The sequence below is a fragment of the Halorubrum wangae genome (assembly GCF_051194135.1).
Taxonomy (GTDB): domain Archaea; phylum Halobacteriota; class Halobacteria; order Halobacteriales; family Haloferacaceae; genus Halorubrum.
In genome coordinates, this window is sequence record NZ_JBLZNH010000001.1 from 110,444 (window position 1) to 219,941 (window position 109,498).

Annotated in this window: 114 protein-coding genes and 1 pseudogene (2 of these 115 cut by a window edge); 54 read left to right on the forward strand and 61 right to left on the reverse strand. The window is 68.7% G+C overall.

Going from position 1 to position 109,498, the window contains the following annotated elements:
• The 6 genes from ACNS84_RS00565 to ACNS84_RS00590 form a co-directional block, all read left to right on the forward strand.
• Positions 1–319, forward strand: the 3' end of a protein-coding gene (locus ACNS84_RS00565; RefSeq protein WP_435072906.1) for an FAD-dependent oxidoreductase. The gene continues 686 nt to the left of window position 1, outside the view; 319 of the gene's 1,005 nt are visible here — the last part of the coding sequence; its start codon lies beyond the left edge, outside the window; its stop codon occupies positions 317–319.
• Complete coding sequence (locus ACNS84_RS00570) at positions 316–1,494, forward strand: FecCD family ABC transporter permease (RefSeq protein WP_435072907.1); 1,179 nt, start codon at positions 316–318, stop codon at positions 1,492–1,494. The genes ACNS84_RS00565 and ACNS84_RS00570 overlap by 4 nt, the downstream gene beginning before the upstream one ends.
• Entirely contained in the window at positions 1,495–2,403 is a 909-nt protein-coding gene (locus tag ACNS84_RS00575; RefSeq protein WP_435072908.1) for an ABC transporter ATP-binding protein, read from the forward strand.
• Positions 2,404–2,484: 81 nt separating this feature from the next.
• Entirely contained in the window at positions 2,485–3,720 is a 1,236-nt protein-coding gene (locus ACNS84_RS00580) for an ABC transporter substrate-binding protein (RefSeq protein WP_435072909.1), read from the forward strand.
• On the forward strand, positions 3,721–3,897 hold the full coding sequence (locus tag ACNS84_RS00585) for a hypothetical protein (protein ID WP_435072910.1): 177 nt from the start codon (positions 3,721–3,723) through the stop codon (positions 3,895–3,897).
• 148 nt (positions 3,898–4,045) lie between these two features.
• Positions 4,046–4,795: an NAD(P)/FAD-dependent oxidoreductase gene (locus tag ACNS84_RS00590; RefSeq protein WP_435072911.1), complete on the forward strand. Its 750-nt coding sequence runs from the start codon at positions 4,046–4,048 to the stop codon at positions 4,793–4,795.
• 54 nt (positions 4,796–4,849) lie between these two features.
• Here ACNS84_RS00590 and ACNS84_RS00595 read toward each other — a convergent pair whose 3' ends face one another.
• Together ACNS84_RS00595 and ACNS84_RS00600 are read right to left on the reverse strand one after the other, a co-directional pair.
• Positions 4,850–6,280 carry a TIGR00341 family protein gene (locus tag ACNS84_RS00595; RefSeq protein WP_435072912.1) on the reverse strand — a complete coding sequence of 477 codons (1,431 nt, stop codon included), beginning with the start codon at positions 6,278–6,280 and terminating at the stop codon, positions 4,850–4,852.
• Between the two features lie 78 nt (positions 6,281–6,358).
• Positions 6,359–6,856, reverse strand: coding sequence for a DUF1269 domain-containing protein (locus ACNS84_RS00600; RefSeq protein WP_435072913.1), 498 nt, complete (start codon positions 6,854–6,856; stop codon positions 6,359–6,361).
• 379 nt (positions 6,857–7,235) lie between these two features.
• Here ACNS84_RS00600 and ACNS84_RS00605 point away from each other — a divergent pair, with 379 nt between their 5' ends.
• Together ACNS84_RS00605 and ACNS84_RS00610 are read left to right on the forward strand one after the other, a co-directional pair.
• Positions 7,236–8,585, forward strand: coding sequence for a metallophosphoesterase (locus ACNS84_RS00605; RefSeq protein WP_435072914.1), 1,350 nt, complete (start codon positions 7,236–7,238; stop codon positions 8,583–8,585).
• Positions 8,586–8,666: 81 nt separating this feature from the next.
• Entirely contained in the window at positions 8,667–10,376 is a 1,710-nt protein-coding gene (locus ACNS84_RS00610) for an MFS transporter (protein WP_435072915.1), read from the forward strand.
• Positions 10,377–10,425: 49 nt separating this feature from the next.
• On the opposite strand, the gene ACNS84_RS00615 is transcribed toward ACNS84_RS00610, so the two are convergent.
• Both ACNS84_RS00615 and ACNS84_RS00620 read right to left on the reverse strand, forming a co-directional pair.
• A complete protein-coding gene (locus ACNS84_RS00615; RefSeq protein ID WP_435072916.1) occupies positions 10,426–11,520 on the reverse strand; it encodes a TrmB family transcriptional regulator in 1,095 nt (364 codons plus the stop codon).
• Between the two features lie 123 nt (positions 11,521–11,643).
• The gene (locus ACNS84_RS00620) at positions 11,644–13,938 is read right to left on the reverse strand and encodes an alpha-amylase family glycosyl hydrolase (protein WP_435072917.1); all 2,295 of its coding nucleotides are present in this window, start codon (positions 13,936–13,938) and stop codon (positions 11,644–11,646) included.
• Positions 13,939–14,041: 103 nt separating this feature from the next.
• Here ACNS84_RS00620 and ACNS84_RS00625 point away from each other — a divergent pair, with 103 nt between their 5' ends.
• Positions 14,042–16,171, forward strand: a complete 2,130-nt coding sequence (locus ACNS84_RS00625; protein WP_435072918.1) for a DUF7997 domain-containing protein — start codon at positions 14,042–14,044, stop codon at positions 16,169–16,171.
• A 57-nt stretch (positions 16,172–16,228) separates the two neighbouring features.
• Here ACNS84_RS00625 and ACNS84_RS00630 read toward each other — a convergent pair whose 3' ends face one another.
• From ACNS84_RS00630 to ACNS84_RS00645, 4 genes are all read right to left on the reverse strand, one after another.
• Positions 16,229–16,411, reverse strand: coding sequence for a DUF7511 domain-containing protein (locus ACNS84_RS00630; RefSeq protein WP_435072919.1), 183 nt, complete (start codon positions 16,409–16,411; stop codon positions 16,229–16,231).
• A 118-nt stretch (positions 16,412–16,529) separates the two neighbouring features.
• Positions 16,530–17,348, reverse strand: coding sequence for an imidazole glycerol phosphate synthase subunit HisF (gene hisF / locus ACNS84_RS00635; protein WP_435072920.1), 819 nt, complete (start codon positions 17,346–17,348; stop codon positions 16,530–16,532).
• A gap of 126 nt (positions 17,349–17,474) precedes the next feature.
• Positions 17,475–18,503 carry a glycosyltransferase family 2 protein gene (locus ACNS84_RS00640; RefSeq protein WP_435072921.1) on the reverse strand — a complete coding sequence of 343 codons (1,029 nt, stop codon included), beginning with the start codon at positions 18,501–18,503 and terminating at the stop codon, positions 17,475–17,477.
• 87 nt (positions 18,504–18,590) lie between these two features.
• Positions 18,591–18,863, reverse strand: coding sequence for a helix-turn-helix domain-containing protein (locus ACNS84_RS00645; protein WP_435072922.1), 273 nt, complete (start codon positions 18,861–18,863; stop codon positions 18,591–18,593).
• 211 nt (positions 18,864–19,074) lie between these two features.
• Between ACNS84_RS00645 and ACNS84_RS00650 the strand changes: the two genes are divergently transcribed.
• Positions 19,075–19,794 (forward strand): class I SAM-dependent methyltransferase, encoded by a 720-nt coding sequence (locus tag ACNS84_RS00650; RefSeq protein ID WP_435072923.1) that lies wholly within the window; start codon positions 19,075–19,077, stop codon positions 19,792–19,794.
• Between the two features lie 125 nt (positions 19,795–19,919).
• Here ACNS84_RS00650 and ACNS84_RS00655 read toward each other — a convergent pair whose 3' ends face one another.
• Positions 19,920–20,336, reverse strand: coding sequence for a TRAM domain-containing protein (locus ACNS84_RS00655; RefSeq protein ID WP_435072924.1), 417 nt, complete (start codon positions 20,334–20,336; stop codon positions 19,920–19,922).
• Between the two features lie 195 nt (positions 20,337–20,531).
• Here ACNS84_RS00655 and ACNS84_RS00660 point away from each other — a divergent pair, with 195 nt between their 5' ends.
• Both ACNS84_RS00660 and ACNS84_RS00665 read left to right on the forward strand, forming a co-directional pair.
• Positions 20,532–21,632 (forward strand): bactofilin family protein, encoded by a 1,101-nt coding sequence (locus tag ACNS84_RS00660; RefSeq protein ID WP_435072925.1) that lies wholly within the window; start codon positions 20,532–20,534, stop codon positions 21,630–21,632.
• Between the two features lie 72 nt (positions 21,633–21,704).
• Positions 21,705–22,610 carry a dihydrodipicolinate synthase family protein gene (locus tag ACNS84_RS00665; protein WP_435072926.1) on the forward strand — a complete coding sequence of 302 codons (906 nt, stop codon included), beginning with the start codon at positions 21,705–21,707 and terminating at the stop codon, positions 22,608–22,610.
• Positions 22,611–22,640: 30 nt separating this feature from the next.
• On the opposite strand, the gene ACNS84_RS00670 is transcribed toward ACNS84_RS00665, so the two are convergent.
• Positions 22,641–23,426, reverse strand: coding sequence for a YkgJ family cysteine cluster protein (locus ACNS84_RS00670; protein WP_435072927.1), 786 nt, complete (start codon positions 23,424–23,426; stop codon positions 22,641–22,643).
• A 107-nt stretch (positions 23,427–23,533) separates the two neighbouring features.
• Between ACNS84_RS00670 and ACNS84_RS00675 the strand changes: the two genes are divergently transcribed.
• Entirely contained in the window at positions 23,534–23,980 is a 447-nt protein-coding gene (locus ACNS84_RS00675; RefSeq protein ID WP_435072928.1) for a DUF5788 family protein, read from the forward strand.
• Between the two features lie 45 nt (positions 23,981–24,025).
• Here the strand turns inward: ACNS84_RS00675 and ACNS84_RS00680 are convergent, their stop codons facing one another.
• From ACNS84_RS00680 to ACNS84_RS00710, 7 genes are all read right to left on the reverse strand, one after another.
• Entirely contained in the window at positions 24,026–25,066 is a 1,041-nt protein-coding gene (locus ACNS84_RS00680; protein WP_435072929.1) for a hypothetical protein, read from the reverse strand.
• A 129-nt stretch (positions 25,067–25,195) separates the two neighbouring features.
• A complete protein-coding gene (locus ACNS84_RS00685) occupies positions 25,196–25,666 on the reverse strand; it encodes a Rieske (2Fe-2S) protein (RefSeq protein ID WP_435072930.1) in 471 nt (156 codons plus the stop codon).
• Between the two features lie 226 nt (positions 25,667–25,892).
• Positions 25,893–26,492, reverse strand: coding sequence for a DUF5789 family protein (locus tag ACNS84_RS00690; protein WP_435072931.1), 600 nt, complete (start codon positions 26,490–26,492; stop codon positions 25,893–25,895).
• 83 nt (positions 26,493–26,575) lie between these two features.
• Positions 26,576–27,508 (reverse strand): aminotransferase class IV, encoded by a 933-nt coding sequence (locus ACNS84_RS00695; protein ID WP_435072932.1) that lies wholly within the window; start codon positions 27,506–27,508, stop codon positions 26,576–26,578.
• Positions 27,501–28,163: an anthranilate synthase component II gene (locus ACNS84_RS00700; protein WP_435072933.1), complete on the reverse strand. Its 663-nt coding sequence runs from the start codon at positions 28,161–28,163 to the stop codon at positions 27,501–27,503. The genes ACNS84_RS00695 and ACNS84_RS00700 overlap by 8 nt, the downstream gene beginning before the upstream one ends.
• Positions 28,156–29,883, reverse strand: a complete 1,728-nt coding sequence (locus ACNS84_RS00705) for an anthranilate synthase component I family protein (RefSeq protein ID WP_435072934.1) — start codon at positions 29,881–29,883, stop codon at positions 28,156–28,158. The genes ACNS84_RS00700 and ACNS84_RS00705 overlap by 8 nt, the downstream gene beginning before the upstream one ends.
• Positions 29,884–29,929: 46 nt before the next feature.
• Entirely contained in the window at positions 29,930–30,580 is a 651-nt protein-coding gene (locus tag ACNS84_RS00710) for a helix-hairpin-helix domain-containing protein (RefSeq protein WP_435072935.1), read from the reverse strand.
• A gap of 185 nt (positions 30,581–30,765) precedes the next feature.
• On the opposite strand from ACNS84_RS00710, the gene ACNS84_RS00715 reads away from it, so the two are divergent.
• Positions 30,766–31,224 carry a transporter gene (locus tag ACNS84_RS00715; RefSeq protein WP_435072936.1) on the forward strand — a complete coding sequence of 153 codons (459 nt, stop codon included), beginning with the start codon at positions 30,766–30,768 and terminating at the stop codon, positions 31,222–31,224.
• Between the two features lie 27 nt (positions 31,225–31,251).
• Here ACNS84_RS00715 and ACNS84_RS00720 read toward each other — a convergent pair whose 3' ends face one another.
• The 7 genes from ACNS84_RS00720 to ACNS84_RS00750 all read right to left on the reverse strand — a co-directional run bounded on the left by ACNS84_RS00720 (position 31,252) and on the right by ACNS84_RS00750 (position 38,120).
• Positions 31,252–32,076 (reverse strand): shikimate dehydrogenase, encoded by an 825-nt coding sequence (locus ACNS84_RS00720; RefSeq protein WP_435072937.1) that lies wholly within the window; start codon positions 32,074–32,076, stop codon positions 31,252–31,254.
• A 262-nt stretch (positions 32,077–32,338) separates the two neighbouring features.
• Positions 32,339–33,466: a DUF373 family protein gene (locus ACNS84_RS00725; RefSeq protein ID WP_435072938.1), complete on the reverse strand. Its 1,128-nt coding sequence runs from the start codon at positions 33,464–33,466 to the stop codon at positions 32,339–32,341.
• A 71-nt stretch (positions 33,467–33,537) separates the two neighbouring features.
• The gene (gene sppA, locus ACNS84_RS00730; protein WP_435072939.1) at positions 33,538–34,473 is read right to left on the reverse strand and encodes a signal peptide peptidase SppA; all 936 of its coding nucleotides are present in this window, start codon (positions 34,471–34,473) and stop codon (positions 33,538–33,540) included.
• Positions 34,474–34,662: 189 nt separating this feature from the next.
• Positions 34,663–35,586: a coiled-coil protein gene (locus tag ACNS84_RS00735; RefSeq protein ID WP_435072940.1), complete on the reverse strand. Its 924-nt coding sequence runs from the start codon at positions 35,584–35,586 to the stop codon at positions 34,663–34,665.
• A 312-nt stretch (positions 35,587–35,898) separates the two neighbouring features.
• A complete protein-coding gene (locus tag ACNS84_RS00740; RefSeq protein ID WP_435072941.1) occupies positions 35,899–36,618 on the reverse strand; it encodes a 2,5-diamino-6-(ribosylamino)-4(3H)-pyrimidinone 5'-phosphate reductase in 720 nt (239 codons plus the stop codon).
• Positions 36,619–36,659: 41 nt separating this feature from the next.
• A complete protein-coding gene (locus ACNS84_RS00745) occupies positions 36,660–37,166 on the reverse strand; it encodes a PUA domain-containing protein (RefSeq protein ID WP_435072942.1) in 507 nt (168 codons plus the stop codon).
• A gap of 57 nt (positions 37,167–37,223) precedes the next feature.
• A complete protein-coding gene (locus ACNS84_RS00750; protein ID WP_435072943.1) occupies positions 37,224–38,120 on the reverse strand; it encodes an HD domain-containing protein in 897 nt (298 codons plus the stop codon).
• A 379-nt stretch (positions 38,121–38,499) separates the two neighbouring features.
• Between ACNS84_RS00750 and dapA the strand changes: the two genes are divergently transcribed.
• From dapA to ACNS84_RS00780, 6 genes are read left to right on the forward strand one after another with little or no spacing between them, the layout of a single operon-like run.
• Positions 38,500–39,498: a 4-hydroxy-tetrahydrodipicolinate synthase gene (dapA, locus tag ACNS84_RS00755; protein WP_435072944.1), complete on the forward strand. Its 999-nt coding sequence runs from the start codon at positions 38,500–38,502 to the stop codon at positions 39,496–39,498.
• On the forward strand, positions 39,495–40,280 hold the full coding sequence (gene dapB, locus ACNS84_RS00760) for a 4-hydroxy-tetrahydrodipicolinate reductase (protein WP_435072945.1): 786 nt from the start codon (positions 39,495–39,497) through the stop codon (positions 40,278–40,280). The genes dapA and dapB overlap by 4 nt, the downstream gene beginning before the upstream one ends.
• Before the next feature lie 57 nt (positions 40,281–40,337).
• Positions 40,338–41,177, forward strand: coding sequence for a 2,3,4,5-tetrahydropyridine-2,6-dicarboxylate N-succinyltransferase (locus ACNS84_RS00765; RefSeq protein ID WP_435072946.1), 840 nt, complete (start codon positions 40,338–40,340; stop codon positions 41,175–41,177).
• Positions 41,174–42,487: a diaminopimelate decarboxylase gene (gene lysA, locus ACNS84_RS00770; RefSeq protein WP_435072947.1), complete on the forward strand. Its 1,314-nt coding sequence runs from the start codon at positions 41,174–41,176 to the stop codon at positions 42,485–42,487. Before ACNS84_RS00765 ends, lysA begins: the two co-directional genes overlap by 4 nt.
• Positions 42,484–43,434 carry a diaminopimelate epimerase gene (gene dapF / locus ACNS84_RS00775; protein WP_435072948.1) on the forward strand — a complete coding sequence of 317 codons (951 nt, stop codon included), beginning with the start codon at positions 42,484–42,486 and terminating at the stop codon, positions 43,432–43,434. Before lysA ends, dapF begins: the two co-directional genes overlap by 4 nt.
• Positions 43,431–44,642 (forward strand): M20/M25/M40 family metallo-hydrolase, encoded by a 1,212-nt coding sequence (locus ACNS84_RS00780; protein WP_435072949.1) that lies wholly within the window; start codon positions 43,431–43,433, stop codon positions 44,640–44,642. The genes dapF and ACNS84_RS00780 overlap by 4 nt, the downstream gene beginning before the upstream one ends.
• 66 nt (positions 44,643–44,708) lie before the next feature.
• On the opposite strand, the gene ACNS84_RS00785 is transcribed toward ACNS84_RS00780, so the two are convergent.
• Positions 44,709–45,206 carry a LabA-like NYN domain-containing protein gene (locus ACNS84_RS00785; RefSeq protein ID WP_435072950.1) on the reverse strand — a complete coding sequence of 166 codons (498 nt, stop codon included), beginning with the start codon at positions 45,204–45,206 and terminating at the stop codon, positions 44,709–44,711.
• A gap of 213 nt (positions 45,207–45,419) precedes the next feature.
• Between ACNS84_RS00785 and ACNS84_RS00790 the strand changes: the two genes are divergently transcribed.
• From ACNS84_RS00790 to ACNS84_RS00810, 5 genes are read left to right on the forward strand one after another with little or no spacing between them, the layout of a single operon-like run.
• Positions 45,420–47,354, forward strand: coding sequence for an ABC transporter substrate-binding protein (locus tag ACNS84_RS00790; protein WP_435072951.1), 1,935 nt, complete (start codon positions 45,420–45,422; stop codon positions 47,352–47,354).
• 31 nt (positions 47,355–47,385) lie between these two features.
• Positions 47,386–48,360, forward strand: a complete 975-nt coding sequence (locus tag ACNS84_RS00795) for an ABC transporter permease (RefSeq protein WP_435072952.1) — start codon at positions 47,386–47,388, stop codon at positions 48,358–48,360.
• Positions 48,361–48,364: 4 nt separating this feature from the next.
• On the forward strand, positions 48,365–49,549 hold the full coding sequence (locus ACNS84_RS00800) for an ABC transporter permease (RefSeq protein ID WP_435072953.1): 1,185 nt from the start codon (positions 48,365–48,367) through the stop codon (positions 49,547–49,549).
• Positions 49,549–50,589 carry an ABC transporter ATP-binding protein gene (locus ACNS84_RS00805; RefSeq protein ID WP_435072954.1) on the forward strand — a complete coding sequence of 347 codons (1,041 nt, stop codon included), beginning with the start codon at positions 49,549–49,551 and terminating at the stop codon, positions 50,587–50,589. The genes ACNS84_RS00800 and ACNS84_RS00805 overlap by 1 nt, the downstream gene beginning before the upstream one ends.
• Positions 50,582–51,922 carry an ABC transporter ATP-binding protein gene (locus ACNS84_RS00810; RefSeq protein WP_435072955.1) on the forward strand — a complete coding sequence of 447 codons (1,341 nt, stop codon included), beginning with the start codon at positions 50,582–50,584 and terminating at the stop codon, positions 51,920–51,922. Before ACNS84_RS00805 ends, ACNS84_RS00810 begins: the two co-directional genes overlap by 8 nt.
• Before the next feature lie 31 nt (positions 51,923–51,953).
• Here ACNS84_RS00810 and ACNS84_RS00815 read toward each other — a convergent pair whose 3' ends face one another.
• From ACNS84_RS00815 to tpiA, 5 genes are all read right to left on the reverse strand, one after another.
• Complete coding sequence (locus ACNS84_RS00815) at positions 51,954–52,694, reverse strand: acyl-CoA synthetase family protein (RefSeq protein ID WP_435072956.1); 741 nt, start codon at positions 52,692–52,694, stop codon at positions 51,954–51,956.
• A 59-nt stretch (positions 52,695–52,753) separates the two neighbouring features.
• The gene (locus tag ACNS84_RS00820; protein ID WP_435072957.1) at positions 52,754–53,074 is read right to left on the reverse strand and encodes a cupin domain-containing protein; all 321 of its coding nucleotides are present in this window, start codon (positions 53,072–53,074) and stop codon (positions 52,754–52,756) included.
• Positions 53,075–53,131: 57 nt separating this feature from the next.
• Positions 53,132–54,289, reverse strand: coding sequence for a molecular chaperone DnaJ (dnaJ, locus tag ACNS84_RS00825; RefSeq protein WP_435072958.1), 1,158 nt, complete (start codon positions 54,287–54,289; stop codon positions 53,132–53,134).
• A 75-nt stretch (positions 54,290–54,364) separates the two neighbouring features.
• Positions 54,365–56,275 (reverse strand): molecular chaperone DnaK, encoded by a 1,911-nt coding sequence (gene dnaK / locus ACNS84_RS00830; RefSeq protein WP_435072959.1) that lies wholly within the window; start codon positions 56,273–56,275, stop codon positions 54,365–54,367.
• Between the two features lie 237 nt (positions 56,276–56,512).
• A complete protein-coding gene (gene tpiA / locus ACNS84_RS00835) occupies positions 56,513–57,157 on the reverse strand; it encodes a triose-phosphate isomerase (RefSeq protein ID WP_435072960.1) in 645 nt (214 codons plus the stop codon).
• A gap of 171 nt (positions 57,158–57,328) precedes the next feature.
• Between tpiA and ACNS84_RS00840 the strand changes: the two genes are divergently transcribed.
• A complete protein-coding gene (locus tag ACNS84_RS00840; RefSeq protein WP_435072961.1) occupies positions 57,329–58,096 on the forward strand; it encodes a DICT sensory domain-containing protein in 768 nt (255 codons plus the stop codon).
• A gap of 24 nt (positions 58,097–58,120) precedes the next feature.
• Here the strand turns inward: ACNS84_RS00840 and ACNS84_RS00845 are convergent, their stop codons facing one another.
• Positions 58,121–58,651, reverse strand: a complete 531-nt coding sequence (locus ACNS84_RS00845; protein WP_435072962.1) for a multiprotein bridging factor aMBF1 — start codon at positions 58,649–58,651, stop codon at positions 58,121–58,123.
• Positions 58,652–58,793: 142 nt separating this feature from the next.
• Between ACNS84_RS00845 and aroA the strand changes: the two genes are divergently transcribed.
• Entirely contained in the window at positions 58,794–60,155 is a 1,362-nt protein-coding gene (gene aroA, locus ACNS84_RS00850; RefSeq protein ID WP_435072963.1) for a 3-phosphoshikimate 1-carboxyvinyltransferase, read from the forward strand.
• Between the two features lie 186 nt (positions 60,156–60,341).
• Positions 60,342–61,511, forward strand: a complete 1,170-nt coding sequence (locus tag ACNS84_RS00855; RefSeq protein WP_435072964.1) for an ArsA family ATPase — start codon at positions 60,342–60,344, stop codon at positions 61,509–61,511.
• Here the strand turns inward: ACNS84_RS00855 and ACNS84_RS00860 are convergent.
• On the reverse strand, positions 61,508–62,095 hold the full coding sequence (locus ACNS84_RS00860) for a DUF2238 domain-containing protein (protein ID WP_435073769.1): 588 nt from the start codon (positions 62,093–62,095) through the stop codon (positions 61,508–61,510). The genes ACNS84_RS00855 and ACNS84_RS00860 overlap by 4 nt on opposite strands.
• A 62-nt stretch (positions 62,096–62,157) precedes the next feature.
• Positions 62,158–62,883, reverse strand: a complete 726-nt coding sequence (locus ACNS84_RS00865; RefSeq protein WP_435072965.1) for a hypothetical protein — start codon at positions 62,881–62,883, stop codon at positions 62,158–62,160.
• Between the two features lie 95 nt (positions 62,884–62,978).
• Between ACNS84_RS00865 and ACNS84_RS00870 the strand changes: the two genes are divergently transcribed.
• The 8 genes from ACNS84_RS00870 (at position 62,979) to ACNS84_RS00905 (ending at position 70,028) form a co-directional block, all read left to right on the forward strand.
• Complete coding sequence (locus ACNS84_RS00870; RefSeq protein ID WP_435072966.1) at positions 62,979–63,758, forward strand: DUF2103 domain-containing protein; 780 nt, start codon at positions 62,979–62,981, stop codon at positions 63,756–63,758.
• Between the two features lie 80 nt (positions 63,759–63,838).
• The gene (locus tag ACNS84_RS00875) at positions 63,839–64,498 is read left to right on the forward strand and encodes a metal-dependent transcriptional regulator (protein ID WP_435072967.1); all 660 of its coding nucleotides are present in this window, start codon (positions 63,839–63,841) and stop codon (positions 64,496–64,498) included.
• Positions 64,499–64,685: 187 nt separating this feature from the next.
• On the forward strand, positions 64,686–65,378 hold the full coding sequence (locus ACNS84_RS00880) for a LysE family translocator (protein ID WP_435072968.1): 693 nt from the start codon (positions 64,686–64,688) through the stop codon (positions 65,376–65,378).
• Positions 65,379–65,467: 89 nt separating this feature from the next.
• A complete protein-coding gene (locus ACNS84_RS00885) occupies positions 65,468–66,520 on the forward strand; it encodes an NAD(P)-dependent glycerol-1-phosphate dehydrogenase (protein WP_435072969.1) in 1,053 nt (350 codons plus the stop codon).
• Positions 66,521–66,613: 93 nt separating this feature from the next.
• The gene (locus ACNS84_RS00890; protein ID WP_435072970.1) at positions 66,614–67,285 is read left to right on the forward strand and encodes a DUF420 domain-containing protein; all 672 of its coding nucleotides are present in this window, start codon (positions 66,614–66,616) and stop codon (positions 67,283–67,285) included.
• A 132-nt stretch (positions 67,286–67,417) separates the two neighbouring features.
• Entirely contained in the window at positions 67,418–68,740 is a 1,323-nt protein-coding gene (locus ACNS84_RS00895) for a M28 family peptidase (protein ID WP_435072971.1), read from the forward strand.
• Positions 68,741–68,792: 52 nt separating this feature from the next.
• Positions 68,793–69,560 (forward strand): NAD(+)/NADH kinase, encoded by a 768-nt coding sequence (locus ACNS84_RS00900; protein ID WP_435072972.1) that lies wholly within the window; start codon positions 68,793–68,795, stop codon positions 69,558–69,560.
• 24 nt (positions 69,561–69,584) lie between these two features.
• Positions 69,585–70,028: a DUF7313 family protein gene (locus ACNS84_RS00905; RefSeq protein ID WP_435072973.1), complete on the forward strand. Its 444-nt coding sequence runs from the start codon at positions 69,585–69,587 to the stop codon at positions 70,026–70,028.
• 345 nt (positions 70,029–70,373) lie between these two features.
• Here the strand turns inward: ACNS84_RS00905 and ACNS84_RS00910 are convergent, their stop codons facing one another.
• The 8 genes from ACNS84_RS00910 to ACNS84_RS00945 all read right to left on the reverse strand — a co-directional run bounded on the left by ACNS84_RS00910 (position 70,374) and on the right by ACNS84_RS00945 (position 76,431).
• A complete protein-coding gene (locus tag ACNS84_RS00910; protein WP_435072974.1) occupies positions 70,374–70,658 on the reverse strand; it encodes a DUF7314 family protein in 285 nt (94 codons plus the stop codon).
• Between the two features lie 4 nt (positions 70,659–70,662).
• Positions 70,663–71,094, reverse strand: coding sequence for a DUF7315 family membrane protein (locus ACNS84_RS00915; RefSeq protein ID WP_435072975.1), 432 nt, complete (start codon positions 71,092–71,094; stop codon positions 70,663–70,665).
• 54 nt (positions 71,095–71,148) lie between these two features.
• Positions 71,149–71,937, reverse strand: coding sequence for a cytochrome b family protein (locus tag ACNS84_RS00920; RefSeq protein ID WP_435072976.1), 789 nt, complete (start codon positions 71,935–71,937; stop codon positions 71,149–71,151).
• A 4-nt stretch (positions 71,938–71,941) separates the two neighbouring features.
• Positions 71,942–72,751 carry a cytochrome b gene (locus tag ACNS84_RS00925; protein WP_435072977.1) on the reverse strand — a complete coding sequence of 270 codons (810 nt, stop codon included), beginning with the start codon at positions 72,749–72,751 and terminating at the stop codon, positions 71,942–71,944.
• A 4-nt stretch (positions 72,752–72,755) separates the two neighbouring features.
• Complete coding sequence (locus tag ACNS84_RS00930; protein WP_435072978.1) at positions 72,756–73,145, reverse strand: DUF7318 family protein; 390 nt, start codon at positions 73,143–73,145, stop codon at positions 72,756–72,758.
• Positions 73,142–73,792 (reverse strand): halocyanin domain-containing protein, encoded by a 651-nt coding sequence (locus tag ACNS84_RS00935; protein WP_435072979.1) that lies wholly within the window; start codon positions 73,790–73,792, stop codon positions 73,142–73,144. The genes ACNS84_RS00930 and ACNS84_RS00935 overlap by 4 nt, the downstream gene beginning before the upstream one ends.
• 95 nt (positions 73,793–73,887) lie before the next feature.
• A complete protein-coding gene (locus ACNS84_RS00940) occupies positions 73,888–74,667 on the reverse strand; it encodes a DUF7319 domain-containing protein (protein WP_435072980.1) in 780 nt (259 codons plus the stop codon).
• Positions 74,668–74,991: 324 nt separating this feature from the next.
• A complete protein-coding gene (locus ACNS84_RS00945) occupies positions 74,992–76,431 on the reverse strand; it encodes a hypothetical protein (RefSeq protein WP_435072981.1) in 1,440 nt (479 codons plus the stop codon).
• Positions 76,432–76,863: 432 nt separating this feature from the next.
• Between ACNS84_RS00945 and ACNS84_RS00950 the strand changes: the two genes are divergently transcribed.
• Together ACNS84_RS00950 and ACNS84_RS00955 are read left to right on the forward strand one after the other, a co-directional pair.
• Positions 76,864–77,346, forward strand: a complete 483-nt coding sequence (locus tag ACNS84_RS00950) for a DUF7321 family protein (RefSeq protein ID WP_435072982.1) — start codon at positions 76,864–76,866, stop codon at positions 77,344–77,346.
• 60 nt (positions 77,347–77,406) lie between these two features.
• Positions 77,407–78,027 carry an HAD family hydrolase gene (locus ACNS84_RS00955; protein WP_435072983.1) on the forward strand — a complete coding sequence of 207 codons (621 nt, stop codon included), beginning with the start codon at positions 77,407–77,409 and terminating at the stop codon, positions 78,025–78,027.
• Positions 78,028–78,119: 92 nt separating this feature from the next.
• Here ACNS84_RS00955 and ACNS84_RS00960 read toward each other — a convergent pair whose 3' ends face one another.
• Together ACNS84_RS00960 and ACNS84_RS00965 are read right to left on the reverse strand one after the other, a co-directional pair.
• The gene (locus tag ACNS84_RS00960; protein ID WP_435072984.1) at positions 78,120–78,965 is read right to left on the reverse strand and encodes an MBL fold metallo-hydrolase; all 846 of its coding nucleotides are present in this window, start codon (positions 78,963–78,965) and stop codon (positions 78,120–78,122) included.
• 2 nt (positions 78,966–78,967) lie between these two features.
• Complete coding sequence (locus ACNS84_RS00965; RefSeq protein WP_435072985.1) at positions 78,968–80,845, reverse strand: radical SAM protein; 1,878 nt, start codon at positions 80,843–80,845, stop codon at positions 78,968–78,970.
• Positions 80,846–80,938: 93 nt separating this feature from the next.
• On the opposite strand from ACNS84_RS00965, the gene ACNS84_RS00970 reads away from it, so the two are divergent.
• Entirely contained in the window at positions 80,939–81,385 is a 447-nt protein-coding gene (locus tag ACNS84_RS00970; protein WP_435072986.1) for a hypothetical protein, read from the forward strand.
• 46 nt (positions 81,386–81,431) lie between these two features.
• On the opposite strand, the gene ACNS84_RS00975 is transcribed toward ACNS84_RS00970, so the two are convergent.
• Positions 81,432–82,352, reverse strand: a complete 921-nt coding sequence (locus ACNS84_RS00975) for a DUF429 domain-containing protein (RefSeq protein ID WP_435072987.1) — start codon at positions 82,350–82,352, stop codon at positions 81,432–81,434.
• Positions 82,353–82,408: 56 nt separating this feature from the next.
• Between ACNS84_RS00975 and ACNS84_RS00980 the strand changes: the two genes are divergently transcribed.
• A complete protein-coding gene (locus ACNS84_RS00980) occupies positions 82,409–82,564 on the forward strand; it encodes a DUF7559 family protein (protein ID WP_435072988.1) in 156 nt (51 codons plus the stop codon).
• Positions 82,565–82,567: 3 nt separating this feature from the next.
• Positions 82,568–82,996: an Hsp20/alpha crystallin family protein gene (locus tag ACNS84_RS00985; RefSeq protein ID WP_435072989.1), complete on the forward strand. Its 429-nt coding sequence runs from the start codon at positions 82,568–82,570 to the stop codon at positions 82,994–82,996.
• A gap of 112 nt (positions 82,997–83,108) precedes the next feature.
• On the opposite strand, the gene ACNS84_RS00990 is transcribed toward ACNS84_RS00985, so the two are convergent.
• Entirely contained in the window at positions 83,109–84,356 is a 1,248-nt protein-coding gene (locus ACNS84_RS00990) for an NAD(P)/FAD-dependent oxidoreductase (protein ID WP_435072990.1), read from the reverse strand.
• Between the two features lie 121 nt (positions 84,357–84,477).
• Here ACNS84_RS00990 and ACNS84_RS00995 point away from each other — a divergent pair, with 121 nt between their 5' ends.
• From ACNS84_RS00995 to ACNS84_RS01010, 4 genes are all read left to right on the forward strand, one after another.
• Positions 84,478–85,509 (forward strand): glutathione S-transferase family protein, encoded by a 1,032-nt coding sequence (locus tag ACNS84_RS00995; protein ID WP_435072991.1) that lies wholly within the window; start codon positions 84,478–84,480, stop codon positions 85,507–85,509.
• A gap of 118 nt (positions 85,510–85,627) precedes the next feature.
• Entirely contained in the window at positions 85,628–87,973 is a 2,346-nt protein-coding gene (mutL, locus tag ACNS84_RS01000; protein ID WP_435072992.1) for a DNA mismatch repair endonuclease MutL, read from the forward strand.
• A gap of 82 nt (positions 87,974–88,055) precedes the next feature.
• Positions 88,056–89,216 carry a thiolase family protein gene (locus tag ACNS84_RS01005; protein WP_435072993.1) on the forward strand — a complete coding sequence of 387 codons (1,161 nt, stop codon included), beginning with the start codon at positions 88,056–88,058 and terminating at the stop codon, positions 89,214–89,216.
• Entirely contained in the window at positions 89,213–89,686 is a 474-nt protein-coding gene (locus tag ACNS84_RS01010; protein ID WP_435072994.1) for a PhlB family protein, read from the forward strand. The genes ACNS84_RS01005 and ACNS84_RS01010 overlap by 4 nt, the downstream gene beginning before the upstream one ends.
• A gap of 36 nt (positions 89,687–89,722) precedes the next feature.
• Here ACNS84_RS01010 and ACNS84_RS01015 read toward each other — a convergent pair whose 3' ends face one another.
• From ACNS84_RS01015 to ACNS84_RS01030, 4 genes are all read right to left on the reverse strand, one after another.
• Entirely contained in the window at positions 89,723–90,298 is a 576-nt protein-coding gene (locus ACNS84_RS01015) for a putative phosphothreonine lyase domain-containing protein (protein ID WP_435072995.1), read from the reverse strand.
• Positions 90,299–90,380: 82 nt separating this feature from the next.
• The gene (locus ACNS84_RS01020) at positions 90,381–91,184 is read right to left on the reverse strand and encodes a metallophosphoesterase (RefSeq protein ID WP_435072996.1); all 804 of its coding nucleotides are present in this window, start codon (positions 91,182–91,184) and stop codon (positions 90,381–90,383) included.
• Positions 91,184–92,893: an RPA family protein gene (locus ACNS84_RS01025; protein ID WP_435072997.1), complete on the reverse strand. Its 1,710-nt coding sequence runs from the start codon at positions 92,891–92,893 to the stop codon at positions 91,184–91,186. The genes ACNS84_RS01020 and ACNS84_RS01025 overlap by 1 nt, the downstream gene beginning before the upstream one ends.
• Entirely contained in the window at positions 92,890–94,164 is a 1,275-nt protein-coding gene (locus ACNS84_RS01030; protein WP_435072998.1) for a Single-stranded DNA binding protein, read from the reverse strand. The genes ACNS84_RS01025 and ACNS84_RS01030 overlap by 4 nt, the downstream gene beginning before the upstream one ends.
• A gap of 152 nt (positions 94,165–94,316) precedes the next feature.
• Here ACNS84_RS01030 and ACNS84_RS01035 point away from each other — a divergent pair, with 152 nt between their 5' ends.
• A complete protein-coding gene (locus ACNS84_RS01035) occupies positions 94,317–94,637 on the forward strand; it encodes a DUF7510 family protein (RefSeq protein WP_435072999.1) in 321 nt (106 codons plus the stop codon).
• A gap of 29 nt (positions 94,638–94,666) precedes the next feature.
• On the opposite strand, the gene ACNS84_RS01040 is transcribed toward ACNS84_RS01035, so the two are convergent.
• Complete coding sequence (locus ACNS84_RS01040; protein ID WP_435073770.1) at positions 94,667–95,695, reverse strand: glycosyltransferase family 4 protein; 1,029 nt, start codon at positions 95,693–95,695, stop codon at positions 94,667–94,669.
• 202 nt (positions 95,696–95,897) lie between these two features.
• Complete coding sequence (locus tag ACNS84_RS01045; RefSeq protein ID WP_435073000.1) at positions 95,898–96,176, reverse strand: DNA-directed RNA polymerase subunit L; 279 nt, start codon at positions 96,174–96,176, stop codon at positions 95,898–95,900.
• A 135-nt stretch (positions 96,177–96,311) separates the two neighbouring features.
• Here ACNS84_RS01045 and ACNS84_RS01050 point away from each other — a divergent pair, with 135 nt between their 5' ends.
• On the forward strand, positions 96,312–96,599 hold the full coding sequence (locus ACNS84_RS01050) for a hypothetical protein (RefSeq protein WP_435073001.1): 288 nt from the start codon (positions 96,312–96,314) through the stop codon (positions 96,597–96,599).
• A gap of 30 nt (positions 96,600–96,629) precedes the next feature.
• Here the strand turns inward: ACNS84_RS01050 and ACNS84_RS01055 are convergent, their stop codons facing one another.
• The 4 genes from ACNS84_RS01055 to ACNS84_RS01070 form a co-directional block, all read right to left on the reverse strand.
• Positions 96,630–97,277, reverse strand: coding sequence for a 30S ribosomal protein S3ae (locus tag ACNS84_RS01055; RefSeq protein WP_435073002.1), 648 nt, complete (start codon positions 97,275–97,277; stop codon positions 96,630–96,632).
• A complete protein-coding gene (locus ACNS84_RS01060; protein ID WP_435073003.1) occupies positions 97,274–97,588 on the reverse strand; it encodes a KEOPS complex subunit Pcc1 in 315 nt (104 codons plus the stop codon). The genes ACNS84_RS01055 and ACNS84_RS01060 overlap by 4 nt, the downstream gene beginning before the upstream one ends.
• Positions 97,585–98,781 carry an exonuclease RecJ gene (locus tag ACNS84_RS01065; RefSeq protein WP_435073004.1) on the reverse strand — a complete coding sequence of 399 codons (1,197 nt, stop codon included), beginning with the start codon at positions 98,779–98,781 and terminating at the stop codon, positions 97,585–97,587. The genes ACNS84_RS01060 and ACNS84_RS01065 overlap by 4 nt, the downstream gene beginning before the upstream one ends.
• A gap of 87 nt (positions 98,782–98,868) precedes the next feature.
• Positions 98,869–99,339 (reverse strand): 30S ribosomal protein S15, encoded by a 471-nt coding sequence (locus tag ACNS84_RS01070; RefSeq protein WP_435073005.1) that lies wholly within the window; start codon positions 99,337–99,339, stop codon positions 98,869–98,871.
• 376 nt (positions 99,340–99,715) lie between these two features.
• Here ACNS84_RS01070 and ACNS84_RS01075 point away from each other — a divergent pair, with 376 nt between their 5' ends.
• On the forward strand, positions 99,716–100,408 hold the full coding sequence (locus tag ACNS84_RS01075; RefSeq protein WP_435073006.1) for a PHP domain-containing protein: 693 nt from the start codon (positions 99,716–99,718) through the stop codon (positions 100,406–100,408).
• Positions 100,399–101,568: an asparagine synthase C-terminal domain-containing protein gene (locus tag ACNS84_RS01080; protein ID WP_435073771.1), complete on the forward strand. Its 1,170-nt coding sequence runs from the start codon at positions 100,399–100,401 to the stop codon at positions 101,566–101,568. The genes ACNS84_RS01075 and ACNS84_RS01080 overlap by 10 nt, the downstream gene beginning before the upstream one ends.
• Positions 101,569–101,932: 364 nt before the next feature.
• Here ACNS84_RS01080 and ACNS84_RS01085 read toward each other — a convergent pair whose 3' ends face one another.
• A complete protein-coding gene (locus tag ACNS84_RS01085) occupies positions 101,933–102,664 on the reverse strand; it encodes a uracil-DNA glycosylase family protein (RefSeq protein ID WP_435073007.1) in 732 nt (243 codons plus the stop codon).
• Between the two features lie 316 nt (positions 102,665–102,980).
• On the opposite strand from ACNS84_RS01085, the gene ACNS84_RS01090 reads away from it, so the two are divergent.
• Both ACNS84_RS01090 and psmB read left to right on the forward strand, forming a co-directional pair.
• Positions 102,981–103,154, forward strand: coding sequence for a hypothetical protein (locus tag ACNS84_RS01090; protein ID WP_435073008.1), 174 nt, complete (start codon positions 102,981–102,983; stop codon positions 103,152–103,154).
• Between the two features lie 242 nt (positions 103,155–103,396).
• Positions 103,397–104,128, forward strand: a complete 732-nt coding sequence (psmB, locus tag ACNS84_RS01095; protein WP_435073009.1) for an archaeal proteasome endopeptidase complex subunit beta — start codon at positions 103,397–103,399, stop codon at positions 104,126–104,128.
• A 124-nt stretch (positions 104,129–104,252) separates the two neighbouring features.
• On the opposite strand, the gene ACNS84_RS01100 is transcribed toward psmB, so the two are convergent.
• Positions 104,253–105,005 carry a protein sorting system archaetidylserine synthase gene (locus ACNS84_RS01100; protein WP_435073010.1) on the reverse strand — a complete coding sequence of 251 codons (753 nt, stop codon included), beginning with the start codon at positions 105,003–105,005 and terminating at the stop codon, positions 104,253–104,255.
• A gap of 178 nt (positions 105,006–105,183) precedes the next feature.
• Between ACNS84_RS01100 and ACNS84_RS01105 the strand changes: the two are divergent.
• The 3 genes and pseudogenes from ACNS84_RS01105 to ACNS84_RS01115 all read left to right on the forward strand — a co-directional run.
• Positions 105,184–105,377: pseudogene (locus ACNS84_RS01105) on the forward strand (SRPBCC family protein); the annotation flags it as partial.
• A 148-nt stretch (positions 105,378–105,525) separates the two neighbouring features.
• On the forward strand, positions 105,526–106,662 hold the full coding sequence (locus ACNS84_RS01110) for an SPFH domain-containing protein (RefSeq protein ID WP_435073011.1): 1,137 nt from the start codon (positions 105,526–105,528) through the stop codon (positions 106,660–106,662).
• A gap of 109 nt (positions 106,663–106,771) precedes the next feature.
• The gene (locus ACNS84_RS01115) at positions 106,772–107,380 is read left to right on the forward strand and encodes a winged helix-turn-helix transcriptional regulator (protein ID WP_435073012.1); all 609 of its coding nucleotides are present in this window, start codon (positions 106,772–106,774) and stop codon (positions 107,378–107,380) included.
• Between the two features lie 72 nt (positions 107,381–107,452).
• Here ACNS84_RS01115 and ACNS84_RS01120 read toward each other — a convergent pair whose 3' ends face one another.
• The 4 genes from ACNS84_RS01120 to ACNS84_RS01135 all read right to left on the reverse strand — a co-directional run.
• The gene (locus ACNS84_RS01120) at positions 107,453–107,707 is read right to left on the reverse strand and encodes a DUF7123 family protein (protein WP_435073013.1); all 255 of its coding nucleotides are present in this window, start codon (positions 107,705–107,707) and stop codon (positions 107,453–107,455) included.
• Positions 107,708–107,902: 195 nt separating this feature from the next.
• Positions 107,903–108,457: a DUF84 family protein gene (locus ACNS84_RS01125; protein WP_435073014.1), complete on the reverse strand. Its 555-nt coding sequence runs from the start codon at positions 108,455–108,457 to the stop codon at positions 107,903–107,905.
• A gap of 52 nt (positions 108,458–108,509) precedes the next feature.
• Complete coding sequence (locus tag ACNS84_RS01130; RefSeq protein ID WP_435073015.1) at positions 108,510–109,292, reverse strand: cobalamin-binding protein; 783 nt, start codon at positions 109,290–109,292, stop codon at positions 108,510–108,512.
• 114 nt (positions 109,293–109,406) lie between these two features.
• Positions 109,407–109,498 carry the end of an inorganic phosphate transporter gene (locus ACNS84_RS01135; RefSeq protein WP_435073016.1) on the reverse strand. 1,114 nt of this gene lie beyond the right edge of the window, so only the last 92 of its 1,206 coding nucleotides appear in the window; its start codon lies off the right edge, out of view — the gene reads right to left on this strand; it ends in the stop codon at positions 109,407–109,409.

A 109,498-nucleotide genomic window follows, 5' to 3' on the forward strand; every position in this document is an offset into this window, starting at 1 on the left:
CCGGTGGGTCGAGTGGTTCGACGCGGAGCACGCCGACGGCCCGGTCGACCCGGACTCCGAGCGGTTCGCGCGCGTCCGCGAGGCCGCGATCGACGCGTCGCTGGCGTCGTACGTCGACGCTGACGAGGCCGAGTCGCGGGCGGCCGCCGGAGAGCGCGCCCTCGCCGAACGCCTCGACCCGGACGCGGTCGTCGACGCCCACGGCGCCGACGCGCTGCTCGACGCGATGGACGACGAGGCGATCGCGGCGTACGCGGGCGAGGGCTCCGCGGACGCCGAGGGGGCCGCTGACGCCGGAACCGCCGGAGGGACGCGATGAGCCGCGAGCGCCCCTCCGTCGGCGGCGAGACCGCGACCCGGCGCTCGGCCGAGGCGAGCCGGTTCGGCTGGCTGCTCGACCCGAAGCTCGTCACGGTCGCGCTGGGGAGCCTCGCGGTGATCGTCGCCGCTGGGTTCGTGCAGGTGAGCTTCGGCACCTACTCGATGACGGTCGGCGAGGCCTGGCGCGCCGTCATCGATCCCGCCGTCCTGCTCGACCCGCGGTGGCTGCTCAACTTCCTCGTCGGCGAGGAGCTGATGCGAGCGATCACGGGATTTCAGGGGGAGCTCCCCGAGCTGTCACACGAGACGCTGATCGTCTGGAACATCCGCCTGCCGCGGGTGCTCGTCGCGGTCATCGTCGGGATGAACCTCGGCGTCTCGGGCGCCATCTTCCAGGCGGTCACCAGGAACGAGCTCGCGAGCCCGTTCATCCTCGGCGTCTCCTCGGGCGCCGGGCTGATGATCCTGCTGACGCTGGTCGTGTTCGGGGGGCTCTCGGCGTTCCTCCCGCTGATCGCGGCGCTGGGCGGCGCGGTCGCGTTCCTGGTCGTGTACGCCATCGCGTGGAAGAACGGGACGAGCCCCGTCCGGCTCGTGCTCGCGGGCGTGATCGTCGGGACCGTCTTCGGAAGCCTCCAGACGGCCCTGTTCTTCTTCGCGGACGACATCGGCGTCGTCCAGTCGGCGATCCAGTGGACCACGGGGTCGCTGACCGGGACGGACTGGGCGCAGGTGCGGCTGGCGCTGCCGTGGACGGTCGTCGCGGTGCTGCTGTCGATCGCCGGGTCACGCCAGCTGAACCTCCTGCTTCTGGGCGAACAGACCGCGAAGTCGCTCGGGATGTCGATCGAGAAGGTGCGGTTCGCGCTGTCGGGCGTGGCGGTGCTCGCCGCGGCCGCGAGCATCGCGGTGGCCGGCATCGTCAGCTTCGTGGGGCTGATCGTCCCCCACATGGTGCGGAACCTCGTCGGGAGCGACTACAAGAAGCTGATCATCGGGTGTCTGTTCGTCGGCCCCGCGCTGATGGTCGCCGCCGACGTCGGCGCCCGCCTCGGGATGAGCGTGATCACCGACGCGGACGCGCAGATTCCCGTGGGGATCGTCACCGGGCTCGTCGGCGGGCCGTACTTCCTGTACCTGATGCGGCGACGGCAGAACATGGGTGAGCTCTGAATGTCCATCGAACACGCGAGCGCGACAGAGACGGACGAACCGAACGACACGGACGAACTGCCCGGAGCGACCGGCGGGGACGAGGCGCGCGCGGCGGTCGACGCGGCCGGCGCGAGCGATCTCGACGCCGAGGATCTCGTGTTGAGCTACCCGACCGCTCCGGAACCGATCATCGACGGCGCGTCGATCGCGGCCGATCCGGGCGCGGTCACCGCCCTCGTCGGCCCGAACGGGTCGGGCAAGAGCACCCTGCTGAAGGGGCTGGCGAACCAGATCGCGCCCGAGGACGGCTCGGTGCTGCTGGACGGGCGCGACGTGCACTCGATGGATACGAAGGCGCTCGCCCGGAAGCTCGGGCTGCTGTCACAGGAGAGCACGTCGCCGGACGGCATCACCGTCGAGGAGCTCGTCCACCACGGCCGCTACCCGCACCGGGGGTTCTTCGAGCGGACGACCGACGAGGACGTTCGCGCGGTCGACCGCGCGGTCGAGCTGGCGGGGTGCGGCCACCTGCGCGACCGCGAGGTTGGAAGCCTCAGCGGCGGCCAGAAGCAGCTGGCGTGGATCGCATTGGTCTTAGCGCAGGACACCGACGTGCTCCTCCTCGATGAGCCGACGACGTTCCTCGACTTACACCACCAGATGGAAGTGATGGAGATCATCGAGACGCTGCGCGACGAGAGCGAGGTCACCGTCGTCGTCGTGCTCCACGACATCGAGCAGGCCGCGCGGCTCGCCGACCGAATGGTCGCGCTCAAGGAGGGCGAGATCCGGGCCCGCGGGGCCCCGGAAGACGTCGTCACCGAGGAGCTGCTCGCCGACGTGTTTCGCGTCGACGCGGAGGTCGTCGAGACTGAAAAAGGGCCCCGCGTCACGCCGCTGCGCGCGCGGCACGAGGGAGCGGAGTAGCTCGGTTCGCCCGTCCTTCGCACAGATTTAGGGCGACCTAAAGATCGAAGCGGTTATATTGTTTTAGGCTAGCCTAAAAATATGCCCAAAGACGACGCGGTGCGCGGAGAACCGACCCGCAGGGCGTTCGCGAAGTACGGCGGCACCGTCGCGCTCGGCGGGCTGCTCGCCGGCTGTACCGGCGGCGACGGCGGCGATTCCGGTTCGCCCGAGGGCAACGAGACGGGTTCGGGGTCGAGCGACGGCGGCGACTCGGCGGACTCCGGGGGCGACACCGACGAGCGCTACGCGGCGTCGATCTCGCCGATGGGCGAGGTGACCTTTGAGTCGCCGCCGGAGACGGTGTTCACGCGGCTCACCCACCACGCGGGCATGGCGTTCGCGCTCGGGCGGGGGAACGACGTCACCGCGCTGCACGCGCCCGACTACTACGACGGGGTGTGGAACCAGTTCGTCGAGCGGCTGCCCGGCGTCTCGCTCGACTGGTCCGGGCGCTACTCCTCGTGGCAGCCGGACAAGGAGAAGCTCTACGAGCTCGACAGCGACGTCCACCTCGCGGACCCGGCGTGGATCACCCGGCAGGACGCCTGGGACCGCGACGACATCGACGAGATCGCCGAGAACGTCTCGCCGTGGTTCGGCAACTCCCTCAGCGACCGCCACCAGGAGCCGCCTGCGGAGTGGGCCGACGGGTACCAGTACTACGGGCTCTGGGAGCAGTTCGAGATCGTCGCCGACGCGTTCCGCGAGCGCGAGCGCTACGAGGCGCTCGCGGCCGTCCACGACGACCTCCTGTCGACGATCGAGGACCGGCTACCGCCGGAGGAGGAGCGCCCGACCGCGATCATGGTCGCCGCCGCCGACATCGAGAGCATCTACGCGTACACGCTGAGCAACCCCGGCTTCCTCACGTCGCACACGCGCCCGCTCGGCCCGCGCGACGCGTTCAAGGGGAGCGTCGAGTCCGGCACGGTCGTCGACTTCGAGACGATGCTCGAGGCCGACCCCGACGTCATCCTCTACCTCGGCGGCATGGAGCCGGGGACGGACATGGCCGGGCGGCGGGCCGCCTTCGAGGAGGACGCCGTCGGCTCGGAGATCGCCGCCGTGCGGAACGACCGCTTCTACCCGCAGGGCGCCCGGTACCAGGGGCCGGTCCTCAACCTCTTCCAGTTAGAGATGACGGCCAAGCAGCTCTATCCCGACGAGTTCGGCGAGTGGCCGCGATACGAGGAGGGCCCGTACCCGGAGATCCCGGACGGAGAGCGCCTGTTCGACCGCGAGCGCGTCGCGGACGCGATCAACGGGGACCTGTAGATGCGCGCCCGCGAGTGGAGCGTCGCGGCGACGTACGGCGACCCGACCGACTACGACGTGCCGGCGCTGCCGGCGTGGCGGGTCGAGCGCGGCGACGCCGGCGACCTCGCGTTCGCGGCGGCCGACGGCGACGAGCCGTTCATCGCCGCCGCCAATCCGGTTCGGGTGCGGCGGTGACGGGGGCGCCGCCGGCCGTTCGGTCGCGCGCCTCGACCGACCGGCGGGACCGAAGCCCCTACCCCGTCTCGCCCGTGTCGACCGGTATGGATCCGAATCACGGACGGACTGCGAACCGCGACCGACGGAGCGGACGGGTGATCGACCGATGACCGACGAACGAACCCCCCCGCGCGACGTCGTCGTGGTCGGCGGGGGCGTCGCCGGCCTCTCGGCCGCCGTCTTCACGGCCAGACAGGGGATCGACACGCTGGTGATCGACTCCGGAGAGTCGATCCTCCGGCGGAACGCGCATCTGGAGAATTTTCCGGGGTTCCCGCTCGGCGTCAACGCCCGGCAACTGCTCGACCTCCTCGGCGATCAGGCCGAGAACGCCGGTGCGGACCGGCTTGACGCGCGGGTGACGAGGGTCGCGGTCGCCGGGTCCGACGACACCCGATTCGTCGTTACCACTGACGGCGGCGACCGAGTCCGGACGCGGTACGTCGTCGCGGCGACGAAGAACGAGGTCGGCTACCTCGACGGCGTCGACGGCGTCGGGATCGTCGAACGCGGGAAGGCGTACGTCGATATCGACGAGCGCGGCCGGACCGGCGTCGACGGCCTGTACGCGGCGGGACGGCTCGCGGAGAAGCCGCATCAAGCCGCGGTGTGCGCCGGCCACGGCGCCGAGGTCGCGATCACGCTGCTGGAGGACGACGACGCCCCCTTCTACCACGACTGGGTGGCGCCCGAGGGGTACTTCACCGACCGCGGCCGCGAGGTGCCGCCGGGCTGTGAGGAGATTGATGACGCCGAGCGTCGCGAACGCGAGGCCGCCGCGCTGGAGGCGACTCGCGAGCGATTTGCAGAGCCGCACCCCGCCCCTCAGGAGACGCATCCGAGCCTGAATGAGTAGCGCGCTGGCCGGTGTGGCCCTCTCGGGCCTTCTCTTTCGTCGGTAGCGCTCGCGTCAGCCGCCGACGACGGGCGCGAGCGGCTCCTGCGAAAAGCGGATCGCCTGCCGGTCGATGTCCGATCGCCGGAGCGGTTCGGGCGGCGCGACGACGCCCGCCCGGGGATTTTGCACGCTCATCGACGCCGAGTCGTCGGGGCCGCTGTCGGAGAACTGCGCCTCGACGAAGCCGACGCGCACGGTCACCTCGCGACCGAGTTCCTCGGTCAGCAACGCGTCCCACCGCTGGGCGAGATCCGGCGGCGCCGCTGCGTCCCTCGGTATCCCGATGAGAACGTTCACCTGCGGTCGGTCGCCGAGCAGGAGATCGGCCGGCTCGTAGTCGACGGTGACCGAGACGAGTTCCACGCCCTCGATTCCGGCTTCTGCAACTTCCCGTTCGAGCGTGTCCTGCGCCTGTTGCTCGACCGACTGGGTCTGGAATGTGGCCCAGGTGACGGCGCCGAGCGCGACCGAGAGGACGGCGATGGCGACCACGAGGATGACGACGCGCGAGACGAGCGAGGCGCGAACGCCTTGGAACCGCCCGGCATCGAGCGGCTTGAACCCCGCGAAGTAGAACAGCACGAGCGCAGAGACGTTGATAGCGAGCAGGTTGACCACGACGAGCACGGCCGCGGCGATCGCGATTCCGGGGAGTCCGAACGCGAGGCCGAGTCCAGAGGTCGCGGCCGGGGGGACGAGCGCGACGGCGATAGCCACGCCGACGAGCGTCGATCCCGACCCGCGCATGATGCTGAGGGACCCGGCGATTCCCGACCCGAGCGCGAGGAACAGCGAGAGGAAATTCGGGCTGGTTCGCTCGGCGACCTGTGCGATCGAGAGGATGTCCAACTCCGGTGGGATGAGAATCGTCTGCTGGAGCAGGACCCCCATGACCGCCGCCGTCGCGATCGCAGCCAGCAGTCCGGTAACCTGCAACACGACGCCGCGTCGCGTCATCTGTCGGTCATCGAGGACGGTACCGACCGACGCCGACACCGCAGGTCCCATCAGCGGCGCGACGACCATCGCACCGATGATCGTTGCCGCCGAGTCGAGCAGCAGCCCGGTCGTGGCGATCACAGTACTCAAAATGAGGAAGGCGAAGAAGGTGGAGTTCGCCGGCGCGAGGTCGTCGGCTCGCGCGTACAGTTCGTCGCGAGAGATGCGGAGTCCGGGGAACCGCTCTTCTAACGCAGAGAGGCGCTTCGAGACGACCGTCTCGGTCGGTAACACGATCGTGTACGCGTCTTCGCGGATCCCCGCCGTGACCAGTTCTTCCATGATCGGTTCGACGCCACTCGGCGGAACGGGGAACTGCACCATCGCCTCGAAGTCGCCCCGGCCGACCTCGTCGAAGACCGCGTAGTCGACGCCCTGTCCGTCGAGGGCTTCGAGCACCGACGAGCGGTTTCCTTTCGGAATGAGTAGTTGAACGAGTCGCATTACTGGGTCACGGTCGGGCGTTCGGGATGCGATGCGGCTGTCCGTCGGCGAGTCGATCGATCGCGACCGGCAGCGGTCTCACCCCGCAATCTCCTCGGCGGCGAAGGTCTCGCGAAGCTGATCTTCTTCCTCGGGCGAGAGATTCGTCTCGATGATCTCGAACTCCACGCCGTCGAGGTCCTCTCGGATACGCTCCAGCCGGGCTTCGCGAGCGAGGAGGAACAGCGCGGAATCACCCGGCTCTATCGCCTCGCTCACGTTTTTGATGAATGAATCGTCGATGCCGATGTCTCCGAACTTCCCCGAGAGGGCACCAGCGGCGCTGCCGGCGATCAGGCCAGCCCACGGGGCCAGAAAGAGGAGCCCGATGAGCATTCCCCAGAACGCGCCGCCGAGTGCTCCGGCACCGACGAGGCTGTGGGCCTGTTTGACCTTCGCGTGACCCTTCTCGTCACGGACGACGACCGCGGCGTCCTCTAACTTGATCAGCTCTCGCTTCTGGAAATCGTACATCTTGTCGCGCATCCGCTCGGCGCCGTTTACGTCGTCGAATGCAAGCACCACGAGGGAACTCATGAATTCCCATCAAACGCCTGTTATGAAAGTAATGGAGTGCCGTGCGACCGATAATCCGAACTTACCCCGGTCGGGTGTGGACGTTCCCGCCAGCACGACAGGGCGAGTGATTGCGATCGAACCGCTTGCGGTTGCGGGCCCGACCGGTCTCCACGGCGCCTTCTCCCCGTCGCACGTGACAAGTAACACTCAAAAAGTATTATGCGTTGACACGACGAATCTCGGAGGATGAACGCACGGTCCGCAGTGGGGTACTCGGCCCCGAGCAAGCGAGGCGCGAGTCGGCGAGCGCCGATTGGGATCAAAGCAGGGACCGGTCAGTCGTGTCCTGGGTTGTCAGCGTCCCGTTCGGTCCAAACGACGGCGGGCTGAGAGAACGATGGCAGACACGTACTACCTCATCAGCGACCTTCATATCGGCGGGGACGAGCAACTGCGACACGTCGATTTCCTCGCGGAACTGCTCGAGTTTCTCCGCGACCTGGAGACGACCGACGAGGACGCCGAACTGATCGTCGCCGGCGACGCGTTCGGGCTTTGGGAGTTCACCGAAGTCGAGGGCCCCGCGAAGTTCGACGCCCTGCTCGATCAGTACCCGGAGCTGTTCGACCAGTTACGGGCTACCGGAGCGGCGGTTCCGATCACGTTCATCCCCGGCAATCACGACTACGAACTCGCGTGCTACGACGAGTACGCCGACCGACTCGCGGAGTACAACGTCTCGCTCGAGCAGGTGGTCTCGCTCGAACGACCGGTCGGTGATCACCTCGTCCACGTCGAGCACGGCATGCAAGAAGATCCGAACAACCGGGTCCCGGACTTCGGCAACCCGCACGCCAACCCGCCGGGCTACTTCGTCAACCGACAGATCACGAGCCGGGCGGGCCAGCTCTCCGGTCGAGGCAAGTACAACTGGCTCAAGGATATCCAGGCGGTGACGCCGATGACGCAGATCCCCGACTGGCTGATCTCGAACTACTTCTACCGGGAGATGAGCGCGTGGCTCAGGTTCGCGGTTGTCCCGTTTCTCCTACTGTTCAACCTCGGACTGTGGTACGTCGGCATCTACGCGCTCGACCGATTTGGCGTCTGGTCGTTCCCCATGACTCTCGTTCAGGGCGTGCTTGCCCGATTCGGGCCGGTCGGACGGCTGGTCGACCTCGTCTTCACGGCGAATCTCGTCCTGATCGTGCTGCTGCTGGCGATTTCGATCCCGCTCTATGTGTTCGCCAGAGACGTACGAAAGACGCTCAGCCGGTTCGGACTCGTCCGCTCCGGCAGCGACGAGGGCGAGGCCCCGGCCCAGAAGTATCTCGACAGGGCTGAAACGGTGTTCACGGCGAACCCCGCCGTCGCCGTCTACGTCTACGGGCACACGCACCGCTCCGCGGTCACGGCAGTCGGGGACCGACTCGTCCTCAACACGGGAACGTGGCTGAAGCGGTTACGGCGAGTCGAGGCGCGTCTGGGAATCGTCCCGCCCGTGTACTACTCGTCGTACCAACTCAACTACTTCCGGATCTCACCGTCCGATGACGGCGGCGTGAGCGTCAAGTACGAGACGATAGACAAAGCTGATCCGAGCGACGAGACGCTCCTCCAGCGATTCCTCACTCCCGCGCCGAAGCGACGGTCAGAGCTCCCCGCCGAGACCGTCATCGACCCCTCACCGAACCGAACAGACCGGCCGAGCGGGTCGGACGCCGCGGAGTCGACTCCGTCCGAGTGACGGCGCCACCTCCGCCGAACCCGGCTCGATCGCCGAATAATCACCGACTAAATTAGTCGTCTGATCGCGCTTCCCCATCCGATGGAATCCCCCGACGACCGCACCGACGAGACCCCGACCCCAGCGAGAGACGAAGAGGTGGGACTCGCGTACTGGGCGGCGGCGGTCATCGCCGCATTGAGCCTCTTTCTCGGCGTCCTCGACACGTCGATGATGAACGTCGCCGTCCCGTCGATCGTTCGGGACCTGAATACGACGGTCGCCTCGATGCAGGCGGCTATCGCCGCGTACTCGATGGTGATGGCCGCGTTCATCATCCCGGGAGGGGCGCTCAGAGCCGCCGTCGACACCAAGCGGCTGCTTATCGGAACGCTCGCCGTCTACAGCGTCGGGACGCTGCTCGCGGGGCTCAGCTGGAGCATGACGATGCTCTTCGTCAGTTGGTCGATCGTCGAGGGGCTCGCCGGCGCCCTCCTGTTGCCGATCACGTACTCGATCATCGTGGAGAACTACACCGGTGCCGACCGGGCGCGAGCCTTCGGAGCGATCGGCGGCGTGACCGCCGTGGGCGTCGCGGTCGGGCCAATACTTGGGGGCACGCTCACGACGTACGCGAGCTGGCGCTGGGGGTTCCTCGGCGAGTTTCTCGTCGTCCTCGTGATCGTCGGGCTGACCCTTCGCTATCTCCCCTCGCGACCCGCTGACGCCCGGATAGAACTCGACGTCGTCGGCACGATGCTCTCGATACTGGCCGTCGTCGCGGTCATCGGCGGGTCCCTGCTCGCGGGGACGTACGGTTGGATCCGTCCGATTCGGCCGTTCTCCGTCGGCGGGGTACTCGTCCAACCGCTCGGGCTCTCGCCGGCCGTCTGGTGTATCGCGTTGGGGGTCGCGCTGCTCGCCGGCTTCGTTCAGTGGGAGTTCCGACAGGAACGGATCGGGAAGCCGACACTGGTCCCGGCGGCCGTCTTACGAAACCCCACGTTTGCGGCGGGCATTCTCACCTTCGGAAGCGAGTCGTTGTTTCTGGCAGGATTCATGTTCACCATACCGGTGTTTCTCCAGTCAGCGCTCGGCTACTCGGCGTTCGACAGCGGCGTCGCACTGTTGCCGTTCTCGGCTGCCACGCTCGCGGTGGCGGTGACCTCGACCGGCTGGCGGGCGTACGTCGCCCAAAAGCGCCTCATTCAGGGGGGACTCGTCCTGATCGGCGTCGGCATGCTGCTGTTGATGGATGCCGTCGCCGTCGGGGTGACCATCGCCGAACTGGCGGTACCGATGACGGTCGTCGGTCTCGGACTCGGGTTGTTCACCGGCCAGATAGTCGACCTGACGATGTCCGCCGTTCCGGAGTCGTTCTCGGACATCTCCTCGGGGATCATCAACTCGCTGAGTCAACTCGCCTACGCGTTCGGGACGGCGGTCGCTGGCTCGGTCCTCCTGGCTCAGTTCTACGGGGACTTCGTCGGCGAGGTGAGCCTGCTCGCGACCGGAACGAGCGTCACCGGCGAGGAACGGCGACGGCTGGCCGTCCGACTCGAAGACGCTCGCGAAACGACGACTCAGGCCCAACAGGAAGCGTTCGTGAACGGGCTCTCACCCGACATCCAACGACAGATCGCCGAGATCGTACAGACCTCGATGGTGACCGCGCAGCGGAGCGTGCTGGTCGTTCTCGTCCTGTTCGTCCTCATTACCTTGCTCGCGTCGAGCCTGTTGCCCCTCTCGAGGCAGGCGGAATCGAACCGTCAGAGCGGGTCGAGTGTGCAACGGGACCAGGAGACGGAGTAGCGAGTCATTCGGACTTGCCGGACGGAGCGATCGTCCCGCGGTTCGGTCGCTATTCGTCAGTCGCGGCGGGCGAATCCGTCTCGCCGGCCTCGATCCGAACGAGGTCGGCCTCAACGTCCTCCACGAACGCGCCCGTTCCACCCACGCTGACGGCGCCCTCGTCGGTCTCCACGACGAGCGAGTGCTGGACCGGAAACTCGTTGTTCGTTGGCTCCACCATCCCCTGTTTCGCCTCGATCACCTCGCCGACGAGGTCGGCGGCCTCGCCGCTCTCCGTCCACCGACCGGCGACGGTCACGCGGGGCGTCGTTCCGGCTCGGCGGTGGAGGGTCACTTGGAGGACGGCGTGCCGGAAGTTCGCGTACTCTGCCGGTAGGGCGACCGGATCGGCGGCCGCGACCTCGCTCGCGGCCGGCCAGTAGTTCCCGAGGAAGGAGCCGACGATGACGGGCGCGATCTGCTCTTGTGAGAAGCGAATCGCCTGTCGATCGGTGTCCGAGCGCCGGAGCAGCTCGGGCGGCGCGACCACGCCCGCTGCGGAGTCGACGGTGAGCAGCGTGGGAATTGCCTCGCTCCACGTCCGGACGACGCTGGCGACCCCGTCGAGTGCACCGTCGTCGAGTCCCTCGTCGGCGCTATCGTCCCCGGCGTCGGAGACGACGAGGAGCACGAGCACGCCCCGGTCGACGGCGGCCGCCAGCGACTCCCGGATCTCTGGGAGGTGTGAGGCCGTGATCGACAGCGTCACCTCCGACTCCGCGTCGTCGAGCAGCGACCGAATTCGCTTGATGACGGTGACGCGGGACTTGATCACCTCGAACTGTTCGGCCCGGCGCTCGACCCGCGAGAAGCGTTCGTCCAAGCCGGGCCGGATCGCGTCGACGTCCGCGCGAAGCCGGTCGATGACCTCGTCCGGGGGGTTCGCGCGGATCATCGTCGGCACGACGTGGTCGTTCACCTCCGCGAAGCCGCGGTCCGCGAGCGACTCGCTCACGCTGTAGACGTAGCGCTTCGACACGCCCGCGGCGTCCGCAATCGTGCTCGCCTTCGCCTCGCCGTGCTCCAAGAGACTGAGATACGTGTCAATCTCCTTGTCCGAGAGCCCGAATCGGCGGAGGAGATCGTTCAGCGTCCGGTCGTCCATACCGAACAGAGGACGAGACGCCCACTTATACCGGTCGGAGCGCCGCCCCTTCCGAGGTGGGCCGACGACGCGAGATCGCTCGACCGCGAGACGGGCCCTCCATCTGCCTGGGTCGCCGCCCAGTCATCGAAATACGGCGACCGCGTCGACCTCGGTTTCATCGTCCACCGCGCGGTCTGCGAACAGGTCCGTGTCGGCCCACTCGGGGACCGTGACGACCGCCGGCGCGCTCGCGAAGTTGACGACGACGAGGAGGGTGTCCTCGTCACGACCCGTTTCACCGTCGCCGTCCCCCATCGAACGGCGGTACGCGGTTACCCGCTCGGGGTCGCCATCGACGACGGTCACGTCGGCCGCCGGGTCGTCGAACGCGACGTGCCCCTCATGCAGGAGCGGCTCTCGCGCTCGGAAGGCGGCGAGTCGCCGGTGGAAGGCGGTGAGGTCGTTGTCGCCGTCGTGCCAGCGGATCGGCCCGCGGTACGTCTCGTTTCCGCGCTCCTGCCCGGCGTAGATCATCGGCGCGCCCGGGAGCGTGAAGACGGTCGCGGCGGCGGCCTTGAGGGCGTCGCGGCCGTACTCCGCGAGGTACCGCTCCTCGTCGTGATTCTCGACGTAGCGCATCTGCACGCTCGGGTCGTCGAACCCGAGCCACACGGCGCGGTCGAACGCGTCGGCGACCGCGCTCGCGGGGACCGCGCCCGCGCCGACGTCGCGGAGGACTCCGTAGAGCGAGGTGTCATAGTGGAGGTCGAATTCCCCCTCGCCGTAGAAGGGATCATGCGGGAGCGTCTCGTCGAGGAGGAGGCAGTCGTCGGGGACGCGGTCGGCGACCTCCTTCCAGAAGCCGTGCGGGACGCCCCACGCCACGTCGGCGCGGAAGCCGTCGACGACGGCGGCCCACTCGTCGACCACGTCCAGCAGCCACGCCCGGACGGTCGGGCTGTCGAAGTTGAGGTTGGGGATCCGCCGCCAGTTGAAGTAGTACTCCGGCATGTCGCCGGCAGCGAGTTCCGCCCAGTCCGTCCCGGTCACGTCGAAGTCGCCGTTCGTTCGCCTGTAGTGATCGGCGTACTCCTCGACGCCGGCGGCGTGCAACTGGAACGCGGGATGGTCGCGGGAGGTGTGGTTGATCACCAGATCGAATATCACGCGTATCCCGGCGTCGTGGCAGGTCTCGACGAGGGACTCGAACGCCGCCCGCGAGCCGAGGTCGCTCGCGGTCTCGTAGTAGTCGGTGACGTGGTAGCCGTGCTCCGTCGGCGAGGCGAGCACCGGCGTCAGCCAAAGCGCGTCGACGTGCAGGCTCTCCAGGTACGGCACCCGCCGCTCTATCTCGCGGAACGTCGTCGGCAGGGTGTCGCCCGCGAACGACCTGACGAAGACCTCGTATATCGTCGGCGACGCGGCCCACTCGGGGCGCGCGTGAGGGTCGGTGACGCCCAGCGAGCCGTCCTCGCCGTTGCCGGTGCCGTTCCCCGCGACCGCGCGCTCGATCAGAACCGTCTCGCTCGTCCCGTAACGCTCGGCGTGCGGAACCGCGTGAATCCGAAGCCCACCGCCGTCGAGCACGTCATCTGGAATCTCGTCGAACGGAATCGAGAGGGTGACGCCGTCCGCGAGCGACTCGATCCGAGCGACCGCCTCCGGATCGGCGTCGCGGTCATCGACGAGGAACTCGACGTCGACGGGGGCGTCGCGGTCGGCGACGTCGCTTCCTGCTTGCGTGTCCACGTCCCCGTCAGCCGCGGGCGGCGCGGTGGCGTCGGCCGTCAGGACGACCGCGGGCCCGTCGTCGTCCGCGTCTCCGCCGCCGTCCCCCTCTACGACGCGCGCGTCGAGCGAGAGCCGAGGGCGTCCGGGTCCGGGGACCTCGACGCCGTCGCCGTGGCCGTTGCCCGGATCGTCGTTGGCCACGAAGCTGAACCCGTGCCGGCCCGGCGGCACGCGGGTCTCGAACACCCAGTCGTCGCCGTCGCGCTCGGGACGGTCGCGGGCGAGACGGCGCTCGTTATGCGCCCACATGACCGAGACGCGGTCGACGTCGGCGTCGGGGAGTGGGAGGTCTGTGGTTGGGACGCGGAGTTCGACCTCCCGACGCTCGTCGGGGAAGACGCGCACGCGCTGGCGGTGGGTCCCGTCGGGCGCGTCGAGGGTCAGGGTGTACGTCCCCGGCGCGTCCGGCCGGAGGTGAACGACCGGGGCGTCCGACCGGCCCGTCGCGCCGCGAGCGAGGACCGGGTCGGCATCTTCCTTTGCCCGCCCCGTTCGCGGCTCCGGCTCGTCACCCGCAACGAGGGCGCTCCCGGCGGGCGCGTCGCGGACCGTCCACTCGTACGTCCCCTCCGGATCCGGTGACCGCGGCGCCAGCTCCACCGACTCGCCGACGCTCGTCGTCCGCGGTGGCCCGGGTTCGTGCATGGGGGTATCCGGTCGCCCCTCGGCTTGAGAGTTTCCGTTTTCCAAACCCACGAATAATAATTACACCAAAACTTCATACGCGGAGAGGGCGTGTTTCCGCCCAATGCAACTACGCGACGCGCTCGACGATTACAAGCGGAACACCGGGCACGAGACCCGGTTTCCCGGAGAGCGCCGGACGGTCGCCGGACGGTTCTCCGGCGGCGACGGTCGGTTGGTCCACGTCGGCGAGGACGGCGAACTCCGCGACTTCGGCTACCCGCTCACCGGCCGGACCGGACTGGTTCGCTCTCGGGTCGGAATCGCGGTCGGCGACGACGTCACCTGGCTCGACGAGGTGCCCACCGAGCAGCGGTACGTCGGAGACACGACCCTGATCGAGACGGTCCACGAGACCCCGGTCGCGACCGTGACCTGCCACGACGCCACGCTCGGCGACGCGCACCTCACTCGCGTGACGGTCGACGCGGGGACTGATGGCGACGCAACCACCGACCCCGCCGACCTCTCGCTCGTCGTGTACGCCCGGTTCGCGCCCGACGGCCGAGACAACCGCGTCGGCCAGCTTCGGTACGACGACGCCGTCGAGGTGTACCACGCCGACGAGCACGACTTCCTCGCGAGCGACACCGGGTTTACCGACCTCCGCGGGCAGCTCCCCGCGACGTTCCCCGAACTGCTCGACGAGGCGCCGACGGACCTCCCCCGGACCCGCGACAGCGACCGCTACGAGGAGGAGCGGCTCTCCGGTGAGGTCATCGCGCACGTCCCGTTCGAGGACGGCGTCGCGACGGTGGGGTCGCTGTTGACCGACCGGGCCGAGACGACGCGTGAGGCGGCCCGCGGCCGGCTCGCCGACCTCTTCGCCGATCTCGACGACGTCGAGGCGCTCGCCGCGGCCGCTGGCGAGACGACTCCCTCGGCCGCCGCATCGGTGCCGGCCCGCGACTCGGTGGTCGCCGACCTTCGCGTGCTCTCGTTGCTCTCGGCCAAATCGGGGCTCCGAATGGCCGGTCCCGACTTCGACCCCTTCTACGCGACCTCCGGCGGGTACGGCTACACGTGGTTCCGCGACGACGCGGAGATATCGACCTTCCTGCTCAATGCCGACGACCGACTCGGGCTCGGGATCGGCGACTGGCACGCCCGCTCGGCGGAGATGTACGTCGCCACGCAGCGGCCGGACGGATCGTGGCCCCACCGCGTCTGGCCGCGGAACGGCGCGCTGGCGCCCGGCTGGGCGAACGCCCGCATCGAGGACGGTCCAGACGTGGATTACCAGGCAGACCAGACAGGCAGCGTCATCTCTTATCTCGCGCAAGCGCGAGCGGCCGGCGCGGACGTCGCTGACCTCGACGCTACGCTGGTCGCCGCGCTCGCCGGACTCGACGAGACGATGGCGGACGACGGCCGCCCGGTCGTTTGTCAGAACGCCTGGGAAGACAGCGCCGGCCGGTTCGCACACACCGCGGCGACGTTCTTGGAAGCGTACAGCGAACTCGCGCTCCACGGGCAGGGGCTTGACGCCGATGCCCTCGCCGGCGACGCAGATGTTACCGACCCCGACGCTCCCGGACAAGAGCTCGACGCCGACGATCTCCCGGACGACCTCGCCGCTCACGCCCGCGATCAGGCGACCCGGGTGTACGAGGCGCTCGACGACCTGTGGGTGCCCGAGCGCGGCTGTTACGCGCTCCGCGAGACGCCTCACGGTGCGATCGACGACCGGCTCGACTCCTCGACGCTATCGCTGGCGGCCGCCCACCGGTCGTTCGACGGGCTCGCTCGCGTCGACGACGAGCGGCTCGACCGGCTCGTCTCACACGTGGAGACGGTCGTCGACGGACTCGCCCACGAGAGCGACGAGATTTCGGGGCTGATCCGGTACGAGGGCGACGGGTGGCGGCAGGCCGGGCAGCTCTCGGAGAAGGTGTGGACCGTCTCGACGGCGTGGGGCGCGAACGCCTGCGCCGAACTCGCGGTGCTCCTCTCGGCTCGCGACGACCCGCGGGCCGACCGGCTGGCGGAGCGCGCCCGAGAGCTCCTCGCGCACGTGTCGCCCGGCGGATCGCTGTGCGAGCCGACGAGCTACCTCCCCGAGCAGTTCTTCGACGACGGGACGCCCGACAGCGCGACTCCGCTCGGCTGGCCGCACGCCATCAGACTGGCGACGGTCGCCCTGCTCGACAGCGAAGAGCTGCTCTCGCCGGACCCGATCGCCGCCGACGACTGACGCGGAGGGGCGCCGTCTCACCGAGTACTCAGATAAAAACTGACCGCCGCGACCGTTCTATCGCCACTCGTCGCGCGGCACGCAGTCGGCCTCACGAACCGTGATCCACCGCGTCGTCCGCTCGTCGGGGTCGCGGTCCCGTTCGAAGAACGTCACCTCCCCGTCTCCAGAGCCGTCGTCGGTCCGTTTGCAGACGAGCTCGGAGTGCTCGGAACGGACACGCGTTGATGAGGTGGACATACGTCATAATTCGGCCACCGTCACATAATAGCTGTTGATTTCGATCGACAGTAGTGGAAACAACGCCAGTTGTGGACGGATATTATTTCAGCCGTGAATAACACGGCCGAACGGGCCCCTATAGTCGAACTGGGACGCCGCGCTCGTCGAGGTACTTCTTCGTCTCCTCGATGGAGTAGTCGCCGAAGTGGAAGATGGAGGCGGCCAGCCCCGCGTCGGCGTTCGCCTCGGTGAACACCTCGTACATGTCCTCGGGGCTTCCGCACCCGGACGAGGCGATGACGGGCGTGGAGACGGCGTCGCACACCGCCGTCATCAGCGGGATGTCGTAGCCGTCCTTCGTCCCGTCCATGTCGATGGAGTTGACGAACAGTTCGCCGGCCCCGCGCTCCTCGGCCTCCTTCGCCCACGAGACGGCGTCGATGCCGGTGCCCTCGCGGCCGCCCTTCTTCGTGCACTCGAACCAGACGGTCTCGCCGTCGTCGTCCTCGTAGAAGTGCTCGCCGGCGTCGTCGTACCGGCGTCGCGCGTCGACGGAGATGACGATACACTGGCTGCCGAACGCTGCCGCGCCCTCCTCGATGAGGGCCGGTCGCTCCAGGGCGCCGGTCGTGATAGACACCTTGTCCGCGCCCGCGCGGAGCGTCTCCTTGATGTCGGCCTTTGTGCGGATTCCGCCACCGACGGTCAGCGGAATGAAACACTCGTCGGCGACCGCGTTCACCACGTCGAGCATCGTCTCCCGCCCCTCCGCGCTCGCCGTGATGTCGAGGAAGACGAACTCGTCGGCGCCCGCGGCATTGTACTTCTTCGCCAGCTCAACCGGGTCGCCGGTGTACTCCAAGTTCTCGAAGTTGACGCCCGTGTACACCGCCGCGTCCCCGTCGTCGTCGAGGTCGACGTCGATACAGGGGATGATCCGCTTCGTGAGTCCCATTCGTTACCGCCCGTAGACGACGGTGGTGGTTAAAAGGCGCGGGGACCGGCGTGCGAGGATGTCTCCGCGGTCGCTCTGGGCTGTTCGTCGGTCGACGTCCGCCGGTGCTTCACGTCCGCCGGTTCTTTACTCGTCGCGCTCGCGACGGTCGTACTTCGCCACGGCGCGGTCGGCGCGCTCCTCGATCCCGTTCGGATTTCGAGCCGGGCTCCGGTCGCGACTGCGGGCGACGAGCCCGTCGGACGTTCCGCCGGTGAGCCCGAGCAGCACGTCGCGTCCGGTCGCGGCCCAACGCGAGGGGGTCGACTCGCCACGGACCACGTCGCCGGCCGCGGCGAGCGCGTCCGTCGCAGCGTGCGAGCCCATCCGCGCCAGCACCGTCGGTCGAACGCCGTAGTTCTTCAGCAGGCGGTACGCGAGCGCTCGGTACTTCCAGCCCCACTCGCGGGCGCTGCGACCGCCGTCGGCGGCGGTCGGGCTCGGTAGCTCCTTCGTCACGGCGAGGTCGTCTCGCCACGCGACCCGACGGTCCATTCGCGCGAGCCGGTGCGCGGCGTCGCGCGCGCCGCCGGTCCGAAGGTACTCGTCGAAGCCGTCGAGGTCCCGGAGCGTCTCCCGCCGGAAGGCGACGTTTCCGCCCTCGAAGTAGGTCACCTCGCGGCCCGCGATCGTCCGCCGTTCGGGTTCGGTCTCGCTGGTCTCGCCCGCCTCGTCCGCGTCTGCCGCTTCCGGGGACGAGTCGTCTGCGCCTCCCGTCGACGCGGTCGTGCCGGGGGCGCTGCGCTCGTCTACTCCGCCGCCGACAGACGGTGCTATCGGGGTCACCGGTCCCGTCACGGCGTCGGCGTCGGCGAGTCCGTCTCGGACGGCGTCCAGCCAGCCCTCTCCGATTCGGTTGTCGTAGTCGACCAGCGCGATTGCGTCCCCGGTCGCGACTTCGATGCCGGCGTTGCGGGCGACGTTGACCGTGCGGTCGGATATCTCCACGAGCACGTCGACGTCGTCGCGGTCGCGTACCATGCCGGTCGTCCCGTCCGCGGATGGGCCGTTGGCGACGATCACCTCGGCATCAGGCGCGTGCGCCGCCAGCGCGTCGAGACAGGCGGCCAGCCGGTCTCGACCGTTGAGGGTCGGTACGACGACCGAGAGTTCCATACACCGGGGTATCGAGACGAGGGATTAAAAAGGACTCCGTGCGGTCGCGCCGAGTGACCCGGTCAGACGGTCAGGTAGCCGGACCAGTCAGACGGTCAGGTAGTACACTTGCTTGCGCGCGTCCTTGAAGCTATACCGTGAGTCGACGAGCCCCTCCTCTTCTAGACGGTTGAGCGCGTAGCGGACGGTCCGGTCGGGCAGGAGCGACTCCTCGGCGAGTCCGCCCTGCGAGAGGGGAGAGTCGCCTTCCAGTACCTTCGCGACGAGTTTTGCACTGGGGGGAAGTTCGCGTAAGCGTTCGCGATACTCGCTCTCGGAAAGACGGTCTTGCTCGGCGGTCTCCGCTGGACTGGTACTCATGGTCACTGAAACCCCTCGCTTATTGGTAAAGGTTAGCTACATATTGGGCAATCTGATTGGAATAATATAATGTGTTAATATCACGTCTCGACGGCCGAGAACCTCGGGTCGAGCGGCGAGGAGCGTCCCTCGTCACGCGCGCCCGACGGCGACGCCGTCCCCCGACCGCATCCAGTACGGTTTTGTCGGTCGGGTGTGCAGTACGGACAACGTGAAGGGACAGGACTGGTACCAGGCCGACGAGGTCGCGGAGGAGTACGAGGACGTCCGGTTCTCGGGCGGGGGAGAGCTCATCGACCGGCGCGAGAAGGAAGCGGTGCTCTCCGCGCTTGGGCCGATCGAAGACGGCCACCGCGTGTTGGAGGTCGCCTGCGGCACCGGCCGATTCACCACGATGCTCGCGGATCAGGGCGCGGACATCGTCGGGATCGACATCTCCCGAGAGATGCTCGAACAGGGACGCGAGAACGCGGCCGACGCGGGAGTCTCCGACAGCGTGCAGTTCGTCCGTGGCGACGCCTCGCGGCTTCCGTTCCCGGACGATCACTTCGATTCGGTGGTGGCGATGCGCTTTTTCCACCTGATGGACGACCCGGTGCCGTTCGCGCGCGAACTGCGACGCGTGAGCGCCGATCAGGTGTTCTTTGACACGTTCAACAGACGCAGCCTTCGGACGCTGTACACGTGGCTGCTTCCGATGGGGTCGCGGCTCTACTCCGAGCGGCAGGTCGTCGGCATGCTCCGAGCGGCCGACCTCACGCTCGCCGGCGAGGAGCACGACTTCGTGCTCCCGTACGGCTTCTATCGCGAACTTCCCGGCCCCGTGGCGAAGCCGTTCCGGGCACTCGACGAACTCATCGGCAGTACGGTTCCCGGTGACTACGTAGCGTCCGTCTCCTACTGGGACACTCGCGTCGACGGCGGCGACTGACCGTCCCGTCGACGGCGGCGCGCTCCGCGCGTCCGGTACCGAACCGCGCGACCCGCCGCCCGTGAGTCAGGCCCGGATCGATCCACCGGTCCGATTCTCCGATTCCCTCGCTATCGGCGGCGCTGCTACGGCGACTCCTCGACGACTTCGGCGACGGCGAAGTTGGACTTGACCTCCGTGATCTCGATCTTCACGCGCTCGCCCACCTCGGTGCCCGGAACGATGATCACGTAGCCGCGTTCGACGCGGGCGATGCCATCTCCTTGCTTGCCGAGATCCTCGATCTCGACGTATCGCATCTCGCCCGGTTCGACCGGCGGTTGGGGACCGTCGTCCGCCCGCGAGGCGGAGATGTCGGCGCTGCCGTCGGATTCGGGTGTCGAGTCGGTCGACGACCGCGAAATGAGGGCTACTCGGTACGTTTCGCCCGGCTCCAGCGAGCCGGTCTCGATCTCGCGGTCCGGAACGTCGACCACGTACTCACCGTTTTCCTCGCGAACGTCGGCGCTGAACAGACAGAGGAGTTTCTCTGAGATCTCCATAGTAGATTCCATACGTACGTGGCAACGAACCTGTATAGTTGTACCGCTACCGCGGGTCCGTAGACCGCACCCCGGCGGCGGATCGCGACCGCCGGTCGAACCGATCGATCCCGAAGCCGCGAACCGCCGGATCACGCCCAACCACCGATCTAGTTAATAATTAAATATATATTACTCGACATTGATTTGATCGTTATGTCTTCCACACTCAGCGCGGATCGCATCCGTCGAACTGTCGCCGTCCTCGCCGTCGTCGCGCTGCTCTTCCCGCTCGCGACGGGGGTCACAACGGCCCAGTCGGTGCAGGGCGCGTCCGGAGCGATAATCGTCGACGAGGGGGAGACGGTCAACGGGATCGAGGGCGTGGCCGGGACGATCATCGTCCGCGGCACCGTCGACGGCGACCTCTCCGGCGCGGCCGGGTCGATCCACGTCACCGAGAGCGGTCGCGTCGCCGGCAATATCCAGGCCGCCGCGGGAACGCTCGGCATCGACGGTACGGTCGGCGGGAGCGTCGAGGCCGGTGCCGGCTCGTTCGAGTTGACGGACTCCGGGCGGATCGGCGGCTCTCTCGACGTCGGCGGCGGCTCGATCAACATCGACGGCGCGGTCGGCGGCGACGTTCGGGCGGGCGCCGATTCGATCGTGATCGGCCCGAACGCGGACGTCGGCGGCGAGTTCCGGTACGACGCCGGGACGTTCACGCAGAGTCCCGACGCGACGGTCGCCGGCGGCGTCGTCGAGGACCCCGGTCTTCGCGGGGACACGGGCATCACGTTCGGCCCCGCCGCCGTGCCGGCGTGGGTCGGCTCCGCGTACGGCGTGGTGGTCAACCTCGCGTTGGGCGCGGTCCTCCTGCTCGTGTTCCCCCGCTTCTCGCGGGACGTCGCCGACCGCGCCGGCAGCGACGCGCTCGTCAGCGGCGTCGTGGGCGCGGCCGTGCTGATCGGAACTCCGATACTGCTCGTTCTCGTGGCGATTACGCTGATCGGTATCCCGCTCGCGCTCGTCGGGGCCGTCGCGTACGCCGTCGCGCTTTGGATCGGTTCCGTCTACGGCCGGTACGCTCTCGGATCGTGGCTCCTCGACCGGCTCGACCGGTCGAATCGGTGGGTCGCGCTCCTCCTCGGGGTCCTCGCGGTGGCCGCGATCGGTTTCGTTCCGTGGATCGGCGGCCTCGTCGACCTCATCGTGCTCCTGTTGGGGCTCGGGGCGTTCGGCGTCGGGCTGTTCGACCGGTACCGCGGCCGCCGCTCCCAACGCGTCCCCGACCGAGGGGCCGTCGGCGCGGACTGACGACGCCGTCCGCTTCCGGCAGTCACCGTCACGGGACGAACACCTTTGTCGCGCCCCGCCGAACCGACTCGCATGACCGACTTCGACTTTCCGTACGGCGCCGTCTCGCCCCCGATAGCCACGCCCTTCGACGCCGACGGCGACGTCGACACGGAGGCGCTCGCGAGCCACGTCTCGACCCTCGTCGACGCCGGCCTCGACGGGATGGTGCCCTGCGGAACCACCGGCGAGTTCGCCAGCCTCACCGACGCGGAACGCCGCGCGGTCGTCGAGAGGACGGTTGAGGCGGCCGACGGCCGAGTTCCGGTGATCGCTGGCGCGGCGGACACGACCGTTTCGGGCGTCCTCGACCGACTCCGGGCCGCAGAGGCGGCCGGCGCGGACGCAGGACTGGTCACGCTCCCGTACTACCACGGCTCGACGGACCCGGCCGGCCAGCGGGCGTTCCTCGACGCGGTCGCCGCCGACGCGCCCCTTCCCGTCTTCCTCTACGACATCCCGTCGACGGTCGGGGAGTCGATCGATCCCGGCGTCCTCGCCGCCGTGGCGGAGCACGAATCGGTCGTCGGGCTGAAAGACACCAGCGGGGACATCTCCGCGGTCGACGCCGCGGTCGACCTGACGCCCGACGAGTTCACGGTGTTTCAGGGCGTCGACGCCCTGTTATACCCGAGCGCGTCGCTCGGCGTCGACGGCGGGATTCACGCGCTCTCACAGGCTATCCCGGAGGTGTTCGTCGCGCTCGGCGTGGCGCTTCGCGAGGGCGACGACGACCGCGCGCTGGCGCTTCACCGCCGGGCGATCGTCCCGCTGTTCGACCGCTGTGGCGACCACGGGTTCGCGCCCGTCGCGAAGGTCGCGGCCGCGCATCGCGGCTTCATCCCGGACCCGCGAGTCCGCCCGCCGCTCACGCTCCCAGACGACGCGGCCCGCGAAGCGATCGCCGCTGACGTGGACGCGGCGCTCGACGTCGTGTGAGGCGCGCCGGCCGGCGATCGGGTCGCGGCCTCACTCTCCGCCGATCGGCGTCCCGTCGGCCTCCTTCGGCCCTTCCGAGTCGAAGACGACGACGTCGCCGGCGGCGCGCTCGGCGGCCGCCGGGTCGTAGCCGTCTCGAACCCCGATCGCCTCCTCCAGTTCGCGGACCGCGCGCTCTTTGAGCGACGCGGCCAGCGCCTCGGCGTCGCCACGCGAGATGTCGCGACCCAGCCCCTCACACTCGTGGGCGCGGACGATCCCTTCTTCGTCGACGGCCTCGCCCATCGGCTGGCTCGTTCCGTCGAGCGCGACGCTGAACGGGTAGGTCCGACAGATGAGCGGCCGCGAGTCGTGGACGGCGCAGGCCCCCTGCCCGTCCGTCTCCTCGTAGAACGTGCAGTCGCCGCAGTCGTCGGTCGCGAGCGCCCACTCGAACGTCTCGCCGCGTCGTTCGCCGTCGTCGCCCTCGTCGAGGCCGAACGGCATCGGGCGGGCCACGTCGCGCCAGTCGTACGACTTGCGCGAGTGCGCCTCGGCCGCGGCGGCGACCTCACGGACCTCGTCCGGGAAGACGGTGGCCGTGTGCGGCTCCCGGTCAGCGGCGTCGCTGGCGCCGTGACAGTCGCCATCGTCGGCGTCTTCCTCACCCTCTCCGCGCCCCGCTCCCGCCGGTGCGCCCCCCGGTTCGTCGGGCGCGTAGCCGGTACAGCAACCGCCGCAGCGCGTGCACTCGAAGCCCATCGCCTCGATGGCGTCGGCCAGGTCGTCGACGGCGAGCTCGCGGGCCCGCGAAAGCTCGGCTTCGAGCGATTCCATGGGTGTGCTTGCGGCGCGGGCGAGTTAACCTCGTCCCTCTCCGGGTCGGCGGCGGACTCTCGCTCGCGCCGAAGGAGCGAAGTGCGACCGCCCCCTACCCGTGCGGCGTGAAGGAGTACGAACGGAAGGGGCTCCTCGAACGGGTGAGCCGCGAGGCCGCGACCGTGGGCGCGGACATCCCCGAGGAGATCGAAGTGCAGGGGGAGCCGATCGAACTGCAGTCGTTCGTCTTCGAGATCAAGCGACGGGATTCGGTTCCGTCCGGCGAGCGCGACCGCGTCGAGCAGGCGAAGCGGAACCTCCGACGCGAACGGATCGAGCGACTCGAACCCATCGAGGAGAACGAGGTGAGCTACGAGCGCGGGGAGGAACTCGCGGCGTCGATCATCGGTATCGACCGCGCGCTCGAAGCGCTGGAGGGACTCAACGCCCCCGGCCCGGAGACGGAAGAACAGCGCCATGAGGCGGCCGACCGCAAGCGCTGGATGAGCTTCTTAAAAAAGGCGCTCGGTCGCGACAGCGCCAGCGGAGCGAGCGGTCGCACGCGTTTTTAAGGGCGTTTCGTCGGGACGGTTCCGCACGCGGCGGTCGACTCGGAGTTACTCGTCGCCGTCGGCCGGCTTGAACACCAATCGGTAGTCGTAGTACCGACCCTCGTATCGGACCATCTCGGAGTCGGTCCATTGAGGAGCCGCGTCCTTCCGGACGTTGCCGTCGAGGTACGGCCGTTCGTGCAGGGATCTGAGGACCTCCGCGTAGGCGTCGGAGTACGGGTGCGACTCCTCGTATCCGTCGTACATGGCCCGCTCGAGCACCTCGCGGGCGTCGGCGGAGAGGGCTTCTTCGTCGACGCGCGGGCCGACCTTGAGCGCGCGGAGGATCGCCTCCATCCGCTCGGGCGACTCCGCGACCACCTCGCTCGTGGCGCGGTACACGGGCTCGTAGAACCGCTCCCGATCGATCGCGACCCGATACGTCGTGTCCCGATACACGACGCGGGTCGGCCCGTCTTCGGCGAGCAACGCGCTCGCCTCGACCGCGTTCTCGTTCCGGTAGACGTAGCCGCCGCGTTCGACGAGTCCGACCGGAATTCCGCCGACGTTGCCCCGCGCCCGCGCCGCGAAGTAGGCGATCTCGACGGCGCGTCGATCGCCCGTCGGGAGCGTCTCCGCGTCGACGACCTCGATGTCGCTCTCCCCGGTGGCATCGGTATCGTTCTCTCCGGCGTCCTCGGCGCCGATCTCGTCGACGCCGAACAGTCGTAGGACCGGGCGAGTCGTCTCCGCCTCGTCGACGACGACTGAGTCCAATCGGTAGTACGTTCCGTCGTGGACGGCGTGTGTCGGATCCTCGTCGGTCGAGAAGAACGGCTTCCGATACTGGACGGTGTAGGAGTCGCCCGCGCGCACGGCCTCGAACGCCGCCTCGTCCCACCGAGGCGACGTCTCGTCGGGATCGACGACGGCGTTTTCACTGAGGGTCTCCCCGGCGTCGTCGAGGACGAGCCGCAAGACGCGGTCGCGCTCGTCGTCGCTGGGGCCGCCTGTCACCGATCCGCCGAGACACCCGCTCACCGCGCCGATCGCCGCGGCGAGTCCTCCGGAGAGGAGCCGCCGGCGGGAGGGTTTCATGTCACTCATACAGGTGCTTCGTCGGGGCGAAATAAATGCGTCCGTGTTACCCAAAGAGCCGCTGTAGTCTCTGACGAGCGCGCTCCGGTGCGACGCTCGACACGCGCCCGTGGGCTGTTCGGATCTGATCGAGCCCTCTCAGTTACCGGTGAAATCGATCCGCGAGTCGCCGCTGTCGCCGTCGCGGTTCGAGTGGCCGATCCGGACGAACTCGTAGGCGTCGTCCGCGAGGAACACGTCGTCGCCCTCGACGGCGATGTCGACGCTCTCTAACACGGCTCCCTCGCAGGGGCCGAAGTTGCAGTAGCCGCCGTCGGCCTCGAAGGTGGCGCCGTGTTTCTGACAGAACACCTCGCCGTTCCGGACGAACGCCCCGTCGTCCTTGTCGAGGCGCACGTCGGTCCAGTGTTGGCAGTAGTTGCGGAACGCGCGCACCTCACCGGCCGCACGGGTGAGGATCGCCTCCGCCTCGGGGGTGCCGTCCTCGGCCTCGCCGATGTCGCCCTCGCCGTCGTCGACGTCGTCGGCGTCGACGGGTCGTAGCGTCACGAGCAGCGTGCTGTCCTCGGGAACCTCCTTGACGGCGGCGATCCGGCGGTCCGCGTCCATACCCGTTCGTGGCCTGCGGCCGGTTTGAACGTTGTGCGTCCCGACCGATGACGCGGCGGCCGTCGGTTGATGCGACCGTCGACCCTGAACGTCGCCCGCGACGGGGACGGATTCAGACGGCTCTGACGGACCCCGACGGCGCTGACTCTCGCCTGCTTTCGGCTCGGCTCGGCTCGCTTACCGGCGTCCCTCGACTTGCCTCAAATCAGTTCGGCGGTGTCCTCGACTACACCCCGAGCCACTCGTCGTCCCGGATCTCGTAGCCGTTCGACCGGCAGAACTTCGCGGCCCGCCGTCGCACGTCTCTCGATCCCGGGATCGCTTCCTTCTCCCGGATCTGCTCGACGATCCAGTCGGCGACGACTCTGATTCCCTCGTTCTCATCGTCACCGTCTATCGCTTCGAGCGTCCGGAACGTCCGCTCGTAGGCGTCGCGTTGCGACTCGCTCAGCTCTTCGTCGGGCAGCGGAGCGCTCGCCTCGACGATCCGCCTCATTGCCACCGCGATGGTGGGTCGCTGTATTCGGACTCTGACCGCCGCGGGCGAGCCGAACGTCTCCCTGTCAACGTCGGGAACCAGATCCGCGACTGCGTACGTGCCGACGGTCGATTCGATCTCGTGGTCGCCGACCGTGGAGACGATCTCCGAACCGGTCGCCGGGAACGACAGCGCGTCGAGCGCCGTCTCGAAGTACGCGAGATCTGCGGTGTCGACCGGCGGTTCGGTCTCGTCGCCGCGCTCCACCTCCGCGGCGATCTCGCGTTCGCGCTGCCGTCGCTCCTCGTCGTGGGCCTGTTTATCGCGGCCGTTTTTGTTGTCTGCCACGTCAGCAGGCTACGTGCTCGAGCCGGATAGCGCTATGGTCGAGTACGACCCCGCCCCGCCGAATCTCGAATTGCGCGTTCTCCTCACGACCGCGCGCCGTCGTAGTGTCGCTCCTCCACGCGCCGGTCGAACAGCCGCGAGAGGAGCGTGGTGAGGGGTCCCTCGACGCCGTCGCCCTCCCCGTCGACCGCGAGGCCGTCGACCGTCTCGACCGGCCGGATCTCCCACGTCGAGTTGGTGAGGAACACCTCGTCGGCCTCGCGGACCGCGTCGGGCGCGTACGTTCCCTCTTCGACCGGAATCCCTTCGTCCTCGGCGATTTCGATCACGGTCCGCCGGGTGACGCCGGGGAGGATCGGCCCGTCGAGTGAGGGGGTCTTAAGCGACGTCCCGTCGGCGAAGAACAGGTTCGCGGTCGCCCCCTCCGCGACGTTGCCGTCGGGGTCGAGCATGAGCGCCTCGTCGGCGCCCGTGACTCGGAGTTCGAGGCGGGCCAAGATCCCGTTGAGGTAGTTGTGCGTCTTCGCGTCGGCGGGGAGCGCGCGCGAGGACGGCTTGCGAGTCTTCGTCGTCTGGAGCGCGGCCGGTCCGTCGTGGGCCGGCTCCGAGTCCACCCCGCCTCGGGGGAGCGGCTTCGTGATCACGACGACGGTCGGGTCGACCGCGGGCTTCGGGTCGAGCGTGCCCGGCTGGACGCCGCGGGTGATCGAGAGCTTCACGTACGCGTCCGCGAGGTCGTTCGCGGCGAGCGTCTCGTCGATCCGCGCCTTCAGGTCCGACTCGGCGAGGCCGTGGTCGAGCCCGAGCGTCTCGCAGGTGTCGTCGAGCCGCGCCGCGTGGTCGGCCCACCGGAACACCTCGCCGCCGTAGGCGCGCATCGTCTCGAAGGCGGCGTCGCCGTAGGCGAACCCGCGGTCCTCGACCGAGACGGTCGCCTCGCTCGCGGGCACGAGTCCGCCGTCGACGTGGTAACGGAGTTCCTCGTCCGTGCCGTCGTCCCTCGATTTCTCACCCATGCGTCTCGCACACCTCCACGAAGTTCGCCACCATCGCCTTCCCCCGCGGCGTGAGGATGCTCTCGGGGTGGAACTGCACGCCGACGTGCGGCTTCTCGCGGTGGCGCACGCCCATCACGACCTCGCGCTCGTCCTCCGTCTGCGCGGTCTCGATCAGGTCGTCCGGCAGGTCGGCCCGCTCGACGGCCAGCGAGTGATACCGCCCGACGCGGAGTCGGTCGGGGAGCCCCGCGAACACGCCGAACCCGTCGTGAGTGATCGTCGACGGCTTCCCGTGGACGACCTCCGGCGCGTGTCCCACGCGGCTGCCGTGGTTCGCGCACAGCGCCTGGTGGCCGAGGCAAACGCCGAGCACGGGGCGCGCGAGGTCGAAGACCGCGGTCGAGACGCCCGCCTCGGCGGGGGTGCCCGGCCCCGGCGAGACGACGACGCCGTCGGGGTCGAGCGCGCGGATTCCGGCCAGATCGACCGCGTCGTTCCGCCGGACCGCGACCGCGCCGGCGACCTCGCCGACGTACTGGACGAGGTTGTACGCGAACGAGTCGTAGTTGTCGATGACCAGCACCCGAGCGTCCGACTCGCCGGCGCCGGGTCGCCAGCCGGCGGCGTCTGGGGCGTCGGGGGCGTCGCTTCCGAGTGCCGACCCGTCAGTCATCGTCGGCCCCCGGTTCCCTCGCGTCGCTCGCGCTCCCGGATCCGTTCACCGCCATCCCACCGGCCGCGAGCGCCTCGTCCGTCGCAGTCACCAGCGCACGCGCCTTCGCGAGCGTCTCCTCGTACTCCGCGTCGGGCTCGGAGTCGTGGACGATGCCCGCTCCGACGCGAAGGTGATACTCCGCGGCGTGGCGGACCAGAGTCCGGATAACGATGTTCAGCGTCGCGCGGCCGTCGAAGCCCGCGGCGAGCATCGAGCCGGTGTACGGCCCTCGACGCGTCTCCTCTAACTCGTCGATGATCGCCATCGTCCGCGGCTTCGGCGCGCCAGTGATAGTTCCGCCGGGGAAGCACGCCGCGATCGCGTCCGCGAGCCCCACGTCCGGGTACGCCTCGCCCTCGACGAGGCTCACGAGGTGCATCACCTCGCTGTACCGGTCCACGCGGCGATACTCCGCGACGTCGACCGTGCCGAACCGGGACACCTTCCCGAGGTCGTTACGCTCCAAGTCGACGAGCATCGCGTGTTCCGCGCGCTCCTTCTCGTCGCCGGTCAGTTCCGATTCGAGCGCGTCGTCGTCCGCGGACGTCGCCCCGCGCGGCCGCGTCCCGGCGATTGGCTCTGTCACGAGGCGGGCGCCGCGCTCGGGGTCGTCGGTCGGCACCCGCTCCAACAGGAGTTCGGGGCTCGCGCTCACGAGGTCCACCCCCGATCGGGGGAGTTTCGCCGCCTCACCGTCCGGTCCGGTCTCCGCCGCTCGCGAGAACTCGACCAGCCCCGAGTACGGCGCTGGGTTCACCGCGCGAAGCGCGTCGTACGCCTCGACCGGGTGGACCGCCGCCGGGGCCCGGAGCCGCTGCGAGACGTTCGCCTGAAAGGTGTCGCCCTCGCGGACGTACGCTTTCACGCGTCGGACTGCCTCGGCGTATCCTTCGCGTCCCACGTCGCTCTCGAACGTCGCCGTCGACGCGTCGCGGTCTGGTGCGGGGCCGACGGCCGGGTCGCCGGTCTCGATCCGGTCGATCAGGTCGCCCGCCCGCGCAATCCCCTCGTCGAACAGCGCGTCGAGGGCGTCGCGGTCGGCGGTCGGATCGTCGAGGCCGGCGGGGACGCGCGGGCAGGCGGTCACGCGGAGCGTGACGGCGGGGTCGTCGTCGGCGCCTTCGGCCCCCTCGGAGACCGGGCACTCCCACGCCGCGACTCGGTCGAAGACGCCGATCTGGAGCCGCGGGAGCCCGCGGTCGTCGACGGCGCCGGGGCCCGTCGGCGCGGGCGCCGGGAACGACTCCAGTTCCCGGGCGACGTCGTAGGAGAGCCAGCCGAACGCACCGCAGGGGTACGGCACCTCGCAGTCGCCGCGCGCGAGGGTCTCCCCGTCGAGGAGCCCCTGAAGCGCCGCGAGCGTCGGGCTCGGGCGCCGGTAGTCGCCGGCCGGGCTTCGGGTATTTCCGCACTCGTCGTCGCCGTCGGCCCCCTCCGCGACGACCGCCTCGGCCGAGACGGTCAGCCGTTCGACGGGCTCGACGCCGAAGTAGCCCCAGCCGGACTGCCCGCCGGTGGTCTCGTAGCAGAACCCGCCGGGGCCGTCGCGGGCCCGTCGGTAGGCGGCGAAGGGGTCGTCGACGTCGACCCGGCGCTCGACCGGGACCCTGGCCCCCGCGGGCGCCGCGGCGGCGACCTCGCGGAAGCGGTCCCGGTCGGTGTGTACCGATCGCTGCATGTCATCCGGTTCGCCGGGCGCGACGAAACAGTTGCGGTCGGCGGTTTCAGAACTCTTTCGCCCGGTCGATCCAGGTTGCGGCGCGCTTTTCGCCTACGCTGGTCCCCTCAGCGACCGCCGCGGCGTCGGCGTTCGCGAGGTCCTCGATGCTGCCGATACCGATCTCTGCGAGTCGCTCGGCGTAGGCCGGGCCGATGCCCCTGATCTCCTCGAGGTCGGCGCCGATGTCGTCCGCGTCGACGGCCACGTCGTCCGTCTCGTCGTCGGCCGCCTCGGCCGGTTCAGCCGCGGTGTCGGTCGGCTCCGCGTCGTCAGTGGTCGCCGCCTCCTCGTCGTCCGATCCGTCCTCGGCCTCGTCATCGGCCGCGGCGTCCGCCTCCTCGTCTTCCGGCTCCGTTTCGGACGCCCCATCCGTCACGTCGGCGTCGCCCTCGTCGTCGACGGCGTCGTCTTCGGTTTCGTCGGCCGATTCTTCCTCGACGTCCTCCTCGTCGGCCGACTCCTCGTCGACCAGCGATCCCGTGGAGGCCGCGGCCTCGCTTCCGGCGGCGGCGGGCTCCGCCCCCTCGTCGTCGGACGTCGTGCCCTCCTCGGTCGCGGGCTCGTTCTCGACGGTCACTTCTGTCTCTGCGCTGTCCCGCTCGGTGTCACCGGTTCCGAACCCGAGCTTCTCTTTGATCTTCTTCAGTAAGGCCATTAATGAACCCTATGCTCGTCGGATATTTAAAAGTCCTCGCCGTCAGACGCTTCCGACCCCCGTAGCTGTCGTCGTTCCTCCTCAACCCGCTCCGGCGGCGCCGGCCTCTCTCCGCTCGCGGCCGGGCCGCCCTCGGGCGAACCGGTCTCGCTGGTTTATAAGTGGTGTCGGTTCATCCGACGGGTATGGACATCCTTAACCCGGTCATGTGGTCGCTCCACGTCGGTTTCGCGATCCTCTGGACCGGCAGCGTGCTGTTCGTCACCCTCGCCGTGCTTCCGCCGGCGCTTCGCGGCGATATCGACGCGGGCGCCCTCGGATCGATCGTCGGTCGGCTCCGGTGGATCACCCGCATCGGTGCGCTCGCCTTCCTCGCCACCGGCGGTCACATGGCCGGGACGCTGTACACGTTCGAGTCGCTCACTGGGACCGGCCGCGGCCACCTCGTGCTGACGATGATCGCGCTCTGGTTCTTGATCACCGGGCTCGTCGAGATCGCGAGCGGGAAGCTGGCCGACGGCCTCGACGCCGGTAAGCTCCGCGCGCCGGCCCGCGACGCGAAGCCGTTTCTCTACGGCGCCGCCGGGCTCTCCGCGGTGCTCGTCGTCATCGCCGGGCTGCTGGCGACGCCTGGCGCTATTTAAGGGCTAACCCGTTCGTTCGACCGATAACTACTCCAACTCGGCCCGCAGCGCCGCGCTCATCTCCTCGACTGGGGCCTCTCGACCGGTCCAGATCTCGAACGCCTCGACGCCCTGGAACAGCAGCATCCACGTCCCGTCGACCGTCGTCGCGCCCGCGTCGGCCGCCTCCCGGAGGAGCCGCGTCTCTATCGGAGCGTACACCGCGTCGAGGACGGCGAGGTCGCCGTGGAGGTGGCTCGCGGGGACCGGCGTCTCCTCGGGGGCCTCCATCCCGACGCTGGTCGCGTTGACCAGCACGTCCGCGCCGGCGACTCGGTCCCCGAGGTCGTCGAGTCCGCCGCCGGTGGCGCCCGGGACGGCCTCGGCCAGCGCGACGGCGCGCTCCGCGGTGCGGTTCGCCACATGGACGTTCGCGCCGGCGTCGGCCAGCGCGAACGCGGCGGCCCGGCCGGCGCCGCCCGCGCCGACGACGACCGCGTCTCTCCCGTCGAGTTCGACGTTGTGGCGCGCGAACGCCCGCGTGACGCCAGCCGCGTCGGTGTTGTAGCCGCGGGGCCGGTCGGCCTCGCCCGCGTGCACCGGACCGAAGTCGATCGTGTTGACCGCGCCGATTCGCTCGGCGAGAGGTGCGGCGTCGACCGCGTCGAGTACGTCTCGCTTGAACGGCACTGTCACGTTGAGTCCGGCCACGCCGAGGTCGGCGGCGCCCGCGACCGCGGCGGTCGCGGCGTCGGCGTCCGGCTCGAAGGTCACGTAGCGCGCGTCGATTCCGAGCGCCTCGTAGCCGGCCTCGTGGAGCGGCGGCGACAGCGAGTGCTCGACCGGGTTCCCGATCAGTCCGTACACGTCCATGGGCGCTCACGCGGACGCGACCGACAAAAGAGGCGCGGTCGACTCGGGAAGACCGCGGGAAGAGGCGCGGTCGACTCGGGAAGACCGCGGGAAGAGGCGCGGTCGACTCGGGAAGACCGCGGGAAGAGGCGCGGTCGACTCGGGAAGACCGCGGGAAGAGGCGCGGTCGACTCGGGAAGACCGCGGGAAGAGGCGCGGTCGACTCGGGAAGACCGCGGGAAGAGGCGCGGTCGGGGTGCGGAGACCGCGCGTCCGAACGCCCTCACTTCCCGTCCGTCTCCCGGTCGGTGTCGATGACGTCCTCCAGCGTCTCCGTCCCCACGTCGCTCGCAAGCTTGACGCCGAGGAGCGAGACGATGATTCCCGCGACGATGAACCCCGCGAGCCCCTGGACAGGGGTCACGCCGACGCCGATCGGGTCGAACGGGTCGATCACCGCCTCCTGCGCGAGGAAGTAGCCGGCGAACCCGCGGACGACGAGCGAGACGGCGACGATGACGAACGGGAGGTTGAGGTAGGGCGTCCGGATCCCCTCGTCGCGGATCAGTTCGTCGAGGAGCCGACCGACGGCCGCCGTCACGCCCGCGACCGCGAACCACGGAACGGCGGCGTAGGTGAATTCCATCGCCCCCACGATCCGCGTCGCGCTATCGAGGTCCGACGCCGACAGCACGCCGAAGAAGCCTCCGACCAACGCGAGTCCGGCGGCGACGACGTAGGTGACGATCGACACCTGACCCGCGTACAGCGCCTCGCGGACCCGCTCCGGCATCCCCGCGACGAACCGGTCGATCGCGAGCCCCTTATAAAGTAGCGCGGCGCCGAGCAGCCCCGCGACGCCGGCGACCGCCTCGGCGGGAGAGAACCAGTAGAACAGCGCCGGCAGCAACAGGAGGGCGACGCCGAACGGCACGAGGATCGTCGAGCGCAGCTGCTCGTCGGCGAGGAACTGTTTGAGCAGGTAGTACGTCGACTCGATGTCGCGGGCCTGTCGGACGACGACGCGGTCGACGGAATCGACCGGGATCCGCGACTCCACGATCGGCAGCACCTGCTCGTCCTCGGCGGAGTCGACGACGACGACCGCGGCGCGCGGGTCGTACCGGTCCACGAGGTCGTCGAGCTGGGACGCGATCGATCGATCGGCGCCGACCGCGGTGTCGCTCTCCGCCGAGACGACGGCGACCACCGACTCCTCACGTTCATCTCGAAGGTCGCGCGCGACCCGCAGCGATTCGAGCAAGCAGTTGACGCTGGCGTCCTCCGGGTCGCTGAGCCCGGCGTCGGTGACGAGCGACCGGACCGCTTCCCAGCCGGCGACCGGCATGGGGACGTTCGTGGCCCGACCGATCGCCCCGGAGCGGTCGATACAGATGACCAGCGTCGTCACGCATCGACTCTCGATCCGCCCGGATAAAAAGCTCCCCGTCGGCGGGCGGATCGCCGGAGTCGGTCCGCTGCCTACCGAAGCTCGACGTCCACGTCGCCGCCCTCGTTCGAGAACACGCTCGCGACCCCGTTGCCGGCGGCGAACGCGACGCGCTCCGCCCCGAGGCCGAGCCGCTCCGCGAGCCCCCGCTCGGGCGTGAACTCGCGAATCTCCGGCTCAGCGTCGATCAGCGTTGCGAGCCGCTCTTCGACGTCATCTTCGGTACCGAGCTCGTCGACGAGACCGATCTCGAGCGCGTCGGTGCCGAGGTACACCCGCGCCTCCGTCTCTCGGATGGCCGCCGGGTCCATGTCGCGCCCCTCGCTGACGGTCTCGACGAACTGCTCGTAGTAGCCGTCGATTATTCCCTGAAGATACTCTCGCTCATCCTCCTCGACCTCGCGGAGCGGGACGCCGGCGTCCTTGTACTCGCCGGCGGTGAACTGCTCGTAGGTGATCCCGAGCTTGTCGGCGAGCCCTGCCGCGTTCGGTCGGGAGCCGACGACGCCGATCGAACCGACGAGGCTCGCGTCGTGCGCCCACAGTTCGTCACAGCCGCTCGCGATCCAGTAGCCACCGGACGCGCAGGTGTCGGTCGCGTGCGCGACCGTCGGGCCGTCGAACTCGACGGCCGCCCGACGGATGTCGTCGCTCGGGAGCACCTCGCCGCCCGGCGTGTTGAGTTCGACGAGGAGCGCGTCGACGTTCTCGTCCTCGTCCGCCGCCTCGATCTGCTCGACGATGGCGTCGGCCGTCGTGCCTCCGGGTCCCGTCAGCGGCGAGGGTCGACCGCTGTTCCGCCGAATCGGTCCGGAGACCCGTACCTTCGCGACGTTGTACTCCTCGCTCTCGCCGAATCGTCCGCGGGTGAGCCGCGAGACGATCCGTCGCCCCGCCACCGTCGCCGTCGCGCCGACCACGGCAGCCGCGAGGAGGGTTCGCCCGTTCGACCGCGTATCGCTTTCCATAGGGCCGATTGGAGGTCTGGCGGTTTATATGCTATCGCTGCGGGGATCGGCGTCGACGTCCGTCGATACGCTGACCTGAGGGTCGGCGGTTGGCACCGGTTCACGTCCCGCGCTCGTCGATCCAGGGTCGTGGCGCCGTCGCTGTGTCGGTCGTATAAAAATGCGCCTCCGGAAAAATCGGTAACCGATCTACAGCAGACCGGTCTTCTGGAGCTTCATCAGGTCCTCGGTGTCGAGCGTCTCGCCCTCCTTGAACTTCTGGTAGATCTCCTCGGCCTCCTCCTTCTCCTCCTCGCGCTTCTCGGCACGCTCGTCCTTGCGCTCGCGCTCCTCTTCCTTGTCGAGCTCGCGCAGGCGCTTCTGGACGCGCACGAAGTCCTCGTGGTGCTGGTCGGCGGCCTCCTGGGCCTCGACGAACAGCTCGTGCATCTCGTCGGCCTCGTCGCGGATGTCGTCGGCCTCGCGGTAGGCCTCGATCATCTGGTTGTGGTGCTCCTGGGCCTTGTCCGCGAGCTCCGTCACCTTCTGGTGGTGCTGGGACGCCTCGGACCGGACCTCCTCGGCCTCCTCGACCAGTTCGTCGAGCTCGCTGGTGTCGTCGACCTTCTCCTTCTTCTCGGCGAGGTTCTCGCGCTTCTCGTCGATCTTCTCGATAAGCTCTCGCTCGTCTTCCGCGTCGAGCACCTCGGTCTGCTGTCGGAACTCGAGGTCTTCGATCTCCTCTTTGAGCTCCTCGATGGACTTGCCGGAGCCGAGCTCCATGTCCTGTTTGAGGTCCTCGACCTCGTCGAACAGCTCGTTGGCGTCGGCGTTGAGCTCGTTCCGCTTGTCCTTGTGCTCTTGAACCTGCTCGTTGAGCTCGTCGCGCTTCTCGCGGTGTTCCTGGGCCTCGTCGACCTTCTCGCGCGTCTTCGCGTTGAGGTCGTCGCGCTTGGAGGCGCGCTCGGAGGCCATCTGGTTCAGCTCGTTGCGTCGGTCTCGTAGCTGACCGGCTCGCTTGATGAGCTGTCCTTTCGACCCGTTCTCGAGGTCGTCCTCGGAAAGGTCCACATTGTCCGCTTCGTCCATCGGTTCGATCTCGTACTGCTCGATGACTTCGTCTTTCGTTACCATTTTTTATCTCTCCATCACCGCTCCGGGGGTAGCAGTCGCTCGCTGTCGTGCGTTGGGCCGTTCACAAGAGCTCCCGTTCATTTCAGCGTGCGATCCCACCAGCGCCGGAGGCGTTCTGGTACCAGATCCTATCACAGGCCGACATATAAATACTTCGGTGATTCGGGCGTAACCCGGTAGCAGGGGCCGTATACCCGCCGATCCGTGCTGAACGGTCACACACCTCTCGCTATTTATGAACCGTCTTCGTCACCCATTCGTTACCCGTCATTCCGAGGGGTCCGTGCGGGAGATACTCTGACGAGTGTCGCGCTATGATGCGTCGCCGAGAACCTCATACGAGAGCACGATCCCGTCGTCGAGCCGCTCCGTGTCGACGAGTTCGAGTCGGGGGAACTCCTCCGTGAACCCCTCGCCGTCGGCGAGTGTCGGCGCGTCGCGGCCGCCGATAACCATCGACCCCACGTAGACGTGGAGCTCGTCGACGACCCCGGCCGCGAAACACGAGTAGATGACCTCGCCGCCCCCCTCGACCATCAGGCGCTCGACGCCGCGGTCGGCCAGTTCGTCGAACCCCGCCGCGAGGTCGACGCGCCCGTTCGCTTCGCCGTCACCTCCCGCGTCGTTCTCACGTCCCGCTCCGCTACCGGCGACAATGACCTCCGCGCCGGCCGCGGTCAATTCCCGGCGGCGCGCCTCGGTGGTCGCGTCCGAGACGAGCAGGTACGTCGTCGCCGCGTCGTCGAGGATCCGGGCGTCGGTCGGCGTCCTCCCTTTCGAGTCGACGACGACGCGCGCGGGGTGTCCGGGGCGTCCGTTCCGCAGGCGCTGGACGCGGCGGTCCTCCTCGTCGAGCGTGAGGTGCGGGTCGTCGGCGAGCACCGTTCCGACGCCCACCAGCACCGCGTCCGCGGCGGCCCTGACGCGGTCGACCCGGTCGAAGTCCTCCGGTCCCGAAATGCGAAGTTGCTCTCGACGCCGCGTGGCGAGTTTCCCGTCGACGCTCTGGGCGGCGTTGACGACGACGTGCATACCCGTGTCTCTCGCGGGCGAGGAATGATCGTTTCGGTCGGCTACTCCGCGTCGCCGACGCCGTTTCGCACCTTGACCGCGACGCCGCTCGCGAACGCCTCGGCCTCCGCGCCCGAGAGCTCCGCGCGACCGACCGCGAACAGCGTGTCGGCCTCGTTGACGACGAGCACCTCATCGCCGGGGCGGATCCCGTCGTCGGCCGCGGTCACGAACTTCGCGAAGGCGTTGCGCCCCTCGCGGACGAACGGTTCGCTCTCCTCGCCGACGACGACCCGGTGCAGCGGCGCGGCGAACGCCTCGCGCAGCCGCCGGCCGCCGGCCACGCCGAGTGTGAAGCGCCCGTCGGTGCCGTACGAGACGAGGCGATCACCCTCTGAGCTGCCGGGGGTGTCGTCCACGTCCCCGACGATCACCTGCCGCGGGCGGCCGCCGCTCGACCGGCGGAGGGTCAGCGGTTCGTCGGGGGGAAACAGGGCGCGGCCCGCCCCGGCGCCGAACTGGTAGTCGGCGCCGGTCCGCAGGTCCGCGAGGGCGTCGGCGTCGGTCATACCCGCACTGTCCCGGCCACGCGCAAAGCCGTTACGAACGGCGTCGGTGCCCGCCAGTCAGAGCTCGACCCGGTCCACGATCGAGTCCGACCCGTCGCCGTTGTTGTGGGTGTTGATCGCGATCGTCCGAATCCGGTCCTCCAGCATCGAGCCCTCGATCTTCGCCTTCAGCAGCGAGTCGACCTGGTAGACGCCCGCGGCGTTGTTCATCCGTATCACGATCTGCACGGGCGTCTTTTCCCCCTTCTGGAGCGAGACGCGCTCGATCGCCTGTGAGGAGACGGTGTTGATCCCGCGGCCGCCCTCCTCGTAGGGGACCCGCGACCGCCCGCGCTCCATGTCGAGTCCGTCGGCGATCCGGACGACCCCGGCTTCCAGCGTGAGCGGCTGCTCCTCGGTGTGGTGACAGAGGATTGCGTGGAGGACCTCCGCCTTCACCCGAACCTGCTCGGCGACGTCGTACAGCAAGGGCAGGAAGCGGTCGAGGAGGTCGGCGGCGAGCGGGATCGAGTAGTACGGGTGGTCGTGGCGGTGGACGACGTGTCCGATGTCGTGGAGCGTCGCCGCGAGCGCGATGATCACCGGCTCGTCGGCCTCGTCGAGCCCCTGTTGGCGAGCGCCGTTAAACTCGACGCCCCCCGCTTTCAGCAGGTCGTACAGCCGGAGCGCTCGGTCTCTGACGATCTCGACGTGTTTCGCGCCGTGATCGTTGTACCCCTTCCGGTCCACGGGGTTGACGTTCTGGGCCTCCAGATACGTGGTGATCTCCTCGTCCGACTCGATCCGCTCGAGGACCTCGTTGAGCCGGCCGTCCGGGAATGTGTGTTCGGCGTCCGGATCGTACTCGTGGCGGTCGGCGTCGGTGTCCGCTTCGAGGTCGACTTCGGGCGGCGCGTCCCCGTCGGTCGGGTCGGATTCGGTGGGATCGGTCGGTGACTCTGCAGGATCGCTCATGAGATCGGTGAAGACGCCTCGGTCAGTTAAAAAGGCGTGCTCCGAGCCGCTGCCGGCGACACCGTCTCCGTCGCCGTCGCAACCTCACCGACGGCCGTCACGGTCCGCGTCTCGGGGGTCGTCTGGTGCCGACGGGGTCCGCGTCCCGCTCTCGCTGGCAGTTTCGACCCGAGACAAAATCTATAAGCGACGGAAGGTCCCATTACAGGTGTGAACCGCTTCGCGTCCCGACGCGGCCCGCTGCTGCCGCCAGCGACGCGACTTTTCTCGAAAAAACGCGCGTGATCCGTCCGTCGGCGGGAGTGGCGACCCCGTCCCGGACGACCCTCGACTCGCGCGCACCGTCCGCTGACCGACGACGCACCCCGATCAACCACCAATGACAGACACCACGACAACGACGCCCTACGGACCGAGAGACGCCGCGAACCGAGAACAGACCGACGAACCCTTCGAGGGGGTGTATCCCGCCATGACGACCCCCTTCACCGACGACGACGAGGTCGACCACGCGCAGTTGGCCGACAACGCCCGCTACCTCGAGCGCGCGGGGGTCGACGGCGTCGTCCCCGTCGGCTCGACCGGCGAGTCGGCGACGATGACCCACGACGAGCACATCGACGTAATCGAGACGGTCCGCGACGCGCTCGACGACATCCCGGTTATCGCTGGCACGGGCTCGAACAACACCGCTGAGGCGCTCTCGCTCTCCGAGCGCGCCGCCGACGCGGGTGCCGACGGCATCCTCCTCATCTCCCCGTACTACAACAAGCCGGAGCCGCAGGGCTTCCTGAACCACTACCGGACCATCGCCGACGCCGTCGACATCCCGCAGATCGTCTACAACGTCCCGAGCAGGACCGGCCAGTCGATCCCCGTCGACGTCACCGTCGAACTCGCGCAACACCCGAACATCCAGGGGTACAAGGCGGCCTCCGGCGACCTCAACCTCATCAGCGAGGTGATAGAGCGCACCCGCGACGAGACGTTCTCCGTGCTCTCCGGCGACGACGGCCTCACGCTTCCGGTGCTCTCAATCGGCGGCACCGGCACCATCAGCGTCGTCGCCAACGTCGAGCCGGAGCGCTCCTGCGCGATGGTCGGCGCCGCACTCTCTGGCGACTACGACCGCGCCCGCGCGCTCCACCACGAGCTCTCGCCGCTCGTTCGCGAACTGTTCGCCGAGACCAACCCCATCCCGGTGAAGGAGGCGATGCACATCCGCGGCCGGGGCGAGCCGTTCGTGCGTTCGCCGCTCTCGCGGCTCTCCGAGGAGCGTCGCGCGTCCCTGCGCGACCTGCTGGCCGAGTACGACGAGGGCGTGCCCGGAACCGTCGATCCGGAGGCGAGTGAGCTGTCGACGGGAGGCGCGGAATGAGCGGCGAGCCGCTCTCCGTCGCCGTCACCGGTGCAGGCGGCCGGATGGGCCGCGAGGTGATCGAGGCCGCCGCCGACCGCGAGGGCGTTGCCGTCACCGTCGCGGTCAACCGCACCGCGACCGAGCCCGTCGCGGGCGTCGAGGTCGCCGACGCTGACCGCCTCGGCGAACTGCTCGCGGCCGAGTCGCCCGACGTCCTCGTCGACTTCACCGGTCCCGAGTCGGCGGTCGCGTACGCCGCGGCCTGCGTCGACGCGGGCGTCCCCTTGGTTACCGGAACCACGGGCTTCGACGACGCCCAACTCGATGACCTCCAAGCTGCGAGCGACGCGGTACCGGTGCTCAAGGCGTCGAACTTCGCACGGGGCGTCGCCGCGCTCCGCCGCGCGGTCCGCGAGGCCGCGGCCGCGCTCCCCGGCTACGACGTGGAGCTAACCGAGACGCACCACAACGGGAAGCGCGACGCTCCCTCCGGCACCGCGAAGTCGATCCTTGACGACGTGGAGTCGGTTCGCGACGACCTCGACCGGCGCGTCCACGGCCGCGAGGGCGACGCGCCGCGCGAGGCCGGCGAAATCGGGGTCCATGCCCGGCGTGCGGGCGACGTCACCGGCGAACACGAGGTGCTCCTCGCCGGGAACCGCGAGACGCTCTCGCTCACGCACCGCGCCGGCGACCGCGGGGTGTTCGCCGAGGGTGCCCTCGATGCGGCCGCGTGGCTCGCCGGCCGCGACCCCGGCCGGTACGGCTTCGACGACGTGCTGGACGCCGGCGGTGACTGACTTGGGAATCCCTGTGTATCGACGAATAAATACCGACACTCATCCAAACACAACGAAATGACGCTCGAATCTGACGTATCCGATCTGTGGGACCGCTATCAGGAGGGACTCACCGCCGCCGACGCGACGAGCGAGGACGCCGAGGTCCTCGAAACGTTCCTCTCCGCGCTGGAGGCCGGCGAGGTCCGCGCCGCCGAGAAGACCGGCGACGACGTGACCACGTGGGAGGCCAACGAGTGGGTCAAGCGGGGTATCCTCCTGAACTTCGGCCTGCGCGAGACGGAGCCCCGCGAGCACGGCGGCGTCACCTACTACGACGTGCTCCCGCTGCGCGACACCGCCGACCTCGCCGAGCGCGGCACGCGCAACACCCCCGACGGCACCGTCATCCGCCGCGGCGCCTACCTCGGGAGCGACTGCATCATGATGAGCCCCTCGTTCGTCAACATGGGCGCATACGTCGGCGACGGCACCCTCGTCGACTCCTGTGACACGGTCGGTTCCTGCGCACAGCTCGGCGAGAACGTCAAGCTCGGCGCCAACACGCTGATCGGCGGCGTCCTCGAACCCGTCGAAGACGCGCCCGTCGTCGTCGAGGACGGCGTCTCCCTCGGCGCCGGCTGCCGGGTCACCTCGGGCTTCCGCGTCGGCGAGAACAGCATCGTCGGCGAAAACACCCTCCTGACGCCGCGTATCCCGGTCTACGACCTCGTGGACGAAGAGGTCATCTACGGCCACCTCCCGGCCAACCGCCGGGCGTTCACCCGGATGGTGGAGTCGTCCGTGGGCGACCACGAACTGTTCGACGGCGGCGCGTACAAGCCGGCCGTGGTCGCGACTCACGTCGAGGAGGACACCTTGGAGGCGACGCGGCGCGAGGACGCCCTCCGCGAATGAGCGGCCCCTCGATCCGACGCGTGAGCGACTGGAATGCCGACGGACTCGCCGCGCTTGCGGCCGAGCACGACACCCCGCTATACGTCCAGGACCTCGACCGGGTGCGCGAGAACTGCGAGCGCCTGCGCGGCGCGTTCCCCGACGCCGACGTCAGATACGCCGTGAAGGCTCACACGGGGCAGGCCGTGCTGCGGGCGGTCCGCGAGGCGGGGCTCGACGCCGAGTGCGCCTCGGCTGGTGAGCTCGACCGCGCGCTCGCAGCCGGCTTCGGCGGTGATCGACTCCACTACACCGCGGTCAACCCGCCGGCCCGCGACCTCGACTACGTCGGCGGCGTCGCCGAGGCGGAGCCAGCCCTCACGGTGACGGTCGGCGCGGTCGACACCTTCGATCGGCTCGCCGAGCGCGGCTACGACGGCCGCGTCTGCGTCCGGGTGAATCCCGGCGTGGGTGCCGGCCACCACGAGAAGGTCCGGACCGGCGGTGCGGCGAAGTTCGGGATCCCGTCCGACCGCGCCGCGGCGGTCGCTCGCGAGGCCACCGAACGCTTCGACGTGGTCGGGATTCACGCCCACGCCGGCTCCGGCATCGACCCGGAGCAACTGGACAGCCACCGCGAGATGGTTGCGCGGATGGGCGATCTGGTCCGGGAGCTGACCGACCCGGACGGCGACGACGCCGTCCCGCTCGACCTCGAATACGTCGACGTCGGCGGTGGCTTCGGTGTTCCCTACGAGGAGGACGAGCCGCCACTCGACCTCTCGGCGGTCGCGGCTGCGACCCGCGAGGCCGTCGCGCCGCTGCCCGCCGGCGTCGACCTCGCGATCGAGCCCGGTCGGTATGTCGTCGCTGACGCGGGCGTCCTCCTGACGCGGGTGAACACGGTGAAGCAGACGCCGGAGGAGCGCGTCGTTGGCGTCGACGCCGGGATGACCGACCTGCTGCGGCCGGCGATGTACGACGCGTACCACCCGATTCTGAATCTCGGCGGCGCGGCCGACGCGCTGTCCCCCGACGAGCGGCAGGCAACCCCTGTCACGGTCGCCGGACCTATCTGTGAGACCGGCGATACACTGTGTAGGAACCGAGCGCTCGCCGACCCGGCACGCGGGGACCTCCTCGCGGTCGGCATTGCGGGCGCCTACGGATACGAAATGGCGAGCCAATACAACTCACGACCGCGGCCGGCGGAGGTCGCGCTCGACGACGGGACAGCGACGGTCGTTCGACGCCGCGAGACGCTAGCGGACCTGACGACGGTCGAACGGGAGGCGGAGACACCGGCCGGACCGACGGGGGGAGACCGATGAGCACCCACGCCGTTCCGGTCGAGAAGTACCACGGCACGGGCAACGACTTCCTCGTCGTCGACGCAAGCGAACAGAACGTCGGCGACCGCGCGGCGTTCGCGCGAGCGCACTGCGACCGCGAGACGGGCGCCGACGGGACCGAGTTCGACGCCGACACCGAGCGCGACAGCGGAACCGAACACGACGGACAGACCGGTCGACGCGGCGCCGACGGCGTCCTCTTTTTAAGTATCGAGAAGCGGTTTGCCCCGACCCGCGTCGTGATGACGCTCGTCCAGCCCGACGGCTCGACCGCGACGATGTGCGGGAACGGCGCTCGCGTCGTCGCCCTGTGGGCCCACGAGCAAACCGGCGACAACGAGTTTATGATCGACACGCAGGCCGGCACGCGACGCGCCTCGGTGAACGCGGACGCGACCGCGGCGACCATCGAGATGGGCGAGCCGACGTTCGACCCGCGCTGGGTCCCGGTCGCCCGCGACGAACCGCTGATCGACGAACCGGTCGCTGGACTGACCGTCACGGCCGTGAACACGGGCGTCCCGCACGCGGTCGCGTTCGTCGACGGCGGCCGCGACGCCCCTGATGGCATCGACACGGTCGACCTCGACGCCGTCGCCCCGCCGGTCCGCAACGCCGACGTCTTCCCTGACGGCGCGAACGTGAACCTCGCCGCGATGGTTGACGACGGAAGCGGCGACGGGCCAGCCGTTTTCGACCAGCGTACCTTCGAGCGCGGCGTCGAGGGCGAGACGCTCTCCTGCGGCACCGGTGCGGTCGCCATCGTCGCCGCCGCGCGTCGGCTCGGCCTGATCGAGGGCGAGTCGGCCGTGAGTCGCCCGCCGGGCGGAGAGCTGGCGATCACGGTGCCCGATGCGGGCCACGCGACGCTGACAGGCCCCGTCGCCCATGAGTTCTCCGGAACGCTGCCCGCCGACCCTCGATGACCGCCCCGTCGTTCGACCCCGTCTCTTTCCTCGAACGCGCCGTACAGACGCCTTCTCACGAGTCAGTCGACGAGATGCGCGACCTCGTCGTGGAGACGCTGGGACGGTTCGACGTCGAGAGCCGGGCCGTCGCCGGGGGCTGCGTGCTCGCAGAGAAACGTTCGCCCGCGCCGGAGGCAGGGCCGCACCTCGTGGCGAACACCCATCTCGACACGGTGAGGCCGCACGTCCCGTTCGAGCGGGGCGAGGCCCGCGAGGACGAGCGCCTTGGGTCAGAGCCGGACGGCGCGCCACCCGCCGACGTGATCCGCGGTCGGGGCGCCTGCGACGCGAAGGGACCGCTCGCGGCATTACTAGCGGGATTCCTCGACGCTGACCCGGAACACGGCCGGCTCACCCTCGCGCTCACGCCCGACGAGGAGACGCTGTCGCTCGGCGCGGCGGCGCTCACCGGTCGCTCGCCGGGGACCGAAGACCGGCTCGACGGCGACCTGTTCCTGGTCGGCGAGCCGACCGGCCTCGACGCCTGCACCGCCGCGAAGGGGAGATTCCAGGGCACCGTCGAGCTGTCGGGGGTCGCCGCTCACGCCGCGGAGTTCGCCGGTGCGAACGCGATTGCGGCCGCCGAGGGCGCGCTCGCGGCGGTCCGAACGTTCGACGACGACGCCGACGAACACCCGCAACTCGGCCCGCCGAAACTCACGCCGACGGTCATCGAGGGCGGCGAGGCGACGAACCAGGTGCCCGCCGACTGCGCGATTACGGTCGACCGGCGGAGCGTCCCGCCGGAGACCGCCGAGGGCTTCCGGTCGTCGCTCGCGGCCGCGGTGCGGGCGCGCACGCCCGACGACGTCGGCGTCGACGTCGCGCTGACCGACCGGGAGTCGCCCTTCTTCGAGGCGTTCTCGACGGACCCCGACCACGAGGTGGTGACGACGGTCACGGACGCGGCCCGAAGGGCGGGCGCGTCGCTCGGACTGCCTGCCGACCGCGGAGGGACCGCCCGACCGTTCGGCGCGGCGACGGAGGCGTCGTACTTCGCGCCGGCGCCGACGGTCGTGTTCGGTCCCGGCGACCTCGCCGACGACGGGGGGGCGGTCGCTCACGCTGAGCGCGAGTACGTTCGCGTGCGCGAGGTGGAGGTCGCCGCCGAAGTGGTCCGTCGGTCGATGACGTCGCTGCTCGGTGATGCGGAGACGTCGAACTAACGTCGCGCTACTGTCGTGCTAACGGAATATGCAACGCTGGCGGACGCCGCTCGCGACGACGAGCGCTTACAGGAGGTACGTCTCTTCGTCCTCGGCGAGGTCGACGAACTCGTCGGCGGCCTCGATCAGTTCGTCGGCGGCGGAGTTGCCGAACCCCATCGCCTCGACGCGGACGCCCTCGTGGCGGAGGTGCGAGCAGAGTCGAGCGAAGTCGCCATCGCCGGTACAGAGCACGACCGTATCGACGTGACTGGCGAGCGAGACGGCGTCGAGGCTCATCCCGAGGTCCCAGTCGGCTTTCTTCGAGCCGTCGGCGAACGTCTTGATCTCCTTGATCTTCGTCTCGAAGCCGATGTCGCGGAGCGCCTCGAAGAAGCTCTCCTCCTCCGGCGAATCGGCGCGGATCACGTACGCGATGGCGCGGACCAGCGCCCGGTCGTTGACCGCGGCCTCCAGCAAGCCGGAGTAGTCGATGTTTTGCGAGTAGAAGCTCTGTGCGGAGTGATACAGGTTCTGCGAGTCGGCGAGCACCGCGACGCGCTGGTGCGGGTGAATCTCGGTCATACCCCGATGTTCACCGGCGTGGCTTAGGGGCTTTGGGATCCCGAGCGACGTCGGTCCGACACGCTCGGGCAGGCGACGGCGTGACGTGGTCGTTCGCTTATAAACTCCACTCGCGTGGGGCGTTTATCTCGGTTCTCCAACCGAATTGGGGCCCGATACGCGTTCCGTCTACCTATCTGAAGCTTTTAGTGAGTACATTCATTGTGTGTCGGTATGTCACAGCGGAAAAACGACGGCGGTAGCAACGGTCGGCGTCTCGGACGTCGACAATGGCTCTCCATGCTCGGCGTCGGCGGCGCGACAGCGCTCGCCGGGTGTTCTGGCGGCGACGGGGGCGACGGAGGCGATGGGAGCGACGGGGACGACACCGGCGGGATGGACGGCGGCGACAGCAGCACCGACACGTCGACGTACTCGACCGCGGTGTCGGCGTCCTTCACGACGCTGAATCCGATCTACAACACGGAGAACGGCGCCGGGAACGCTATCGCCCGCGCGCTCGACCAGGGATACACGTTCGACGAGGAGAACGAGTACGTCCCGCTTCTCTACGACATGTCCACCGAAGACGGCGAGGTGTGGACGTTCGAGATTCGCGAGGGGCTCCAGTTTAGCGACCCGTACGGTGAGGTGACCGCGAGCGACTTCGTCTACCTGATTCAGGAGATTCACCAGAGCAGCTGGGCAAACTCGGCGGCGACGACCAGTTGGCAGGGCGTCACGGTCGAGGAGACCGGCGAGTACGGGTTTCAGGCCACCCTCGAGAGCCCGCAACTCCTCTGGCCCGAGAGCTTCGACCCGCTCCTGTACCCGATTCCGCAGGGGCTCCTCGAACCCTTCGTCGAGGAGCAGGACACCGAGGGCCTCCGGCAGAACGAGGAGCTCCTCGAACTGCAGTTCGCGGGGAATCTCGGACCGTACGTGCTCGACGAGTGGCAGCGCGACGGCGGCACCCAGTACAGCCGCAACGACGACTACTACCTGCAAGATGCCGAGGACCTCCCCGAGGTATTCAACGAGGTGCCGTATTTCGAGGGCGCGGAGATACAGGTGCTCGGCGAGCAGGCCTCCCGGCTCGGCGCGCTGGAAACGGGCGAGGTGGACTCCGCTGCCATCCCGCCGGAGCGCGTCGAGGAGTACCGGAACAACGACGAAATATACGTCAACCGGATCCCGCAGCCGTACAACGAGAAAATCTCGCTCAATATGCGGGATAACGGCTGGACGACCGGCCCGGGAAACATGTTCCGACACAAGGAGTTCCGGCAGGCGATGGCCGCCGCGATCGACAAGCAGAGCCTGATTCAGGGCGTCTTCCGAAATTTCGCGGAGACGCACTTCACGTGGCAGCCCCGCTTCAGTAACTTCTACCCGCCGGAGGAGGACATCCCGCAGTTCGGCGTCGGCGACCAGTACGGGAGCGAGGTCGCTCGTGGCCTCGCGGAGGAGGCCTTCGGACAGTCGGAGTACGACTACGGCTTCGACGGCCAAACGATGGTCGATCCCGACGGCAACCAGGTTCAACTGAGTATCTACCACAGCGCCGGGCAGGAGACCGAGCAGCTGATGGGCGAGTTCATCGCGCAGGAGCTCGGCAACAACCTCGGAATCGACGTGAGCGTCGAGGCCATCGACGGCACCCGCTTCAACAACGAGTACTGGACCACCACCGAGTTCCCGACGCCCGAGCGGAACGAGGACGGCGAGGTCACCAACGTCCCCGACGAGCTCGTCGACACCGTGAACGGCGAGGAGGTCGAGTGGACCGCCCCGACCGCGACGAACCCCGGGCCGCGCAACGTCACGTCCAACGAGGACTGGGACATGGAAATCGTATTCGGCCTGAACACCTATCCGCGGAACCCGTTAACCAACAGCGCGTTCTTCGACGGGCCGACCGCGTTCTACAACCCGGTCGGCTACTACCCCGGCTTCAACGCGGAGGAGCTGTTCGACAACGCGCAGCAGGCGAGTAGCGAGGAGGAACTGGCGGACGCGCTCGTCGAGCTGTTCGCCAACCTCGCGGAGGAACAGCCGTACATCATGCTCGCGTTCCCCGACAGCACGGTCGGCTACCGTGAAGGGCTCGAAGGTCCGATCGAGAACTTCTCGAACGGGTGGAACCTGCCGGCGTGGAGATACGAGTAGTACCCCGCCATAACAGCTCCACGTCATCATCATGGGATTCGGAAAGTACGTCGGCGCACGCGTGCTGTGGGCAGTCGTCGTCTCGCTGATCATCACCACGGTCACGTTCCTCCTGCTCGCGGCCGCGCCAAACCCGGCGATCCGAGAAGCGGCGACGCAGGCCGCACTACAGGGCGGCGATCCGGCGGCCGCGGTCGAGCGCGAGCGCGAGCTACGCGGCCTCAACCAGCCGCTGTCCGTTCGGTATATGGACTTCATCCAGAGCGTCTACACGCTCGACTGGGGCTGGTCGGAGAGCCGTAGCCAGCCCGTCACCGAGGCGCTGCTCCAGGCGCTCTACTACACCGCGCAGTACTCGATCCCGTGGACCGTCCTCACGATAACCCTCGGGCCGCTCGTCGGCGTCTACTCGGCCGCGAACATGTACAGCTGGCGCGACCACGTCGCGACCGGGTTCGCGTTCTTCGGGTACGCGATCCCGAACTTCTTCTTCGGGATCATCCTGCTGTTGATCTTCGGGGTCTGGTTCGAGTGGATACCGATCTCGTACGACACCAGCGTCCCGGTGTTCAGCCTCGAAAACGTGCGACAACTCATCATGCCGGTGTTCGTCCTCGTGACGGGCTCCATCGGCGCGACGATGCGCGTCTCGCGCAACGAATCCGCGGAGTTCCAGAACTCGGACTTCATGAAGACGGCGAAGGCGAAGGGCGTCTCGCCGCTTCGCGCGTACGCCTACCACGTGATGCGGCCGACGCTGGTGCCGCTGTCGACGACGCTCGTCGGCCAGCTGTTGGCGCTGTTCATCGGTTCGTCGCTGCTCGTGGAGGTCGTCTTCGGCATCCCTGGGCTCGGTAGACTGACGTTCAACGCGCTCATCTCGCAGGACACGAACCTCGTGTTGGGGTCGACGCTCGTGTTCACGTTCGTCGCCGTCGTCGGCAACCTGCTGGAGGACCTCGTGTTCACCGTGCTCGATCCGCGAATCAACTACGACGACAGATAACACAATGGCAACGAACAAACCGGAGCAGTTCGACCGTGTCGACTGGAGCGAACTCTCCCAATCTGGACGGTTCGACCTGTCGATAAACTCGATCGGGATGCTGGTGGCGACGCTCCCGCTGGCGCTCCTCTGGCTGTACGACTATCAGTTCGTCGGCGAGCGCGAGGCGACCTTCCAGGCGATCGGACTCAGCAGGAACCTCGACCCGCTGGATTTCGCCTTCGTCTTCACGCTGTTCCTGTTCTTCTTCTACCTGCTCTTGCCGCTGTACCAGCACCCGCGGATGACGCGGTACTACTGGAAGGAGTTCAGACGGAACCGTCCCGCGGTCGTCAGCCTCGGCTGGCTGGGCGTCGTGTTCGTGGGCGGGCTCGTCGGCCCGCTCCTGATCAACGCGCCGGAACAGAGCATCCTCACCGGACACCAACCGCCGGTGTTTCTCTCGATCAACGAGGCGAACGTCGCGACCTGCGTCGGCGACGTGGTGAACGGGCGGTGTCAGGGGACGTGGCAGCACCCGCTCGGGACCACTCGCGGCGGGAAAGACGTGTTCGCCGGCATCGTCTACGGGATGAGGATAAGCATGCAGATCGCCTTCATCACGACGACGATAGTCGCGGCGATCGGCATCACATTCGGCACCGTCAGCGCGTACGCGGGGGGCTGGGTCGACGAGGTCATGATGCGGTTCGTCGACATCATCCTCTCGTTCCCGACGTTCCTGATGTTCCTGCTCATCCTGTACATCTACGGCGCCGGGTTGGGGATGTTCATCCTCGTGTTCTCCGCGTTCGCGTGGGGCGGCACCGCGCGGTACGTGCGCAGCAAGGCGTTGTCCGTCTCCGAGGAGGAGTTCATCAAGGCGACCCGGATCAGCGGCGCGAGCACGTACCGGGTGGTCCGGAAACACGTCGTTCCGAACGTGGCGAGCAGCATCATCACGCAGCTCACGCTGCTCATCCCCGGCTTCCTGCTCGCCGAGGCGCAGCTCGCGTTCCTCGGGATCGGTGACTCGGCGGTCCCCTCGTGGGGACAGCTGATCTCCGCCGGTCGGAGCGACCTCGCGTTCGCCCCGTGGATCGTGCTCGCGCCCGGTATCGTGCTGTTCTTGACCATCCTGGCGTTCAACTTCATCGGCGACGCGCTGCTGGACGCCCTGAACCCCGAAGCGGAGGCGGAGAGCGCATAATGTCTGCCCCACTGCTCGAGGTCGAAGGCCTCACGACGACGTTCAGCACCGACAGCGGAGAGCTCACGGCGGTCGACGGGATCGACTTCTCGGTCGACGAGGGCGAGACCGTCTGTATCGTCGGCGAGTCGGGCTCCGGAAAGACGGTCGCGACGGAGTCGGTGACGCGGATCATCAAGGAGCCGCCGGGCCACGTGGAGGGGTCGGTCCGGTTCCACGGTCACGACCTGCTGGCGATGAGCGAGCCGGAGCTCCGCGAGATCCGCGGGTACGAGATCGCGCATATCTTCCAGAACCCGCAGGAGGCGATGAACCACTGTTACACCGTCGGGTGGCAGATCGTCGAGGCGCTACGGGTCCACCGCGACGTCTCCAAAGAGGAGGCGCGGGCGAAGGCGATAGACCTGATGGATAAGGTCGGGATCGCGAACGCCAGTTCGCGGTTCGACGACTATCCCCACGAGTTCTCCGGCGGCCAGAAACAGCGCGTGATGATCGCGATGGCACTCGTCGGCGACCCGGATCTGCTGATCGCCGACGAACCCACGACGGCGCTCGACGTGACCGTCCAGGCGCAGATCCTCCGGCTTCTCGAAGACCTCCAAGACGAGTTCGACATGGGGATTCTCTTCGTCACGCACGACCTGGGCGTCGTCGCCCAGATCGCCGACCGCATCGTCGTGATGTACGCGGGCAAGGTGATGGAGCGCGGTGACGTCCTCGACATCTTCGAGCGACCCGCACACCCGTACACCCAGCAGCTACTCAACTGCCTGCCCGAGATCGGCGGGAAGAAGGGAGGGATTCCCGGAACGCTCCCCGACCCCCTCGACCCCCCGGACGGGTGCCGGTTCGCCCCGCGTTGTGAGCACGCGGTCGACGCCTGCGTGACCGGCGACCAGCCGGAAGAGATCGAGGTGAACCCGGGACAGCGCGCCTCCTGCGTCCACTACCGCCCCGGCCGCGACGACTCGGTCGTCCGTGGCGGGACTTCGGACGCGAACGCAGACGAGGAAGGGGTGCGCACCGCCGATGACTGAGGAGCCGCTCCTCTCCGTGCGGGACCTCGAAAAGCACTACCCGATCCGGAAGGGGCTGTTGAACCGGCAGGTCGGCGCCGCTCGCGCCGTCGACGGCATCAGCTTCGACATCGCACCCGGGGAGACGCTCGGGCTCGTCGGCGAGTCCGGTTGCGGGAAATCCACCGCCGCGACCTCCATCATCCGACTGGAAGACCCCACGGGCGGCGAAGTGATCTTCAACGGCGGCGGGCGCGCCGGTGCGACTCGAAACCCCGACGGGACGCACCCAAACGACGTGACGCGCTTCGACGACCGCGAGCTGAAGGCGTTCCGGCGCGACGCGCAGATGATCTTCCAGGACCCCTCCTCGAGCTTCGACCCGCGGATGTCGGTCGGGAGCGCGGTCGCGGAGATGCTCCAGATCCACGGGATGTCGGACCGTCACCGACGGCGGGCGATCGTCGAGGATCTGCTCGACCGCGTCGGGCTCTCGCCGGAGGATTACGACCGGTACCCGCACGAGTTCTCCGGCGGTCAGAAACAGCGCATCGCGCTTGCGCGTGCGCTGGTGTTGAACCCGGAGCTCATCGTCGCCGACGAGCCAGTCTCCGCGCTCGACGTCTCGATTCAGGCGGAGATCCTCGACCTCATCTCGGACCTCCAAGCGGAGTTCGACCTCTCGCTGCTGTTCATCAGCCACGACATGTCCGTCATCAGGGAGATATGCGACCGGGTGGCCGTCATGTACCTCGGCGAGATCGTCGAGATCGGGCCGACGGAGCGGATCTTCGCCGACCCGCAGCACCCGTACACGGAGGCGCTGCTCTCGGCGATTCCGACCCCGGATCCCCGCGCGCCAGCCGAGGGGATCGAGCTGTCGGGGACGGTCCCCAGCCCGACGAACCCGCCCTCGGGCTGTCGGTTCCACACCCGCTGTCACAGGGTGATCCAGCCGGACGGCATCGCCCTCGAACAGGAGCGCTGGCGGGGGCTGTTGAACCTCCGCGACGCACTCGCCGCCGAGAGCGTGGACGTCGAACAGATCCGAGAGAACGTCCGCACCGGAAGCGACGCGGACGCCACTTCGGACGCGGTGAAGGGTCAGATTCGCCGGGAGTTCGACCTCGAGGCGGAGGTGTCCGCCGACGATATCGAGTCGCTTCTCGACCGCGCGCTCGACGAGGCGTTGGACGGTGACTTGGAGGGCGCGGCGGCGACGCTCTCAAAGCGGGTGATAACGCCCTGCGAGGAGACGTCGCCGGAGCGAACCAACCACGCCGCCGACCACGAGTCGGCGTGTCTCCTCCACGAGGGAGCGGAGCCGGCGCCGCCGAACCCGGCCGACGACTGACGGGACGCTCTCGCTCGCGGTGTCCGATTTATCAGTCCTCGATCGCCGGAAGCGACACGGGCCGCGGGTCGCCGTCGTTTCTCTCGACGGTCACGGTCGGTTCGCCGTCCGCCGGTCTCTCCCCCGCCAGCACGGCGGTCGCGCCGGTCATGAGCGGCGCGACGACGCCGGCCGCCAGCGCTCGCGGGTTCCCGAGGCCGCCGCGGAGGACGACCCTGTCGCCCGGTTCGAGGTTCCGCTCGTTGGCGACCGACTCGGCCGCAGCGAGGAGTGAGCGATGGGAGATGTCCCCGGCTCCGTCTGGCCCATCCGATTCAGGTCCGCGCAGAACGGGGTCGTCCGGACCCACCGCACTGGGCGGCATACCGGGGTTCTCGCTCCATAGTTCCTGCTCCCAGTGAGTCGTCTCGGGGCGCTCCGGCGGCCCGCCGAACACGGCGAGGCTGGTGCCCGGCGCCGGCTCCGTCGTCGATTCGTCGGCGACGTCGACGAGCACGACACGGTCGCCGCGCTCGATCCCCGCTGCGGGGTCGAACCGGACCGGCGCGCCCAGTCCCGCCGCGCCGAGGAACCCGAGCGTCGTGTGGAACCCGGGTGCCGGATCGACGGCGACAGTCGATCCCTCTCGCGCGCCGAGGTAGCGGAGCACGTTCGCCGCCTTGTACCCGTTGGTGATCAGGTCCCGGTACGTGCGCTCGCGCCCGTCGGGCGTGACGAGCGCGACGTCCCGACTCCGGCGGTCGCGCGCGAGCAGATCGCCGACGACATCCATACCGGCGGCTCGGGGCGGCCGAGACTTAAAAACGAGGAGTCGACCATCGCGCGCCGAGGTCAGGGCGCGCCGGCGATGATCATCTTCGAGCCGTCGGCGGTGAACGCCAAGTCGCGCGTCACGCCGGGATCGATCCGGACGGCGTCGCCGGGGGCGAGTTCGACCGCGTCGCCGTCGACGGTCAGCGTCGCCCCGCCCTGGAGCAGCACGTACACCTCCTCGTGACCAGCGTCGCCGTGGTCGTGTTCCATCCCCTCCCAGCCGGCGTCGGCCTCCACGACGGTCACGCCGAGGTTCTCGCAGTTGAGCGCATCGCGGAGGAAGTACATCCCCGGTGCGCGCGGTTCGACGTCGTCGTAGGCGATGGTGTCGTAGCCCATGAACAACGATACGCGACGCGGGCCGGTAAAACGACGGGTCGGGGAACGCAGGCGTCGTTAGAAGGAGCTCTTCAGTCGCTCGAAGAAGCCGCCGCCGACTTCGATGTCCTCGCCGCCGGCCTCGGCGAACGCCTCCAGCGCCTCGCGCTGCTCCTCGTTGAGCGAGTCCGGTATCACGACGCCGACCTGCACGTAGAGGTCGCCGCGGCCGCGCCGTCGCAGTCGAGGCATCCCCTTTCCTTTGAGTCGGAACGTCTCGCCGCTCTGGGTGCCGGCGGGGATGTCCATCTCCACGGTGCCGTCGACCGTCTCGACCTCGATCGTGTCGCCGAAGACGGCCTGCGGGAAGGATATCGCCTCCTTGACGCGGAGTTCGTCGCCGTCGCGCTCGTACCGCTCGTCCACGTCGACGTCGACCTCGATCAGCAGGTCGCCGTTGGGGCCGCCGTTCTCGCCGGGGGCGCCCTCGCGCTCCATCCGGAGACTCTGCCCGGAGCGAATCCCGGCCGGAATCTCCACGGAGAGCGTCGCCTCCTCTCGGACGACGCCGTCGCCGCCGCAGTCGGCGCAGTCCTCGCTGTACAGTTCTCCCTCGCCCTCGCACCGGGGACACGTCGAGGTCTGCTGAACCCGACCGAGCGGCGTCTGTTGAACCTGCTGGACCTGTCCGCGACCGTCACACTGCGGACAGGTCTCCACGTCGGCGTCAGCCGGGTGGCCCGCACCGTCGCAGGTGTCGCAGGTGGTCGGTCGGGTGAGCGTGACCTCTTTGGTCGCTCCCTCGAAGGCCTCTTCGAGGTCGATCGTGAGTCCGGTGCGGAGGTCCCGGCCCTGCCGCGGTCGGTTGTCGGGGCCGCCGCGACCCCCGCCACCGCCGCCGAAGAACTGGTTGAAGATGTCCTCGAAGCCGCCCGCGCCGCCTGCGCCGCCCGCGCCTCCGAAGGGCCCGCCCGCGCCGCCGGGGCCGCCGCCCGTCGCGCCGCGCTTGTCGGCCTCGGTAAAGCGGTCGTGACCGAGCTGGTCGTACTGGCGGCGCTTCTCCTCGTCGGTGAGCACCTCCTTGGCCTTCTGTATATTCTTGAACCGCTCCTCGGCGTCGTCGTCGTCGCTGACGTCGGGGTGGTGTTCGGCGGCCTGCTTGCGGTACGCCTTTTTGATCTCCTCCTCGCTGGCGTCCCGTGACACGCCGAGGACGTCGTAGAAATTTTCGCTCATGCGTTACGTTCGTTGTTGGGTCGTTCGTGGCTGGGTCGTGTTAAGCGACGCGTCTAAGCGGCGACGAGGTCGGCGCTACTCCTCGTCGTCGACGTCCTCGAAGTCGGCGTCGACGTACTCCTCGTCGTCGTCGGGGTTCGCACCGCCGGGGCCCGCCGCGCCGCCGGGACCGGCCGCACCGCCCATGCCGCCGGGACCGCCGGCCGCGCCGCCAGCGCCGCCCGGACCGGCCTGCGCGGCCTGTCCTTCGTACATCTGCTTGCCGATCTCTTGGAGCTCCTCCGTGAGCGCCTCGGTGACGGACTCGAGTTCGTCGGTGTCGGCGTCCTCGTCCTCGAGCGTCTCCTCGACGTCCTCGATGGCGGCCTCGATGTCGTCGATGAGGTCCTCGTCGAGGTCCTCCTCGTTCTCCTCCAAGAGGGTCTCGGCGCGCTGGATCGTCGTCTCGGCCTCGTTACGGGCCTCGATCTGCTCGCGGCGGGCCTCGTCCTCCTCGGCGTGCTTCTCGGCCTCCTCCTGCATCTGGTCGATCTCCTCGTCGGAGAGGCCGACGCCGCCCTCGATGGTGATCGACTCGGCGTTACCCGAGCCCTGGTCTTCGGCCTCGACGTTGACGATGCCGTTCTCGTCGATGTTGAACGAGACCTCGATCTGCGGGGTGCCCGCGGGGGCCGGCGGGATGCCGGAGAGCTGGAACGCGCCGAGCAGCTCGTTCTTGTCGGCGATCTCACGCTCGCCCTGGAAGACGCGGACGTTGACGGAGGTCTGATTGTCGGCGGCCGTGGTGAACACCTTCGACTCCTCCGTCGGGATGGTGGTGTTCTTCTCGATGAGCCGCTCGAAGAGTCCGCCCTTCACCTCGATCCCGAGCGAGAGCGGGGTGACGTCCAGCAGGACGATGTCGTCGACGTCGCCGGAGAGCACGCCGCCCTGGACCGCCGCGCCGAGCGCGACGGCCTCGTCGGGGTTGACGTTCTTCTTCGGCTCCTGACCGACGAGCTCCTCGACCTTTTCCTGGACTTGCGGCATCCGGGTCGACCCGCCGACGAGGATGACCTCGTCGATGTCGCTCTTGCCGTAGTCGGCGTCGGAAAGCGCCTGCTCTGTCGGCTCGACGGTGCGCTCGATCAGGTCGGAGGTGAGGTTCTCGAACGTCGCGCGGGTGATCGACTGTTCGAGGTGGACCGGACCGCTGTCGGTCGCGGTGATGAAGGGGAGGTTGACGGTCGTCTCCTTCTTGCTCGACAGCTCGATCTTCGCCTCCTCGGCGGCGTCTTTTAGCCGCTGGAGCGCCTGTCGGTCCTCGCGGAGGTCGATCCCGTGGTTGTTCTTGAACTCGTCGGCGAGGTGGTCGATGACCGCCTCGTCCCAGTCGTCGCCGCCGAGGCTGTTGTCCCCGTTCGTGGCGACAACCTCGTAGACGCCGCCGCCCAGGTCGAGGACGCTCACGTCGAACGTCCCGCCACCGAGGTCGTACACGAGGACGGTCTGGTCGGACTCGTCGTCGAGGCCGTACGCCATGGAGGCGGCGGTCGGCTCGTTGACGATGCGCTCGACGTCGAAGCCGGCGATCTCGCCGGCGTCCTTCGTCGCCTGGCGCTGCTTGTCGTTGAAGTACGCGGGGACGGTGATCACGGCCTTCTCGACGTCGTCGCCGAGGTACTCCTCAGCGTCCCGTTTGATCTTCTGGAGGATCATCGCCGAGACCTGTTCGGGCGTGTACTCGTCGTCCCCGATCTCGACCGTGTAGTTGTCCTCACCCATGTGCCGCTTGATCGACTGGATCGTGCGGTCGGGGTTCTGAACAGCCTGGTTCTTCGCCGGCTTCCCGACGAGTCGCTCGCCGTCGTCGGCGAAGGCGACGACGGAGGGCGTCGTCCGGTCGCCCTCCGCATTCGCGATGATCTCGGGCTCGTCGCCCTCCATCACCGCGAACGCGGAGTTGGTGGTACCGAGGTCGATACCGAGGATTTTGTTACTCGCCATCTTAACCAAAGTTAGCGTCTTGTGTCGGTTAAAGGTTACTAGATGGCGCGATCTCACCGATCAGCCGATCCCGGCGGAGTCATGCGGTTTCGGCGATCATGTGAACCGCTCGCACCGATGTATTTATACAGATCCGCAAGCGCAGGACCCGCGTCCATCTCCGGCGGGATCCGTCCTCGATTCTCCCGGCGCGAACCCAACTCAGAGTTCGGTGACGGCTGAGAGCCCGGTGATGACTCAGAGTCCGGTGACCAGGTCTTCCAGCGCCGCCCGCGGGTCGTCGGCCTTCGCCACGCCGGAGGCGAGCAGGATCCCGGACGCGCCGAGGTCACCCGCCGCAGCCACGTCTTCGCCCGTCGACACGCCGGCGCCGCAGAACACGTCGACGTCGGCGTCGACGGCGCCGGCGGCCGCGACCGCGTCCTCGACAATCCCGGGATCGGCCGTCGAGACGGAGACGTCGCCGCCGATGAGTTCGGGCGGTTCGACGGCGACCGCGTCGGGACCAAGCGCGGCGGCCGCACCGACCTGCGCGGGGTTGTTCGCGCAGACGATCGTCTCCAGATCGGCGCGCTCGGCGGCGCGGACGGCGCCGTCGATGTCGGCGAGTTTCAGCCGCTTCTCGGAGTGGTTGACGAGGGTCCCCTCCGCGCCGTTGTCGGCGACGGCCTCGGCGAGCGTCGACCCGGTGTGCGAGCCGTGGTCGTTCGGCGACACGTGTTGGGCCCACGTCTCGACGCCGGTGTCCGCGACGCGGGCGAGGTCGGCGGCCTGCGGCGAGACGGCGATCCGAGCGCCAGACGCCTCGGCGACGTCGCGGGCGGCGGTCGCCACTTCGATCGGATCGCACGGGTACGCCTTGAGGTTCACCAGAATGAACATACCAGCACACGAGGTCCGTGGGCGCAAATAGTTTCATGCTTCGACGACACTCCCACCGATCGGACGCGGTTCTCCCCCGCTCGACGGCGGGTGACACGCCCGCGTGGGGGTCGTCGCGCTGTTGGGAGCATAAACGACCTTATACCCCGGTACTGTGGGTCGGAACGAGCAATGTCCCTCATCGAGCTCATCACCGGCGTGGAGGCAAGCGAGGCCACGCTGACCGTCTTCAACGCCGATTCGTCGGTCACGAGCGAGCTCCGCGAGCATTTCGCCGACCGAAACATTCGGATCGTCGAGGAGCGGACCGAGGGAGGGCCGGAGGCGTACGCCGTCCTCTCGCGCGACGGCGAGTTCGTCACCGCCGTCACCGTGGGCGAGATTCTCCCCGGCGCCGACGGTTCGTCCGACGGCGACGGCTCGGGCGAAAGCGGTCGTCGGGTCGGCGGGCCGATCCTCGACCTCCTCGACGAGACGATGTTCACGTCGTACTCCCGCGGCGACATGGTCGCCGCGTCCCGGGAGATAGAGGACCGCGCGTGGCGGGTTGGCGACGGCGAGCTTCACGCCGGGTTCCAGACGCTCGACGTGCTTACCGGCGAGACGGACACCTACGACCTGCTCGGCGAAAAGGAACGACTCAGCGTCCACGCCTACGCCGCGGCCGGGGGCGACCCGCCCGACGTGGAACACTACACCGTTCACGTCGGAGAGACCGCCGAGCTCCGCGAGACCTGGTTCGTCGCGTACGACGGCGGCGGCTACGACGACGCGAAGTGCGCGCTGCTCGCCGAGGAGCGCGCCCCGGGGGAGTTCTTCGGCTTCTGGAGCTACGACCCCGAGACGGTCGACTATATCATCGACTATCTGACCGAGCGCTACGCCACGTCGGGCGCCAAAATCGAATCGACGGACGACGTCGAAGAGAGTCGCGAGTAACGCCCGTCCGGGGCGCGACCGGCGTCAGTCCTTCCGCTTGACTACGTCGCCGAGCGTCATGGTCCCCGAGTCGCCGCTGTCCCAGTCGGCGTCCTCGACAGATTCGCCCTCGACGAGCGAGATGTCGAGCGCGCGCTCCAGCTTTCGCTGGACCTCGTCCGTCGGGAGCGTGTCGCCGCGTTCCAGCTTGCGAATGAGGCTGGCCTTCTCGTTGAGCTGGTCGGCCAGCTCTTCCTGACTGAGGCCTCGGGACTCGCGGGCCTTCCGGATCTGGTCGTCGTAGTCGGTGGCGATCTCCTCCATGTCGTCGAACATGTCGCGCCGACGCGTCGAGCCGCCCGAGGACCCGCCGGAGCCGGACGAGCCGGACGACGAGGAGGAAGACTTCCCGGTGCTCGAACTCGTGGAGTACTTGCCGCCGCCGGAGCCGGTCGACTCGTCGCGGACCTCGGTACCGAAGTCCGTACACGAGCTACACAGCTCCAGTTCCGCGCCTTCGACCTTCGTGGTCGTCAGCGAGGCCTGGTCGGCGCCACACATCTCACACTGGGGCATACGCGACGCTAACGCTCCCTGTGGTATAAAGGGTGCGCCGGGGCGCTCCCGCGGCACGATTGGGTGAGCCTCCGCGGGCGCTCCGCTCGCTCAATCGTGCCGCGTCCGGTACCGACTTGTCGCCGGGGCCGGCAGGGACAGTATGGACGTCCACGTCACCAACTCGACCGTTCGGGGGACGACCCGCGCGCCCCCCTCGAAGAGCTACACGCACCGCGCGCTGCTCGCCGCGGGCTACAGCGACGGCGCGACCGTCCGCTCTCCGCTCGTCTCCGCTGACACCCGGGCGACCGCCCGCGCCGTGACCGCCTTTGGCGGCGCGGTCGAGCCGGCGTCGGGAGCCGCGTTCGCGGACGCCGACGCGCTCGTCGTCGACGGATTCGACGGCCGACCGAGCGTCCCCGACGACGTGATCGATTGCGCCAACTCGGGGACGACGATGCGGCTGGTGACGGCCGCGGCCGCGCTCGCCGACGGCACGACGGTGCTGACCGGCGACGGGTCGCTCCGGTCGCGCCCTCAGGGACCCCTTTTAACTGCACTCGCCGATCTGGGCGTTCGCGCGGAGTCGACCCGCGGCAACGGGCAGGCGCCCTTGGTGATCTCCGGCCCCCTCGACGGCGGCGACGTCGCGATTCCCGGCGACGTCTCCTCGCAGTACGTCACCGCGCTGCTGATGGCCGGCGCGGTCACCGAGGACGGGATCGACGTGGAGCTGACGACCCCGCTCAAGTCGGCACCGTACGTCGACATCACGCTCGAACTGCTCGCCGACTTCGGGGTCGAAGCGACGCCGATCGACGACGAGGGCAATGCGCTCGACGGCGCCGCCGGCGCGGCAGGGTTCGTCGTCGAGGGCGGCCAGTCGTACGCGCCGACCGGCGGGAGCTACGCCGTCCCCGGCGACTTCTCCTCCATCTCGTACCTCGTTGCGGCCGGTGCGGTCGCCGCCGCCCCGGGCGAGGCGGTCCGGATCGAGGGCGCTCGTCCGAGCGCGCAGGGCGACGCCGCGATCGTCGAGATCGCAGAACGCATGGGAACCGACGTCGAGTGGGACCGCGAGGCGGGCGTCATCACCGTCCGGCGCTCCGACCTGTCGGGCGTCGAGGTCGACGTTGGCGACACGCCCGACCTACTCCCCACGATCGCCGCGCTCGGCGCGGTCGCCGACGGCGACACCCGGATCACGAACTGCGAGCACGTCCGGTACAAGGAGACCGACCGCGTTGCTGCGATGGCGGAGGAGTTGACGAAGATGGGCGCCGAGACGACCGAAGAGCCGGACGTCCTCACGATCCACGGCTCGGAGAGTGACCTGCGGGGCGCCACCGTCGACGGTCGCGCCGATCACCGGATCGTGATGTCGCTCGCCGTGGCCGCACTCGCCGCGGAGGGCACCACGACGATCCGCGGCGGTGAGCACGTCGACGTCTCCTTCCCGAACTTCTTCGACGCGATGGCCGACCTCGGGATGGCTGTCGAGCGCGACGACGCGAGCGAGTAGCCGAACGACCCGCGTCCGCCTCCTTAACCCGACACTCAGCTATCGACTGGTGGCGGTTCGCGCTCTGTGAGCCCGAACCACGAGGTCTGGACGGTCTCTCCGCTCGTCTCCGTTCACGACCGAATTCCCGCGACTCCCCTTCGTGATACCGACGAGTACACAAACGCGCCCCACGCACGACCGGGTATGGACGACATCGACGTCGAACCCGTGGATCGCGTCGAGGAGCCCGAGAGCGACGATCACGCGACCGACTCCGGGCCGGAGACCGACGTCCCGGCCGAGACGGACGCCGCCACGGACCTTCCCGCGGGCGTCGACGCCCCCGAGTACGTCCTCTACGGCGGGAAGGGGGGCGTCGGCAAGACGACGATGGCGGCCGCGACCGGCCTCTCATCGGCCGCGGGGGGCGTCAACACGCTCGTCGTCTCGACCGATCCGGCGCACTCTCTCTCCGACACCTACGAGACCGATATCCCGGCCAAACCGACGCGAATTCGGGAAGACATGCCGCTGTACGCCGCGGAAATCGACCCCGACGACGCGATGGAGGAGGGGATGTTCGGCGCCGACGGCGATCCCCTCGGCGGGCTGGGCGAGATGAGCGACGCGATGGGCGGACTGGGCGGTATGGGTGAAATGGGCGAGATGGGCGGAACAGGAGGCCCCGACGACGAGGGCGAAGGGCTCGGCTCCCTCCTCGGCGGGACGATGCCCGGCGCCGACGAGGCGGCCGCGATGCGCCAACTCTTGGAGTACCTCGACGACCCGCGCTTCGACCGGATGATCATCGACACCGCGCCGACCGGGCACACGCTCCGACTCCTCCAGCTTCCGGAGGTCATGGACTCGATGATCGGGCGCGTGATGAAGCTCCGCAACCGCTTCTCCGGGATGATGGACGGGCTCAAAGGAATGTTCGGCGGCGGTGACGACGACGCCGACCCGAGCGCCGACCTCGACGAACTCCGACAGCGGATCGAGCGTCTCCGGGCCGTGCTTCGGGACCCCGAACAGACCGACTTCCGCGTCGTGACGATTCCGGAGGAGATGAGCGTCGTCGAGTCCGAACGGCTGGTCGCCCGTCTCGACGAGTTCGGAATCCCGGTGAACACGCTCGTCATCAATCGCGTAATGGAGGGCGTCGGCGACGTGGCCGACGTCGACCCAGCGTGGATCGTCGAGCCGAACCCCGAAACGTGCGAGTTCTGCGCTCGGCGCTGGGAGGTCCAGCAGGCCGCACTTCGGCGGGCCACGGAGCTGTTCCGCGGCCGCGACGTGAAGCGCGTGCCGCTGCTCGCGAACGAAGTCCGCGGAGAAGACGCGCTGCGGGTCGTGGCGGCCTGTCTGCGTTAGTGCTCCTTCTCGATCGCTCCGTACAGCCCGTCGCGGACTCGCTCCGCGACGCCCGAAAGGTGCGCCTGTCCGAACGTCGCCACGATCAGCGCCCCCACCGAGTTGTACATCAGGTCGAGGACGGTATCGTCGAGTCCGTACTGCGCCAGCGGCATCGAGATGCCCGTCTCGTCGGCGACGATGTCGAGCCCGAACTCGAACAGCTCCCAGACGACGCCGAACGCGAGCACGACGACGAAGATGAAGACGAACGCGAACCGCGACGGGATTTGTATCTCGTCGCTGTGGAGGTCGATAGCGCGCAGCGTCGTGTACCCCGCGCCAGCTATCAACGACGCGGACAGCGCGTGCGTCAGATGGTCCCACCATATGATCTGCGCGTAGAACCACGCCGATCCCAGCGTGTGGAGGAACACCGCGCTCGTGATCCACACCCCGAGCCACGGGTCGAGGGGGATGTCGTAGTTGCGCTCGACCAGCGCCGGCACGAAGGTAACGAAGAGCCCGAGGCCGCCGTTGGTTATCGCCTTCGGCTGGCCGTACAGGATGCCGTAGACGACGATAGCGCCGAGCAGGATCTGCATCCCCCTGGTGAGTCGCCGTTGGTTCTGCAGCGACGGACGGGCGATGAGGTGCCGTCGAAACCTCATCGGCGCACCACCCGCCGGATGGCGCGGCGCAGCCGCTTCCCGCGTCGCCGGAAGTAGGCGTCGAAGAGGACGCCGGCGGCGACCCCGGCCAAGGTGACGTAGAGCCACTCGATCATCAGCGCCTCGTTGGTGGTCAGGTACTCGGTGCCGATCAGTCGGTCGGCGTTCCACCGCAACACGGTCCACGCGGCCGCCGACGCCATCGTCGTCAACACGACGAACAGCACGGCGAACCAGTGGGTGACTCGGAGCGTGGTGAACATATGCAGTTCGACGGTGATGATCAGCGCGAACGCCGCGAGCGCCATGTACGCGGCGAATGTCCCAACCTCACCGCCGAGGAGCGTGCGGACCAGGATCGGCAACAGCGCCAGACCGAGCACCTCCCACGGAAGCATCACCTGTGGGTCCCGCGCCGCGATCATCGGCGCGACCACGACGCCGGTGATGGCGGCGACGAGGATCATCGGGAGCCAGTCGAATCCGAGTAGGCTCTCGACGAAGGTCAAGGCGAGCACCGCCACCATTCCCCACGCGACCAGTGCGTTCGTCCGTCCGCTCCGAAACAGCTGTGCCAGCCGGTCTTCGATGATTCCCCCGTCCGCGACGTTCGGCCCGGTCCCCCCCGGATCGTCGCCGTCGCCGTCGGTCTCCGGGTCCGCGTCCGACGTCGATTCGGAGCCCGCGCCAGAGACGTCGGACGCGGGTCGGTCGGTATCCATATACTTCTCCAAGGGAGGGCTCCCACTAATATGGGTCGCTCCGCGGACCGGGGGTGAACGGACGCGTTTTTACCCGGCACGCGCCTCCGTCCGGTATGAACTGTCGGCGGTGCGGCACCCCGCTTCGCAAGCCCGGTGACTACTGTCTCACCTGCAACACCGCCAACGCCGACGCCGTCGTCGTCGAGTTCGCCGAAGATCGCGCCCACCTGACGATGCTCGACGAGGATGACGTCGTCGGCGAGACCACTGTGACGACGCGCCCCGAGAGCGACGAGCAGCTCACCGAGATCCAGCTCCGTAACTTCGCCGGCCGCGTCGCCGACGAGATCCGCCGCAAGCGACCCGACACCGTCTACGCCGCCGGCGAGCGAGAACCGCTCCGGGAGACGCGCGCGCAGGTCCACCACGAGTTCTACCGCGTGCCGGACGCGCGGACCAGCGCGGAACGCGGCTCGAACGCGAACCGCGCGGGCGGTGCGGGCAGACCCGTCGTCTCGTGGGTGCTCGACCGACGCGGCGACCGCGCGCTTGAGGTCGTCGAGACGCCGCCGCGCGAGAAGATTGGCGGCTCCCACTCGACGCTGATCGGCGACCGAAAGGGACGGAAGGCGGTGAGCACGGTTGCGCAACACCCGCACGTCAAGAAGATCGTTCCGGGCCCAATCGACGCCGGCGGCACCGGATCGCGGACCGGCCTCCGCGCGAAGGCGACGCGCGCCGGGACCAACGGCAACGTCCGACTACTCCTCCGCGACGGGTCGAGCGTGCAGGAAAACCGGATCGTGACCACCGCGATGGACCGCGAAACCGGTGAGCGCGTCCGCGAGGACCTCAACGAGGCGCTGCGCGAGGCGGGACTCCAAGACGAGTGAGCCGGTCCCCGAGGGAGCGACGTCTCGCGCGCCGTCGACTCCCGGTAGGTATTTGAGCCGTCGTCCGCCACTTCTTATAAATGCTGAGCGACGTCATGGAGGACTATCTGAAAGCGATCTACGTCCTTCAGTCGGAGCGGGGACCCCCCGTCTCGACGTCCGCGATCGCGGAGTACCTCGACAAGACACCCCCGTCCGTCACGGACATGCTGGGGAAACTGGAGGACCGCGGACTCGTCGAGCGCGAGCCGTATCAGGGCGCGGAACTCACGGCGGAGGGCGAGGCCGTCGCGCTGGAGGTCGTTCGCCACCACCGCCTGCTGGAGGCGTTCCTCGCCGATAGGCTCGACTACGACTGGAGCGAAGTCCACGACGAGGCCGACGCGCTGGAACACCACATCTCCGAGGAGTTCGAGCGACGCGTCGCTGAGGCGCTCGGCGACCCCGCTGTCGACCCCCACGGCGACCCCATTCCGGGAGCCGATCTCGAACCCGTCGACGAGGGGAGCGGGCCGCGGCTCTCCGACCACGCCGAGGGCGACCGCGTCGTCGTCGCGCGGGTGTCCGACCGCGACGAGGCCGAACTCGACTACCTCGCCGACGCCGGGATCACTCCGGGGACCGAACTGGAGGTCCTCGACGTCGCGCCCTTCGGGATGGTCACCGTGGCGACGCCGTCGGGCGAGCAGAGCCTGCCGGCGGAGGTCGCCCGGTCGATCCGCGTCAAGGACGCGGACTGAGTGCGTCCGGGCTGGGTCGTCGTCTGAGCCGGGTCGTCGTCTGGGCCGGGTCGTCATACGGACCGCGCCGTGGTCCGCCCCGGAGGCTCCCTCCGGGTACACCTTCGCCCATCGGTGTCGCTTTCCGGACCCTGACGCTCACGGTTCCTTCGCGGATCTTTTCACGAAACCGGGCGTTTCGACCGGTGTGAATCTCCTCGTGTCGCTCGCGGCGGGGGTCGTCTTCGGCCTCGCGCTCGCGGCCCCACCCGGGCCCATGAACGCCGTCATCGCAGAGGAGTCTGTGTTGCGCGGCCGCGTGGCCGGCGTCCGGGCGGGGCTCGGCGCGGCCACCGCCGACGCGATCTTCTTCGTGCTCGCGTACCTCGGCGTGGTCTCGTTCGTGCAGTCGGTGCCCCGGCTCCAGACCGCCATGATCGCCGTGGGCGGGGGTCTGATGTGTTACTTCGCGGTCGGCACGGCCCGGAACGCGCGCACCGCCTTCCGGCCCACGTCCGGCACCGATCCCATGATCGAGGAGGGGAAGGGGTTCCGAAAGGCGCTGGTGCTGGCGCTGACGAACCCGTTTCAGGTGCTGTTCTGGCTCACCGTCGGCATCGGGATGTTACGCCCCGGCGAGCTCGACATCCTCGCGCCGCTTCCGGTCGTCGGCGACGGTCTCGCGGGCGCGCTCGTCGTTGAGACCGGGTCGCCGGCGCTGCTCGGCGGGTTCTTCCTCGGCGTGTTGAGCTGGGTGACGCTGTTTCCCGTGAGCCTCGTCGCGGCCGAGAAACGCATTCAGGCGATCGGTCCGGTCATCGCCGTCGGGTCGGCAGTCGTCCTCGGCGGGTTCGGCCTTTACTTCCTGTACAACGCCGCGACGACGGCCCTCATGTGGTGACGAGGGTCGGCGAGCGAGCTTCGCGCGATGACGACGAGCCCGCGAACCGCATGGACAACGGCTTTGACCCGCGAGTGCGACCGGCCGGTATGTTCGACAAGTCCACGTGGATCAAGCTCCCGCGCAACGTGCTCGTCGGTCACGACGTGATCGACGACCTCGGCGCGGCGGTCGGCGAGCTGTACCTCACGGGACGGCCGCTCATCGTCACGAGTCCGACGCCGAACGCCATCGCCGGCGATCGCGTGCGCGCGCAGTTCGACGACCCCGCGACCGCCGTCGTCGAGGAGGCCTCCTTCGACGCGGTCGAGAAACTCACCGAAACCGCAGAGGCGATCGATCCCGGCTACCTGATCGCGCTCGGCGGCGGGAAGCCGATCGACATCGCGAAGATGGCGGCCGACCACCTCGACGTCGGCTTCGTCTCCGTCCCCACGGTCGCGTCTCACGACGGGATCGTCTCCGGACGCTCGTCGATCCCCGAGGGCGACACGCGCCACTCGGTCGCCGCCGACCCGCCGCTGGCGGTCGTCGCGGACACGGCGCTGCTCGCGAACGCCCCGTGGCGGCTCACCACGGCGGGCTGTGCCGACATCATCTCCAACTACACCGCCGTGAAGGACTGGCGGCTGGCCCACCGACTGCGGAACGTCCAGTACAGCGAGTACGCGGGCGCGCTCTCGGAGATGACCGCGGAGCTGCTCGTCGAGAACGCCGACATGATCCGCCCCGGCTTAGAAGAGTCGTCGTGGGTCGTCGTGAAGGCGCTCGTCTCCTCCGGCGTCGCGATGTCGATCGCGGGCTCATCGCGGCCCGCCTCCGGCGCGGAACACCTCATCTCTCACCAGCTCGACCGGATCGCCCCCGGCAAGGCGCTCCACGGCCACCAGGTCGGTGTCGCCTCGATCATGACCGAGTACCTTCACAGCGGCGAGAACGGGCGGTGGAGCGCGATCCGTGAGGCGCTCGCCGAACTCGACGCCCCGACGACCGCGGCCGAGCTCGGCATCGACGACGAGGAGCTGATCGCCGCACTGACGACCGCTCACGAGATCCGCGACCGATACACGATCCTCCAAGGCGGAATCAACGAGGAGGCCGCGATCGAGGTCGCGACGGCCACCGGCGTCATCGAGCGATGAGCCGCGGTCGGCGCAGATCGCTCCGCGCCCGCGAAACCCGGCGACCCGTTCCGCCCTCGAAAGGGAAATAACCGTCCCGTGACAACCCCGTGTATGTCCACCGCCAGCGTTCGCGACCGGGCGAAACAGCGGGTCGGCGCGATCACCGTGCTCCTCACGATCGTCGGCTACGGGGCCGTCGGTGGCGTCTTCCTCGTCCCCGAATTCCAAGCGCTGTTCCCGACACTTTCCCGCGGGACCGTCGACCTGCTCGCGCACGCCATCGCCGCGGTCAACACCGTCACCGTCGTCACGCTCTCGCTCGGCTGGTACTGGATCCGCAACGACGAGGTGAAAAAGCACGCTGCGGCAATGACGACCTCCTTCGCCCTGATCCTCGTGTTCCTCGGGATGTACCTTCCGAAGGTCGCAGGTGGCGGGACGAAGGAGTTCGTGCTCGACTCCGCGTACGCGTGGGTTCCGCTGTGGGACTGGGTGTACCCGGCGTACCTGATCATGCTCGCGATCCACATCGTCCTCTCCGTCGTCTCCGTGCCCGTCGTTCTCTACGCGATAGTGCTCGGACTCACGCATACCGAGCACGAACTGCGAACCGAGACGCCGCACCGCCGCGTCGGGCGCATCGCCGCGAGCGCGTGGATCCTGTCGCTCGTGCTCGGCGTCGTCACCTATCTCCTCTTGAACCAGCTGTACGACTCGACGTTCGCGGCCGCCGAAGCCGCCGAGGCCGCCGCGGTCCTGCTCCCGCTCACACCCGGGCTCTAGACCGGTCGTTCCGCTCGCTCGGCGCCGACCGCCGGTTGTACGGCCCCGCTCTCGCCCCGGTTCTTGCCTTCTCGCCCCGGCACCGGCCGCCGCCACCGAAACGTTTGACCCGTCGCCGCCGCACCCTCACCCATGACCCACTGGATCGGCGAGACGTTCACGAGCGACACCGGCTGGAGCCACCTCGAAGCCCTCGTCGACATCGGGAGCCGCATGGCCGGAACTGACGGCGAGCGCGAGGGGCTGGAACTGGCGCGCGACGCGCTCGCCGACGCCGGCGCGCGGAACGCCCGGATCGAGGAGTTCGAGATTCAGGGCTGGGAGCGCGGCGATAGCGCGCTCCGACGGGGCGACGAGACGCTCGCTCGCGGGATGAACGCCTGTATCGCGCTCCCCCGCAGTCCGAGCGGCGAGGGGACTGGTGAGTTCGTCGACCTCGGCTACGGCGTCCCCGAGGACTTCGAGGCCGACCTCGACGGCACCGTCGTGATGGTCTCCTCGGACACCCCCGACTCTGTCGACCGGTTCATCCACCGCCGCGAGAAGTACTACCACGCCGTCGAGGCCGGCGCCGCCGCCTTCGTGTTCGCGAACCACGTCGAGGGGACGCTCCCCCCGACCGGCAGCGTCGGCACGGCGGACGCGCCCGTTGGCGATATCCCCGCAATCGGCGTCTCGAAGGAGGTCGGCGCGCGACTCGCCCGTCGACACGAGGGCGACAACCTGACCGTTGCCGTCGACTGCGAGACGCCGGACGCGACGAGCGGGAACGCCGTCGCCGAACTCGGGCCCGACACCGACGACTTCCTCGTCGTCTCTTCGCACGTCGACGCCCACGACATCGCCGAGGGCGCGATGGACAACGGCGCAGGAACCGCCACGCTCGTCGAAATCGCGAACGCGCTCGCCGCGCGCGAGGACGAACTCGACCGCCGGGTCCGGTTCGTCGCCTTCGGCGCCGAGGAGGTCGGACTCGTCGGCTCCTCGCGATACGCGGACGAGGTAGACCCCGACCGGGTCGCGGCAGTTGTCAACGTCGACAGCAACGTGTTCGGCCGCACGCTGAAGCTCGACCACCACGGCTTCGACGCGCTGGAAGCGGCTGCAGAGCGCGTGAGCGACCGCTTCGATCACCCGGTCTCGCTCGGCGAGGAGTTAGTGCCCCACAGCGACCACTGGCCGTTCGTCGAGCGCGGGATTCCGGGATACATGGTCTCCGGCGAGACGAAGGGCCGCGGCCGCGGGTGGGGCCACACCGGGGCCGACACACTCGACAAGCTAGAGTCTCGGAACCTCCGCGAGCAGGCCATCCTGCTGACCGAGCTCGTCGTCGAGCTCGCCGACGAGTCGGTGACCACCGAGCGCCGGGACCGCGAGGCGATCGCGGCGGCGCTGGAGCGCGAAGGAAAGGCGACCGGAATGAAGATCACGGGCGACTGGCCGTTCGCGAAGTGACCGCCGCCGCGAATCGGGAGGTTTTCACGCGCGCCGGCCGCACCCCTCGCGTATGGAACCGTCGGAACGGCGCGTCGCGGTCGTCGGCGGCGGTCGGGCGACGGCGCTCCGCGACGCCCTCGCGAGCCTCCCGTACCGCGCCGCCGAGCGGTCCGCCGCGGACGCGATCGTTGCAATTGGCGACGACGCGCTCCGCGACGTCCTCGTCGACGTCCCCGACGTGCCGGTGATCCCGGTCGGATCGCGGTGGATCGCGGTCGACGACGTCGACGCGGAGCGACGCGTTCGAAGGCTGCTCGACGGAGCGCTCCGCGATGACGAGCGCGGCAGCGACTCTCCCGACGACGCTGTGCGGCGCACCACCCACCCGATCCTCACCGTCGATTCCGGGAGCGGTGAGCCGCGGCGAGCCGTCTTCGACGTCGCACTGGTCACGGCCGAGCCCGCCCGAATCTCCGAGTTCGCGGTCGATTTCGTCGGTGGCGACGAGGCGGCGTTCCGGGCCGACGGGGTCGTCGTCGCGACACCGCTCGGGAGCGACGGGTACGCCAACGCCGCCGGCGGTCCGGTCGTGGAGCCGGGCGGGGGCCTCTCCGTCGCGTCGATCGCCCCGTTCAGCACCCGAACGGACGCGTGGGTCGCGGCCGAGGGGCTCTCGCTCTCGGTCGAGCGCGAGACCGAATCGGTCGCGCTCGTGGTTGACGGACGGGAGTGCGAGACCGTCACGCCGCACCGACCCGTCTCGATCGAGGCCGCCGACTCGGTGACGCTCGTGACGCGTTCCGGCGCGCGCCGAGCGCGACGATCGGAAACACTCTAATAACTCGTGACCGGATGTGTCAGTATGGACCCACTGCAGTTCCTCATCCCCCTCGGCTGGCTGTCCGCCGTTGGACCGGTGCTGCCGTACGCGATACTCGTGATGGCGGTCGCGAACCTCGCGACGCGGCACGTCGCGTACCGCCGCCACGTCGAACAGGGCAACGATGGCGACAGCGTCGAGCCGTACACGCCACACGCGTTCACGAACATCGGTGTGCTCCTGTTGAGCCTCCTGTTCGTCCTCGACGCACCGGTGAGCGGCGTGATACTCTCGGTGCTCGTGATCACGATGGTGGTCGCGGACCTCTTCGAACTGGAGGCGCGCAACGTCGAGGCGCGCAACGACATGACGATCGAGCTCCCGAAGAGTTCGATCGCCGCGTCGCTGCTCGTCCTGGTGTTCGCCGCCTACTACGCCCTGTTCTTCCTCGTGGCGGGGATCTGGAACCAGTTCGTCGTCGCGTGAGCCTCGGCCCGTAACACGCGGGTCGGGAACGCGGTGCATTCCCGACCTGTCCCTCCGTTCTGAGCACTCGTCACGTCCGCATCGAGGAGCGCCTCGTCACTCGTCACGGCAGGCACGGCGCCGTGCCCCGCTCCGCTCGCGACGCTGGCGCTCGTCTTCGGTCGTCGAATTGCGTGGAGTACCGGCCGCTCATCGGTCGGTAGACGCCGTTACGCCGGTCAGTAGCTGCGCGCGCCGATCACGGACGCGACGTGGCTCGGCGTGAAAGAGAGTACGCGACCGCCGGACATCGTTTACTGCGGCCGGCGGACAACAAAATCCGACGCGTGACCGCGCCGGCGGGCGTTAGTTCGCTGCGTCGCCGTCTGCGTCGTCGTCGAGAATGTCGCGCAGTTCGCGGCTCACCGGGATCAACACCCAAAACGTGAGCGCACCGATGATCATCACCCAGAAGAACGCGTCGCCGGCGACGAGGCCGATCTCTCCGTAGACGCTATCAACGCCTTCGGCGGGATTGACCAGCTGCACGACGTCGTAGTACGAGGGCGTCCGGTACCATCCGCCGAAGGTGAGCCAGCCGAGGCCACCGATAGCGAACAGGACGAACCCCTTTATGAACTCGTCTGCCATTGACTTACGATTCGCCGGAGTCGTCTTGAGACTTTCCCATCCCTTGGCCCCGGAACCGCGTCCCCAGCACGTACACCGCCGTCCCCCCGATGATGAACGCAATGCCCGTGATCGCCAGCGTGGCGACCAGCGTGTCGTCCGAGGGGTAGAGGCCGGCGCTGTTCAGGAGATAGACGATCGTCGTCCGGACGATGCTGATCTGGCGCGTCGCAGCGTCGAGGAGCATGAACCCCATCAGGTACGCGACCACGGCCGCGAGCGTCGAGAAGACGGTAACGGCCTTGTACAGCCGGAACGGGACCACCACCTCGCGTCCGTCGGGCCCGATACGCGGGCCTGTCGGCTCGCTGCGAGGGTCCTCTTGCTCGTCGGCGGCGATGGGATCGCCCGTCTCGTCGAGCGCCTGTGCGTCGTCGCGGTCGGTTGGTGATGACATAGAAACAGTGGAAACAGGCGGAAACGGTCGGGCGGCGGGTGTGGTTCTGTGTCGTTACTTCGGGGGTCGCAGCATGTAGTACCGCCGGTTCAGGTCGTACATGTATCCTTCACGCATCGTCTTCAACACCGCGTAGGTGATGATTCCCCCGACGAGCGGGAGCATGAACGTCAGCGTGAGCAGCAGGTCGAGCGAGATGGGGAAGAAGTTCTGGATTGCGAGCGCCGCGAGCGTGATCGACAGGACGACGCCGGTCACGCCGACGGCTGCCCAGAACGGCTCCTCGACGGGACGCCGCGCGCCTCCCTTGTTGAGGAACGGCACGAGCGTGATGGTACCGAAGACGATCCCGTGAGCGGTGATTCCGAGGAACTCGTTGGAGATTGCGATGTTGCCGCCGAGCACCGCCAGATTCGGGTTGAGGGGGTTGAGCTTCAGCAGCCCGAACGACCAGTAGAGGTACCAGTCCGGCAGGATGATCGCCGGCGTCGCACCCGGATTTGCCGGCTCGCCGTAGTGGGCCGGCAAGAGCGACGCGATGAGGATTATGATCCCGATGAAGAAACTCGTGATAGCGAGGTTCCGGATCGTCTCGTGGGGCCAGGTCGGGAAGCCGAGCACGTCGCGCTCGACGTACGTCGACTCCGCGCGGAGGTCCTCGTCTTCGCGCCGCGAACGCTCGAAGTACTGGTAAGTGAGCTGTGCGAGCCCGCTCGAGTGCTCTTTGCGTTCGGTCCAGGTCGGCGTCTCGTCGTCCGGCGGGACTGTCGCCGGCGGCCCGCCGTCCGTGCGGGCCTCCTCGTCGGTGCCTCCGTCCGTCATGGGGGTGGTGTCGTCGGTCATTGAATTAGTGCGGCTCCGCGATGCCCTGCACCCACACGATGCCGACGTGGAGGGCGATGAGGCCCGTGACCACGAACGGCAGCACGAAGACGTGCAGGATGTACATTCTTACGAGCGTCGCCTGCCCGAGGGTGAAGCCCCCGAACAGGAGCTGTGCCGCCCACTCGCCCACGAGGGGCGTCGCGAGCGCCATCTCGACGCCGATCTGTGCGGCCCAGAACGACAGCTGCTTCCACGGGAGCACGTACCCGGAGAAACCGAACAGCAGCGTCAGGCCGATGAGGATAACCCCGAGGATCCAGTTGACCTCACGGGGCTCCTTGTACGACCCGGTGAAGTACACGCGGAGCATGTGCAGGAACACCGCGGCGACCATGAACTGGGCCGCCCAGCTGTGGATCGAGCGGAGCATGAATCCGAACTGGACGTCCGTCATGATCATCACGACGGAGTCGTACGCGGCCGTCGGGTCGCCCTGTGCGGCGGCGCCGGCGGTCGACGGAGAGTAGTAGAACCCGAGCAGCGCGCCCGAGACCGCTGCGACCAGATACGCGAGAATCGACAGCGATCCGAGCGAGTACAACGGGTACCAGTACCAGAACTTGTTGTCGAGGTCGTACTGTTCCGTGTGGCTCTTCGGCATCTGCATGTTCGCGCGGTAGTACATCGTCTCCAGCAGCTCGAGGTAGTCGACGATGCGCAGCCGCTTGTCCAGCCAGATGAGCGTGGTAAGGAACGCGGTCTCGATGACCGTCAGATCCTGCTTTTTGAGCCACGCGTTGTGGTCCATCTCGTCTTGTTTCTTGAGGCTCATTGTGTTACTTCTTGTAGTACGGGTAGACCGCCCGTTTGACCGTCTCCATCGCCCCACCGGTGTCTATCCCGATGCCGTCCTTGTCCTCCTCGCGGACGTAGAGGTCCTCCCATTTGCGGCGGCGCTTCTTCACGATCATCACGTCCGGCAGGAACTCCTTGCGGTACAGCAGGAGGATGAACGCGAGGTCGATGAAGATCATCGCCAGCAGCGCGCCGGTGTACATGTTTCCGAACTCCGTTGACGCCCACGCGGACATGAGCCCGTAGACGAACAACCCGACGAAGACGACCTCGATGACCGTGAGGAGCACGATGGCGATCGCCGCAGCCGTGCTCTCACGGGCCGGCTCGTACCGGTGAATGTCCCCGTACGAGGAGCCGCCGGAGCTCATTGGTTCCCTCCGTGGCCGGTGTGGGCCGACTCACCGTACTTCAGCATGTAGAAGGTGAAGACAAAGGTGAGCGAGATGCCCAGGACCGCGGCGATCCCGACCCAGTGCGCGTGGAGCGGCACCCCGACGTGAGCGATGTTCTCCGGCCAGCCGTTCGAGCCACCGCCGCCCGCCCCCACGGTCGGGACGTCGCCGCCGACGGCGAGGCCGCCGTGCATCCCGACCGCGGTGTGGGGGACGCAGTGGTAGTGGGTGATGCCGGCGTCTTCTTCCGTCACCTCGTACTCGTAGGTGTATCCCTCCTCGCCGACCGGGTCGCCGCTGTCGAGGCTCGCCGGACCGCCGCCCTCGACGGTCTGGACGTTGTGCGCGCCGCCGCTTCCCGTCCACTCGAACGTGATCGTCGTGCCCGTGTCGACCCACAGCTGGGTCGGATCGAACGCGAGTCCGGTGTCGCCCGCGCCGACTTGAACGGTCACCTCGCTCTCTCCGCGGGCGTCCTGATAGGACCCGAGGTTCCCACCCGTCACCCCGCTCGGCCAGTCCGGTTGTTGCTCCTGTGCGGTGGCCGTCCCGGTCGCTCCGGCACCGGCCGCGACCGCGGCGGTCGCACCGCCGGCCGTCCGCACGAATTCCCGCCTTTTCATACAGGTTGACTCAGGACGGCGACTGCTTAAACCCACCGACTGAATCCGTCGACGCGGGTGCGCTTACAGCGCTTCTACCCCTCGAAATCGGCGCTTTACTCGTCGAGTTCGTCCTCGTTTACGACCCCCCCTTCGACCGGCACGAAGTCGGGCCGTTCCTTCGCTTCGCGGAGGGCCCGTAGCCGCCCGCGATACTCCTCCGAACGGAACCGATCGGAGAGCCGCGCGTTCGCCACCATCACGAACAGGAAGAGCCCGATGAGCAGGAACACGATCCCCATCACCGGCGCCACGATCGTGTTGAGATCCGTCAGGAACGTGGCGGCCAACAGCGCCGTCCCGGCGAGGATCTGTACGATCGCGATCACTTGGACCATCAGGTTCCCGAACTCGCCGGACCCCTCGGGAACGGTGTCGGGGTGCGGCAGCGACCAGTCGTCCGGCGATTCCGGGACGTCGTACGCCTCCATCGCGGCCAGCGCGACGATCGGTTCGATGTCACGCAGCACCGTCCCCTGCCCAGTCACCTCGCCGGATGGCCGGACGATCGCGTACCCCTCGTCCGAGTAGACGAGAATTCGTTCTTCCCCGTCGGCGCGCACGCGCTCCAACACGCCGAACACTTCGCGTCGGGAGATTCGTGATTTCAGCTCCGCTTCGGCGCGTTCGAGCAGGCGGTCGCCCGTGATCCACGAGTCGGGGTCGAAGGCGGCGTCCCACTCCTCGGCGCTCATCCGGGCCATGTCCGAGGGGCCGAAGTCTTCGAAGTCGTACTTTTCTTCCACGCGTCTACGCAGCGTCTCTACGTCTTCGCGCTCGTCCGAGTCCTCGGGGTCCTCCTGCTCGTGCGCCTGCTCGTCCGAGGAGTTACTCATTAGCTCGAAGTAAGAACGGCACACTCCTTAGGGTAACGGTTTCTGATAAGTGGTCGTGCAATGGAGTCTGTTTCAGATAACGATCTCTGCGGTCCGGAGAAACGGGGGCGAAAGTTGGCCCCTTGGCCGGCCTCGTCGGCGGCATTCTCGGCGTCTGCGTGAAAGAGGAACGCTGACCGATCGCGGAAGTCTCTCGACCGTTCTATCCGAGGGTTCGCACGGCAGTACCGACGCTACCGCCACGAGCACCGATTGACGCGAGTTTCCGTCACCCGATAGAACTAGCCCCTCAGTCCTGTTCTCGTTGCCTGTCTCGCGGGCCCGTTAATCGTTTTTCTCGGAACCGAGCGACGGGGCCGGACAGCTGTCGTCCGAAGTGAGGTTGGACGTCTCCACGTCCGCGTTCTCGAACACCGTCTCCTCTCCGCCCACGTTTATGTTCGTGTCCTCGATCGTCCCGTCCGAGGTGCCCTCAAACTCTATCCCGTCCGCGTTGGGCATTTCGATACAGCTGTTCTTGACCGACGTCCCGTCGCGGTCGCGGATGGTGATTGCGGGTTTCCCGCTTCCGGAGCCCGTGACCGACACGCCGTCAAGGGTCGCCTCGTACGGCTTTGCCGCCTTGCCGTTCGATTCGTCCTGGATGAGGATCGGGGGGATGTCGTCCTGATTGCATTCGATCCGCGTGTTGCGAAGCTCTATCCCGCCGCTGTCACCGTGATTGAGGATACCGGCGGATCCGTTCCCGGCGTCGTTCATGATGACCTCGCAGTCCTCGATGAGCGGTCCGCCGTGTTCGTGGCCGGCGCTTTGGACCCAGATACCGCGGTTCAGTTGGATACCCTCGGGATCGACGACAGTCGCGTCGGGATGGAGATCGCCGATGTCCATGACGATGGTCGTGTTCTTGATCCACGAATCGTTCCCGGTCACGCGGACGGCGGAGTGCGCGCAGTTCTTGAAATAACTGTCCTCGACCCGGATGGCACCGTACGCCTTTCCGGCGTACAGGCCGGTCTCCGTGGCGTTGTGAATCTCGAGGTTCCGATACGTGATGTCTCCTTTCGTCCCGCTAGTGTTGAGGATAGTTATTTCTGTATCTCTTGGAGATGAACCAAACTCGCTCGGTCCTCGTCGTTCGAGATCTTCGACGAGTGCAGAGCCATCAGAATCCGTAATATCAAAGATGAGTAGATTCTCGCCGTCTTTCGGCGCCCATCCCTCGACGAGAATGTCTTTCAGGTATACCATGTCCGAAAAGCCCCCTCTCATGAGCGTTAGGGAGCTGTCCCACTCGTCGCGTCGGTCGAGCGTGATAGATCCGACGTAGAACCCGGACTCGTTTTTCCCAATGAACATAGCGGGCGACCGATCGGATACGGGCTTGAATACGACGTCTTCGCGGTCCCCCGTCGTACTCTCGATTCCGAAGTCGCTTTCGTTGAGGGTTACCGAATCTCTGACGAGATACTCGCCCGGCGGGAACTGTACGAGCGTGTCGCCCTCGTCCGCGACGTCATCGAGGATGTCGTCTACTCGGCCCCCGTCGGATATCCCGAGGTCGTCATCCGCGTTTACGACCCGATCGAAGGTGATACCGTTACGTTCGACGGAGTTGCTCGAGGCAGCGAGTGCGGAACCGGAACTGGTACCGATAGCTCCGACTCCCGCCACGAGTGCAAGGCACTTACGTCGGTTGAGGAAGCCGCTCTTCGACTGCCCGCTCAGCCGTTCGGACTCGGTTCGATCTGGATCTGGATCCATTCGATTAGTAAACTCCTACTAACCCCAATGAGTGTACCTATTCTGATATGTTCTCTGTTCGGTGACCTTGTCGATATTTACTAGTTTGAGGCGACAAGAGCACGTATCTGCCGGTTCTAGCGCGGAAAGACCGATACGGATACTAACAGCGAATCCAGCTGGGCGTCGAAGTCATCACATTGACACAATTCCGCCTTACGTTTTGGTGGTCGTACCGATAAGAAATGTTAACGTAAGGGTGAGAGAATCCCAGTCATAGCAATTTGTGAAGCGGATTCTGTCGCGGCCCGATTTTCGGCGGTGCATAAATGAATACCAAAGAATAACCGATGGAAATCGTACTGAGAGAGGCATACCGACGGTGGCGAGGCGCCGTCCGGCGCGACGGACGGATCGGGGAGTTTTACGCGCCGGAGTTCCAAGCGTCGATCGATGGTAGAAGAGTCGGTCCTCGCGGCGCTCGCTGGCTTGTCGGTGACCGCGAGTTTTCCCTTCCTCCTCTACGGGGCGTGGATCATGATCGACGCCGAGACCGTGAGTTGGAACGTCCTCACTCACCACCTGCGGTATATCGGCGTCGGGCTGACGCTGACGACGGTCCCGATCGTCGGGTGGATGATCCCCCGAGTCCTCCAGCGGCTGACCGGGCTCGCGGTCATTCACGCGTTCCTCGGACTGCAGGCGTACGCGCTGCTGGCGTTCGCGCTCACCGGCATCGTTCGGATCTTTCAGGCCAAGCGCAACGCCGATGCGTACGACGACCTCGACGTCGACATCGACGAACTCCACGAGGATATGGGCCACTGGCGCTCGCGACTCCGCGTCGGCGTGGCCGGATTCATGATCCTCTGGATCTGCGCGTGGATGACCGGGATCTACCGGTTCTACTCGATCCACGTCGGACCGGCTCTGTGAGCGCAATCGCCCCTCCGCGACCGACAGCTTCAATCCCGTTTTGTCCCTACAGGTGGTATCGTGGCAGTCACCTTCGATCTGTTCGGGACGCTCGTTGACGTCGAGTACCCGTCCGACCCCGCGGAGACCGTCGCGCGCGAGTTGGAGTCCCGCGACGTCGCCGTCCCCGACGACTGGCACGTCGCGTACGGCGAGCGACACGTGGACGCCCCGGCGGGCGCAGAGGTGCCGCTCCCGGCTCACGTCGCACACGCGCTCGCGTCTCGCGGCGTAACCGTGACCGGTAACGTCGTCCGACACGCCGTCGTCGCGGCGTTCGATCCGGACGTGACCAGACGCGACGGCGCACGTCGTGCCGTCCGCGACGCGGCCGAGACCGGGCCCGTCGGCCTGCTCTCGAACTGCGCCGTCCCGGAACTCGTCCCGAAGACCCTGATCCGCGCCGGGCTCCGCGGCGAGTTCGACGCGGTCACGACCAGCATCGGCTGTGGCTGGCGGAAGCCGCATCCGAAGGCGTTCGAGGCCGCGGCCGCAGCCCTCGGTGTCGCCCCCGAGACGCTGATCCACGTCGGCGACGACCCCGCCACCGACGGCGGCGTCGAGGACGTCGGCGGTCGGTTCGTGGACGTAACGGAGACGCCGCTGGAGACGGTCGCCTCTGAGATCGGCGCCGAGCAGTAACGCGGCCGCTCGATCCGAGACCGGAGATCGACCCCCCGACCCCGCTGCTCCCGCTATTGTCCGCTACCCCGGTGCTTCTCGCTGTTGCCCGCTTATTCTCCGCGCTCGTGAGCGAGCCGGTCCGCCCACGTCTCGCCTATCCGACCGTCCGCGAGAAGCTTCTCTACGTGCGCCACGACCGTCGCTCGCGCGAGGTCGGCGACGCCGCTCAGGTCCTTCTCGTACGCGGCGTCGACGACCGCGTCCACGTCGACCGCGCCGGCTTCGATCGCCGCGAGGACCGCCCGTTCGCGGTTCAGCCGGTGGTCAATCAGCCTGTCGCAGACGCCTTCGGGGTCGTCGATAACGGGGCCGTGCCCCGGGTAAAGCCGAGCGTAGCCGCCGTCTCGGACGCGTTTGAGGCTGTCGAGGTAGTCACCGAGGTTCCCCTCGGGGGCGCCGACCACGACGCTGCCCTCCGCGACGGCGAGATCGCCGCAGAGGAGTGCGCGGACGGGTGCTCCGGCGTCGTCCTCACGCCCCGATTCCACCGCGAAGGCGACGTGATCCGGCGCGTGGCCGGGCGTGTCGACCGCGCGGACGTCCGTCTCTCCCACGGTCTCCCCGCCCTCGAACGTCCCGTCCGGATCCGCGCCGGTCGCGGCGACGAACCGGTCGATGTGGTCAGCGTGCGCGAAGATCGGAGCGCTCGCGAGATCTGCGTACTCGGCGACCGCCCCCACGTGGTCTGGGTGGGTGTGGGTGACCGCGACCGCGGTGACGGCGTCGCCGTCGCCGGGAGCGCCAACGCCGGCCGCGGCGTCGAGCGAGTCGGTCCGAGCCGCCGGGTCGACGAGAAGTCCGCCGGCGACGTAGGCGTTCGTCGTCCCGCCGGGGGCGCGGGTGTCGACCGGAACCGGGACGCGAGCGACCGGTGTATCGGGGGCCGTCGCGGGCATCTTCAGTCGCCGCGGCCGACAGAGGAGCCGTCGCGCCGGTCCAGGAGGGAGCGCGCTGCCGGCCCGGGACCGGAGCCGGCGCGGTCGCGTCCGGGGATGGGCACGTCGACGTCGTCGGCGACGGCGAACCGCGAGAGGTCGGCGACGCCGGCGTCGACCTCCTCGACCGAGCCGTACGGGCGTCCGACGACGATGTCGCCGGCCTTGCTCTGGTTGATCCCGGGGATCGCGGTCAGCTCCGCCATCGACGCTACGTTGACGTCGAGGGGATACGGGACGCCGGTGACCGAGCGGTAGCCGTGATCCGTGATCGCCACGTCGATGGCGGTGCCGAGTTCTCGCTCACCCGGCACGGCGACGAGGAGGGCGTACGTGCCGAGTTGGCGGCCGAACGTCTTCCCGTCCTGGTGGTACTCCAGATGCACGTCCGGGAGTACGGTCCCCGGCGGGACGACCCGGTCGAGCATCGGGTTGTCGACCGTCTCGCGGACCTCGCGCTTGTACGCTTGGAACTGGTCTTTGTGCGCCTGAGCGATATCCGCGCCCGTCTCGGCCATCTCGGTGCCGGCGAACGCCATCACCTGGCGGATGTTGATACGCCGGAGCATCAGCCCCTCGTCGTAGACGGTCTGGAGGAATCGCTTGTTGTGCTCGTACGTCTCCGGGCGCTCGCCAGTGAGCCCGTGGACGAGGTTGATCCCGGGCAGGAGCTTCGGGAGTCGCGGCGAGGCGTCCGGCCCGGTCGAGGGGCCGGTCACCCGGTCGTCGGGCCCGGGCGTCGCCTCTGCGGTATCGCCCGGTCGCCACCCGCCCTCCTCGTTGACGACGCGGACGGCTTCTAAGCACTCCTCGGCCGTGACGAGCAGGTTGTTCTGCTCCTGTACGACCGGGTCGGCCGACTCGAGCCCGAACGCGGCGGTGTCGCCGGGCGTGTTGTGCGCGGCGATGACGCGGATCGCCTCACGAGAGGCCTCGGGGTAGTCGGTGATCGTCACCGGGTTCATGTTGTCGAGGTGGAGCGTCCGGAGGTCGGGCGCCACCTCGCGGATCCCACTGTACAGCTCTCGGAGCGCGTCGGGGTTCGGCGCCTCGCCGTCGCCGCCGAACGCGAGAATGTCGGCCTGCCTACCGAGCCGGAAGTGTTTGACGCCGCGATTCGAGAGCGCGTCGACCTCGTCGACGACCGACCGCGCCTCGCGGAACGCCGGGCTGCCGTACAGCGGCTCCGTGCAGAACGAGCAGCGGTAGGCGCAGCCGCGGGAGGTCTCCATCTCGCAGATGAGGTAATCGGGGTGGTTGGGGTGTTGCTCGACGATGAACGCCCCCATCTCGGCCCACCTGTCGATCTCGGCGTTGTCGCGCATCCGGTTGCCGAACCCCTCTAACCCCTCGCTGACGAGGTCGTAGGCGGCCGCCTCCACGTCGCCCATGGCGACGAAGTCGTAGTCGAGGTCGTCGCGCTCGGTCTCCTGTGCGCCCGCGTTCTCCTCGCCGACCCCGAATCGCACCGGCCCGCCGAGCAGGGTGACGCCGTCCGCGGTCCACCCCAGCTCTCGGACCTCGTCGGGCTCGGCCGGGGTCCCGCCGACGTACTTGCCGGGCACGGTCATCCCGCCGACGTACACCATGAGATCGGCGTCGGCGACGTCGGCGCGCTTGCGCCGGTCGTCGCGCAGTTCGTCGATCGTATGGTAGGTGATCCCCGACTCGGGGACGCCGGCGTCGACGAGCGCGCCGGCCGTGTACCGCGGGTACGTCGAGAGGTACGGCGGCACGCCGAAGTGCGCCGGCTCGTCGACGTAGCCGTCGACGATGGTGACGAAGAGGTCGTTCGGGTCGGGCGGGAGCGTCCCCCGGCCCGACGCGGGCGAATCGGTCATCTTAGCCCACCGTAGTCGGCCGAGACGGGAAAAGCGTGCGGAACGGCGGGGGACGCCGGATCGCTTATGCCGGAACGCGCGGAAGCGTCGAGGATGCCCTCCGAGACGCCCACGACCGCTGAGACGCGCTCGGGCGACGGCGCGCCCCCCGCCGACGAGTCCTCCCGCTGGCAGCGAGTCGGAAACTACGTCTCACTCGCCGCGGTCTGCGGGCTCGCCGCGGTGCAGTTCCACGGAGCCGATCCCAGACCGTGGGGGCTCGCCGTCGGCTGGGCCGCGGCGACCGCCGTCGCCCTCGGGCCGGTCGCGTGGCTCTGCCGCGAGCGACTCTCGCCGGATCGCTACGAGACGCTGACGTACGTCGCCTTCGGCGCCGCGGTCCTCGCGATCGCCGTCGGGCTGGGCGTCGCGCTCGCGTTCGGGGTCCCGTATTACCCGTACGGTCCCGGCTTCCTCGCCGGCGTCGCATTCGGCACCGCAGTCGTCTCCGTCGCCGAACGCGCGGTCGTTCCGGAGCGGCTCCGCGGAACGGGTTTATGAAAACGGACGGCCGAAAACTCTGTTCTCAGGCGTAGGAGACGCCCTTTCAGGCGTAGATGCACCCTTCGAACGCGACCGCGTCTGGGTCGTCGAACGAATCGACCGCCGTCTCGTACCCCCGCTGCCACGCCGCGAACGCCCCGAGGCAGGCGGCGACGGCGTCGAGGGCGTCGCCGCCCGCGTTCGAGACCATCGCCTCACTCGCCCCGGTGCCGGATTTATATGTGACGCCGGCCGCCTCGATCAGCCCCTCGGCGTTCTCCCGGCGACGCGCCGCCGCCGCGTCGCCGCCGCCCTTGTACTTCCTGCGGTGGAGGCCAAGCCGGTCGAACACCGCGGCCGGATACGTCTCGACTGCCGTCGGGCCCGTCGGCGCTTCGGGCCGCCAGCCTCCGTCCGTCCGGTCCATCGGCGCGAACCGGACGTCCTCGAGGACGGGTGCGAGCACGTCGCGCATGCCGTGGAAGGCGATGGTGTCGGCGACGAAGCCGTACGGCGACCGCGCGCCGAGGGCGACGTCCGTCCGGCGCTTGTCGTACGTCCCCTCGCCGTGGCGCTCGGTCAGCCCGACGCACCGCTCGGCGAACGCGCGCACCGGGTCGTCCGTGTGGCCGTCGTCGACGCCGATCGACTCCGGAAACTCGCTTATAAGGGATCGCCACGACTCGTTGCCGGTCTCCTCGGCGATGAACCGCGGCAGCCCGAACGGGAAGTCGAACCCGACCACGGCCGTCTCGTCACGCTCGCGGAGCCAGTCTGCGAGCGCCGGCAGCGCGTCTTCTCTGCGCGTGGCGTCGCCGTCCGTGACCTCGGTCAGCGAACGGAGATCGGTCACGAGCAGCCCCCCGCATTCGGGGTCCGTCCACCCGCTCGCGATCCACGTCTTCCGTCCCGCGTCGGCCGCCGCCGCGCTGAAGTCGACGCCGTACACGCGGGTCGGATCGCCGGCCGGGGGGGAGGGGTCCATGCACGGACGACCGCCGCCACGCCGTTTAAGCCCTCGCCGACACAACAGTGTCGTATATGCCATCGACGATGGAAGTCAAGTGCGAGAGCGACGACTGCGAACTCGACATGTTCGAGAACCACTACACGTACGACGTGCCCGACGACCACGCCGTCGGGGACCTGTCGTGCCCCTACTGCGGCGGGAGCGACCTCGCCGAAATCGAGGTGTAACCCGTGAGCGGATTCGTCGAGGCGGGCCGATCGGCTGTCCGCCGCGTCTTCGAGCGAGTCGGTCGTGGCTGGAGCAAGATGCAAGAGCGCCGCCCGCTCTCGCACGACCTTCTCGAGAGTGACGACGCCTACCTCGTCGTCTTCGACGCCCCGGGTGTCCGCGGCGAGGACCTGAACGTGACGTTCCTCGATCACACCGTCGAGGTCGAACTCGACCGGTTCCGCGACTTCTACGACGGCTACGAGATGCTGTTCCCCGGCCGGGGGGTCTCGCTCTCGGGGAGCGCGGACCTCCCCCGCGACGCGAACGTCACGCCGGAAGGCGCGAACGCCACCCTGACTCGCAACGGGACGCTTCAGGTGGAGATTCCGAAGAACGATAAGGCACGGGACGTCGCGGTCGTCGAGGAAGACGACGCCGACGAGGCCTGAGGTCGCCGACCGCCGCCGACCCCAAGACACGCGATCTCTGAAACACGCGACCCCTACGACCTGCGACCGATGACGCGTTCCTCCCGATTCGACTCCCTTCGCGCGGCCGACGCTACTCTCCGGACCGCCCCTCCACCGACATCCCCTCCGTAATCTCGAACGACTCGTCCCCGTCGAAGCGGTCGGGATCGAAGGCCTCGATCCACGGCGACTCGTCCGCTCCGGGCCCAACGCCGTCGAGCGACGCCAACACGCCCTCCGCGACGTGCTCGCCCATCGCCGGCGCGCGCATGAACCCGTGCCCCTGCCAGCCTGCGGCCACGAATAATCTGCTCGCGCCGTCGCAGGCGGCGTCGGAGTCCCCGCGAACCGGCCCCACCAGCGGGTCACCGTCGGGTGTCGCCGTACAGAGTCCGGCCCACGCCCGCTTCACGCTTGGCCCCTCGTCGCCGACGGCGTCGACGCGCTCGCTCACCGTCGCCGTGACGGACTCGACGAACCAGTCGTCACCTTCGAGGTCGTAGTCGTCCGGGTCGGCCGGGAACGGTTCGGTACCGTCGCCGGCCAGTAGGCCGGTCGGGTGCGGCCGGAGGTAGACGCCCGCGGTCGCGTCGTACACCATCGGGCCGTCGTAGGCGACGTCGCTCGTCAGCGCCTGCACGCGGTAGGGCACGACCGGGACCGTGGCGCCGGCGTCCGCGAGGACCTCGGCGGTGTGCGCGCCGGCGGCGACGACGACTGCGTCGAACTCGCGGGTGGCGGTGCCGCTCCCGTCCGCCGCCTCGACGCGCAGGGTGGTCGCATCGTCCTCGGTCAGCGAGACGGCGGTCCCGGTCTCGACGGCGACTCCCTCGCGGCGCGCCCGGTCGCCCATCGCCGCGACGTAGCTCGCGGGGTCACACCAGCCGGCGCCCTCGGCGACCGCGGCGACCGCGAGGTCGTCGACAGCGACCGGGAACCGCTCGGCCAACGCTGCGAGGTCGACGACCGAGACGTCCCGGCCGTGCGAGCGCATCCGGTCGACCATCGACGGCACGGCGTCGGCGTCCGAGTCGCCTTCGCGGACCGCGATCACGTACGGACACGGCGTGAACGAGAATCCGGGAAGTGACCGGTCGAACGCCCGGAAGCGCTCCATCGCGCGAGCGGCCAGCGCGGCGTCGACGTCCTCCGCATACGCGTCGTAGAGGATGCCGGCGGCGCGGCCGGAGCTCTCGGCCGCGAGGTCGCCGCGGTCGTAGAGCGTCACGTCGGCGCCGCGGGCCGCGAGGTCGGTGGCCGAAGTGACGCCGACGGCGCCGCCGCCAACGATCGCGACGGCGGGCGGATCGTCCGGGTCCCTTCGTGTGGATCGCGTCATGACTTCGCCTCCCACGGGAGGGTGTTAACGGTGACGCTGCGCGCCGCCCGCGGACGGATCGCCGACCGGGTGACACGCACGTCCCCGCCCACGTTATGGGCGTCAAGCGCGTTCGTTGGGTATGAACCAACTCGTCGACGGCGAGTGGCGAACCGACACGTACGAGGCAACGGGCGAGGACGGATCGTTCCAGCGCGGTGAGACGACGTTCCGAAACTGGATCGCCGGCAGCGACGTACCCGACCACGTCGACGCCGAGCCGGACGAGCGGTTCCAGCCCGAGGCGAGTCGGTATCACCTGTACGTCTCCTACGCCTGTCCGTGGGCTCACCGTATCCTGCTCGCGCGGTCGCTGCTCGGCCTTGAGGACGCGATCGGCGTCTCGGTCGTCGACCCGTACCGAGGCGAGGACGGCTGGAAGTTCACCCCCAAGAAGGCGGGCTGTACGCCGGACCACCTCCACGACAGCGACTACCTCCGAGAGCTGTACGTCGCGGCCGACCCCGACGCCACCTGTCGAGTGACCGTCCCCGTGCTGTGGGACACCGAGGAGGAGACCATCGTCAACAACGAGTCCCGCGAGATTCTCCGGACTCTCTCGACTGCCTTCGACGACCTCGGGAACGGCGTCTCGCTGCTGCCCGGGGATGACGACGAGGCGACCGTCGCGGACGTCGACGAGGTGATCTCGGAGATATACGAACCGGTCAACAACGGCGTCTACCGCGCCGGCTTCGCGACGTCGCAGGCGGCGTACGACGAGGCGATAGACGACCTGTTCGGCGCGCTGGATCACTGGAACGACCACCTCGCGGACCAGCGCTACCTCGTCGGCGACTCGCTCACTGAGGCCGACATCTGCATGTTCACCACGCTGGTCCGGTTCGATCAGGTGTACCACACTCACTTCATGTGCAACAGGAAGTTCGTCCATCAGTACGACAACCTCTGGCCGTACCTCCGTGACCTCTACCAGACCGGGGGCGTCGCCGAGACGGTGAACATGGCCCACATCAAGGAGCACTACTACACGACCCACCCGGACGTGACGCCCTCGGGCATCATCGCGCGCGGCCCGGACCTCGACTGGGAGGCGCCCCACGACCGCGACGAACTCGGCGGCGAGGCGCCGACGCCGACCGCGGACGACTGAGGCGCTCGCGGGAGCGCTCGGCGATTTCGCTTTTAAACATGCACGCGGCTCAGCCGCCTCATCGTCCCCCCCGCCGACAACGCCTTCAAGTGCGCGCTCGCCCCACCGGAGAGTAGCAATGGAGCCGCCGAACATCAAGCGATTGGACGAGCGCACCGTCCAGCGCATCGCGGCCGGCGAGGTCGTCGAACGCCCGGCGAGCGTCGTCAAAGAGCTGATCGAGAACAGCCTCGACGCGGGCGCGAGTCGAGTCGCGGTCGCGGTCGAGGCCGGCGGCACGGAGGGCATCCGGGTTCGCGACGACGGTGTGGGGATCTCCGCCGACCAACTGAAGGCGGCGGTCGCGGAACACGCCACCTCGAAGATCGGCGACATCGAGGACCTCGACCACGGGGTCGGCACCCTCGGGTTTCGCGGCGAGGCACTGTACACCGTCGGCGCCGTCTCGCGGCTCACCGTCCGCTCGCGGCCCAGCGGCGCCGAGGCGGGCGCAGAGATCAGCGTCGACGGCGGCGCTGTCGGCGAGGTCCGCCCCGCGGGCTGTCCCGAGGGGACGACCGTCGAGGTCGAGGACCTGTTTTACAACACCCCCGCGCGAAAGAAGTTTCTCAAGCGAACGACCACCGAGTTCGACCGCATCAACACGGTCGTGACCGGCTACGCGCTCGCGAACCCCGACGTCGCGGTGTCGCTGGAACACGACGGCCGCGAGACGTTCGCGACCGAGGGGAACGGCGACCTCCGGTCGGCCGTGCTGGCCGTGTACGGCCGCGAGGTCGCGGAGGCGATGGTGGACGTCGAGTGGACACCCGAGGGCGAGGCCGGCGAGGGTTCGGCCGACGCCGGGGCGCCGGACGACCCGCCGGTCCGCCGCGTCAGCGGCCTCGTCTCGCACCCGGAGACGACTCGTTCAACCCGCGAATACCTCGCCACGTACGTCAACGACCGGTACGTCACCGCGAGCGCGCTCCGAGAGGCGGTGTTGGAGGCGTACGGCGGGCAGCTTGCGCCAGACCGTTACCCGTTCGCGGTGCTGTTCGTCGAGGTCCCGCCGGGAGACGTTGACGTGAACGTTCACCCCCGGAAGCTGGAGGTCCGGTTCGACGAGGAGCCGGCCGTGCGCGCCGCCGTCGAGGAGGCGGTCGAGCGCGCGCTGCTCGACCACGGGCTGATTCGCTCGACCGCACCGCGCGGGCAGTCGGCGCCCGACCAGACCGAGATAGCTCCCGAGGGCTCGCCGAGCGAGGCGATCGGCGGCGCCGGCACCGACCACGAGCGGGCGGCGCTTCGCGACCGCGACGACGTGGGTGACGCCGGCGAGGGCGCCGCCGGCGCCGCGAACGCAGTAGACTCGGACGACACCGAGTCCGCGGCTGGTGCAACGGAACTCGACCCGAGCCACGAGGACGCGTGGGCGGTCGGCGACGTGGGGACCGATGCCGCCGCCGACCCGGATGCTCCCGTCGCCGACGGCGCGGCCGACACCGATGGGTCAGCGGGTTCGACCGGCTTTACCGAAACCACTGAAACCATCGAATCCACAGAATCCACAGAATCCACAGACCCCGTCAACTCCACCGAACCAACTCGCGATCGACCGTCGCCGCGAAGCTGGCAATCGGAGCCGACCGCCGAGGCCGCGACAAATGACGCGACGGGCGACGACGACATCGACGCTGTCGCCGACACGTCCGACCCGGCGCCGGATTCTCGTTCGGACTCCACACCCGATGAGGGCACCGAAGCGTCCGACGCCCCGCGAACGACCGGGGCGGAGTCGCGCCCGACCGCGACCGCCCAGCGAACGTTCGCTGGCGAGACGACCGAGGCGACGGAGCGGACGTACGACTCGCTCCCGTCGCTCCGGGTGCTCGGGCAACTTCACGAGACGTACGTCGTCGCCGAGGCGCCGGACGGCCTCGTGCTGATCGACCAGCACGCGGCCGACGAGCGCGTGAACTACGAGCGACTTCGCGACGAATTTTCCGACGGCGCCGACGCGCAGGCGCTCGCGGAGCCGGTTCGCGTCGAACTCACCGCGCGGGAGGCGGCGCTGTTCGACGACTTCGTCGCCGACCTCGCCGCGATCGGGTTCCGCGCCGAGCGCGCGGGCGATCGCGAGGTGGTCGTCGAGTCGGTCCCGGCCGTCTTCGACGCCGCACTCGATCCGGACCTCCTCCGCGACGTCCTCTCGGCGTTCGTCGGCGACGCCACCGCGGGCGACGAACCGGTGACCGACGTGGTCGACGAACTCCTCGCGGACCTCGCGTGTTACCCCTCGGTGACGGGGAACACGTCGTTGACCGAGGGGCGGGTCGTCGACCTGCTCGATCGCCTCGACGCCTGCGAGAACCCATACGCGTGCCCGCACGGCCGGCCGGTCGTGATTCGCCTGGACCGCGAGGAGATCGGCTCTCGGTTCGAGCGCGACTACCCCGGTCACGCGGGGCGGCGCGCGGAGTAACGACCGCGGCTCGGTCGAGGACACCGCGAGTCGCGGGGGCCCAGAGAGGTACGTTTTAGGCGGGCGCCGTGGACCGAGGCGTATGGAACGCGTAGCGATTATCGGCGCGTCGATGACACGGTTCGGGCAGCGCGACGCCTGGGTCCGAGCGCTGTTAGCAGAGGCGGGCGCGGCGGCGCTTGACGACGCCGGGATCGACGGCGACGACCTCGATCACCTGTACGTCTCGAACATGGCCAGCGGCGAGTTCGAGGGCCAGACGGGCGTTCCGAACGCGCTGGCTCACGACCTGGCCGCGACCCCGGCGTACACCGCCCGGATCGACCAGACCTCCTCGTCTGGCGGCGCGGGCGTGTACGCCGCGTGGCAGTCGGTCGCCTCCGGTGCGAGCGATCTCACCATGCTCGTCGGCGGCGAGAAGATGACTCACCGGACGACCGCGGAAGCGACCGATGTGATCGCGTCGCTCACGCATCCGGTCGAGTACAAACACGGCGTCACGCTCCCCTCCTTCGCGGGGCTCACCGCGCGCCTCTACCTCGACGAGTACGACGCGCCACGCGAGAGCCTCGGCAAGGTCGCGGTGAAGAATCACAAGAACGGCGTTGACAACCCTCACGCACAGTTCCAGAAGGAGGTCGACCTCGACACGGTCCTCGACTCGCCGGTCGTCGCCGACCCGCTCCGGCTGTACGACTTCTGTCCGATCACCGACGGCTCCGCGGCCCTCGTGTTCTGCCCCGAGTCCGTCGCCGAGGAGTACGTCCCCGCCGACGAGTATGCCGTCGTTTCGGGAATCGGAGGCGCGACCGACACCCACGTGGTCCACGAGCGCGCGGATCCGACCACGATGGGCGGCGTCGCCGACTCCTCGGACATCGCCTATGAGATGGCCGGGATCGGTCCGGACGACGTCGACGTGGCGGAGCTTCACGACATGTTCACGATCCTCGAGTTCCTCCAGTCGGAGGACCTCGGCTTCTTCGAGAAGGGCGAGGGGTGGAAGGCGGTCGAGGAAGGGGTCACCGACCGAGACGGCGAACTCCCGATCAACACCTCCGGCGGGCTCAAATCGAAGGGCCACCCGCTCGGGGCCAGCGGCGTCGCACAGGTGTACGAGATCTACCAGCAGGTCACCGGGAACGCGGGTCCTCGACAGGTTGAGGCCGACACAGGACTCGCCTGCAACGTCGGCGGGTTCGGGAATTGCGTGACCACCGCGGTTCTGGAGGGAAGCCAATGAGCGACGACGACACGACCCACACCGACGACGCGACCGAAATCGACGGGGAGAGCGCCGAACCAACCTTCGAGGCGGCCGAGTACGCGGACGGCACGGTGACCTACCCACCCCACACCGTGAGCCCGAACGGCGCGGAGCGTGTCGACACGATTGACCTCAGCGACTACGCGGCTCGGGTCGTCACGTGGACCACGTCGACGGCGACCCCGCCGGGCGTTCGCGAACCCAACACGCTCGCCATCGTCGAGTTTGCGATGGGCGACGATTACGACGGCCCTCCGGTGCGTGCGCTCGGACAGGTCGCACCGCGCGGCGACGCGGACGGCGCCGGCGACCCGGGCGATGTCGACGTCGCCATCGGCGACCGCGTCGAACCGGTCTACGCCGACGACCTCCGAGAGCCGGGCGCGGGGATCCGAGAGCCGGAGAGTCAGGAGTGGGACGGCTTCCGGTTCCGCCCGGTCGAGTAACGACGCGGCCCGCTTACATCACCCCCTATTGCTCTCTCAGACTCTGAACCGCGCCGCATCCGAGTCGGTGAGTTCGCCGAGCGTCTCCCGATGAACGCCGTCGAGCGTGTACACGTCGGGTCGGTACCGGACCTCTTCGGTCACGCCGTGCGCCTCCCTGAGTCTGCGTCGCACCCGGTCGACGTCCGCTCGGTCGAAGTAGTTGGGCGTGAACACGAGCACCGCGTGGTCCGTCTCACCGAACGCCTCGCGGCCGGAGCGCGTGGTGACTTTCGCGTCCCAGAACCGCTCGGACGCGACGTCGTCGACTACCCCCTTCCAGAGATCGATTACCGTCTCCGGCGGGCGCTCGACGAGCCACTTTCCGCTCAGGTAGGTCGTTTCGAGCGCCAGTCGGTCTGCGTCAGCGACGGTCTCGGCGTCGGCCGGGCACGTCGCTCCTGCAGCGTCGACCCGCGGTAAGTCGGACTCCGTCGTCGCCGCCGGGCGCGTCACGTCGTGTCTCGGAAAGTACCCATCGCGGGCGGTCCGGGGAAATCCAGTCACGTGTTTGGCCCGGAGCCAGTGCCACCCCGTCTCGTCGATGTCGGTGGGTGCGCGGTCGGCGACCATACCGACCGTTTCGGCTCCCGAGAGAAAACGCTCGCGCCGGAGAACAGCGGGATGCGGTGGCCCGAGACTATCCACATCGTGCTCAGATCCGGCGGAAGTCACCGAGCCGCGTCCCGTTCAGGAGGTACGCGTCGCCCACCGGGAGTGCGTCGGGGAGGAACGGCGCGAGAAACGACTGGCCCTCGACGTTGACCCACGTCCCCCCAGATCGCTCGTTGAACGCCGGGAAGACGACGAGTTCGGGCGGGTCGTCGGGGGCGCTTAGGTTCGCGGCGTCCTCGACGAACGCCGCCGGATCGAGCCGACCGCGGAGCCACGCGCGCTCGACGCGCGAGCCACCGACCGAGTCCTCCAGCCGCACCTGCGGGTGTTCGTGGCCCATACACACCACGTCGGCGTCACAAAGCGCCGGCTCCGGCCACGTGTGGCCGTGGAGGACGGCGACGCCGCCCTCCGTTCGTCCGTCCCCGTCGTCCTCCTCGGAGGCGCGTTCACCGATCACGGCTCCCCCCGCCCCGATTACGTCGAGGTCGGCGGCGAACGCCTCCGCGACGCCCGCGTCGTGATTCCCCTCGACGAGCGTCATCGGAACGCGGTCCGTCACCGCCCGGATCAGGGTCTCCAGCTCCTCGCGCTCCTCGCCCTCCGGCGCCGCGATGCGGTGGGCGAGGTCGCCGAGGACGACGAGGCGGTCGACACCGGTCTCGGCGAGGAGGTCACAGAGGTGCTCGCGGCGCTCTGCCGCCCGGTCATCGAGTTCGACCCCCCGCTCGTAGCGGAGGCCGACCTCGATGCCGGCGTGGACGTCGGCGACGAGCAGTGCGCGCTCCTCGCCGAGGTCGGCGACGGCGGCCGGTTCGCCGACGACCGGCTCGACCCGCGGCATCAGATCGGCTTGAGCACCCCGTCGCCGGGCTCGTAGCACTTCCCGCTCATCAGCGCCTCCTGGATCGCGTCCTCCACGTCGTCGGCGTCGACGCCGTACTCGTCGACTACACGCTCGACGACCGCCTCGCGGTCGGCACCGTCGCCGTCGTCGAGTTCGCCCATGGCGTCGACGGCGGCGGTCTCGAGGTCGACGTCGTCGGCGTCGCCGTCGGCCGACTCCTCGTCCGCATCCGATTCGTCGGATTCGTCGGTCTCGCTCGACGATTCGATCGACCCAGCGTCGAGGTCGGCCGCCGCGGCGTCCTCGGGCGTCTCCCGTAGCTCCTCGGGATCGGGGACGTCGATGTCCGCCTCTCCCGGATCGTCGACCTCCGAACCGGTCGAGAAATCGGTGCCGAACTCGGACTCGATCTCCTCGCGCTCCGCATCGTCGAGTTCGTACATCTCGTCGCCCGCGGGATCGACGTCGTCTGGCTCGGGCGCGGTCTCGACGTCGAGGTCGCCATCGCCATCAAGCGGCTCTTCGGTGGCCTCCGAGGTCTCGTCGACGTCGTCGCCGGTCTCGAAGTCGCCGAGGCCGCTCCCGCCGGATTCGGTTTCGACTGTAGCATCCTCGGCGTCGGCGCTCGCCTCACTCGCGTCGTCGTCGATATCACCACTCGCACGCCCTTCGGCGGCAGAGGTCGTCTCGCTTCCATCTGCGGCGGTGGTCGTTTCGCTCTCGTCGGCACCAGCGGCGGCCTCACTCGATTCGGTCGATTCCGACCCGTCCCCGGCCGCGACCGCCGCGGTCGTCTCGGCGTCGCCGTCGGACTCGGCTGTCGCTTCGGTGTCGGACTCGACCGCCGCTTCGGTGTCGGACTCGACCGCCGCCTCGGTACCGGTGTCCGGCTCGGTGACGGTGTCGCTCGGCCCGTCGGTGTCGTCGGTCGCGTCGGCGGCATCGGTCGGCGCCGCGGCACCGGTCGGCGCCTCGATTGTCACGTCGGTCGCCGGGAGGGGACCGATCTCGGCCTCGCCGCCCGCGTCGGGAGCGAGGTCGAGTGCGCGAACCTCGTCGCGGTCCCCGGCGATCAGTTCCAGCGCGTCGACGGCGAGTCGGCGGACGGCTTCCACGTACGCCGTCGAGGTGTCGTAGTGATCGATCGCCTTCGGGATACCGGCCGCCAGCGGCGCGGGCGCGCCGCCGGATTCGAGGGCCGCACGGAGCTCCGCCCCGCGGAGGTCGGAGTCCAGCGCGGCCGAGAAGACGGCGAGTCGGTCGAGCGTCGCCTCCGCGGCGGAGACGACCCACCGGTCTCGGGTGTCGGCGTCGACATCGTTGAGACTCTCCGGCCGGACCGAGGTGAACACCCGGTCGGAGTCTTCCGGCTCGAAGGTGCGCGCCTTCCCCGTGAGCGCGACGAACGACGGCGGCTCGGCGCGCTCTAAGAAGGCCTGGGCCTCGGGTTGGTACTGGCCGGCGTAGGTGACGAACGCGCCGGAGGGGTCGACGACCCGCCCGCGGCGCGTCTCGTCGTTCACGCGCTCGACCTCGGTGAGCACGCCGGCGACGAACAGTCGGTTCACCCGCGCGCCGGTCGGCGTGACGACGTAGTTCGGGGCGCGCTCCTCGTCGCTCTCCGAGTACGACAGCGAGGCGTCGTCGAACTCGGCGGCGAACAGTCGATGGGCGACCTCGCGGGCGCCCGGCCCGTCGTCGCTCATTCGCCCACCTCCGCGAGCGCTGCGCGGGCGGTGTCGGCCGGGTCCTCGTCCGCAAGTTCGAACTCGCTCGCGTCGAGGTTGGCCCCGTAGTCGTCGACGGAGAGGTTCCCGCGCACGCGGTACGCGTGTCCGACCAGCGAGTCGGCGATCGACTCGGCGACGACGCCCTTGTCCATGGCGTCTTTCGCCGCGTCGAGCGCGTCCTCGAGCCCGCCGCCGTACACCTCGGCCGTGAGTTCGGCGTCGAGCACGACGGTCACGGTGTCGGTACCGTCGTCCAGAATCGCCTTCACGCGAAGGTCGTCTTCGCCGTCGACGTCGCCGTGGCTCCGGCACTGGCCGTTCTGAACGACACGACTGCACTCCGGACAGCGCTCGATGAGCCCGGAGCCGTCGCGGATCTCGAGGACGTTGCCGACGACCTCGACGTCGAACATCCCGCCGGAGGCGACCGCCTCGCCGATCGAGAGCCGCGGGGCGTCCTCGGCGACCTCGACGGGGTCTGGGAGAGGCGTGACCGTCGAGAACTCGGTGAGGTTGATCGAGGGGACGCCGCGGAACTCGCGCACGTACACATCCTCGATGCGGAGATCGGCACCCGGCTCCAACTCGGCGCGGGGCTGCCAGTCGGTGAAGGGAAGCTTCGCGGTCGCGTCGCCCACGACGCCCTCCAAGATCTCCGTCTCGCCGTCGCGCCCGGAGATCGTCTTCTCGTCGACCTCCAGCACGCGAACCTCGACGTTACGGCCGCGGTCGCCCGCGGCGATCTCGACGAGGTTCCGATCGCCGCCGACTTCGCGGTCTACCTCGACAGGCTCGTCGGCGATGGCGACGGTGGTGGAGTCGTTGAGGTTGAGCTCCGGCTCGCCCTCCCACTCTCGGACCCCGGCGTTGCCGATAGTCAGCGAGTCGCCGGGCTCGAACCCGAAGTCCTGCCAGGCGGTGTAGGAGATGACGCCCGTCTCGTCGGCAATCTCTCCCTCTCGGATCGTGAGGTCGTCGCCCTGATACCGGATCGTCCGCGTTCCCTGCGTGAGCACGCGGACGGTGACGGTCACGCCGCTGTGGTCGGTGGTGATATCCCCGACGTCGACGACGTCCGGGGTCGGCGTCGAGCCCCCGCCGCCGCCTCCGTGCTTCCGGCGGACGCTCTGTTTCGCCTCGTCGATCGGAACGCTGTACTCCAGTAGGTTCTCCAGGTCGGCTTTGACCTCCTCTTTGTCGACACCGAGGTCGGAGGCGAGTTCCTCGGCATGGCTGTTGACGTCCATCGGCTCCGACTTCGACGCGACCGCACAAAAGGATTCACCACGGGGCGCCGTCGGGGGCGAGCGGTTCGCGCCCCCACTCAGGCCGCCTCGCCGGGCGCCGCGATCCGTCGACGGCCGGTAGGGCTAAACCGTCCCCGTCCGCAACGTGGCATATGGACGAAGTCAACATCGACGCGCGCGTGACGGGAGAGCGAACCGTCATCGACGTTACCGGAACCCGCGACGTCGCGGTCGTCGTCCGCTCGGCGGACGGCGAGCGTATCTACCTCCCGCCGGAGAGCTTCGACGAGCCCATGTCGGGGACCCCGTACACCTCGCCGTACCAGGGCGGAAGCGGCGTCGACGGCGAGGAGAGTCCGTACGGCGGCGAGACCGCCAGCACCCGTGGCGTCGTCGAGACCGCAGAGGGATTCCGGATCAGTCACCCCGAGCCGGTGACCGAGTTCGACGTGTATCGCGGCGACGAGGAGTAGGCGTCCCTCCCGAACCGAAGAGAGCTGCGTTACGCTACGTCCTCGTACACCGCCAGCGTGTCCTCCGCTACCTCCAGCCACTCGCGGCGTTCGTACTCCGGCGGCAGCTCGCGGTTGAGCGCCTCGATGAGGCCGTCGACGATCGACTCCGAGTCCGTCTCGACCTCCACGAGACAGCCCTCGGGGAGCACCTCGGCGACGCCGGATGGCGTCGCGACGACCTGCGTCCCCGCCTCCAGCGCCTCCGTGATGGTGATGCCGAACGGCTCCGCGTACGAGGGCGAGACGAACGCGTCCGAGGCGGCGTAGTAGTCGCCGAGCTCCGCCTCGGGGACGTAGCCGACGAACTTCACGCGGTCGTCGATGCCGAGCAGTTCGGTGAACCGCTTCAGCTGCTCGGTCTGGTGGCCCGAGCCGCCGACGACGAGGGTGACGTCGCGGGCGCGGATCTTCTTCATCGCGTACAGCAGGTGAGAGATCCCCTTCTGGTCGGTGTGTCTGCCGACGAAGAACAGCATCTCGCCGTCGATGCCGAGGTCCTCGCGGACGTCCTTCCCCGAGAACTTCGGCGTCGAGAAGCCGTTGTACACGACGCGGGAGTCGGCGCCGTACAGTTCCTTGATGTTCCCGCGGACGATTTCGCTGACGGCGATGTTCGTGTCGGCGGCGTTCGCGAGGCGTCGCTCCGTCTCGACCTCGCGTTTGGGCGGGTCGATGTTGCGGTCGCTCGCCAGCGAGTGGAACGACGAGACCCACGTGGCGTCCGACGCACGGGCTGCCTGCCGCCCCGGCGCGTAGCCGAACCAGTCGTGCGTGTGGATCACGTCGTGGTCGGGCGCCAACTCCGCGAACCGGTCGCTGAGACGCTCGACTCGCGCCGCGACGTCCCCGTCGCCCGTTTCGACCGGTTCGAGACCCGGCTCGTCGTCCGGGGCGAACTCCGCGGGCAACACGAGGGTGGCATCCACCCCGAGTTCGTCGCGAAGCCCGGAGAACAGTTCGCCGACGTGGACGTCGAGCCCGCCGGTGATGTTCGGCGGGTACCCCCATCCCAGCATGAGTACGCTCGGTGGCATACTCTCCCGTTTCTGGAGTTGCCACTTAGGTATGCCCCTCGTTCGCCCGGACGAGCGGCTCGAAGGTTCGAAACGAGACAAGAGAGCTGAGCGGCTGGCGGGCCCGCAAGCCGGCAGAACGGTCGCGCGGCTCGGAGAGTCGACGGAAACGGAAGAACGATCGGTAGTCGGCGTCGGCCTCGATTCAGGCCGCCTGCACCGCGTCGCGCAGCGCGCCGGTGCGCTGGGTGATCGCCTCGGCGGCGTCCGCGAGCAGGTCGAGCGGGTCTTCGGACTCGGACTTCACCGTCAACACCGGCTCCGTCTGACCGCCGGACTGCTCGGGGTTCATGTCGTAGGTCGCGGCCGCGACGCCGTCCGTCTCCAGGAGGACGCCCTTTAGCACGTTCATGAACGTGTGGTCCTCGCCGGCGATCTCGATGCGGAGTTCCGTGTCGGTCTTCTCGATGACCCGCAGTTCCATACTCGTGAGGTCGGGCGAGCGGCGTTTCAAGCTTTCGTCTCCCGGATATCGGTGGATGCGGACGACCCGCACGCGACCCGCACGCGACCCACGAGGGACCCGAACACGTATGTCGACGGCGTCGATCGACGGCGTATGCGCCTCCGACGACTGCCGGCCACCCGGGCCGCCGCGGCGCGGTACGCCGGTGAGCTGTGGCTTCCGTATCACCGCGACCTCGCCGAGCGCGTCGACGGACACGTCCTCGCCGATCGGCCCAAGGGGGAGCTGATCGCCGAGGAGACCGCCTTCCGCCTCGACCGACCAACTGATGGAGCGCGCGACGCTCGACGCCCGCGAGCAGCTGACACGTCCCGTGAACTGATCGAGACACACGCGCCCCCGGCGTCGGGCGCGCCAGCGCCGCCGCTACCTCGCTTATAAACGGAGAAGTCGCGTCTGCGCGGCGAGGCGTTACTCGTCGGCGTCGACTGCCACTTCGTCGGCGTCGACGTCGACGGAGACCTCTTCCTCGGCGGCGACCTCGGACGGGCGCGCCTCCAGCGTCAGCTTCTGGATCTCGACGCGGCGGAGCGGGTAGATCAGCTTCGCCTCGCCGTAGATGGCCGAGGAGAGGTTCCCCTCGACGATGGCGTCGACGAACGCCTCGAAGGTGCGTTCCTCGGCGGCCGCGTGGACCTTGTCGATCATGACGCGGCGGATCGCCTTCTCCTGCGAGCGGTCGGCCTTCTTCGTCGTCAGCGCGACGGGCTGGACGCGGATGCGGTAGTCGTCCGTCGTCAGCACCGTGATCGACGCCTCGACCTTCGAGGCGCCGCGGCGGACGAGCGAGCGCAGGTAGTCCCGCGTGAGCTCGTACTTGATGAACTCGGTGTACGCCGTGTCGCTGCCGACGTCGGTGATCTTGAACGTCAGCTTCGTGTTGTTCGCGCCGGAGTCGCCGGTGAGCTCGCCGAGCGTCGTCGTGATCGTGCGGCCGACGACTTGGCTGGGCTCCTCGGCGAGGGTCTCGCCGAGCTCCTGCCGGTCGAACTGTTCGGGCGCCAGCACGGTGTACCAGCGCTTCTGTTCTCTGCTCTTGGATACGGATCGTTCGCTCATGTGTTGGTGTCTGTGTCGCCGTTGGTGTCGGAGCGGCGCGCTCCGTCGTCGGCCGCGAGGTGCGTCCTCGCGCGCTCGACGATTCTGTCCGCGACGTGCAGGTTCACGACGTGGTCGTCCACGGTCGACCGCAGCCCGCCGGTGGTCGGGCGCTCGACGGCGCACTCGATCGTGTCGCCGTCGACGCGGGTGGTCATCGAGTCGGTCTCGTCCGGCGCGAGGGCGGCGGCGACGAGGGTCGCGTCGGCGTGGGTCGTCCGGACGGTCGCCGTCCGTGTCGCCCCGTCGCCGCGACCCTCGTCCCGGCTCATAGTGCCTCCCTGAGCGCGGCGAGCGCGCTCGTGATGTCGCCGTCGTCACCCGTGCCGACCGACAGTCCGCCGCGGTCGGCGGCCCCCCAGCCGTCAGCGCCGAACTCGGTCGCGACCGACCGGCAGGCGTCGCCGAGCCCGAGGGGCTCCGTCGCCGCGGCGGCGAGCCGTCCGGTCGACTCGTCGACCGCGATAGCGACCGGCTCGGGCGACCGGAAGTCGCGGACGAGCCGGGCGACGGTCGGGAGGAGGGCGGCCGCGTCGCGCGCGGCCGTCCCGTCCTCGTCGTCGCTCGCGAGGTCGACGCGGGTGACGACACAGCCGTCGTATCGGCCGGTCGTCGCGTCGTCGAGCGCGCGGTGCGCCGCCAGTCCGTGCGGCCGCCACGCGTCGAGCGCGGCGCTCCTGAGGTCGTCGCTCGGGGCGGCGTCGAGCGCCAGCGCGACCCCCGTTCCGGGGGCCTCGCGTGCGAGCGCGTCCAGGACGTCGGCGTAGCCGCCGATCGTCTCGAACGGGCCGTTCGTCGCGTAGGGGCGGAGCGCGCGCTCGACCGCCGAGGCCGCCCGCGTGCTCGCTCCGTCCGCGTCCGCGACGTCGACGGCGACCAGCGACGCGAGGCGTCGGTGGGCGTCGTCGTCGAGGTCGGCCGGGAGCCCGAGTTCCGCGAGCGCCGCGGTCGCGGCCTCCGGCGCTCCGGAGTACGGCGTCCGAACGAGCGTCGAGGCCGCGAGGCCGTCCGCGAGGTCCGCGGTCGGAATCGCGACGCCGGGCCGTCGCCGAACACGGTCCGACGCCTCGGCGGCGTCGAGCGCGTCGCCCGACCCGTCCGTTCCGGGAACGGAGCCGGCCGCGACGACGCCCGCGAGGGCGACGACGGGATCCGGATCAACGCCGAGTGCGCGCGACACGGCGAACGCGTCCGCGCTCGCCGGGCGTCCGGTGCCGGAAATCGAGTGCGGACCGCGCGCAGCGCCGACGGTCACCGCGACGCCGTCGCCGTCGTCGTCGGGAACCGGGTCGGCCGAGACCCGGACCTGGAACGGCGTGCCGACGGCTCGAAGCGCCCGAGCGAGCAGCCCCGCGGCTGCCAGCGCGTCGCCGTCGTCGGTCGCCACGAGCCGGGCGAACGGCGCGTCGGCGAGGACGTCGGCGAGGGCGTCGGGGGCGGGCGTGGTTGACGTCGCTTCGGTCATGGGTTGGGTGGTGTGGTCGGGTGCGGTTCGTCGCGTGGTCTGCGTGTCGCGTCGTCTTCGGTTACGCGTCTGTTCGTCCCGGCGGCGTCACTCGTCGCCGATCAGTTCGGCGGCGAGCTCGTGCGTGTACGTGAACTCCTCGTCGATCTCGTCGCCGCGGTAGTAGTTCGCGAGGCGGCGGATCTTCGACTCGGTGTTCTGGAGCGCGCGCTTGTTCTGGTAGTCCTGACCGTTCTCCGCCATGTGCTCGCGGAGGCGGACGGCGCGTTCCATCAGCTTGCGGAGATCCTCGGGGTACTCCGCTGCGGCGTCGTGCTCCTCGAGGATCTCGGTGAGCTTCTTGCCGGTCGCCAGCTTGACGTCGGGCACCGGAACGCCCTTGACGCCCTCGTCACGCAGCTTGAGGCCGATGACGCTGGGGTCGTGGCCCTGCTCCGCCAGTTCGACGACGCGGGACTCGATGTCCTCTGCGTCGACGTCACTCCACTCCGGGTTCTCGTCCGTCGCCGGTTTGTCCGAACCGGACGAACCGCGACGGCGCGTGTGCATTCGTGCCATTGTCTGAAATTGGAACGGCACAACCACAACGTGACCGCGACTCCGCGCGGCGCGGCTCCCGGAGGCTCGCGTCGAGCGAGCGGATCCGAGTGGACGGTTCGCGCGAGCGGACCGTCACGGAGCCACGACGCCGGAGGCGTCGGTGCACTGCTACATTCCCAAGCCGCGGGCGAAGAGGCCCCGGCGCGTCGGATCTGCAGCTGTGCTGTTCCCGTCCGAGAAGTCGCCGTCGGGGTTCTTAAGCGTGTTCTTGTGGCTCGCGGCTTGGCCGGGCGCGATCGACTTCTCTCGTACCGGCGCCGAGGAAGACGGGGGTGGTGGATCGGCCGCGCGCCGGACCGGGGCGCTTTTTTAGACGAGCATCGAATCACCGCACGTGTTATCGGTCGAGCTCCACGCGCACTCCGCGTTGTCCTACGACGGGCGCGACCCGATCGACCTCCTCTTGGAGCAGGCGGCGGCGGTCGGATTGGACGCGCTCGCGGTCACCGACCACGACGAAATCGACGCCAGCGTCGAAGCGGCCCGAAAGGCCCCCGACTACGGCCTCGTCGGTATCGTCGGCATGGAGGTGACCTGCGCGGCCGGCCACGTGCTCGCGTTCGGTATCGACGAGCGCGTCGAGAGCGGCCTCCCCTTCGACGAGACGCTCGACCGAATCCGCGACCAGGGCGGGATCGCGGTCGTTCCCCACCCCTTCCAGAAGTCTCGGCACGGCGTCGCCGCTCACATCACCGAGGAGCAACTGGCGAGCGCCGACGCCCTCGAAGTGTACAACTCCCGGCTGTTCACCGGCCGCTCGAACCGACAGGCGGAGAAGTTCGCGATCCAGCACGGGCTGCCGATGACCGCCGGCAGCGACGCGCACATCTCGGAGATGGTCGGGCAGGCGGTGACCGAGGTCGGCGCCGACGAGCACTCGGCGGACGCCATCCTCTCCGCGATCCGCGACGGTCGAACCAGCGTCGTCGGAAAACGAACCCCGTGGCGCGTCTCGCTCCGCCAGTTCGGTGGCGGCGCCAAACGCCGCGCGCTCCGCGCGCTCGACGCGCTGCGCCGATCACCGTGACGGGGACTCCGGACACGGACCTTCGCGGAGCCGCTCCCGCCCGCGTCCGCGATGCCCTCCGCGACGGCGACCCGCTCCCCGGGGGACGCGGCTTCGCCGGGCGCCTCTCGGACCCGCCCGCCCGAGACGGACCGGTCCTCGTTCGGGACGTCCTCGGCCGACAGCCGCTGTTCGTCGAGCGCGCGGCCGCCGACCCGACGACCGACCGTGCCCCGACAGACCCGGGCGCGTGGGCGTTCGACCGCGCCGCTCTCTTCGACCCGACGTCGCTTCCGGCCGGCAGCGTCGCGTCCGCAACCGGGGTCGAACGAGTCTGGACGCTCCCCGACGGAGCGCCGGCCGACCCGGGGCCTGCCCAGGCGGCTGTCGATGACGCGCTGGACGGGACCCTCAACGAACTCGCACGCGCTATCGACGGACTCGCGGTCGCCTTCTCCGGCGGCGTTGACTCCGGGGTCGTCGCGGCCGGCGCTCCCGACGCGCCCTGCTACGTCGCCGGCTTCGACGGGTGCCACGACGTCGCGGCCGCCCGCGAGGCGGCTGCGGCGATGGATCGCGAGCTTCGCGTCGTCGAGATCACTCACGAGGAACTCCTGCGTGCGGTCCGTGCAGTCGCCGCCGCGACGGGGCGTCGCAACCCCATGGATCTCGCCATCGCGGTGCCGCTGTACCTCGCGGCCGAGGCGGCCGCGATCGACGGGTACGATCGGCTCGCGGTCGGACAAGGCGCCGACGAATTGTTCGGCGGGTACAGCAAGGTCGTCGACCCGGCGACCGACGACCGTGTCGACGCCGACACGGTCCGAGGCGCCCGGACCGAGACCGTTCGGACCCTCCCCGATCAACTCGAACGTGACGTGCTGGCGCTCCGCGCGGCCGGGGTGGAGCCGGTCGCGCCGCTGCTCGACGACCGGATCGTCGCGAGCGCGCTCGCGCTGCCGGGCGGACTGCTCGCGAGCGACGGAGAGCGGAAGATTGCGCTTCGTCGCGCGGCGGCCGGGCGAGTGCCCGAGCCGGTCCGAACGGCCGACAAAAAGGCGGTCCAGTACGGGACCTACGTCTCGCGCGAACTCGACCGCCTCGCGCGTCAGGCCGGCTTCAAGCGGCGGATGACTGACCACGTCGGCCAGTATCTCGACGATCTGCTGGCGGACGAATGACCCGACTCCGGTGCCGTCGCTCCGGAGTCGACGTACGTTCGTGAAAACGGCCCGTGAGGGCCGCTGCTGACCAAGCCGCCGTATGGAGTACCAGTCCTACGGCCGACGCCCGATCGGTCGGGCGTCTGGTGTAGAATGATGGGGAACGGTATAAAATACGGGGAGTAGTGACAAATATGACTGGCTCGCCTCGGCTATTGCTGACGATCTGGTACCGACGCCTGAAATTCGATTCCGATGTCCCGATTCACGCCGTCGAGGAGAGACGAAACCTCACGAGCATCCGACCAGCGGTCGACGTGCCGTCATTGGACCAGTCGGTAGATCGGTCGGTGGGGCCGACGGCACGCGCCACCTCGGATCCTCACCGGACGAGGTAGGGGTCGCTGCCCGCGATGAAGCGGCCGAGGTCGCTCTCGCGGCGGAAGTCGGTCGACTGCAGTTCCTTGAGCGCGTCGACGAGTCGGTCGGCATCGCCCGCCTCCCACTCGGCGGGGTCCTTGATCGGGAGGACGAGCCACCCGGAGCCGAGGAGTTCCTCGGCGTGCAGCGCGTCCATGTCGATTTCGGTCTTCCACGCCCGCGCGGTGTACTGTTCGAGGACATGTTTGGTCGCTCGGGCGCCAACCGGGAGCAGGACGTGTGCGGCGATCGCTCGGAGCTCCGCGTCGAAGAACCGCTCCATGTCGTCGTACGACGCCGCGGTCGGCTCGTCGTCGGGCACGCACATGTGAAGGTACGAGAAGTACGTGTTCTCGGTGAGGATCGGCTCTGACTCCCCCGAAGGCCGCCCGCCGTTTGCCGCGGCCTCGCCGGTCGCCGTCGCGGCCTCGTCGGCCACCGCCGCGTTCGTTCCATCCGGCGCTGTGCCCTCGGCGACCCCCGCGAGCAGGCCCGCGTCGGTCAGCGCCGAGAGGAACGCCGCCGACCAGGGCTCGCCGGTGAACGGGACCCCGGTCTCGACGCCGCCGTGGACGCCGGGGTGATCGCCGATGACGTGGAAGGCCGCGTTGGCGTCGCCATAGCCGGGAACGAACGACTGACAGTCCGGCTGCATTCCGAAGGGATTGCGGGTCCGGTCCGTAACGTTCTGCACGTCACACCGTACGTACCACTCGGAATATATCCCGTTCGGTCTCCGTCGGTGACGGCTCCGGACCGCCGTCTCCGAGGCGGCCGGACGCGGCGTCGACGCCTTCGATGCGAGGCGCACGAGGCGCGGTGGATACGCATAACTTATGGAAACGAGCCGGGTTCAGACAGCCGTGGATATGCCGTTCGTGACGGCATACCGATTATATTTCATAATTGTTAATTTATAACTCAAAAACGCATGACTGCGCCGGTGTGAATCCAGCGCGGCCTCCAGAAGATATTTATATACCCCACGGCTCCGGTCGCTCAGAAGACCCATGTTCGACCGCATCCGCTCGGCTGCCCTCTTCGGGATTCACCAAGCGACCGTCGCGATCGGTATCTCGCTGTTCCCGGTGGCCATCTTCGCCCGCAAGCGCCTCGGTGTCACCGTCCCTATCGGCCGCCTCGTCGAGACCACCGCTGAGGTGTACGAGCACACGAACGAGTAGACGCCCCCGTAGTAGACTCTCATTCCGCTCATTCTGCTCATTCGCGAACTGTCGCGTCCGTCCGGAGCCGCGCCCAGTCGCGGCTTCAACGCGTCGCTCGGACTGGCAGCGCGCCCGTGAGAACCCCCCGACGCGACGGCGACGTCCGATCTCCGACGGCCCGCGACCAATAGGCCCGTCGGAACCGGCGGTCGGTCCTCGAAGGGTTGCCTTTATCAGCGCGCCGGGCTAACGAAGGCGTAATGCGAACACCGACTGGCAACCTCTCCGAGGGGCCGGCTGAAGACCTGGGCCGCGACCAGCCCGTCTTCGGACCCGAACTCGGCGAGTTCGAACACAGCGAGCGTCGCGCGGCGCAGGCCGACGGCGAGGGCGAGATGAAGACCGGGACGACGACCGTCGGCATCCGCACCCCCGACGGCGTGGTGATGGCGACGGACATGCGCGCCTCGCTCGGCGGCATGGTCTCCTCGAAGGACGTCCAGAAGGTTGAGGAGATCCACCCCCGCGGCGCGCTGACCATCGCCGGCTCCGTCTCCGCCGCCCAGAACCTCATCTCCACGCTCAAGGCCGAGACGAGCCTCTACGAGACTCGCCGCGGCAAGGACATGTCGATGGAGGCGCTGTCGACGCTCACCGGGAACCTGCTCCGGACGGGCGCGTTCTTCATCGTCCAGCCGATTCTCGGCGGCGTCGACGACGAGGGCGCCCACATCTACTCCATCGACGCCCTCGGCGGCACGACCGAGGAAGAGTACACCGTCACCGGATCCGGCTCCCAGTACGCGCTCGGTGTCCTCGAACAGGAGTACCACGACGAACTCACCCTCGACGAGGCGAAGACCGTCGTCGCGAAGGCAATCCAGTCCGCCGTCGAGCGCGACCTCGCCTCCGGTAACGGGATCAACGTCGCCGTCGTCACCGAGGACGGCGTCGACATCACGCGCTACAAAGAGTTCGACGAGCTGCTGTAGTCCGGCGTCGCTACCTTCCGCGACCGCCGTTTTTCGTCTCGACCGTCTCCGTCCCGTAGCCCGTCTGCTACCTGTTCACGTCGTCACGCAATTGTGCGCCGTTCGCTCGCGTCACCGTGAGGCGTCAGGCCCGTCGCTCGTCCACGTTGGCGGGGGCCGACTGAATCCCGTCGCCCCAGTAGAACCACGGGCCGAGGAGGAGGTAGCCGCACGAGAGGAACAGCAGCGCGAACGCGAACCCCTCGCCGATCCACGACGGGAGTGCCCCGGTGGCCATGTGACCGACCGGCGTGAGGATGACGGCCGCCTGCACGACGCCCATCACGAGCGCGTCCTGCGCGTGGAGGTCCGGATACGTGATCGTCGTCCCCATGAGCACCGCGAACACCCCGGTCACCGCGACCAGCAGCGCGGGATCGGTGTAGCCGGCGATCACCGCGGCCGCGAGGATCGTCGCCGCCAGCGTGGTCGGCACGCCGACGGTCTCGCGGGCGTCGCTGTCGTACGCCGTGTACAGTCCGAGGCGAGCGACCGCCGTCGACACGAACAGCGCGGCGACGCCCACGCCGACGCCGGCGAAGACGGGCTCGCTCGCGAACGACACCGCGTCGAGGACGACGAACGCGACGATGGCCGCGGGCGCGACGCCGAAGGAGGCCACGTCGGCCAGCGAGTCGAGGAACGGTCCGGCCGCAGTCGAGCCGCGGTGCCGGGCGACCACGCCGTCGAGACCGTCAGCGACGGCGGCGAGCAGAACCAGTCGGGCCGCGAGCTCGAGGTCGACGGTGGCCGCGATGGCGGCGAGAAAGCCGACGGCGGCGTTCGCCACCGTCACGGCGTCCGCGAGCCCGAGTCGCCCGACGAACCGGAAACGCATACCGGATCGGTCGACGAGCCGGGTTTTAGGGTTTGTTATCTGCCGAGCGGTCGGGCCGCGGACGACGAGTGAGGGAAGATGCGAGTCGGTCCGGCTCGTCTCGGAGACGAACGGCGACGTCACCGTCGCCGTGACGGCCACCGAATCACCGCCGCTGACTCGGCTCGCGGAGTACGGCGTCGTCGAGCGACTCCCGAACGGCGGGAAGCGCCTGGGGTACACCGACCGGATGGCGGGGGTCGACGGCGACATCGTCCAGACGGTCACGAGCCAAACGAGCGGATGACGTTCGAGCACCACTGCCGGTTGACTGGGACCATCGACCAGGCCTTCGAGCCTCCGGACGGCGGGACCAGGCTGACGGACGCGGCGGAACGGTTCGAGAGCGGACAGGAGCGATCTACCCCCTCGGAGTGAGGTGGCCGGCAACATCGGTTCAGGAGGCAACGACGCCGCAAACCGGCGGGTTTCGCGGTTTTCCGGGCGAAGTATTAACAACGACTTGGCCCTACCTCAGAGTATGGATCCGATTTCCCTCCAGCTCGGTTTCGGCTTCGGCTTGGTGAGCGTCGGTCTGCTCTTCCTCTTGCTCGTGGTCGTCACCCTCTGGCAGTCGTTCGCCATCGTCGACGCCTACGAGAAGGAGGCGCTCACGGTGTTCGGCGAGTACCGAAAGCTGTTGCAGCCGGGTATCAACATCATCCCGCCGTTCGTCTCTCGGACGTACCCGTTCGACATGCGGACGCAGACGCTCGACGTCCCCCGACAGGAGGCGATCACGCGTGACAACTCGCCGGTGACGGCCGACGCGGTCGTCTACATCAAGGTGATGGACGCGAAGAAGGCGTTTCTGGAGGTCGACGACTACAAGAACGCCGTCTCGAATCTCGCCCAGACCACACTCCGCGCCGTCATCGGCGACATGGAACTCGACGACACGCTGAACAAGCGCCAAGAGATCAACGCGAAGATCCGCAGGGATTTAGACGAGCCGACGGACGAGTGGGGGATCCGCGTCGAGAGCGTCGAGGTCCGCGAGGTCAATCCCTCGAAGGACGTCCAGCAGGCGATGGAGCAGCAGACCTCCGCCGAGCGTCGTCGCCGCGCGATGATCCTCGAAGCGCAGGGGGAACGCCGCTCCGCGGTCGAACAGGCGGAGGGTGCCAAACAGTCGAACATCATCCGCGCACAGGGTGAAAAACAGAGTCAGATCCTCGAAGCGCAGGGGGACGCCATCTCGACCGTTCTCCGCGCGCGCTCGGCCGAATCGATGGGCGAGCGCGCCATCATCGAGCGCGGCATGGAGACCCTCGAAGCGATCGGCCAGGGCGAGTCCACCACCTTCGTGCTGCCGCAGGAGCTGACCAGCCTCGTCGGCCGGTACGGCAAGGCCCTCTCCGGCTCCGACGTTCAAGAGATGGAAGGGTTGGATGGCAAGGAGTTCGACGCCGACACCCGCAAGATGCTCGGTCTCGACAACATCGACGAGATCCTCGGCCAGATCGACAAGGCGGCCGAGATGGACGTCGAGGAGCTCGAAAAAGAGGCAGAGGCCGTCAAGGCCGGCAGCGCTGGCGCGGATATCAGGTCCGCGGACGAGGTCATCGAAGAGATGGACGACGAACCCACCGACGGCGAAGTAGAGCGCGAAACCTGATCGGCTGTCCTCGACGGAACGAACCGGTCGTCTCTCCCGTGAGACGGCCAAATGTGCCGTTTCTGTCCCGAACGAAGTGCTTTTGTCTCGCCGTCGACTATCACCTCGCGTGACTGAGGGGTTCGACGGACGGAAGCGCGAGACGCTACGACGGTTCGCCGCGATCGGAGCCGCCGCGCCGTTCGTCGGAACCGCGAGCGCGAACGACGGGGAGGACGCCAACGAGACCCGCGAGGCGATCCGCGGGTACGTGCCGACGACCCCCGGCGCCCACTTCTCGAAGCTCCGCGACGACCTCCGCCTCGGGACGGGCGAGGCGCAGTACCACCTCCGGAAGCTGGAAGCGATGGGGGAGATCGAATCGACGAAGGACGCCGACTACCGCCGCTACTTCCCGGCGGGCCGGTTCGACGACCTCGACAAGCGCGCCCTGGGCTACCTCCGGCGCGACACCCCTCGCGGAATGGTGCTCGCGCTGCTTCGTGACCCGGACGCGACCGGTGCGGAACTTGCGGCCGCGTTGGACGTCTCGCGACCGACGATCAGCGCCGCGGCCGCCGCGCTCGACGACGCCGGACTGCTCGACCGGACCGACGGCTACGCGCTGACCGAGCCGGAGCGGCTGCTCACGCTCGTAGTTCGATACGCCGACTCGTTCGACGCCGACGCCGTCGCGTTCGCCGACGACGCGGCCGCGTTCGTCGCGTACGACCCGTAGTCGAAGACGGCTGCGATCGCTCTCTGTACTCTCACGTGTCAGCGTCGACGTTGGGGCCCCTTTTTCCGGCGACTACGCCGTGACCATCCACGTCGTGCCGGAGGAGTACCCCCACTTCTCGACGTCGATGTCGACCGCCGCGTCGGCGACGGCGGTCATGTTCGCGCCGACCTCCTTCGCGGAGAGGTCGAGGTCGTCGGCGATCAGTCGCGACTTAAAATACGTCCGCTCGCCGGCATTCTCGCGCAGGTAGCGGAGGATCCGCTCCTGTTTCGCGGAGAGCGCGGCGGGCTCTGCGGCGACCGCCTCCGGCTGTACTGTGCTCATACCACCGAAAGGTCTTCTCCGTGCATAAACGGGTTGGTAGGTCCGGTTAACACCCCGCAGTCTGGCGATTTTACGGACGAACCGCCCGCCGGACACCGGGCAGCACCCCGATTGCGGTACGATCACTGAACCGCCGCGTTTCGCCTCGATTGTCAGTCCATCGCCGGCCGGTCGGCGCGATCTCGTGGGTTCGGATCAGTATAGCTCGGAGACGAACGGGCCGAGCGCGCCCGCGACCGCCGAGGCCAGCGCGTCTGCGCGATCGACGCGTCCGCCCGTGAGCGCCCCAGCGGCGCCGCCGCGCTTCGCGATCCCCGTCGTGTCGAGGACGTCGTCCATCACCGGACCGAGTTCCTCTCCGGCGTCGATTCGCGCGGCGATGTCGGCCGGAAGCTCGAGGCTCGGACCCGCCCCACGACCCGTGCGTGACCCGTCGGAGACCGCCGCCCACATGATGAGGAAGAGCCCCTCGGTGCCGTCGAACCGGGCGACGCCGCCTTCGATTCCGACGCCGATGTCGTACTCGTCAGTCCCGAGGACCGCTTCGGATCGATTCTCCGCGCCGGCGACCGTCTCGGCGTGGCCGGTCGGCTGCTCGCTCACTCCCGACCGGACGGGAACCGATTCGATGCTGACGGTCGTCGGATCGCCCGGAAGCCCGTCGACGAGGGCGTCCCCCCGAGACGACTCGAACGCCAGTTCGACCGCGCGCCGCTTCACCGGATTGCCGCTGCCGACCCCGACTCGCATACCGGCGGTTAGACGACGGGGCACGAATAGGCGTCGGGTCGCTCCCGCACGGTTACTGAGTCGGCGTCGAGAACGCCTCAGGGTGAAACAGCGCCGCCAGCCGCTCGACACCGTCGACGAGCGCGGGACTCGGTTGATTCAACAGGGAGTCGTCGATCACGTGAACGGGGGCGTCGACGCGCCAGTCGCGCTCGGCGACGGTCGCGGGGTCGACCCGGTCGCCGTGACCGCAGACGTGGACGACGAGGTGGTCGGGGCCGGCCGCCTCGACGGTCGAGAGTTCAACCTCGCGGGAGCGCTCGCCGGGTTCGACGAATGGGTAGTGCCCGCCGGCAGCGCGCACCGCGTCGGGCACCCAGTTCCCGGCGGCCATCGGCGGGTCGGACCACTCCTCGCAGTAGACGGTCGGCCGCGGGCGGTCCGCGACCGCTTCCGCAACTCGATCGAGTCGCTCGCGGGCCTCGTCGGCAAGGCACTGACCGGCCGCGGGATCTCCGACGTCGGCACCCCGAGCGGCGAACGTCTCGACCGCCTCGTCGAGCGTCGACGGTTCGCGGTGGCGGACGTCGAACCCTCGCTCGCGACACTCGTCGGCCAGATCTGCCTGGAGGCCGTCGCTCGTCAGCACCACATCGGGTTCGAGGTCGGCGACGCGGTCCAGATCGGGGGTCAGCCAGCCGCCGACGGTGATCGGGAACTCCTCGCCGTGCGACGCTCCCGCGTCGGCAGACGGATCGCAGTGGCTGGTGACGCCGACGAAGGTGTCGGCGGCACCGAGGGCACTCACGCTCGCGGTCGCGCTCGGAGCCAGCGAGACGACGCGGGGTACGGTCATGAACGACACCTCGGGGCGCCGGCGTCCCAAGCGTTTCGATCGGCGCGGATCGCATCGCTGTGCGGCGACCCGTCCCGTCGATCGGATCGTCGCCCCACCGTCAGCATGGCCGCGTTACCCGCCGAGAACGGCTGCAAGCGCGCGGTACAAGCCGAACCCGATGGCGACGGACGAGACGAGCGTGATCAGCCAGAACGCCAGCGTCA

Excerpts from the sequence above, each read along its gene's own strand:
- ACNS84_RS01045 (WP_435073000.1), bottom strand. The coding sequence starts at position 96,176 with ATGGAACTGCGGGTCATCGAGAAGACCGACACGGAACTCCGCATCGAG.
- ACNS84_RS00845 (WP_435072962.1), bottom strand. The coding sequence starts at position 58,651 with ATGCCCCAGTGTGAGATGTGTGGCGCCGACCAGGCCTCGCTGACGACC.
- ACNS84_RS00705 (WP_435072934.1), bottom strand. The coding sequence starts at position 29,883 with ATGCAGCGATCGGTACACACCGACCGGGACCGCTTCCGCGAGGTCGCC.
- ACNS84_RS00605 (WP_435072914.1), top strand. The coding sequence starts at position 7,236 with ATGGCAGACACGTACTACCTCATCAGCGACCTTCATATCGGCGGGGAC.
- ACNS84_RS00665 (WP_435072926.1), top strand. The coding sequence starts at position 21,705 with ATGACCGACTTCGACTTTCCGTACGGCGCCGTCTCGCCCCCGATAGCC.
- ACNS84_RS00670 (WP_435072927.1), bottom strand. The coding sequence starts at position 23,426 with ATGGAATCGCTCGAAGCCGAGCTTTCGCGGGCCCGCGAGCTCGCCGTC.
- ACNS84_RS01100 (WP_435073010.1), bottom strand. The coding sequence starts at position 105,005 with ATGCGTTTCCGGTTCGTCGGGCGACTCGGGCTCGCGGACGCCGTGACG.
- ACNS84_RS00790 (WP_435072951.1), top strand. The coding sequence starts at position 45,420 with ATGTCACAGCGGAAAAACGACGGCGGTAGCAACGGTCGGCGTCTCGGA.
- ACNS84_RS00905 (WP_435072973.1), top strand. The coding sequence starts at position 69,585 with ATGGACCCACTGCAGTTCCTCATCCCCCTCGGCTGGCTGTCCGCCGTT.
- ACNS84_RS00950 (WP_435072982.1), top strand. The coding sequence starts at position 76,864 with ATGGTAGAAGAGTCGGTCCTCGCGGCGCTCGCTGGCTTGTCGGTGACC.
- ACNS84_RS00765 (WP_435072946.1), top strand. The coding sequence starts at position 40,338 with ATGACGCTCGAATCTGACGTATCCGATCTGTGGGACCGCTATCAGGAG.
- ACNS84_RS00925 (WP_435072977.1), bottom strand. The coding sequence starts at position 72,751 with ATGAGCCTCAAGAAACAAGACGAGATGGACCACAACGCGTGGCTCAAA.
- dapF (WP_435072948.1), top strand. The coding sequence starts at position 42,484 with ATGAGCACCCACGCCGTTCCGGTCGAGAAGTACCACGGCACGGGCAAC.
- ACNS84_RS00660 (WP_435072925.1), top strand. The coding sequence starts at position 20,532 with ATGTCTTCCACACTCAGCGCGGATCGCATCCGTCGAACTGTCGCCGTC.
- ACNS84_RS00810 (WP_435072955.1), top strand. The coding sequence starts at position 50,582 with ATGACTGAGGAGCCGCTCCTCTCCGTGCGGGACCTCGAAAAGCACTAC.
- ACNS84_RS00805 (WP_435072954.1), top strand. The coding sequence starts at position 49,549 with ATGTCTGCCCCACTGCTCGAGGTCGAAGGCCTCACGACGACGTTCAGC.
- ACNS84_RS00875 (WP_435072967.1), top strand. The coding sequence starts at position 63,839 with ATGCTGAGCGACGTCATGGAGGACTATCTGAAAGCGATCTACGTCCTT.
- ACNS84_RS00975 (WP_435072987.1), bottom strand. The coding sequence starts at position 82,352 with ATGGACCCCTCCCCCCCGGCCGGCGATCCGACCCGCGTGTACGGCGTC.
- ACNS84_RS00640 (WP_435072921.1), bottom strand. The coding sequence starts at position 18,503 with ATGGAACTCTCGGTCGTCGTACCGACCCTCAACGGTCGAGACCGGCTG.
- ACNS84_RS01030 (WP_435072998.1), bottom strand. The coding sequence starts at position 94,164 with ATGGACGTCAACAGCCATGCCGAGGAACTCGCCTCCGACCTCGGTGTC.
- ACNS84_RS00740 (WP_435072941.1), bottom strand. The coding sequence starts at position 36,618 with ATGCACGTCGTCGTCAACGCCGCCCAGAGCGTCGACGGGAAACTCGCC.
- ACNS84_RS00915 (WP_435072975.1), bottom strand. The coding sequence starts at position 71,094 with ATGTCATCACCAACCGACCGCGACGACGCACAGGCGCTCGACGAGACG.
- ACNS84_RS01120 (WP_435073013.1), bottom strand. The coding sequence starts at position 107,707 with ATGAGCACAGTACAGCCGGAGGCGGTCGCCGCAGAGCCCGCCGCGCTC.
- ACNS84_RS01065 (WP_435073004.1), bottom strand. The coding sequence starts at position 98,781 with ATGACCGAAGCGACGTCAACCACGCCCGCCCCCGACGCCCTCGCCGAC.
- ACNS84_RS00785 (WP_435072950.1), bottom strand. The coding sequence starts at position 45,206 with ATGACCGAGATTCACCCGCACCAGCGCGTCGCGGTGCTCGCCGACTCG.
- ACNS84_RS00910 (WP_435072974.1), bottom strand. The coding sequence starts at position 70,658 with ATGGCAGACGAGTTCATAAAGGGGTTCGTCCTGTTCGCTATCGGTGGC.
- ACNS84_RS00750 (WP_435072943.1), bottom strand. The coding sequence starts at position 38,120 with ATGAGCGATCCTGCAGAGTCACCGACCGATCCCACCGAATCCGACCCG.
- ACNS84_RS00600 (WP_435072913.1), bottom strand. The coding sequence starts at position 6,856 with ATGAGTTCCCTCGTGGTGCTTGCATTCGACGACGTAAACGGCGCCGAG.
- ACNS84_RS01110 (WP_435073011.1), top strand. The coding sequence starts at position 105,526 with ATGGATCCGATTTCCCTCCAGCTCGGTTTCGGCTTCGGCTTGGTGAGC.
- dapB (WP_435072945.1), top strand. The coding sequence starts at position 39,495 with ATGAGCGGCGAGCCGCTCTCCGTCGCCGTCACCGGTGCAGGCGGCCGG.
- ACNS84_RS00570 (WP_435072907.1), top strand. The coding sequence starts at position 316 with ATGAGCCGCGAGCGCCCCTCCGTCGGCGGCGAGACCGCGACCCGGCGC.
- ACNS84_RS00890 (WP_435072970.1), top strand. The coding sequence starts at position 66,614 with ATGTCCACCGCCAGCGTTCGCGACCGGGCGAAACAGCGGGTCGGCGCG.
- ACNS84_RS01020 (WP_435072996.1), bottom strand. The coding sequence starts at position 91,184 with ATGCCGCGGGTCGAGCCGGTCGTCGGCGAACCGGCCGCCGTCGCCGAC.
- ACNS84_RS00610 (WP_435072915.1), top strand. The coding sequence starts at position 8,667 with ATGGAATCCCCCGACGACCGCACCGACGAGACCCCGACCCCAGCGAGA.
- ACNS84_RS00795 (WP_435072952.1), top strand. The coding sequence starts at position 47,386 with ATGGGATTCGGAAAGTACGTCGGCGCACGCGTGCTGTGGGCAGTCGTC.
- ACNS84_RS00720 (WP_435072937.1), bottom strand. The coding sequence starts at position 32,076 with ATGGACGTGTACGGACTGATCGGGAACCCGGTCGAGCACTCGCTGTCG.
- ACNS84_RS00630 (WP_435072919.1), bottom strand. The coding sequence starts at position 16,411 with ATGTCCACCTCATCAACGCGTGTCCGTTCCGAGCACTCCGAGCTCGTC.
- ACNS84_RS00840 (WP_435072961.1), top strand. The coding sequence starts at position 57,329 with ATGTCCCTCATCGAGCTCATCACCGGCGTGGAGGCAAGCGAGGCCACG.
- ACNS84_RS01015 (WP_435072995.1), bottom strand. The coding sequence starts at position 90,298 with ATGGTCGCCGACCGCGCACCCACCGACATCGACGAGACGGGGTGGCAC.
- ACNS84_RS01125 (WP_435073014.1), bottom strand. The coding sequence starts at position 108,457 with ATGCGAGTCGGGGTCGGCAGCGGCAATCCGGTGAAGCGGCGCGCGGTC.
- ACNS84_RS00820 (WP_435072957.1), bottom strand. The coding sequence starts at position 53,074 with ATGGGCTACGACACCATCGCCTACGACGACGTCGAACCGCGCGCACCG.
- aroA (WP_435072963.1), top strand. The coding sequence starts at position 58,794 with ATGGACGTCCACGTCACCAACTCGACCGTTCGGGGGACGACCCGCGCG.
- ACNS84_RS00700 (WP_435072933.1), bottom strand. The coding sequence starts at position 28,163 with ATGACTGACGGGTCGGCACTCGGAAGCGACGCCCCCGACGCCCCAGAC.
- ACNS84_RS00870 (WP_435072966.1), top strand. The coding sequence starts at position 62,979 with ATGAACTGTCGGCGGTGCGGCACCCCGCTTCGCAAGCCCGGTGACTAC.
- ACNS84_RS00595 (WP_435072912.1), bottom strand. The coding sequence starts at position 6,280 with ATGCGACTCGTTCAACTACTCATTCCGAAAGGAAACCGCTCGTCGGTG.
- ACNS84_RS00990 (WP_435072990.1), bottom strand. The coding sequence starts at position 84,356 with ATGACGCGATCCACACGAAGGGACCCGGACGATCCGCCCGCCGTCGCG.
- lysA (WP_435072947.1), top strand. The coding sequence starts at position 41,174 with ATGAGCGGCCCCTCGATCCGACGCGTGAGCGACTGGAATGCCGACGGA.
- ACNS84_RS00645 (WP_435072922.1), bottom strand. The coding sequence starts at position 18,863 with ATGAGTACCAGTCCAGCGGAGACCGCCGAGCAAGACCGTCTTTCCGAG.
- tpiA (WP_435072960.1), bottom strand. The coding sequence starts at position 57,157 with ATGTTCATTCTGGTGAACCTCAAGGCGTACCCGTGCGATCCGATCGAA.
- ACNS84_RS01050 (WP_435073001.1), top strand. The coding sequence starts at position 96,312 with ATGCGCCTCCGACGACTGCCGGCCACCCGGGCCGCCGCGGCGCGGTAC.
- ACNS84_RS01040 (WP_435073770.1), bottom strand. The coding sequence starts at position 95,695 with ATGCTGGGATGGGGGTACCCGCCGAACATCACCGGCGGGCTCGACGTC.
- ACNS84_RS00920 (WP_435072976.1), bottom strand. The coding sequence starts at position 71,937 with ATGACCGACGACACCACCCCCATGACGGACGGAGGCACCGACGAGGAG.
- ACNS84_RS00855 (WP_435072964.1), top strand. The coding sequence starts at position 60,342 with ATGGACGACATCGACGTCGAACCCGTGGATCGCGTCGAGGAGCCCGAG.
- ACNS84_RS00685 (WP_435072930.1), bottom strand. The coding sequence starts at position 25,666 with ATGGACGCGGACCGCCGGATCGCCGCCGTCAAGGAGGTTCCCGAGGAC.
- ACNS84_RS00780 (WP_435072949.1), top strand. The coding sequence starts at position 43,431 with ATGACCGCCCCGTCGTTCGACCCCGTCTCTTTCCTCGAACGCGCCGTA.
- ACNS84_RS00710 (WP_435072935.1), bottom strand. The coding sequence starts at position 30,580 with ATGGCCTTACTGAAGAAGATCAAAGAGAAGCTCGGGTTCGGAACCGGT.
- ACNS84_RS00615 (WP_435072916.1), bottom strand. The coding sequence starts at position 11,520 with ATGGACGACCGGACGCTGAACGATCTCCTCCGCCGATTCGGGCTCTCG.
- ACNS84_RS01005 (WP_435072993.1), top strand. The coding sequence starts at position 88,056 with ATGGAACGCGTAGCGATTATCGGCGCGTCGATGACACGGTTCGGGCAG.
- ACNS84_RS00590 (WP_435072911.1), top strand. The coding sequence starts at position 4,046 with ATGACCGACGAACGAACCCCCCCGCGCGACGTCGTCGTGGTCGGCGGG.
- ACNS84_RS00930 (WP_435072978.1), bottom strand. The coding sequence starts at position 73,145 with ATGAGCTCCGGCGGCTCCTCGTACGGGGACATTCACCGGTACGAGCCG.
- ACNS84_RS00715 (WP_435072936.1), top strand. The coding sequence starts at position 30,766 with ATGGACATCCTTAACCCGGTCATGTGGTCGCTCCACGTCGGTTTCGCG.
- ACNS84_RS01055 (WP_435073002.1), bottom strand. The coding sequence starts at position 97,277 with ATGAGCGAACGATCCGTATCCAAGAGCAGAGAACAGAAGCGCTGGTAC.
- ACNS84_RS00865 (WP_435072965.1), bottom strand. The coding sequence starts at position 62,883 with ATGGATACCGACCGACCCGCGTCCGACGTCTCTGGCGCGGGCTCCGAA.
- ACNS84_RS01025 (WP_435072997.1), bottom strand. The coding sequence starts at position 92,893 with ATGAGCGACGACGGGCCGGGCGCCCGCGAGGTCGCCCATCGACTGTTC.
- ACNS84_RS01060 (WP_435073003.1), bottom strand. The coding sequence starts at position 97,588 with ATGAGCCGGGACGAGGGTCGCGGCGACGGGGCGACACGGACGGCGACC.
- ACNS84_RS00860 (WP_435073769.1), bottom strand. The coding sequence starts at position 62,095 with ATGCAGATCCTGCTCGGCGCTATCGTCGTCTACGGCATCCTGTACGGC.
- dnaJ (WP_435072958.1), bottom strand. The coding sequence starts at position 54,289 with ATGAGCGAAAATTTCTACGACGTCCTCGGCGTGTCACGGGACGCCAGC.
- ACNS84_RS01070 (WP_435073005.1), bottom strand. The coding sequence starts at position 99,339 with ATGGCACGAATGCACACGCGCCGTCGCGGTTCGTCCGGTTCGGACAAA.
- ACNS84_RS00580 (WP_435072909.1), top strand. The coding sequence starts at position 2,485 with ATGCCCAAAGACGACGCGGTGCGCGGAGAACCGACCCGCAGGGCGTTC.
- ACNS84_RS00620 (WP_435072917.1), bottom strand. The coding sequence starts at position 13,938 with ATGCACGAACCCGGGCCACCGCGGACGACGAGCGTCGGCGAGTCGGTG.
- ACNS84_RS00625 (WP_435072918.1), top strand. The coding sequence starts at position 14,042 with ATGCAACTACGCGACGCGCTCGACGATTACAAGCGGAACACCGGGCAC.
- dapA (WP_435072944.1), top strand. The coding sequence starts at position 38,500 with ATGACAGACACCACGACAACGACGCCCTACGGACCGAGAGACGCCGCG.
- ACNS84_RS01090 (WP_435073008.1), top strand. The coding sequence starts at position 102,981 with ATGTTCGACCGCATCCGCTCGGCTGCCCTCTTCGGGATTCACCAAGCG.
- ACNS84_RS01130 (WP_435073015.1), bottom strand. The coding sequence starts at position 109,292 with ATGACCGTACCCCGCGTCGTCTCGCTGGCTCCGAGCGCGACCGCGAGC.
- ACNS84_RS01010 (WP_435072994.1), top strand. The coding sequence starts at position 89,213 with ATGAGCGACGACGACACGACCCACACCGACGACGCGACCGAAATCGAC.
- ACNS84_RS00940 (WP_435072980.1), bottom strand. The coding sequence starts at position 74,667 with ATGAGTAACTCCTCGGACGAGCAGGCGCACGAGCAGGAGGACCCCGAG.
- hisF (WP_435072920.1), bottom strand. The coding sequence starts at position 17,348 with ATGGGACTCACGAAGCGGATCATCCCCTGTATCGACGTCGACCTCGAC.
- mutL (WP_435072992.1), top strand. The coding sequence starts at position 85,628 with ATGGAGCCGCCGAACATCAAGCGATTGGACGAGCGCACCGTCCAGCGC.
- ACNS84_RS01035 (WP_435072999.1), top strand. The coding sequence starts at position 94,317 with ATGGACGAAGTCAACATCGACGCGCGCGTGACGGGAGAGCGAACCGTC.
- ACNS84_RS00900 (WP_435072972.1), top strand. The coding sequence starts at position 68,793 with ATGGAACCGTCGGAACGGCGCGTCGCGGTCGTCGGCGGCGGTCGGGCG.
- ACNS84_RS00970 (WP_435072986.1), top strand. The coding sequence starts at position 80,939 with ATGCCCTCCGAGACGCCCACGACCGCTGAGACGCGCTCGGGCGACGGC.
- ACNS84_RS00655 (WP_435072924.1), bottom strand. The coding sequence starts at position 20,336 with ATGGAGATCTCAGAGAAACTCCTCTGTCTGTTCAGCGCCGACGTTCGC.
- ACNS84_RS00695 (WP_435072932.1), bottom strand. The coding sequence starts at position 27,508 with ATGGGTGAGAAATCGAGGGACGACGGCACGGACGAGGAACTCCGTTAC.
- ACNS84_RS00745 (WP_435072942.1), bottom strand. The coding sequence starts at position 37,166 with ATGACCGACGCCGACGCCCTCGCGGACCTGCGGACCGGCGCCGACTAC.
- ACNS84_RS00800 (WP_435072953.1), top strand. The coding sequence starts at position 48,365 with ATGGCAACGAACAAACCGGAGCAGTTCGACCGTGTCGACTGGAGCGAA.
- ACNS84_RS00945 (WP_435072981.1), bottom strand. The coding sequence starts at position 76,431 with ATGGATCCAGATCCAGATCGAACCGAGTCCGAACGGCTGAGCGGGCAG.
- ACNS84_RS00585 (WP_435072910.1), top strand. The coding sequence starts at position 3,721 with ATGCGCGCCCGCGAGTGGAGCGTCGCGGCGACGTACGGCGACCCGACC.
- ACNS84_RS00980 (WP_435072988.1), top strand. The coding sequence starts at position 82,409 with ATGCCATCGACGATGGAAGTCAAGTGCGAGAGCGACGACTGCGAACTC.
- ACNS84_RS00680 (WP_435072929.1), bottom strand. The coding sequence starts at position 25,066 with ATGAGTGACATGAAACCCTCCCGCCGGCGGCTCCTCTCCGGAGGACTC.
- sppA (WP_435072939.1), bottom strand. The coding sequence starts at position 34,473 with ATGGAAAGCGATACGCGGTCGAACGGGCGAACCCTCCTCGCGGCTGCC.
- ACNS84_RS00965 (WP_435072985.1), bottom strand. The coding sequence starts at position 80,845 with ATGACCGATTCGCCCGCGTCGGGCCGGGGGACGCTCCCGCCCGACCCG.
- dnaK (WP_435072959.1), bottom strand. The coding sequence starts at position 56,275 with ATGGCGAGTAACAAAATCCTCGGTATCGACCTCGGTACCACCAACTCC.
- ACNS84_RS00960 (WP_435072984.1), bottom strand. The coding sequence starts at position 78,965 with ATGCCCGCGACGGCCCCCGATACACCGGTCGCTCGCGTCCCGGTTCCG.
- ACNS84_RS00995 (WP_435072991.1), top strand. The coding sequence starts at position 84,478 with ATGAACCAACTCGTCGACGGCGAGTGGCGAACCGACACGTACGAGGCA.
- ACNS84_RS00895 (WP_435072971.1), top strand. The coding sequence starts at position 67,418 with ATGACCCACTGGATCGGCGAGACGTTCACGAGCGACACCGGCTGGAGC.
- ACNS84_RS00935 (WP_435072979.1), bottom strand. The coding sequence starts at position 73,792 with ATGAAAAGGCGGGAATTCGTGCGGACGGCCGGCGGTGCGACCGCCGCG.
- ACNS84_RS00735 (WP_435072940.1), bottom strand. The coding sequence starts at position 35,586 with ATGGTAACGAAAGACGAAGTCATCGAGCAGTACGAGATCGAACCGATG.
- ACNS84_RS00885 (WP_435072969.1), top strand. The coding sequence starts at position 65,468 with ATGTTCGACAAGTCCACGTGGATCAAGCTCCCGCGCAACGTGCTCGTC.
- psmB (WP_435073009.1), top strand. The coding sequence starts at position 103,397 with ATGCGAACACCGACTGGCAACCTCTCCGAGGGGCCGGCTGAAGACCTG.
- ACNS84_RS00575 (WP_435072908.1), top strand. The coding sequence starts at position 1,495 with ATGTCCATCGAACACGCGAGCGCGACAGAGACGGACGAACCGAACGAC.
- ACNS84_RS00815 (WP_435072956.1), bottom strand. The coding sequence starts at position 52,694 with ATGGATGTCGTCGGCGATCTGCTCGCGCGCGACCGCCGGAGTCGGGAC.